The sequence below is a fragment of the Thiofilum sp. genome (genome assembly GCF_016711335.1).
In the GTDB taxonomy this organism is placed as follows: Bacteria; Pseudomonadota; Gammaproteobacteria; order Thiotrichales; family Thiotrichaceae; genus Thiofilum.
On the sequence record NZ_JADJTF010000001.1, the window covers coordinates 2,931,576 to 3,046,918 of the forward strand.

Annotated in this window: 101 protein-coding genes, 1 tRNA gene and 1 riboswitch (2 of these 103 cut by a window edge); of the genes, 46 read left to right on the forward strand and 56 right to left on the reverse strand. The window is 43.7% G+C overall.

Annotated elements, in window-relative coordinates; genetic code table 11:
* Window positions 1-616 carry the 3' portion of a Crp/Fnr family transcriptional regulator gene (locus IPL34_RS13950; RefSeq protein ID WP_296842060.1) on the forward strand. The gene continues 86 nt to the left of window position 1, outside the view, so only the last 616 of its 702 coding nucleotides appear in the window; the start codon falls outside the window, past its left edge; its stop codon occupies window positions 614-616.
* 63 nt (window positions 617-679) lie between these two features.
* Here the strand turns inward: IPL34_RS13950 and IPL34_RS13955 are convergent, their stop codons facing one another.
* Window positions 680-916, reverse strand: coding sequence for an Lrp/AsnC ligand binding domain-containing protein (locus IPL34_RS13955; RefSeq protein WP_366931101.1), 237 nt, complete (start codon window positions 914-916; stop codon window positions 680-682).
* Window positions 917-1,103: 187 nt separating this feature from the next.
* Here IPL34_RS13955 and IPL34_RS13960 point away from each other — a divergent pair, with 187 nt between their 5' ends.
* Window positions 1,104-1,343, forward strand: coding sequence for a hypothetical protein (locus tag IPL34_RS13960; protein WP_296842062.1), 240 nt, complete (start codon window positions 1,104-1,106; stop codon window positions 1,341-1,343).
* Between the two features lie 53 nt (window positions 1,344-1,396).
* Window positions 1,397-2,197, forward strand: coding sequence for an enoyl-CoA hydratase-related protein (locus IPL34_RS13965; RefSeq protein WP_296842063.1), 801 nt, complete (start codon window positions 1,397-1,399; stop codon window positions 2,195-2,197).
* 36 nt (window positions 2,198-2,233) lie between these two features.
* Here the strand turns inward: IPL34_RS13965 and IPL34_RS13970 are convergent, their stop codons facing one another.
* Together IPL34_RS13970 and IPL34_RS13975 are read right to left on the reverse strand one after the other, a co-directional pair.
* Window positions 2,234-8,230, reverse strand: coding sequence for an alpha-2-macroglobulin family protein (locus tag IPL34_RS13970; protein ID WP_296842064.1), 5,997 nt, complete (start codon window positions 8,228-8,230; stop codon window positions 2,234-2,236).
* Between the two features lie 127 nt (window positions 8,231-8,357).
* Entirely contained in the window at window positions 8,358-9,383 is a 1,026-nt protein-coding gene (locus IPL34_RS13975) for a hypothetical protein (protein ID WP_296842065.1), read from the reverse strand.
* Window positions 9,384-9,557: 174 nt separating this feature from the next.
* Here IPL34_RS13975 and murQ point away from each other — a divergent pair, with 174 nt between their 5' ends.
* Both murQ and IPL34_RS13985 read left to right on the forward strand, forming a co-directional pair.
* The gene (gene murQ, locus IPL34_RS13980) at window positions 9,558-10,436 is read left to right on the forward strand and encodes an N-acetylmuramic acid 6-phosphate etherase (RefSeq protein WP_296842066.1); all 879 of its coding nucleotides are present in this window, start codon (window positions 9,558-9,560) and stop codon (window positions 10,434-10,436) included.
* Window positions 10,437-10,661: 225 nt separating this feature from the next.
* A complete protein-coding gene (locus IPL34_RS13985; protein ID WP_296842067.1) occupies window positions 10,662-11,387 on the forward strand; it encodes a hypothetical protein in 726 nt (241 codons plus the stop codon).
* A gap of 79 nt (window positions 11,388-11,466) precedes the next feature.
* On the opposite strand, the gene IPL34_RS13990 is transcribed toward IPL34_RS13985, so the two are convergent.
* The 4 genes from IPL34_RS13990 to IPL34_RS14005 all read right to left on the reverse strand — a co-directional run bounded on the left by IPL34_RS13990 (window position 11,467) and on the right by IPL34_RS14005 (window position 15,198).
* Entirely contained in the window at window positions 11,467-12,330 is an 864-nt protein-coding gene (locus IPL34_RS13990; protein ID WP_296842068.1) for a 2OG-Fe(II) oxygenase, read from the reverse strand.
* 187 nt (window positions 12,331-12,517) lie between these two features.
* Window positions 12,518-13,735: a diguanylate cyclase gene (locus IPL34_RS13995; RefSeq protein ID WP_296842069.1), complete on the reverse strand. Its 1,218-nt coding sequence runs from the start codon at window positions 13,733-13,735 to the stop codon at window positions 12,518-12,520.
* A 325-nt stretch (window positions 13,736-14,060) separates the two neighbouring features.
* Window positions 14,061-14,294, reverse strand: coding sequence for a hypothetical protein (locus IPL34_RS14000; protein ID WP_296837418.1), 234 nt, complete (start codon window positions 14,292-14,294; stop codon window positions 14,061-14,063).
* A 46-nt stretch (window positions 14,295-14,340) separates the two neighbouring features.
* A complete protein-coding gene (locus IPL34_RS14005) occupies window positions 14,341-15,198 on the reverse strand; it encodes an IS4 family transposase (RefSeq protein ID WP_296837415.1) in 858 nt (285 codons plus the stop codon).
* 279 nt (window positions 15,199-15,477) lie between these two features.
* On the opposite strand from IPL34_RS14005, the gene IPL34_RS14010 reads away from it, so the two are divergent.
* Together IPL34_RS14010 and IPL34_RS14015 are read left to right on the forward strand one after the other, a co-directional pair.
* Window positions 15,478-16,359, forward strand: coding sequence for a ribokinase (locus tag IPL34_RS14010; RefSeq protein WP_296842070.1), 882 nt, complete (start codon window positions 15,478-15,480; stop codon window positions 16,357-16,359).
* Complete coding sequence (locus tag IPL34_RS14015; protein ID WP_296842071.1) at window positions 16,356-17,321, forward strand: nucleoside hydrolase; 966 nt, start codon at window positions 16,356-16,358, stop codon at window positions 17,319-17,321. The genes IPL34_RS14010 and IPL34_RS14015 overlap by 4 nt, the downstream gene beginning before the upstream one ends.
* Before the next feature lie 52 nt (window positions 17,322-17,373).
* Here the strand turns inward: IPL34_RS14015 and IPL34_RS14020 are convergent, their stop codons facing one another.
* The 10 genes from IPL34_RS14020 to IPL34_RS14065 all read right to left on the reverse strand — a co-directional run bounded on the left by IPL34_RS14020 (window position 17,374) and on the right by IPL34_RS14065 (window position 28,774).
* A complete protein-coding gene (locus tag IPL34_RS14020; protein ID WP_296842072.1) occupies window positions 17,374-17,763 on the reverse strand; it encodes a PEGA domain-containing protein in 390 nt (129 codons plus the stop codon).
* A gap of 478 nt (window positions 17,764-18,241) precedes the next feature.
* Complete coding sequence (locus IPL34_RS14025) at window positions 18,242-18,796, reverse strand: DUF1566 domain-containing protein (protein WP_296842073.1); 555 nt, start codon at window positions 18,794-18,796, stop codon at window positions 18,242-18,244.
* 22 nt (window positions 18,797-18,818) lie between these two features.
* Window positions 18,819-20,525 carry a DUF1566 domain-containing protein gene (locus IPL34_RS14030; RefSeq protein WP_296842074.1) on the reverse strand — a complete coding sequence of 569 codons (1,707 nt, stop codon included), beginning with the start codon at window positions 20,523-20,525 and terminating at the stop codon, window positions 18,819-18,821.
* Between the two features lie 224 nt (window positions 20,526-20,749).
* Window positions 20,750-21,937: an AGE family epimerase/isomerase gene (locus IPL34_RS14035; RefSeq protein ID WP_296842075.1), complete on the reverse strand. Its 1,188-nt coding sequence runs from the start codon at window positions 21,935-21,937 to the stop codon at window positions 20,750-20,752.
* Window positions 21,934-22,953 (reverse strand): Gfo/Idh/MocA family oxidoreductase, encoded by a 1,020-nt coding sequence (locus IPL34_RS14040; RefSeq protein WP_296842076.1) that lies wholly within the window; start codon window positions 22,951-22,953, stop codon window positions 21,934-21,936. The genes IPL34_RS14035 and IPL34_RS14040 overlap by 4 nt, the downstream gene beginning before the upstream one ends.
* A gap of 117 nt (window positions 22,954-23,070) precedes the next feature.
* Window positions 23,071-24,180 carry a sn-glycerol-3-phosphate ABC transporter ATP-binding protein UgpC gene (ugpC, locus tag IPL34_RS14045; RefSeq protein WP_296842077.1) on the reverse strand — a complete coding sequence of 370 codons (1,110 nt, stop codon included), beginning with the start codon at window positions 24,178-24,180 and terminating at the stop codon, window positions 23,071-23,073.
* Between the two features lie 12 nt (window positions 24,181-24,192).
* Window positions 24,193-25,068, reverse strand: a complete 876-nt coding sequence (locus tag IPL34_RS14050; protein ID WP_296842078.1) for a carbohydrate ABC transporter permease — start codon at window positions 25,066-25,068, stop codon at window positions 24,193-24,195.
* Window positions 25,061-25,957, reverse strand: a complete 897-nt coding sequence (locus tag IPL34_RS14055) for a carbohydrate ABC transporter permease (RefSeq protein ID WP_296842079.1) — start codon at window positions 25,955-25,957, stop codon at window positions 25,061-25,063. Before IPL34_RS14055 ends, IPL34_RS14050 begins: the two co-directional genes overlap by 8 nt.
* Window positions 25,958-26,392: 435 nt before the next feature.
* On the reverse strand, window positions 26,393-27,652 hold the full coding sequence (locus IPL34_RS14060) for an ABC transporter substrate-binding protein (protein ID WP_296842080.1): 1,260 nt from the start codon (window positions 27,650-27,652) through the stop codon (window positions 26,393-26,395).
* A gap of 45 nt (window positions 27,653-27,697) precedes the next feature.
* Entirely contained in the window at window positions 27,698-28,774 is a 1,077-nt protein-coding gene (locus tag IPL34_RS14065) for a LacI family DNA-binding transcriptional regulator (protein ID WP_296842081.1), read from the reverse strand.
* A gap of 175 nt (window positions 28,775-28,949) precedes the next feature.
* Between IPL34_RS14065 and IPL34_RS14070 the strand changes: the two genes are divergently transcribed.
* Window positions 28,950-30,200 carry a YbiU family protein gene (locus IPL34_RS14070; protein ID WP_296842082.1) on the forward strand — a complete coding sequence of 417 codons (1,251 nt, stop codon included), beginning with the start codon at window positions 28,950-28,952 and terminating at the stop codon, window positions 30,198-30,200.
* A gap of 80 nt (window positions 30,201-30,280) precedes the next feature.
* The gene (locus IPL34_RS14075; protein ID WP_296842083.1) at window positions 30,281-30,745 is read left to right on the forward strand and encodes a phosphate-starvation-inducible PsiE family protein; all 465 of its coding nucleotides are present in this window, start codon (window positions 30,281-30,283) and stop codon (window positions 30,743-30,745) included.
* A gap of 28 nt (window positions 30,746-30,773) precedes the next feature.
* Here IPL34_RS14075 and IPL34_RS14080 read toward each other — a convergent pair whose 3' ends face one another.
* The 3 genes from IPL34_RS14080 to IPL34_RS14090 are packed head-to-tail and all read right to left on the reverse strand — an operon-like array spanning window position 30,774 to window position 33,956.
* Window positions 30,774-31,661 (reverse strand): DMT family transporter, encoded by an 888-nt coding sequence (locus IPL34_RS14080; protein ID WP_296842084.1) that lies wholly within the window; start codon window positions 31,659-31,661, stop codon window positions 30,774-30,776.
* Complete coding sequence (locus tag IPL34_RS14085; RefSeq protein WP_296842085.1) at window positions 31,658-32,182, reverse strand: methylated-DNA--[protein]-cysteine S-methyltransferase; 525 nt, start codon at window positions 32,180-32,182, stop codon at window positions 31,658-31,660. Before IPL34_RS14085 ends, IPL34_RS14080 begins: the two co-directional genes overlap by 4 nt.
* A 7-nt stretch (window positions 32,183-32,189) precedes the next feature.
* Window positions 32,190-33,956 carry an ABC transporter ATP-binding protein gene (locus IPL34_RS14090; RefSeq protein ID WP_296842086.1) on the reverse strand — a complete coding sequence of 589 codons (1,767 nt, stop codon included), beginning with the start codon at window positions 33,954-33,956 and terminating at the stop codon, window positions 32,190-32,192.
* A 118-nt stretch (window positions 33,957-34,074) separates the two neighbouring features.
* Here IPL34_RS14090 and IPL34_RS14095 point away from each other — a divergent pair, with 118 nt between their 5' ends.
* A complete protein-coding gene (locus tag IPL34_RS14095; protein WP_296842087.1) occupies window positions 34,075-34,965 on the forward strand; it encodes a DMT family transporter in 891 nt (296 codons plus the stop codon).
* On the opposite strand, the gene tsaD is transcribed toward IPL34_RS14095, so the two are convergent.
* Window positions 34,962-35,963, reverse strand: a complete 1,002-nt coding sequence (tsaD, locus tag IPL34_RS14100) for a tRNA (adenosine(37)-N6)-threonylcarbamoyltransferase complex transferase subunit TsaD (RefSeq protein WP_296842088.1) — start codon at window positions 35,961-35,963, stop codon at window positions 34,962-34,964. The two genes, IPL34_RS14095 and tsaD, sit on opposite strands and share 4 nt — an antisense overlap.
* A gap of 36 nt (window positions 35,964-35,999) precedes the next feature.
* Here tsaD and IPL34_RS14105 point away from each other — a divergent pair, with 36 nt between their 5' ends.
* Window positions 36,000-36,470, forward strand: coding sequence for a prepilin-type N-terminal cleavage/methylation domain-containing protein (locus IPL34_RS14105; protein WP_296842089.1), 471 nt, complete (start codon window positions 36,000-36,002; stop codon window positions 36,468-36,470).
* Window positions 36,471-36,552: 82 nt separating this feature from the next.
* Here IPL34_RS14105 and IPL34_RS14110 read toward each other — a convergent pair whose 3' ends face one another.
* The 3 genes from IPL34_RS14110 to IPL34_RS14120 are packed head-to-tail and all read right to left on the reverse strand — an operon-like array spanning window position 36,553 to window position 38,435.
* Window positions 36,553-37,536 carry a YiiX/YebB-like N1pC/P60 family cysteine hydrolase gene (locus IPL34_RS14110; RefSeq protein ID WP_296842090.1) on the reverse strand — a complete coding sequence of 328 codons (984 nt, stop codon included), beginning with the start codon at window positions 37,534-37,536 and terminating at the stop codon, window positions 36,553-36,555.
* Window positions 37,533-37,757, reverse strand: coding sequence for a hypothetical protein (locus tag IPL34_RS14115; protein WP_296842091.1), 225 nt, complete (start codon window positions 37,755-37,757; stop codon window positions 37,533-37,535). The genes IPL34_RS14110 and IPL34_RS14115 overlap by 4 nt, the downstream gene beginning before the upstream one ends.
* Before the next feature lie 60 nt (window positions 37,758-37,817).
* Window positions 37,818-38,435, reverse strand: coding sequence for a YigZ family protein (locus tag IPL34_RS14120; RefSeq protein ID WP_296842092.1), 618 nt, complete (start codon window positions 38,433-38,435; stop codon window positions 37,818-37,820).
* Between the two features lie 91 nt (window positions 38,436-38,526).
* On the opposite strand from IPL34_RS14120, the gene IPL34_RS14125 reads away from it, so the two are divergent.
* The 7 genes from IPL34_RS14125 (at window position 38,527) to IPL34_RS14155 (ending at window position 53,434) form a co-directional block, all read left to right on the forward strand.
* Complete coding sequence (locus IPL34_RS14125) at window positions 38,527-38,877, forward strand: HopJ type III effector protein (protein ID WP_296842093.1); 351 nt, start codon at window positions 38,527-38,529, stop codon at window positions 38,875-38,877.
* 558 nt (window positions 38,878-39,435) lie between these two features.
* Window positions 39,436-42,648: a BRCT domain-containing protein gene (locus IPL34_RS14130; protein ID WP_296842094.1), complete on the forward strand. Its 3,213-nt coding sequence runs from the start codon at window positions 39,436-39,438 to the stop codon at window positions 42,646-42,648.
* Window positions 42,645-48,995, forward strand: a complete 6,351-nt coding sequence (locus tag IPL34_RS14135) for a HEAT repeat domain-containing protein (RefSeq protein ID WP_296842095.1) — start codon at window positions 42,645-42,647, stop codon at window positions 48,993-48,995. Before IPL34_RS14130 ends, IPL34_RS14135 begins: the two co-directional genes overlap by 4 nt.
* Window positions 48,992-50,824: a hypothetical protein gene (locus IPL34_RS14140; RefSeq protein ID WP_296842096.1), complete on the forward strand. Its 1,833-nt coding sequence runs from the start codon at window positions 48,992-48,994 to the stop codon at window positions 50,822-50,824. The genes IPL34_RS14135 and IPL34_RS14140 overlap by 4 nt, the downstream gene beginning before the upstream one ends.
* Window positions 50,825-50,830: 6 nt before the next feature.
* The gene (locus IPL34_RS14145; protein ID WP_296842097.1) at window positions 50,831-52,114 is read left to right on the forward strand and encodes a reverse transcriptase domain-containing protein; all 1,284 of its coding nucleotides are present in this window, start codon (window positions 50,831-50,833) and stop codon (window positions 52,112-52,114) included.
* A gap of 181 nt (window positions 52,115-52,295) precedes the next feature.
* Entirely contained in the window at window positions 52,296-53,153 is an 858-nt protein-coding gene (locus tag IPL34_RS14150; protein ID WP_296837415.1) for an IS4 family transposase, read from the forward strand.
* The gene (locus IPL34_RS14155; protein ID WP_296835791.1) at window positions 53,150-53,434 is read left to right on the forward strand and encodes a hypothetical protein; all 285 of its coding nucleotides are present in this window, start codon (window positions 53,150-53,152) and stop codon (window positions 53,432-53,434) included. The genes IPL34_RS14150 and IPL34_RS14155 overlap by 4 nt, the downstream gene beginning before the upstream one ends.
* 136 nt (window positions 53,435-53,570) lie before the next feature.
* Here the strand turns inward: IPL34_RS14155 and IPL34_RS14160 are convergent, their stop codons facing one another.
* Together IPL34_RS14160 and IPL34_RS14165 are read right to left on the reverse strand one after the other, a co-directional pair.
* Window positions 53,571-54,356, reverse strand: a complete 786-nt coding sequence (locus IPL34_RS14160; RefSeq protein ID WP_296842098.1) for an META domain-containing protein — start codon at window positions 54,354-54,356, stop codon at window positions 53,571-53,573.
* Window positions 54,357-54,733: 377 nt separating this feature from the next.
* Window positions 54,734-55,276: a TIGR00645 family protein gene (locus tag IPL34_RS14165; protein ID WP_296842099.1), complete on the reverse strand. Its 543-nt coding sequence runs from the start codon at window positions 55,274-55,276 to the stop codon at window positions 54,734-54,736.
* A 152-nt stretch (window positions 55,277-55,428) separates the two neighbouring features.
* Between IPL34_RS14165 and murB the strand changes: the two genes are divergently transcribed.
* The 3 genes from murB to IPL34_RS14180 all read left to right on the forward strand — a co-directional run bounded on the left by murB (window position 55,429) and on the right by IPL34_RS14180 (window position 59,123).
* Entirely contained in the window at window positions 55,429-56,460 is a 1,032-nt protein-coding gene (gene murB / locus IPL34_RS14170) for a UDP-N-acetylmuramate dehydrogenase (RefSeq protein WP_296842100.1), read from the forward strand.
* A 302-nt stretch (window positions 56,461-56,762) separates the two neighbouring features.
* Window positions 56,763-58,505, forward strand: a complete 1,743-nt coding sequence (locus IPL34_RS14175; protein ID WP_296842101.1) for a cation:proton antiporter — start codon at window positions 56,763-56,765, stop codon at window positions 58,503-58,505.
* 120 nt (window positions 58,506-58,625) lie between these two features.
* Window positions 58,626-59,123, forward strand: a complete 498-nt coding sequence (locus IPL34_RS14180) for an arsenate reductase ArsC (RefSeq protein ID WP_296842102.1) — start codon at window positions 58,626-58,628, stop codon at window positions 59,121-59,123.
* Here IPL34_RS14180 and IPL34_RS14185 read toward each other — a convergent pair.
* The 4 genes from IPL34_RS14185 to IPL34_RS14200 form a co-directional block, all read right to left on the reverse strand.
* Complete coding sequence (locus IPL34_RS14185; RefSeq protein WP_296842103.1) at window positions 59,099-59,326, reverse strand: hypothetical protein; 228 nt, start codon at window positions 59,324-59,326, stop codon at window positions 59,099-59,101. The two genes, IPL34_RS14180 and IPL34_RS14185, sit on opposite strands and share 25 nt — an antisense overlap.
* Window positions 59,327-59,357: 31 nt before the next feature.
* Window positions 59,358-59,702: a thioredoxin family protein gene (locus tag IPL34_RS14190; RefSeq protein WP_296842104.1), complete on the reverse strand. Its 345-nt coding sequence runs from the start codon at window positions 59,700-59,702 to the stop codon at window positions 59,358-59,360.
* A 187-nt stretch (window positions 59,703-59,889) separates the two neighbouring features.
* Window positions 59,890-61,449, reverse strand: coding sequence for an RICIN domain-containing protein (locus tag IPL34_RS14195; protein ID WP_296842105.1), 1,560 nt, complete (start codon window positions 61,447-61,449; stop codon window positions 59,890-59,892).
* A gap of 427 nt (window positions 61,450-61,876) precedes the next feature.
* A tRNA-Ser gene (locus IPL34_RS14200) sits at window positions 61,877-61,964 on the reverse strand.
* 157 nt (window positions 61,965-62,121) lie between these two features.
* On the opposite strand from IPL34_RS14200, the gene purM reads away from it, so the two are divergent.
* The 6 genes from purM to IPL34_RS14230 all read left to right on the forward strand — a co-directional run bounded on the left by purM (window position 62,122) and on the right by IPL34_RS14230 (window position 69,613).
* The gene (gene purM / locus IPL34_RS14205) at window positions 62,122-63,171 is read left to right on the forward strand and encodes a phosphoribosylformylglycinamidine cyclo-ligase (protein WP_296842106.1); all 1,050 of its coding nucleotides are present in this window, start codon (window positions 62,122-62,124) and stop codon (window positions 63,169-63,171) included.
* A gap of 12 nt (window positions 63,172-63,183) precedes the next feature.
* Entirely contained in the window at window positions 63,184-63,834 is a 651-nt protein-coding gene (purN, locus tag IPL34_RS14210) for a phosphoribosylglycinamide formyltransferase (protein ID WP_366931053.1), read from the forward strand.
* Window positions 63,835-64,175: 341 nt separating this feature from the next.
* Window positions 64,176-64,517, forward strand: a complete 342-nt coding sequence (locus IPL34_RS14215) for a trypco2 family protein (RefSeq protein ID WP_296842108.1) — start codon at window positions 64,176-64,178, stop codon at window positions 64,515-64,517.
* A gap of 4 nt (window positions 64,518-64,521) precedes the next feature.
* A complete protein-coding gene (locus IPL34_RS14220; protein WP_296842109.1) occupies window positions 64,522-66,027 on the forward strand; it encodes a serine protease in 1,506 nt (501 codons plus the stop codon).
* Window positions 66,020-67,057: an AAA family ATPase gene (locus tag IPL34_RS14225; RefSeq protein WP_296842110.1), complete on the forward strand. Its 1,038-nt coding sequence runs from the start codon at window positions 66,020-66,022 to the stop codon at window positions 67,055-67,057. The genes IPL34_RS14220 and IPL34_RS14225 overlap by 8 nt, the downstream gene beginning before the upstream one ends.
* A gap of 12 nt (window positions 67,058-67,069) precedes the next feature.
* Window positions 67,070-69,613, forward strand: coding sequence for a formylglycine-generating enzyme family protein (locus IPL34_RS14230; RefSeq protein ID WP_296842111.1), 2,544 nt, complete (start codon window positions 67,070-67,072; stop codon window positions 69,611-69,613).
* A gap of 87 nt (window positions 69,614-69,700) precedes the next feature.
* Here the strand turns inward: IPL34_RS14230 and IPL34_RS14235 are convergent, their stop codons facing one another.
* From IPL34_RS14235 to hcp, 4 genes are all read right to left on the reverse strand, one after another.
* The gene (locus tag IPL34_RS14235) at window positions 69,701-70,510 is read right to left on the reverse strand and encodes a hypothetical protein (RefSeq protein WP_296842112.1); all 810 of its coding nucleotides are present in this window, start codon (window positions 70,508-70,510) and stop codon (window positions 69,701-69,703) included.
* A 162-nt stretch (window positions 70,511-70,672) separates the two neighbouring features.
* Complete coding sequence (hppD, locus tag IPL34_RS14240; RefSeq protein WP_296842113.1) at window positions 70,673-71,746, reverse strand: 4-hydroxyphenylpyruvate dioxygenase; 1,074 nt, start codon at window positions 71,744-71,746, stop codon at window positions 70,673-70,675.
* Window positions 71,747-72,107: 361 nt separating this feature from the next.
* Window positions 72,108-73,166, reverse strand: a complete 1,059-nt coding sequence (locus IPL34_RS14245) for a 2Fe-2S iron-sulfur cluster binding domain-containing protein (RefSeq protein WP_296842114.1) — start codon at window positions 73,164-73,166, stop codon at window positions 72,108-72,110.
* 8 nt (window positions 73,167-73,174) lie between these two features.
* Window positions 73,175-74,830 (reverse strand): hydroxylamine reductase, encoded by a 1,656-nt coding sequence (gene hcp, locus IPL34_RS14250; RefSeq protein WP_296842115.1) that lies wholly within the window; start codon window positions 74,828-74,830, stop codon window positions 73,175-73,177.
* 236 nt (window positions 74,831-75,066) lie between these two features.
* On the opposite strand from hcp, the gene IPL34_RS14255 reads away from it, so the two are divergent.
* Window positions 75,067-75,735, forward strand: a complete 669-nt coding sequence (locus IPL34_RS14255; RefSeq protein WP_296842116.1) for a Crp/Fnr family transcriptional regulator — start codon at window positions 75,067-75,069, stop codon at window positions 75,733-75,735.
* Between the two features lie 16 nt (window positions 75,736-75,751).
* On the opposite strand, the gene IPL34_RS14260 is transcribed toward IPL34_RS14255, so the two are convergent.
* From IPL34_RS14260 to IPL34_RS14280, 5 genes are all read right to left on the reverse strand, one after another.
* On the reverse strand, window positions 75,752-76,375 hold the full coding sequence (locus IPL34_RS14260) for a LysE family translocator (protein WP_296842117.1): 624 nt from the start codon (window positions 76,373-76,375) through the stop codon (window positions 75,752-75,754).
* 3 nt (window positions 76,376-76,378) lie between these two features.
* Window positions 76,379-76,618: an RND transporter gene (locus IPL34_RS14265; RefSeq protein WP_296842118.1), complete on the reverse strand. Its 240-nt coding sequence runs from the start codon at window positions 76,616-76,618 to the stop codon at window positions 76,379-76,381.
* A 148-nt stretch (window positions 76,619-76,766) separates the two neighbouring features.
* On the reverse strand, window positions 76,767-77,906 hold the full coding sequence (locus tag IPL34_RS14270; protein WP_296842119.1) for a ferritin-like domain-containing protein: 1,140 nt from the start codon (window positions 77,904-77,906) through the stop codon (window positions 76,767-76,769).
* A 191-nt stretch (window positions 77,907-78,097) separates the two neighbouring features.
* Entirely contained in the window at window positions 78,098-78,727 is a 630-nt protein-coding gene (locus IPL34_RS14275; protein WP_296842120.1) for a VOC family protein, read from the reverse strand.
* 125 nt (window positions 78,728-78,852) lie between these two features.
* Complete coding sequence (locus IPL34_RS14280; protein WP_296842121.1) at window positions 78,853-79,374, reverse strand: isochorismatase family protein; 522 nt, start codon at window positions 79,372-79,374, stop codon at window positions 78,853-78,855.
* Between the two features lie 112 nt (window positions 79,375-79,486).
* On the opposite strand from IPL34_RS14280, the gene IPL34_RS14285 reads away from it, so the two are divergent.
* Window positions 79,487-79,882 (forward strand): AsnC family transcriptional regulator, encoded by a 396-nt coding sequence (locus tag IPL34_RS14285; RefSeq protein ID WP_296842122.1) that lies wholly within the window; start codon window positions 79,487-79,489, stop codon window positions 79,880-79,882.
* Between the two features lie 41 nt (window positions 79,883-79,923).
* Window positions 79,924-80,340: a hypothetical protein gene (locus IPL34_RS14290; RefSeq protein ID WP_296842123.1), complete on the forward strand. Its 417-nt coding sequence runs from the start codon at window positions 79,924-79,926 to the stop codon at window positions 80,338-80,340.
* A 58-nt stretch (window positions 80,341-80,398) separates the two neighbouring features.
* On the opposite strand, the gene IPL34_RS14295 is transcribed toward IPL34_RS14290, so the two are convergent.
* Window positions 80,399-81,214, reverse strand: a complete 816-nt coding sequence (locus tag IPL34_RS14295) for a dihydrodipicolinate reductase C-terminal domain-containing protein (RefSeq protein ID WP_296842124.1) — start codon at window positions 81,212-81,214, stop codon at window positions 80,399-80,401.
* 161 nt (window positions 81,215-81,375) lie between these two features.
* A riboswitch (yybP-ykoY riboswitch) is annotated at window positions 81,376-81,539 on the forward strand.
* A 1-nt stretch (window position 81,540) separates the two neighbouring features.
* On the opposite strand from IPL34_RS14295, the gene IPL34_RS14300 reads away from it, so the two are divergent.
* Complete coding sequence (locus IPL34_RS14300; RefSeq protein WP_296843072.1) at window positions 81,541-82,125, forward strand: TMEM165/GDT1 family protein; 585 nt, start codon at window positions 81,541-81,543, stop codon at window positions 82,123-82,125.
* A gap of 105 nt (window positions 82,126-82,230) precedes the next feature.
* On the forward strand, window positions 82,231-82,377 hold the full coding sequence (locus tag IPL34_RS14305) for a hypothetical protein (RefSeq protein ID WP_296842125.1): 147 nt from the start codon (window positions 82,231-82,233) through the stop codon (window positions 82,375-82,377).
* A 71-nt stretch (window positions 82,378-82,448) separates the two neighbouring features.
* On the opposite strand, the gene IPL34_RS14310 is transcribed toward IPL34_RS14305, so the two are convergent.
* Together IPL34_RS14310 and IPL34_RS14315 are read right to left on the reverse strand one after the other, a co-directional pair.
* Window positions 82,449-82,760: a Dabb family protein gene (locus IPL34_RS14310; RefSeq protein ID WP_296842126.1), complete on the reverse strand. Its 312-nt coding sequence runs from the start codon at window positions 82,758-82,760 to the stop codon at window positions 82,449-82,451.
* 31 nt (window positions 82,761-82,791) lie between these two features.
* Window positions 82,792-83,373, reverse strand: a complete 582-nt coding sequence (locus IPL34_RS14315; RefSeq protein ID WP_296842127.1) for a TIGR00730 family Rossman fold protein — start codon at window positions 83,371-83,373, stop codon at window positions 82,792-82,794.
* Between the two features lie 213 nt (window positions 83,374-83,586).
* Here IPL34_RS14315 and IPL34_RS14320 point away from each other — a divergent pair, with 213 nt between their 5' ends.
* From IPL34_RS14320 to tnpA, 4 genes are all read left to right on the forward strand, one after another.
* Entirely contained in the window at window positions 83,587-85,293 is a 1,707-nt protein-coding gene (locus IPL34_RS14320) for a hypothetical protein (RefSeq protein WP_296842128.1), read from the forward strand.
* 3 nt (window positions 85,294-85,296) lie between these two features.
* Window positions 85,297-86,421: an elongation factor P maturation arginine rhamnosyltransferase EarP gene (gene earP, locus IPL34_RS14325; RefSeq protein ID WP_296842129.1), complete on the forward strand. Its 1,125-nt coding sequence runs from the start codon at window positions 85,297-85,299 to the stop codon at window positions 86,419-86,421.
* Between the two features lie 27 nt (window positions 86,422-86,448).
* A complete protein-coding gene (gene efp, locus IPL34_RS14330; RefSeq protein WP_296842130.1) occupies window positions 86,449-87,015 on the forward strand; it encodes an elongation factor P in 567 nt (188 codons plus the stop codon).
* Window positions 87,016-87,120: 105 nt separating this feature from the next.
* Window positions 87,121-87,549 carry an IS200/IS605 family transposase gene (gene tnpA, locus IPL34_RS14335; protein WP_296839491.1) on the forward strand — a complete coding sequence of 143 codons (429 nt, stop codon included), beginning with the start codon at window positions 87,121-87,123 and terminating at the stop codon, window positions 87,547-87,549.
* A 142-nt stretch (window positions 87,550-87,691) separates the two neighbouring features.
* Here the strand turns inward: tnpA and IPL34_RS14340 are convergent, their stop codons facing one another.
* On the reverse strand, window positions 87,692-88,819 hold the full coding sequence (locus tag IPL34_RS14340) for a DUF2333 family protein (protein WP_296842131.1): 1,128 nt from the start codon (window positions 88,817-88,819) through the stop codon (window positions 87,692-87,694).
* A 177-nt stretch (window positions 88,820-88,996) separates the two neighbouring features.
* Here IPL34_RS14340 and IPL34_RS14345 point away from each other — a divergent pair, with 177 nt between their 5' ends.
* Window positions 88,997-89,524: a thioesterase family protein gene (locus IPL34_RS14345; protein WP_296842132.1), complete on the forward strand. Its 528-nt coding sequence runs from the start codon at window positions 88,997-88,999 to the stop codon at window positions 89,522-89,524.
* On the opposite strand, the gene IPL34_RS14350 is transcribed toward IPL34_RS14345, so the two are convergent.
* The 3 genes from IPL34_RS14350 to IPL34_RS14360 form a co-directional block, all read right to left on the reverse strand.
* Complete coding sequence (locus tag IPL34_RS14350; RefSeq protein WP_296842133.1) at window positions 89,521-91,548, reverse strand: hypothetical protein; 2,028 nt, start codon at window positions 91,546-91,548, stop codon at window positions 89,521-89,523. The two genes, IPL34_RS14345 and IPL34_RS14350, sit on opposite strands and share 4 nt — an antisense overlap.
* Window positions 91,549-91,656: 108 nt before the next feature.
* The gene (locus IPL34_RS14355; RefSeq protein WP_296842134.1) at window positions 91,657-92,199 is read right to left on the reverse strand and encodes a hypothetical protein; all 543 of its coding nucleotides are present in this window, start codon (window positions 92,197-92,199) and stop codon (window positions 91,657-91,659) included.
* 135 nt (window positions 92,200-92,334) lie between these two features.
* On the reverse strand, window positions 92,335-95,151 hold the full coding sequence (locus IPL34_RS14360) for a hypothetical protein (RefSeq protein ID WP_296842135.1): 2,817 nt from the start codon (window positions 95,149-95,151) through the stop codon (window positions 92,335-92,337).
* Window positions 95,152-95,376: 225 nt separating this feature from the next.
* On the opposite strand from IPL34_RS14360, the gene uraD reads away from it, so the two are divergent.
* The 5 genes from uraD (at window position 95,377) to IPL34_RS14385 (ending at window position 99,347) form a co-directional block, all read left to right on the forward strand.
* On the forward strand, window positions 95,377-95,895 hold the full coding sequence (gene uraD / locus IPL34_RS14365) for a 2-oxo-4-hydroxy-4-carboxy-5-ureidoimidazoline decarboxylase (protein ID WP_296842136.1): 519 nt from the start codon (window positions 95,377-95,379) through the stop codon (window positions 95,893-95,895).
* Window positions 95,892-96,233 (forward strand): hydroxyisourate hydrolase, encoded by a 342-nt coding sequence (gene uraH, locus IPL34_RS14370; RefSeq protein WP_296842137.1) that lies wholly within the window; start codon window positions 95,892-95,894, stop codon window positions 96,231-96,233. Before uraD ends, uraH begins: the two co-directional genes overlap by 4 nt.
* A 1-nt stretch (window position 96,234) precedes the next feature.
* A complete protein-coding gene (guaD, locus tag IPL34_RS14375) occupies window positions 96,235-97,539 on the forward strand; it encodes a guanine deaminase (protein ID WP_296842138.1) in 1,305 nt (434 codons plus the stop codon).
* Window positions 97,540-98,721 (forward strand): urate hydroxylase PuuD, encoded by a 1,182-nt coding sequence (locus IPL34_RS14380; RefSeq protein WP_296842139.1) that lies wholly within the window; start codon window positions 97,540-97,542, stop codon window positions 98,719-98,721.
* 80 nt (window positions 98,722-98,801) lie between these two features.
* The gene (locus tag IPL34_RS14385) at window positions 98,802-99,347 is read left to right on the forward strand and encodes a hypothetical protein (RefSeq protein ID WP_296842140.1); all 546 of its coding nucleotides are present in this window, start codon (window positions 98,802-98,804) and stop codon (window positions 99,345-99,347) included.
* A gap of 252 nt (window positions 99,348-99,599) precedes the next feature.
* On the opposite strand, the gene IPL34_RS14390 is transcribed toward IPL34_RS14385, so the two are convergent.
* The 4 genes from IPL34_RS14390 to IPL34_RS14405 form a co-directional block, all read right to left on the reverse strand.
* Window positions 99,600-102,905, reverse strand: a complete 3,306-nt coding sequence (locus IPL34_RS14390; protein WP_296842141.1) for a DUF2126 domain-containing protein — start codon at window positions 102,903-102,905, stop codon at window positions 99,600-99,602.
* An 80-nt stretch (window positions 102,906-102,985) separates the two neighbouring features.
* On the reverse strand, window positions 102,986-103,984 hold the full coding sequence (locus tag IPL34_RS14395) for an alpha-E domain-containing protein (protein WP_296842142.1): 999 nt from the start codon (window positions 103,982-103,984) through the stop codon (window positions 102,986-102,988).
* A complete protein-coding gene (locus tag IPL34_RS14400; protein WP_296842143.1) occupies window positions 103,981-105,465 on the reverse strand; it encodes a circularly permuted type 2 ATP-grasp protein in 1,485 nt (494 codons plus the stop codon). Before IPL34_RS14400 ends, IPL34_RS14395 begins: the two co-directional genes overlap by 4 nt.
* Before the next feature lie 145 nt (window positions 105,466-105,610).
* Window positions 105,611-105,850 (reverse strand): DUF6489 family protein, encoded by a 240-nt coding sequence (locus IPL34_RS14405; protein ID WP_296842144.1) that lies wholly within the window; start codon window positions 105,848-105,850, stop codon window positions 105,611-105,613.
* 207 nt (window positions 105,851-106,057) lie between these two features.
* Between IPL34_RS14405 and IPL34_RS14410 the strand changes: the two genes are divergently transcribed.
* On the forward strand, window positions 106,058-106,768 hold the full coding sequence (locus tag IPL34_RS14410) for a TIGR00266 family protein (protein WP_296842145.1): 711 nt from the start codon (window positions 106,058-106,060) through the stop codon (window positions 106,766-106,768).
* Between the two features lie 195 nt (window positions 106,769-106,963).
* Here the strand turns inward: IPL34_RS14410 and IPL34_RS14415 are convergent, their stop codons facing one another.
* Complete coding sequence (locus IPL34_RS14415) at window positions 106,964-108,073, reverse strand: hypothetical protein (protein ID WP_296842146.1); 1,110 nt, start codon at window positions 108,071-108,073, stop codon at window positions 106,964-106,966.
* 248 nt (window positions 108,074-108,321) lie between these two features.
* On the opposite strand from IPL34_RS14415, the gene IPL34_RS14420 reads away from it, so the two are divergent.
* Window positions 108,322-109,095, forward strand: coding sequence for a TSUP family transporter (locus IPL34_RS14420; protein WP_296842147.1), 774 nt, complete (start codon window positions 108,322-108,324; stop codon window positions 109,093-109,095).
* Between the two features lie 308 nt (window positions 109,096-109,403).
* Here the strand turns inward: IPL34_RS14420 and IPL34_RS14425 are convergent, their stop codons facing one another.
* Window positions 109,404-110,063, reverse strand: coding sequence for an SH3 domain-containing protein (locus IPL34_RS14425; protein WP_296842148.1), 660 nt, complete (start codon window positions 110,061-110,063; stop codon window positions 109,404-109,406).
* 277 nt (window positions 110,064-110,340) lie between these two features.
* Between IPL34_RS14425 and IPL34_RS14430 the strand changes: the two genes are divergently transcribed.
* Complete coding sequence (locus IPL34_RS14430) at window positions 110,341-111,630, forward strand: tetratricopeptide repeat protein (RefSeq protein WP_296842149.1); 1,290 nt, start codon at window positions 110,341-110,343, stop codon at window positions 111,628-111,630.
* 179 nt (window positions 111,631-111,809) lie between these two features.
* A complete protein-coding gene (locus tag IPL34_RS14435; protein WP_296842150.1) occupies window positions 111,810-112,091 on the forward strand; it encodes a hypothetical protein in 282 nt (93 codons plus the stop codon).
* Between the two features lie 93 nt (window positions 112,092-112,184).
* On the opposite strand, the gene IPL34_RS14440 is transcribed toward IPL34_RS14435, so the two are convergent.
* The 4 genes from IPL34_RS14440 to IPL34_RS14455 form a co-directional block, all read right to left on the reverse strand.
* On the reverse strand, window positions 112,185-113,564 hold the full coding sequence (locus IPL34_RS14440) for an NAD(P)(+) transhydrogenase (Re/Si-specific) subunit beta (protein WP_296842151.1): 1,380 nt from the start codon (window positions 113,562-113,564) through the stop codon (window positions 112,185-112,187).
* Window positions 113,561-113,854, reverse strand: a complete 294-nt coding sequence (locus IPL34_RS14445) for an NAD(P) transhydrogenase subunit alpha (protein ID WP_296842152.1) — start codon at window positions 113,852-113,854, stop codon at window positions 113,561-113,563. Before IPL34_RS14445 ends, IPL34_RS14440 begins: the two co-directional genes overlap by 4 nt.
* Window positions 113,855-114,973: a Re/Si-specific NAD(P)(+) transhydrogenase subunit alpha gene (locus IPL34_RS14450; RefSeq protein WP_296842153.1), complete on the reverse strand. Its 1,119-nt coding sequence runs from the start codon at window positions 114,971-114,973 to the stop codon at window positions 113,855-113,857.
* A gap of 164 nt (window positions 114,974-115,137) precedes the next feature.
* Window positions 115,138-115,343 carry the end of a Dyp-type peroxidase gene (locus tag IPL34_RS14455; RefSeq protein ID WP_296842154.1) on the reverse strand. It continues 703 nt past the right edge of the window, so only the last 206 of its 909 coding nucleotides appear in the window; its start codon lies beyond the right edge, outside the window; it ends in the stop codon at window positions 115,138-115,140.

Here is a 115,343-nt window from a genome sequence, read left to right on the forward strand (position 1 = left end):
AACAGAAATTCAGCATTTTCAACCGTCTATCATGACCTTTGCTTCCAATGAGGCTGTATATCATCAGGGCGAGGTTGCCACTTGTGCTTATACCTTGCGCCAAGGCTTGATACGCTTAGTGAAAACTTTACCTAATGGACGTACTCAGATTGTGCGTTTAATTCGGGCGGGGGATAGCTTTGGCTTTGATGGATTTATTGGCGAGCCTTATAACCATAGTGCTATTCCCTTATGTGAAATAGAGGTGTGTCGTTTACCGCTAGCAGAACTTTTAGCGCTCAAGCGCCAGCATCCTGAAATTGAGAGCGCTATGATGAAGCGCTGGATTCAACATTTACGCGAAGCGGAAGATATGATGGTAGAGCTAGGTGCTAAAAAAGCATCAGAACGCTTAGCCTCATTTTTGATTCGCTGGTGTGAGCCTACGGGGTTTAATGGCTGGATTGAATTACCGTTGTCACGCGGTGAAATCGGTGAGTTATTAGGTTTAACCATTGAAACCGTGAGTCGTTTTATTTCGGATTGGAAACGCCAAGGTTTAATTGAGGAGCGTCAAGGACGTATTCATTTGTTAGATCCTGAGCGTTTACAAGCACTGGCTTGTGTCGATGACTGACTGAGAAGCTGGGGTTTGAGTACCCAGCTTATTAGGTATGTTACTAAGTGTTTTATTATGCGTTCAAAAAGCTTTGAAAGTTAGAGTGGTCAGTGAACGCTCAATATGCTCAATGTCTAAAATATGAGTATTAATAAATTTACCAATATCTTCCTCATGTGGCACATAGAGCTTTAATAGTAAATCCCATTCCCCACTGGTCGAGTACAGCTCTGAAACAATTTCGCGCTCGTAAATTTGATCGGCGACTTGATAAGCTTTGCCGGGTTTACAGCGCAATTGCACAAATACGCAGGTCATTAAATCATGCACGGCAGTCATCTCTTGAATACTAAAACTGCAATGTAGCAGGATTCCAGCACAGCGTCATCTGCTCTAGTCCGTCTAATTATTGGGTTTTATAGGCGCTGAGTTGCTATCTCGGCAAGCTTCTATTATGGTGCTAACCACTGTTTAATCTTAATGTCATTCAGGATGGAGTGTGGTCATGATTACTTTAAAAAATAAAGATACCCAACAAGTCATTGGTACTTTAACCCCTGCCCAGTTACAGTTTTTGGTTGATCGTTTAGAAGAAGAAAGCAGTACCGATCATGATTACTGGCTCAATCGTGCGGAGTTAGAAATTTTAGCTGAAGAGGGGGCTGAAGCAGCGTTGATTGCCTTATTAGAGCAAGCTATGGGTGCTGGTGATGAAGTAGAAGTTGAGTGGGAAATCAGTGAGTAAAGAGTCATTGATCTTATTCACCACAATCTTGATTGAATGCTAGTGAGGAATGTATGTCGAAATGGCAAACTTTAACGCTTATTGAGCGCGGCACTGGGGTGGCTCAAGTCACGATGGCACGCCCAGCCGTATTTAATGCTTTTAATGAAGTGATGATTGCCGAAATTCAAGCGGTATTTGCTGAGCTAATGGCTGACCCTAAAGTACGCATCATTGTATTAGCAGGCGAGGGTAAGCATTTTAGTGCCGGGGCTGATTTGCAGTGGATGCGGCGAGCCAGTGAGGCTAGCCAAGAGTGGAACTTAGAGGATGCAAGGCGTTTAGCTCAGATGCTGCATACTATTGAGTCTTGCCCTAAGCCGACTATTGCACGTATTAATGGAGCCGCATTGGGTGGGGGCGTGGGCTTAGTGTGTGCCTGTGATATAGCTATAGCTGCCGATAACGCCACCTTTACCTTAAGTGAGGCTAAGTTTGGTATTGTGCCTGCGGTTATTAGTCCGTATGTGATTAATGCGGTGGGACGGCGACAAGCTAAACGTTTAGCGTTAACGACTACACGTATTGGTGCTCATGAAGCATTAGAGCTGGGATTGGTTCATCAAGTAGTGAGCAGTGAGGCTTTAGACAAAACAGTCGATATGGTCATTGCTGATGTGTTGCTAGGTAGTCCTAATGCGCATCAGGAAATTAAGTGGTTGTTTAATCAACTAAGTCCTAGTGAAATTACACCTGAAGTACGTGAGCTAACCGCACAAACGATTAGTCGTGTGCGCGGTACTGAGGAGGCACGCGAAGGATTCGCTGCCTTTTTAGCTAAGCGTCCAGCGAGTTGGCTAAATCAAAGCGAATAGCGGTCTCCATAGTGGGGAGGATGAAAGCCGAGGCTTTCATTCGACCACTACCTTATCCGAACTAGAGCGTCCAAAGGTTTCAGGGCTATACATCTCCTCAGCTTTAGCCGGAGGCACAATAAAGCTTCCTTGAGTCGTGGCACGCGCAATATAGTTATATTGGTAATTACCCTCACCTAGCTCAGTGGTAAAGGCTTCTGCCTGAGTAGTGCGCAAGTTTTGATGTCCAAACCAATATAAGAACCAATCTCTACCCTCTGGGACTGCCGTTTGTGCTCCCGTAGTATCCAGCACTGGATTGAGTATCTCTAATCCAGCGGGCAAAGGATCAACCAGTGCTACGTGATAGCGGGTTGCGGGAGCGTCCAGACTAATATGCACCTTCACTCTAGCGCCTGCTTTAATATGCCAAGTACCATCGGCGAGTTGCTTAACATCGTCGGGCTTATCCACTGCTTCATAACGACGCTCTACCGTAAAACCAGCATTTTTAGCCGCCAACTGTAAACTCTTAGGCGCGTAATTCATGCCAATTCGATAATACAAGCGTCCTGTACCTTGTTTATCAAGGATTAAATCCTGTGCCTGTGGATGTTCTAACAACCAACTCATAGGAATAGTGGTTTCGCTACTCTCAAAGCTGCGCCCTTTAAACGCATGCTCACCTGCATAGTCTTTACCTAACCAAGTACGCGCAATAAAGTCTGGGGTTTGCTTTTCATAGGTCTGGAAGTATTGATCCAAGGCTAATAATACAAACGCATTATCTTGAGTATTATCCCAACGCCCATTCATCCGCCGTGCTTGTAATTGTTTGACCAGTTTAGGAATCAAATCGGATTGCGCTTGGGTTTTAATCAGTGCATCGAGCACTAGGGCATTAGTGCGGGTTTCAGAGCTGAGTACTAAATAACTTTGCGCAAAATGACTGTCACCAAAACTAGCGCCTGATGCGGTTTCACTCACCCGATTCATGAGCGCGAGTGTTAATTCCTCTAGTAGCGGTTTGAGACTAGCGTCATGGGCAATAATAGGCATGAGCCATGCAAGTACATCAGTAGGTAGTTTATCTGTACCCCCTGCGTCTTGAATCAGTGTTTTGGCACTTTCAACATCGTAGTCATCAATTAAAGTACGGATATATAAGCTATAAGCAACTAGGTACTGACGGGTAGTAGCTGAGTAGTTTTTATCATTTAAGTAGTTATTGATATTGCGAGCATAGTCTAGCGCTTGATTCCAACGTTCCTCATTAAGGGCATAACCCTTAGCCTTAGCTCGGATCAAAGCATGTAAGGCATGCAAACTGGCATAGGGGAAAACCTCACCATAGGATTTCCACAGCGCAAAACCTCCGTCACTATAGTTTTGGCGCTGTGTGAGCAGATTCAAATCACGCTGCAAACTTTTCTCGATAGCCTCTTTGCTGGGCATATTGGGCACATTAAAGGCTTGCAACATCTCTTGTAGTGCTAACGTGGCTAACATACGAGAGGCCACTTGCTCGGTGCATTCAAAGGGATAGGTATGTAGGTATAAGAACGCATCGGTGAGCGACTGCATGGCGGTCGATGAGGTACTCACTTGTAAGGCGCCAAATTGTGCCCATACATCTTGAGGTGCTTTGATCGGTTGTTGGATAGCACCTTGATCAATGACTCCATAAGTTGCAAAGGCTTCACTGGTGGCAGGGGTATTAACGGCAATTTGCCCTCTTGCTGCGTCTTGATAAGCCTTATCGGGACTGACCGCTGCGAATTGATACCAAGCTGTACCTGCACTCAAGGGTTTAGTGGGGAATTGCACCAGTATGCGTTGATTAGCAGGAATGGAGACTGCATAACCTTGTGCAGGTAGTTCAAGGTTTTCAGCATTCATCACTAACTGAACAGGCAGGGCTTCGTCAGTTTGGTTTTGCAATTGCACGGGGAAATTAAATTGATCACCAAAATTTAAAAAGCGCGGTGCACTAGGGCGTACCATGAGAGGCAAACGAGCGGTCAATTGACTTTCGCCACTGCCAAAGTGGTCTGTGCCTGAAACAGCCACTGCCATAATGCGATAGCGTGTTAAATTATCAGGTAACTTAAGTTTAGCCGTGACGCGCCCTTGATCATCAGTGCTTAGGCTTGGAATAAAAGCAGCTAAGGGTGTGAAGTTTTGACGTATGGTGAGACCAGGGGGCGAAGTTGGAGTTGCTGTTGAGTAGTTATAGACCATAGCATCGGCCTCAATGGAGCCTTTGTAATTGCCCATTTCCATAACCGCAGATACTACAGTAGCAGGTGCAGCCATTCGCATCATGGGGCGCATAGCGGGGGATGAGGCTTTGAGTTCAGCTTTTGGTTCTAACCATACATTTTCTAGTAAGTATTGGGCGTCTACTCCAGAGTTGCGCGTGGGGTAAAAGCTATTAATAGGATTGGCTAATTGATAATTGGCTAAAGCTAAAATAGCTTCATCGACTGCCATCACTAAGACTTCAGTATTCGTAGCGGCTTGACCATTGGCTTGTTGCACTTCAACCGTGACTTCAGTTTCAGCGGCTGGAGTCACCACTTTATCTTTAGGTGTCACGGTGACATTTAATACTCGCTCAGCGGTGGAGAGAGTCAGTTCAGTCGTGCCAGTAGCATAGACAGGTTTATTATCTACGCTACTTTGTAATACCACGCTCACATGCACATTAGGCATCCATTCGGGCTTTAAAGGCAGGGCTAAGGTATGGCTAGTGCCCTGTATCGCCAGAGGATAATGCTCAACTAGCCCCTCACGTTCAATGGTTGCTACCCCGTGTGCATTAGCAAAAGGCGCTTGAATCGAAATCTGGGCAGTATCACTAGGAGTATAAGTAGGTTTATCAGGAATCAGTTGGAGCGTTTGCGCGGCTACACGCTCGCTAGTATTGGGGGGGAGTTCATTGCTCATCTTACCCCCTGTTACCCAGCGAGTAATGCGGCTTAGATTACGCCGTCCCTCTTTGTCTTGAGTCGTCGCAGTGATCTCATATTGACCACCCACAGGTGTTTTAAAGCTACACTGGGCTAAACCTTTGGCATCGGATTGTACGGTACAGGTTTGAATATCTTTGCTTTCGAGCTTAGACGCCGTGTTTGACCATTCTAAACGCGCGGCTTCCACTACAATAGGCTGTTGTGCTTGAGCGCTACCTTCAATATCAGTGGTAATCAGATCAACGGCTAAAGGTTGGTCTTGCTCCACGAAATAGCGTTCGGTCTTTAAACCCACATACTGAGCAGCAGGGTGGACTAGCCATGAAGTACTAGCGCTATACGTTTGATTATTTTTATCACTGATACTGGCGCTTGCTTCTACAGTCAGTGGCAGCACGCTATTTGCTTGGAGATCTATTTGTAAGGTGTGCAAACCATTAGTATCGGTTTTGCCGCTGATATTTTGATAGCTAGATGCGCCCGCTTCATATTCATAACGTCCCCAGAAAGGCTGAGTTATGCCAAAGCTCCAGTCGGATTGATTCGGAGGAGTATAGGAACTGCTAGTAATTTTCCCCTCCCAACGGATTTCACTACTCGCTAGCCCGCCCCCTGTATAGTATTTAGCTTCTGCATGAGCTGCTAAGGTCGCGTTCCCGATCACAGTATCTTCGGAGACTTTAGTCACTTTGACCTCAAATTCTGGGGTACGAAACTCTTGAATCTGGAAGTTATGCTGGAAGCTGACGGCACTATCTGGTGTATCGGTTAATTTCAATTCCACCCGTGCCGGTCCTAATGCCACCACTTCGGGAAGTGTAAAGGCAAAATCTAAGCCGCCTAATGCAGTAGTTTTGGTTTCACCTTCTGCTAGAGATTTATCTTGGGCATCAAATACTTGATAACTCACGGTTTGAGCTTTAGGCAAGGCGAGCTGGCTCTTACTATCGAGTTCACGTAGCCACGCTTTAATATGGACTTGCTCGTTAGGTTGATACAGTTGGCGATCATCAAACACATGCCAAAGCCAATTAGCGTTAGTTATAGTAGGGTTGGGGGGGCGAATACCGCGCAGATAGGGGATATATTGCTCATTCGTTAAAGGCAAAAAGGCAATATCATCACCGACTTGAGCCTCTATCCATGAGCTATTTGCTTCCTCGGTATCAGTAGAGGGAGTCATAGTGGGTTTAGTTAGTAGGGCTAAGCCTTGAGTGTCACTCGTAGCGCTAGTCGTTTGCTGATTGTGCACATAGCGTACTTGCGCTTGAGGTAGTGGCTGACCATTAGCGAGTTGTGCTACCCATGCGAGTAACTGCTGATCATCGCTACGTGTATCAAGACTAATTTGAGTGGCTTGTAGCCAAGTCATTAAGCGCAATTTCTGCACTGGACTAGGTTCACTATTTTCAGGGCTTGGTAGTTTAACCAGTGGCTCACCTTCCTCTAGTAACACGATCAATTGTCCGGTTTTACCCGCTGTGAGCCAAGGGGCTAGGTCAATGGTTTTAATCACGGTTTCATTGACTTTATCGGTGAGCGCAATCACTTGCTCGGCGACCGTTTTGCCGGGGAGGGTAGGGAGTGTTTCAGCACTTAAATCAGTCTCATTGCGTAATTTTTCATAGGCTGCCCAATCTTGGGGGGCGACTTGCTGTACACGCCATTTCACATTGCGGAAATTGCGACTGATAAAAGTAAATTGAGGGGGGACGCTAGGATCAAGCGTAATGAGGCGCTCCTCATTCATACCTAATTGTGGTAAATAATCGGCAATCTTAAAAGTAGTCACTAAGTTCTTAGCTAGCTTTTGACCGTAGGTATCTAATAAGCCTTGTTTAAATGTAACCTTATAAGTAGTGCGTGGCTGAGTGTCCGCACGAATAGTCAGATACGTTCCATAATTGTCTATCTCAAATTGAGCTAAAGCAGGCTCAATACTAATCCAGTCTTTTAGGTTGAGATCATTAGCCAACGGGTGCGAGAGTTCAAAACTAAAGGGTGTCGCAGGTTGGCAGTTATTGTCCCCATTGCAACTGGCACTGGTAATCGCTAAATCACCATAGGTTTTAAACTCAAACGTTTGCGCTTGACTACTGACCCGTGAACCTTCCGCCGATTTAGCCCCCTTGTTGAGTACCAGCTTAAATGCAGTATCTTTAGCTAAAGGTCGAGCAGGTTTGACCACTAACCATTGATCTTGAGGTAAGTTTTTGACTTGCTCTTGCAAGGTTTTATCAGCCTGTATTTCACTCTCAGACACTAATTGCAGTTCTATATTTTTGCCAGCCACCTGCAATTGCAGGCTATGTAACAGCGTTTTAGGGTTAATGCGTTGGTTAAAATTTAAGAGTAATAAGGGCTGTAAAGCGACGCGCTCACCATTAGGGTAGACATTGCTGATTGCCACGGGTGGAGTGCTAAAACTAGCATTAAAGGCTTGTTTTAACACATCACCATTAGCAGAGGGGGTATTAGCAGGAACAATCAATTTAAAGCTGGTTGCTAGGGGTAAACGCTCTGCTTTAGGGGTAAAGACTAGCGTTTTAGTATCTAGCCAACGCCATTCGCCCTCTATTTTAGGTAATAACTGTGCAGGCGCGGATTGTGCTGAGGCATCCTCCCCTGAGGTCACAGCCACCATCGGCTGATTAAAAGTAATACTGACTTGCTTGATTGAGTCTAACTCATCACCACTAGGACTAAAGCGTAACACATTGAGTTCAGTTACTTTAGGAGTGGCTGGGGGCGCGATTGAAGCGGCTTCGGAGGCTGGGAACGGTTGATTAGTAACTGGAGTGGCTGGAACAGGTTTAGGCTGGTTAGGTAATTTAAATTCTGTTGTGATTGCTTTGGGCAGAGGCGGTAAACGTTCTAGTAGAGTTTTAGTTTGTTCGGGTGTTAATAATTCGGGCTGAGTAATGGAGAGTTCTTCAGTAGCGGGGGCTTGGCTTGGAATTTCTTGCAGTTGCGCAGGAAACTCATCCCACTTAGGCAATTCTCGAATGGGTTCCAGCGAAGTGGCTTGAGCGTGTGACATCATCAGTACCCCCACTATTAATAATAGCCATTGTTTCATTACTCATTACCCTAGTGATGTTGATTAAGAAGAGTATATGCCGACTCGGTATAGAAGTGGTTAAATCATTTAAATGAATTTAACCTAAATTGCTATCAGGATAGAGTACTTACTAGCTAATAAGTTCTTAAAAGTCTGAGTAAGTTTGATATTGAGCTAATACCCATTCTTTAATGTAGACCAAATCATGAGTATCTAGCCATTGAATAAAATCCTGCTGTTCTGCATTGCCTTGTTCACGCAAATACTTCATAAAAGCCCCTAATGCTTTGCCCTCTAAACCTATCCAGCTTTGTATCAGTTCACCATTAAATTTTTCATGGACACGCTTACGTTGTTCATTGAGAGCTAATAGTTGCTCATATTGAGGTTTAGCATGCGGAAACCACTCAAAGGCGCGTTGTAAAAACTGCTCTTTAAGCTGTCTACCCCCATGCTCACGCAGAGTATCCCAAGGATAAGCATTTAAATGATCTTGAGTGTCTAACCATTTTAATAAGGCATTATAAGTAGAGCGCTTTTTATCGCGGATGCGTGAAGCATGGTTACGATTGTCTAATAAATAAATAGCTTTATTGAAATAAGGCGAGGAAGCAGCAAAACGAAAAATATCCTCTAGAGTATCAAACCCTTGCAAAAAAAGCTCACGATCTAGTTCGGCAAATGCTAATATGGTTTTAATATCTTTGGAGAGGCTAATGACCCCTAATATATTATTGCCATCACGTACAATCAGAGTTAGTCCATCATGTCCGTATTTAAATCCCATTTTATGATAGAGCCTACCGATAATATTGCCTAGATCATTCCATGCAAAATAGTGTAATGAAATATCAAAATCCTCATGGGGTGAACCAATAATATCAATTTGGAATTGCTGATAGTCAAAGGAGTAGACATTAGTATTACGTACTAATTCATTGGGCTGAAAGCGAGTTTTAATATAGTCACTCAAATGAATCGTGAGTTGATCGGTATCCATGAGAATATCTAGGTCACCAAATGAGGTTTTGGCTCGATAGGCTGGAATGGCGGCGATTTTACGCTCTGGAAAGTCAATGCGTAGTTGGTTGAGCACTTGTGTGCACAGTGCCTCATACTCAGCACGTTCATAACGGCGAGTAACTGTGTTTTTTAAGGCTTGACCACCCATATAGAATTTCCTGTGATTAGGCTAAGAATTGAGTATAGAGGTGGTTTTAGTATGGAGGGTCTACCATTTGTCTTATTCATACATTGGTCATTAAGTGTAAAGGTCAGTATTAAGTCTATTGTGGGTTAGCGCGGCGTATAAGCGAAGTGTCCATTATAAGTTACTAGGTATTATATGAATACTGAAGCGATTGACCCTAAGTACTCTGAGCTAGATTTACAGACTACCGATAACTTAGTAAGTACCTTTATTGATGATCAATTCTTGGCAATTCAAGTGGTTAAGCATGCGCAGGCTGCAATCGCTCAAGCCGTAGATGCGGCAGTTCAGCGTTTAGAGCAGGGGGGGCGCTTGATCTATGTGGGAGCGGGTACGTCGGGACGTTTAGGAGTATTAGATAGCACAGAATTATTACCGACCTTTTCTTGGCCTGCTGAGCGTGCTGTCGGTGTGATGGCAGGGGGTATCAGTGCTTATTTAAAAGCAGTGGAGGGAGCGGAGGATGATACCGAGTCAGCGCTTCAGGCTTTAACGGCTATTGAGCTTAAAGCACAGGATGTGGTTATTTTGCTTGCGGCTTCGGGTAAAACTCCGTTTACGGTGCGTGCCTTATATCATGCACGTAGCCTAGGTGCTCTCACTATTGGTATAGCTAATAATCCTAATACAGCTCTTATCAATGAGGCAGAAATTGGTGTTTTATTGGCAACCGGTGCAGAGGTGATTGCTGGTAGCACACGCCTTAAAGCGGGAACCGCACAAAAGGTAGCATTAAACACCTTATCTAGTGCCATTATGGTGAAGCTGCATAAGGTGTATGGCAATCTCATGGTCGATATGCAGCCGACCAATCACAAATTAGCACAACGGGCGCTGCGTATTGTTATGGCTGCAACAGGCGCTGATCAGATGAGTGCACAACGAGTGTTAGGTGCAGCCGATCATAATGTTAAAGCCGCTATCGTGTCATTACTAACACACTTAGAGCCATCTGTCGCCCGTGAGCGTTTAATAAAGGCAAGAGGTAATATACGCCAAGCGTTGGCTCAGTAATGCTTTTAATAACTATCTAGATGAACCCTAAAGTCACAGACCGTTCCTAGCCTTAATCCACTCGTCGTTCCGGTTTATCAATCAATAAAATCACTTTATCATGATGGCGATATTCAAAGCCCTACTGATTTTGACATACTGCTCTCTATAGAAAACAGCCACTCAATACCAAGCTGTAATCAAAACAACTAATTGAAATGAAAAAGATTTATAGAGGTAGATAACATGTCACTCAGCTTAATTACTAACTTACTCGGCGGCTTAACTGGTAATAGCAGTGTTTCCGGTTCGAGCAGTACACAATCCAGCGCTAGTGGCTTAGGTTCCTTATTTTCTTCTAGCTCAGGAAGTGGCGGCGGATTATTAGGTGGTTTATTAAGTCCAGTAATGAATATCGCTAGTGGCTTACTAGGTGGGATTTTAGGCGGTGGGTCAGGTGGTTCTGCGTCTACCGGAGCTAGCACCACTACTACCACAACACGTCCCACTGTGACAAGTAACTATACCTATACGCAGCCTAGTTTAACAGGCAGCTACACAGGATTAAGTGGATTAACAGGCTTGAGTGGTTTGAATGGCTTAACAGGTTTAAATAGTGGTTATTCCCTAAGTACCCAATATCCTAGCTCTTCCGGCTTTAACTATTATGGTTTTCAACCCATGCCTATGAATTTCAGCTATCTGACACAACCTAGCGTGCTCAATAGCAGTTATTACACTATGTCCCCTTGGAGTGGTGGTTTTAATTACAACGCCATGAGTAATGGGGGCTATTATCAAACCCAACCCGCACTGCAAGGGGGTTTTAGCTATACCAGTACAGCTCAACCCAATACCAGTGTAACCACGAGTCATAATCACGGCACTACTACGAGCACCACGGCTGGCAGTGCAAATAACTCCTTAGGTGGTTTAGGCAGTCTGTTAAGTGGTTTGTTAAATATTATCTAATTTCCTTCCTCTAAGTACTTCGTGTAGAACCGTTCTAAGGCTAGTCTTTAGAACGGCTTTTTATTTGAAATTAAAGCCTTTAAATCCAATAGCTTAGGGGTTTATTGATACCACGAAAAGCCGAAAAGCAGGAAAAAGCGATCCGTTTGCCACCTTGTCCCTTATTAACAGCATGTACTTTACTAGATTGAAATAAGATCAATTCGCCTGCCTGTGGCGTTAGGGTAGCAGCTACTGGAGGCAGTTTGGCGCGGTCATAAAAGTCATGTGTGCCTGTATACAGTGTATTAGCGACCTCATCGTCAGGGGCATAATCCCATAACTCCAACTCCCCACCAGTTTGGAAGTTTTGTATATATAGATTAATTGCTAGTTGGCTAATAGGGTGCTCATGCTTGGGCAGTTGGGGTATATCACGATGGAGTAAATCTTGATGCGGTGAGAAGGCTTGGTGCTCATGCAAAATTCTTATCAGTCCGGGCATCATTAATTTATCTGATAATTGCTGCGGTTTAGCACCATGCGGCCAAGCTTGATCTAAAACCTGTAAAAAGTCCCGTAAGGGATTAGCGGCAGGCTGACAGAGCTGATCCATGTCATATAAATGAAAATGTGCTTGTCTAAAATATTGATCAATTAATTTAGCATTAAAACGAGTTTCAAAGTAGGAGAGACCAAAGCGATAAATATCAAGCTCTGGAGCATTATCATATTTGCTGATTTTGTTAGAGTGTTGATCTAGATTGCTTTGTAATATTTGACATTGGTCAATAGAGTAAAAATCAGGAATTCTTATGGCTAATATATCACCATATAATAATTGATTTAACAAATGGAAGGTAAGTTTTTTGGTGGTAATAATAGGGTTTGATTTTTCTAGAAGATGATTTTTGTCATCAGTAGATCGAAAAAAGCGCGGGTCCAGTTGTGCTAAATCACTCATAAATATAGTTCTCCTTATTGACCAGACTTATTGTATTGAATTAAGTCTAGTCAAGAGAAATTACGAGTTTTTATAGCCGTCCTAAAGTAAATTTAATTATAAACCTTTTGCGATTTCTATTATGCTTGCAAGTGTAAAAGATGTTATTTTTTATTAATTAAAACCTAAATTGGTACTATTAGTTTAATTAAATAGAGTGGCTTTTTTCTTCATGAGTATTTATTGCTGATAATTGAGAGGGTAAAGTTATGGGTTTGATTTGTGCAGACAGCTCATTACGCTTACGCATCATTTTATCGGCATACATAGCCTGATCAGCAAATTCTAGTAGTTGCTCCAAGTTATCACCATGCTTGGATAAATAAGACACACCAATACTGCTAGATAAAGTATGTTGGATACCGTCAATAGTCATCGGATGCATCATATTAGTGACTAAACGAGTAATAAACTCGGTAACTAATTGATAATTAGCGTATTCCAATTGACCTAGTAAGATAACAAACTCATCCCCACCAAGGCGTATCACTAAATCATCTTGCCTAGCAGCAGAGCGGATACGTTTAGCAAAAATAGTCAATGCCATATCACCTACGTGATGACCATAGGTATCATTAATGGCTTTAAATTTATTAAGATCACAAAATACTAGAGCAAGATCTTGATTCCGAGCTTTGGTTTCTTGCAGGAATCTAGGAAATTGTTGCTCTAAATAAGCTCGGTTATGAACCCCTGTCAGTGGATCATGAAAAGCTTGATTGATGGCTTTCTGTTCAGCCGCCCGCATTTTCTCGTAGAAATCTTTTAAGACGATTTTAACTACTAAAGTGGTAATAATAATAGATAAAGTTGAGCAAAGTAGAAAGCCAAATGGTCCAACGACAGGATTATATCTAAAGAAAGGATAGTCAAACCAGTGCAGTCCACTGGTGATTAAACAAGCTCCTAAAATATTGCGCACGATTCTTTTTTCTTTATTTTCTTTAATAAAGATATAGCCTAAATGTAAATTGAGCACACCAATATAAAGAGCTAGAATAGTATTAGACACAAAGAACATAGGCCAGACAAGGCTAAAAGCCATCAGGAGAGAGGCTACTGTACCAGTAAGATACAGTAAAAACTCTTGGCGTACAGGTTTTTCTAGTCGATGATGCCCACCAATATACAAAAATACTGCCCAGAATAACAAGGCTATATTATAAATAAGCTCAGCATGTTTGGGGTAGGTGGCATTATAAAACAATAGACCCATATAGCCGATAGCACCTGCTAAAGCGGCTAGTCGCCAAGAGTCTACCCCTTGAGGAGTATCTGCTACGTCTCTGGATAGCCATAACAATAAGAAGCTTGCCAGATAGCTAATAATTCCTATCACTAAGATGAGGCTCATCATTTCTGCCATAAAAAACTCGCCTAGATGTATCTATCAATTAATTTTTATTATTAGGGAGTGATTATAATAGAATAAGTACGATTTATGTTAAAAACTAGGACTAACGGAAAACTAATATCTTGTTGCGATTGAATGGTTTAATCTATCTTGCATTAGCTGAAGTCAATTAAAATTATTTATTTGCTTAGGGGGGCTGAACCTTAGCTGTCCTAGATCAGTTAGCTGAGTGGAGCGGTTATCTTGAAGGGCGGTACAGAGAGACACTTGAAACTTAGAGGGGCTTATAGGCTTGTTTGAAAAATAATACTAAGAATCTCTGTACACGACAATTCGCTTAACTCATTGAATCTTTTTCAAAAGAAAATCGCCTGAGTTTCATCCGTCCATCCTCGATCGCCATGAATTGTGGTGGACAAAGGAACAGAAGCAGCAGCCTAAGCCTATCCACTTTTTCCCGTACCCTTCCATTCAATAAATCGGTCAAGTAGTCCAAGCCGTAACGGAAGACACTTTGCTCTTTGCGTCCATGTTTTTCGTCTTCAAAGGCTTGACGGCTTTTTCCTTCCATTCGCCGACTTTGTGCGCCCAACAGAAGCCAATGGCAAGCAACGCCATCATCTTTTTGATGCGAGGGGTTTGGTGAAGTGAGTGGCTTCCATGTGAAAACCACGCCCTTTCAAGCATTGGAACAGGTTTTCAATTTCCCAACGTAGCCGATAAGTGCCAATGGGATCAGCCGTGTAGTGGTTGCTGGCGATAATCAACAACTCACCACTGGGCAGCTTTGAGCCACTGAGCCAAACCCATTCCCCGCTAACGTCGCGACGGTGACGGAGAACGCGCCGTTTACCCGGCTTGAGGTTGGCAAACAGCGAGCGGACATGCGCCTCTTTTTTGTGTTTGTCGGTCATCAACTGATTACCCTTGATACGAATCAAGTAGGGAATCTCTTTGGAAGACAACCACTTCCACCATTGACCACCAATAAACTCACGGTCAGCCAACACACCCAAGATGTTGTTGCGCCCGAATTGGCTGATAAATCGTTGCAGCAGGGCAATACGTTCACGTTGGTTAGAATTACCGCGTTTGTTCAACACCATCCAGTAAACGGGGATAGCCGCACCTTGGTAAACAACCGCCAAAGTCAGGAGATTGAGGTTGGATTTGCCCCATTTCCAGTTGGTTCTGTCGAGTGTGAGGTAGTATTGTTGACCACTAAAGGCGAACATTCCCATAAGAAAATGGGCAATGTCATTGTAATTAAAGAACACTTGGCTAAAAAAGCGTTGCATCCGTCGATAGCGGGAACCAATGTCGGTGTCAGAATCTATGTGTACCGCCAACAACGCCAAATTCATTTGTCGCGCACTCAGCAAAGTATGCAGCATTCCCACAAAACAATCCAAACGGGGCTTGCCCCAACTCAAGTGGGCTTTTAAACTGTCACGTAGTCCATCGCTCAGATCCATTTTGCTCTCCTGTGTGGTAACTAGAGAGTAAAACATAGGAGCGGTGGACTTTCACCATCTCCATGACAAACATGCTAAATCAATAAGTTAGTGGTTTTGTCGTGTACAGAGACTAAGAATACTATTTTTGCTTGAGAATTTTTATCAATAAATAAGTGAGCTAAAACAGATAAGTGCTTTAAAAATAATTCCTACTAAGCAGTAAGTGATAACTTAGTGCTAGAGGGAGACGAATCCTTTAATCTGATGCGCTTGGACTTAGCTAGGAAAGTATCATAAATGACTATTTTTAATTATGGTTCGATTAATATTGATCATGTCTATCGAGTGCCGCATTTGGTACAACCCGGTGAGACCCTCGCAAGCTCATCGTACCAAGCCTTATTGGGGGGTAAAGGCGCTAATCAATCAGTGGCTTTAGCTCGTGCTGGAGCTAAGGTGCGTCATATCGGGCGTTATGGTGAGAATGATCAATGGGTACTAGAGCGCCTTGAGAGCTTTGGGGTTGATTGTCATTTGGTTGCAGCGACTAATACGCCGAGTGGTCATGCCATTATTCAAGTGGATGATCAGGCAGAAAATTGCATTATTCTGTATGCAGGCGCTAACCATACTTTTCAACCGCAAGAGTTACCTCATTTATTAACAGAAGCGCAAAAAGGCGATTGGTTACTGTTACAAAATGAATGTAGTTGCACCGCTGAAATGATGTCATTGGCGGCACAACACGGTTTAAAGGTCGCCTTTAATCCCGCACCTATGACCGAAGCGGTAGCACAATTACCCTTAGAGTCACTTAGTTTATTAGTCGTGAATGAGGTAGAAGTGTTGCAGCTATTACAATTAGAGCATTTTGATTTGAGCCAAGTGACTGAGCGCCTAACGACTCATTATCCAGCACTAGCAGTGATTGTGACGCTTGGGGCGAAAGGAGCAGTATGGGTAGATCAGTATCAAGTGATTGAAGTCCCTGCCTTACCCGTCAAAGCGGTGGATACTACGGCTGCGGGTGATACTTTTATTGGTTTTACTTTAGCTGCTTTAAGTCAGGGACGCGGTATTCAATATGCTTTAGAGCTAGGTTGTAAAGCAGCAGCGCTGTGTGTACAACGAGTCGGGGCGGCACAAAGTATTCCGAGCTTAGAAGAGGTGTTGGCATGAGTCATAAGGTGATTTTAGATACTGATCCGGGAATTGATGATGCGATGGCACTATTTACGGCTTTAGCGCATCCTGCGATTGATTTAATAGGTGTTACCACTACCTTTGGGAATGTGGCGGTACAGCAAGCAACCCGTAATGCTTTAACGTTATTGGAAATGGCACAAGCCAGCCATATCCCAGTCGCTCAAGGAGGCGCTAGCCCTTGGATTTTATCTACTCCCCCCTTTCCTGATTTTGTGCATGGCACTGATGGTTTTGGCAATTTGCATTTACCAGCCCCTAAAACTCAAGCGCTTGCCCAGCCTGCACCCGCCTTTATCGTAGAGCAGATTTTAAAACATCCTCACGAAATTACCCTGATAGCGATTGGTCCACTCGACAATTTAGCGACTGCTTTGCAGCTCAATCCAATGATTGCCCATTTAGTAAAGCAAGTGGTGATTATGGGGGGCGTTATTGAACGTGATGGTAATGTGTCTCCAGTAGCGGAGGCGAATATTTTTTGTGACCCGCATGCCGCCGAGCGCGTAATGGCCGCACCTTGGTCGGTGGCGATGGTGGGTTTAGATGTGACTCATCAAGTGGTATTAGATCAGGCTTTATTTGAGCGTATTCGTGATGGTAACTCCCGTGTTGGGCAATTCATGCATGATGCGGTGCAGTTCTATATGCGCTTTTACGGCAGTATTCGGGGCATTAAAGGTTGCTATGGGCATGATGTTTCCGCAGTAGCCTATGTCATAGATCCGACTTTATTTCAAACGCTTGAGGGGAGTATTTGTGTTGCGACTGAAGGCGTGGCTATGGGGCAAACGATTATGGATAGACATGGTTTGTCCTCGTATGCGCTAAAAAATTGGAATCATCGACCTAAGCAAAAAGCCTGTTTAGGTGTTGATGCCGAGCGCTTGATAGCTTTATTTGAGAGTAGTATGACCAATGAGTTTTGGCAGGGATAAGGTCTGATATTGTTTAAGGAGAGTCTATTAGCTCTCCTTAATGCGCATTAATTTATAGACGATTGAGCTTTACTTTAACAGGATTAGGTTTCAGCTCACGAGTAGCTCCATTACTGGAATCTACAGCCGCACCAATCACTCCCCCAAAAATGATATTGCCAGCCATCGCAGCGCCACCTGATTGAGCAATTTGTGAATTCACATTAATAGTTGCTGTTTGATAACCAGCTTTGCTGACAGTAACTACTAAATTAGTTTTGCGCTTCACCATAAAACTGGTTGGTGTTTTGCCTACCATACCATTAGATAACTTAACATCAGCCCCAGCTGGATCAGATTCTACGACTAGAGCTTCCTCTGTACCGCGTGTAATAGTGGCACAACCAGTAAAAGCAATACTTAACAAGACGAGAGTGGTTATTGATAATAGTTGTTTCAGCATCAGTTTATTCCATGTCTTAGTTATAAAAGGCGGCAATCTAACATCTAATGTAACTAATAAACAGTGTTAATATTGCTTTGATTAAAAATTTTTTAACCAAGATGTAAATTCACTATAAATGTTAAAAACGTGCTAAATAGTGATCTGGTCTAGCAATCACTGACAGCTCAAGATGGGAGTACTTTAGCCTAAAATTCTAGTGGATTGGGGGGCTGCTGCTTCACTTATCCCAATTGTTTGAGTAAGTTTATGCAGGTATTAGGGGCTAAAATTAGTCTTTAGCTAGAGCTACTGGGATATAACTACTTGACGCTGAGGTAAGTAGTCGTTCAAAAGTTATCGAGCATTCCTTCCACAGTCGCTGTGAATACATCCTGGTACGCTTCAAGGCGGCATCCCTGCCGCCAAGACTGCTCCAGCAATACCCGATAATTTTCACTCAAGTACTTAGTTGATGCTACCTCAGCTAACTCAGTGTTTAGTTAGCGGTGGGTGTGGCTATTGGTTTAACCTCACGCACTAAACGCAGGGCTACTAAAGTGCTTTTAGGATTAATAATTTGTTTGGTCATAACCAAATTAGTACTGGACCATAAAACAGGTATTTTATCCGCACTACGATTCGCGCTTGAAACCGGAAATACCGTTAGATTGATTAAATGTCCATCTAACGAAGGGCACTCCTCCTCAATACTGTAAAGCTCCTTAATATTGGGTAGGCGCCAGTCAGTATAGTTTGCCACTGCTTGTTGGCTTAGAGTGTATGCCTCAGCCATACCTGCCTCGATGGGGTTGCCAGTACAACTATCGTCGTTGGTATCGAGCGTATTATTGTCAGAAAAGACTTCACCTACCATACAACGTTGCCACATCAGTCCGGTTTTTTTATGAATCGCTACCGGACCTTGCAGAATAAAATCACTGGTTGGTGTGGTGATACTGACGCCTACATTCGGTGCAGTAGGGCAGTCAGCGGCTTGTACTGTGCTAGTCATTAAGATACCGCTTAGGATTAAATAATTAAAGGTTTTCATCAATAGTTCTCCTATAGGGATCTTATTTGGTTGCAGAGGTGGTTGCAGAGCGCACTAGGCGTACTTTATAGGCAGTACTGGTGAGCGGGGTATTGGCAAAAAAGTCGCGCTCTTCTATATAGTCAAAGGCGAGCACTACGGGCTGAGTAAAGTTGTAATAGTGCGAAGGTGTACTTGTTACATAGACATCCGTGTTTTTAATCTCAGGGAAGTACTTGCTATCGACTAAAACATCTGTGTTTTTCATATAGCTGTAGTCCATAATCGAGCGCAGCTCAAAAGCACTAGGCACACGCCAGTCGTTAAAGCCGCAATAGCCTGCCTTATTGACAGCCGCTACATATTGAGCAATGGCACAGGTGGGGCAATTTACGGGTTGCGCAATTTGCTTTTCGATAAAGGTGTAGTCTTGATCATGCAAACCACCGTCACCTTTAGTGGTTTTGTTTTCCCACACTAAGCCTGTCACATTGTCTTGGACGCAGTTCCAGCTCGTAGCATTCGCGGCTAGGGCTGTGCCTTGAGCACTCAATTTGGTAAAGCTAAAGCCTGCATGACCATCGCTATCGTTATTATGAGTGAAATCACGTCCTGCAAACGCATCTTGTAGTAAGAAACTCTTATCGAGTGTGCTACAGACATTATTGGGTTGATCGAGGCAATAGGTTACACCCGTATCATTTAAAGATAAGGTGGGCTTAGCTAAGATCGGAGTGATCTTTACTTCAGTGCTACCTGAACTACGTTTACCATTGGCATCTTCAGCGACCACACGGAAATAAGTAGTTTCATTCATGCGTAATTGAGTCGCTTGATAGCTAGTTGCATCAGCTACTGGAATCCATTTGCCCAGCTTATAAGTAGTGCACTTTGTTACATCCAAAATGGATTCTTGGGCTTGGCAAATGAAGTATTTGCTAATCCCAGAAATCAATTGCCATTTAAGTAATGCACCGTCGGGATCAATGGGGGTAATTTGTACTTGTGGATTAGGAATGACCGCTAAAGGTTTGACTCGAATAATAACAAAGTCAGTATGGCTAGCACCCTTGTCATCGGTGACCTTAAGAGCAAACAGTAAATCAGTTAACGCCGTTACAGTAGGTGCAGTAAAGGTAGTATAAGCTTGGTTGGCATTACTGAGCGTCACAGTAGGACCACTAATTTGCGTCCATTGATAACTGACTATCGTGCCATCAGCATCAGTACCGCCACCTATTAAGATCACGGGCGTATTACTATCAACCTGTTGATCCAGTCCCGCTTTAGCAATAGGAGGGACATTTGTGAGTGCTTTGACTAACACGGCAATACTATCAGTGGCGCGTGCGCCCGCATCATCTTGTACGGTTAATTCAAAGGTCAGTGTTTGATCTGTGGTGACATCAGGTGCAGTAAATTGCAACTGGTTACTGGTAGTGTTAGTTAATTGTACCGTTGGACCTGAGATTTGACGCCATGTATAGCTTACAATTCTGCCATCAGCGTCAGTACTTTGGCCACCATCTAAAGTCACTGCTTGCTTAGTGATGACGGTCACATCCGCTCCAGCATTAGCAGTCGGTGCATTATTGGGGTTGGGTGTAGGTAATTGGTTAGGCGGTTGGTTGCTAGGCTCTGAGGTGCTAGATCCACCACTATTACAGCCACTTAAGCCTAATACGAGACTTAAGCTTAATGCTAAACCTAATTTATAGGTGCTTAGCTTGGAAAAATTATTGATTATCATGCAGTTGCTACTCGTATAACGGTTGATAAGTATTAATGCGGCAAGTCATTAACTTAACTAATACGCTAGCACTGCCTTTATATATTAAAAATCTATTAATCTATAAACGATACATATAGCCATACCAAAGGCATGGATGGCTGAGAATAAGTGGTGAGTGGTGAGGAAATGAAGTACTTAGTATTCGTTGTAATACCAAGTACTTAATAGAAGAAGATAACGATTTAGGGGGCTAAACGCATACCACGTAGCACTTCATAACAAGCACCCATCGTATGATAATCGGTTTTACCAGCGGGGGATTTGAGGTCATCGTATTTTTGATTATCTTGGGTCAGGATTCTAAACCATGCGCCATACTGATGATCAATCATATGCTGCCAACTATAAGCCCAGATTTTTTCATACCAAGCCAAATACTGAGGATCTTGAGTGGCTTGATACAATAAGGCCGCCGCCGCAAAACTTTCGGCTTGTACCCAAAAGTATTTATCACCGTCACAAATAGAGCCATCGGGTGCGAAGCCATAGCAAATCCCGCCATTAACCTCATCCCATGCTTTGGCTAATGACTCGTCAAAAAGCGCACGCGCACGAGGGATTAACCAATCTTGAGGACGATGGCGATTGAGGATTAATAATAGCTTGGTCCATTCGGTTTGATGTCCGGGTTGAAAGCCCCAAGGACGGAATAAGTGTTTAGGATTATCTCGATTATAATTCCAATCGACTTCCCATTGAGCGTCGTAATGCTCCCATACTAAACCATTAGCTTTTTCAGCTTGGCGCAGGGTAATGGCTCGCGCTAGAGTTTCAGCGCGATCTAAAAAGCGTTTTTCGCTGGTGGCTTCATAGGCCCACAGCATGGCCTCACACGCATGCATATTAGCATTTTGACCGCGATAGGGAGCAACTACGCTAAAATCAGGTGAGGCTTCGTCTTTATAAAGCTGATACTCATCATCCCAAAAATAGCGCTCTAATAGGTTCCAGCCTGCTTCAATGGTTTTGCGCCCGTCTTCTACACCAGCGAGGAGGGCAGTAGCTCCGGCAACAATAACAAAAGCTAGCCCATAGGCATGATTAGTCGCATCTAGAACTTGATCACCTTTGAGTAGCCACGCAAAGCCACCGGAGGGTTGTAAGTGTTTTTGGTGCAAATAGTCCAGACCGTGTTGTACCCAAGGCAGATACTGAGGTTCATTAAAATAACGCGCAGCCATAGCATAATTAAATACAAAGCGCGTACTGCTGACCAAATGGCGCGTCTCATAATCATAAATCGAGCCATCATCACGGAAATGCTGGAAAAAACCACCCTGAGCATCATATACATTCGGTGCGTAAAATTTTAAAGTGGTTTGAATATGTTGTTCTAAAAAGCGGCGACTAACAAAATTAGGAAGGGTCATAGTGCGGCACTCTTAAAGCTAGGGATAGCAACTGTTTGACGACTATTAGCGGAGTCTAAGCACGCTAAAGCAGCCGCTAAAGAGGCAAAACCATCTTCACCGGTCGCAGCAGGTGTATCTTTGCCATTGACCGCGCCCATAAAACGACGCATCCCAACTTCATAAAGGTTTTCATGTTGTAAGGGGATAAATTGCTCGCCCTCCGCATTACGCAACATCACCTCGCCCATAGGTGCTTGTTGCATCACACGCTTGGCAATGAGCGAGCCTTCTGTCCCGTGAACTTCAAAACCATTACTTGCGTATTTAGTAGTAAAGCCTTCATGCGTTTGAGCAATCACGCCATTATCAAAACGGAAAATCGCCATAGCACCGTCTTCAATCACGCCTGATCCCATACCAAAATGTTGGGTAAGGCTCGTGACCTCCACAGGCTCAGCATTCAGTACAAAACGCAAGGTATCAACATCATGCACGGTTATATCTAAAACTACTCCCGCACCCGCATTAGGATTAGTGAGACGCCAGCCTTGTAAGTGTTCGGGTAAATAAACCGCATGAAAAACGCGTGCGGCAATCGGTTGACCAATAGCGCCCTCACTAATTAAGCGCCTCATGGTACGGTGGCTAGCCGCATTACGTAAATGATGATTAGTGGCTAAGACCACATTATGCTGTTGGCATACTTTGATCATGCGCCGCGCTTGATCAAGTGTCATGGCTAAGGGCTTTTCACATAAAATATGCTTACCTGCTTTAGCCGCCGCTAGGGTTTGCTCATAATGTAATTCATTGGTCGTGCTGATATAGACAGCCTGTACCGCAGGATTGCTAAGTAAATCTTCAAGGGTATTAGCGGAGTGAGGGATTTGATTGGTTTTCGCATATTCAAAGCCTCGTTCTGGATGAGAGCTATAAACCGATACGACTTCACAATCAGGTTGGCTGCGAATAGCTGCAATCATATGGGCTTGAGCAATATTGCTAGCACCGATTAAACCGAAACCAAAAGTCATAATAGTATTCCTCCCACTCGAACTAATGAATGATTGAGCAAGGTAGTACTAATACCTAGTACCACCTCGTGATAACGTATTTAGTCTATAGTTATAATTTTAGGCACTAGATGCGCTCTAAATACGATTTTCTGTTTGGGGATCAAATAACACCGCTTTAGCCATATTGAAAGCAAAAGGTGCTTTTTGTCCTACTACTGCCCCGCAGTTAGAGCGCATACGTGCCACAATTTCTTTACCACCTAAGGTAGTGAGCACATAGACATCAGCACCCGTAGGTTCTGTGACATCGACTAAACAATCCGCTTGGAATACCCAAGGATTATTCGGTTCGGCACTGCTAACATCGGTAATCGCTTCAGGACGAATACCTAAAATGACGGCCTTATCCACCCACGACTTATAATGCTCAGGATTGGGGAAAGGTAGCAATAAGTCATTATTACCGTGAGTGGTTAAACGCGCCGCTATACCATTTTGATGGGCTACTAAGGTAGCAGGTATTAGATTCATAGAAGGTGAACCCATGAAGCTAGCAACGAATACATTATTAGGGGTATCGTAAACTTCTTGAGGAGTCCCTAGTTGTTGCAATATCCCCGCCTTCATAATCGCAATGCGCGTGGCTAAGGTCATCGCCTCAATCTGATCATGGGTCACATACACAATAGTAGCGCCCAGACGCTGATGCAGCTTTTTGATTTCAGTGCGCATGTCAACACGCAGTTTGGCATCAAGGTTCGATAGTGGTTCATCAAATAAGAAGATTTTAGGTTCACGCACTAAAGCGCGTCCCATGGCCACCCGTTGACGTTGACCGCCTGAAAGTTGAGCGGGTTTGCGCTTGAGTAGGGGACCAATTTGCAGCATTTGAGAGACACTTTCGACCTTTTTGTCGCGCTCAGCTTTAGGCACACCGCGCATTTCTAAGCCGAAAGCAATATTCTTTTCCACGCTCATATTGGGATAAAGCGCATAGGATTGGAACACCATGGCTATATCACGTTGCGAAGGGTGTTTATTATTCACTACCTCATCATCGATGATCAGTTCACCTGAGGTAATCTCATCTAAGCCTGCAATCATGCTCAGCAAAGTTGATTTACCACAACCCGAAGGGCCAACTAATACTAAGAAGTCACCGTGATCAATCGAAATATTAATATTTTTTAAAACGTCAACGCTGCCGTAGGATTTGCATACATTGCGGATTTCTAAAGAAGCCATTGTTTTTATCCTCTAACCTTTAACCGAGCCAGCCATTAAGCCACGCACGAAATAGCGTCCTGCTACGATGTAAACGAGCAGAGTGGGCAATGCAGCAATCATCGCAGCCGCCATATCCACGTTATATTCTTTGACACCTGTTGAACTACTGACCAAGTTATTGAGTGCTACGGTCATAGGCGCACCTTCTCCGGCGGCAAATGACGCACCAAATAAGAAGTCATTCCAAATATTGGTAAATTGCCAAATGACAGTAACCACAATAATCGGGCCAGAGCTGGGTAATAAAATACGCCAGAAAATACCAAAGAAACTAGCGCCATCAATCATCGCAGCTTTAACTAATTCGGTAGGGAAGGCAGCATAATAGTTACGGAAGAATAGGGTGGCAAAACCAATACCATAAGTGACGTGTACTAATACTAAGCCTGTGGTCGTACCTGCTAAACCTAGATTACCCAATACTTGTGACATAGGAATGAGCACAATTTGGAAAGGAATAAAGCAACCAAATAGCATTAAAGCAAACACCCAACGGTCACCTTTGAAACGCCATTTAGTGAGTACATAGCCATTAATCGCACCTAATAAAGTCGAAATAATGACAGCAGGTACTACCATTTTAATGGAGTTCCAGAAATAACCATTGATCCCTTCGCAGGTTAAGCCAATACAAGCACTACCCCACGCTTTTACCCACGCGGCCGTCGTCCAGTTTTGTGGCAGTGAAAGCACATTGCCTTGGCGTAATTCGTCTAGCTCTTTAAAGCTAGTAATGAGCATAACGAATAGCGGTAATAGATAAAAAGCCGCAAATACAATCAGTGTGGTGTAAATCAATACGCGCCAAAAACGACTAGAGCTGGCTTTTACTTCTTGATTAGTCATGGCGCTTCTCCCGTGTTTCAGCATAGAGGTAAGGCACTATAATAGCGGCAATGGTCATGAGCATAATCATGGCTGAAGCCGCACCCACGCCCATTTGATTACGAGTAAAGGTATAGGAATACATAAAGGTAGCTGGTACTTCAGTGGCGTTACCAGGGCCCCCTCCCGTTAACGCTACTACGAGGTCATAGGACTTAATCGCCATATGCGCTAATACTACAAAGGCACTTAAAAATACGGGGCGTAATTGGGGAATGATAATGCGCCAGTAAGTTTGGAATGCAGAAGCACCATCTAGTTGCGCAGCTTTAACTTGTTCGCTATCAATACCGCGTAAACCCGCTAAAAACATTGCCATCACAAAGCCTGAGCTTTGCCATACCGCCGCAATGACTACGGTATAAATAGCCATATCAGAGTTAATCAGCCAGTCAAATTTAAAGCTAGTCCAGCCCCATTCGTGCATGGTTTTTTCTAGTCCTAAGCCCGGATTCAAAAACCACTTCCAAGCCGTGCCTGTTACAATAAAAGAAAGCGCCATCGGGTATAAATAAATAGGGCGTAAGAAACCCTCACCACGAATTTTCTGGTCTAATAAAATGGCTAGCAACATCCCTAATAAACCGCAGATAACGATATAGAGCGTGCCGAAAATAGCTAAATTATTAAGTGCTACTTGCCAGTTTAGGGTTTGCCATAGCTTGGTATAATTTTCCAAGCCAACGAAATTAAAGTTAGGCATCATTCTAGAAGAGGTCATGGAGAGATAACCTGTATAGAGAATAAAGCCATAGACGAAAAAGAGTGTCACTGCGAAAGAGGGTGACAGGACTAACTTGGGTAGGTGGTGTCGTGCCCAGCCACGCCAGTCAGCGGTGGTGTTGGTCATTAGCCTGCTCCTGTGGATTGGAGTTAAAATTTAAGTCACTGAGTACTTTGTTGTTTTAGAGCTTGTGGGTGAGTTTTAAGTCTAAGGAGTAAGTGTTTTGGAAAAGGTCGTGCTGTTTGAGCGTAGCGAGTTTCACGCCCTTTGGAAAAACATTTACTCCCTAGACTTAGACGCCTACTGGGTAGCAGCAAACTACACAGTTAATTAAAGAGTTAGTCTACTGAAAGGTAGTATCTAAAGCTTATCAACTAGCGTTTAACCCCTTAGGTAGATAATTTTTTCCGAGAGGCGTGAAACTCGCTACGCTCAAACAGCACGACTCTCTCCAAAAATCATCTACCTAAGGGGTTAAACTATTTTACCCATTTACTATAGCGCTTTGCCTTAGAAGTACTCAAAAAATTGAGTACTTCCAAGACTATCACATCAAACTAATTACTTAGCGCCTTCGATGGCAGCAACTAATTCTTTCACAGCATCCTCAGAGGCGACATTGCCATTGAAGTGTTTAGTTACTACGTCATAGAGAGCATTTTTGACCGCAGCAGGTGCAGCATGACCATGAGCCATAGAACCCATTAGTTGACCTGCTGAAGCCGCTTCAGCCAGTTCTACCATACCTTTTTTACCGCAAGCATCAAAGGCTTCATTCGGTACGTCAGTACGCGCAGGTACTGAACCTTTAACCACATTGAATGCAGATTGGAAAGTAGGTGACATGACCGCCTTAGCCATAGCTAATTGCGCTTTTTGACCTGCTTCACCCACATTGAACATCACAAACTGGTCAGAGTTGAAGGTTACAGAGCCTTGAGTACCGGGGGTACGGAAGCAGAGGAAATCTTCATCAGGTTTTTTGCCTGCATTTAAGAATTCGCCTTTTGCCCAGTCACCCATGATTTGGAAGCCCGCTTTACCTTCAATAACCATAGCAGAAGAGAGGTTCCAGTCACGACCAGAGAAACTATCATCTACATAACCACGTAATTGCTTCATGCGATCAAATACTTGTTTCATAGTATCTGAGCTTAACGCTTCTTTATCTAAGTCGATCATCGATTTTTTATAGAAGTCTGGGCCGCCAGTCGCTAAGACTACGCTGTCAAACAGAGTAGCATCTTGCCAAGGTTGACCACCATGTGCTAGCGCAGTTAAACCTTTACCTTTAACTTTGTCTAAAGCGGCAATGAAACCATCCCAATCTTTAGGCGGTTCGGTCACACCAGCGTCTTCTAACACTTTCTTGTTAGCCCATACCCAGTTGGTAGAGTGAACGTTTACCGGTGCAGACACCCAGTGACCATCATATTTAGCAAAACGCTGTAAAGCTTCAGGAACAACTTTGTCCCAGCCTTCTTCAGCAGCGAGGCTATCTAAGTTGGCGGTTGCGCCTTCTTTAGCCCAGTCTTGAATATCAAAGCCTAACATTTGTACTGCGGTAGGAGCATTTTTGGCTTGTACGCGAGCACGTAGTACAGTCATCGCAGCAGTACCGCCACCACCTGCAACCGGCATATCTTTCCAACCAATGCCTTGTTTATTTAAATCTTCCTTGAGTACTCCTAACGCTTTAGCTTCACCACCTGATGTCCACCAATGCAATACCTCAACTTCTTCAGCCGCACGAGCAGTACTGCTGAACGCTAAAGCTAAAGTAGCAGCCAGTAGAGTGGTTTTTAGCGTAGTTAATTTCATAACATCCTCCAGGGTTTAAAAATGCAATCAATTGAGTTGAGATTGCTAAATATAGCTAACTGTTGAGTGCTTGGGCGTACCACAAGATTCTCTTACCATTAAACGTGCAGGTACGATTAAACGCTCAGGTTTAGCCTGAGGTTTATTCATATAAACCTGCAATAAATCCATTGCTTGATGAGCAAATTGAGAGGCTTCTACCCGTATAGTAGTCAAAGCAGGGTGGGTGATACTGGAATCGGTTAAATCATCAAAACCCACTACCGCTAGATCTGAGCCTACTTTAATCCCTAGTTCACGCGAAACACTTAAAACGCCATAGGCCATTTCGTCTGAAAAGCAAACCACGGCACTAATACTATGATCGTAATTCAGTACAGTTTTTAGGGCTTGGCGACCTGCTTGACGACTATTAGCGATAGGGTAAATATAACCAGAAGGGACACGTAATCCAGCTTCATTCATGGCATCCATATAGCCCGTCAGGCGATCATGGTAATCTGATATATCTTCACGTCCTCCTAAAAAAGCTATTTTTTGATGCCCTAGCTGAATTAAATGTCGAGTAGCGGTATAAATACCATTGCGGTTATCAGCCACAACAGCAGGAAATTGGCAAAATGGTACCTCACGCATGATTTGTACTAGAGGAAAACCAGAGCGCCAAATTTTGTCCAACCACGAAGCCGTGGTTTGCGGAGCAGGACAAAGAATAATACCCCCTACTTTATACTCCATGTAGATCTGCACCAGTTTTTCCTGCTGTGCAAATTGCTCTGCATTGCTGGAAAACATGGGCACAACCCCACGTTGTAACGCCACTTTTTCGCAATGATTTAGGATCTCACCGCTGTAGGGGGTATTAAGGCCATTAACCATGACACCAATGAGATCACTGGCCACAGTTTGGCGTAAAGCTGCCGCTTTGCGATTGTAGACATAACCCGTTTCATCAATACCACGTAACACTTTTTCACGAGTTGTGGCACTGACACTATCACTGTTTTGGAGTACCAATGAGACAGTTGATTTAGAAACCCCTACGTGTTCAGCTACATCGTGCAGAGTTACACGTTTGCGCTCAGGCGTATTTGGAACGTTCCACCTATGAACTGTATTCACCAGTCTCTCCTCCACAACAATCTGTGAACTAAACTAAACGAGTTAAATAAAAAAATCAATATGGAACGTTCCATAAGTTGCAGCATTTCGCATGCTTGGGCAAGATGAGGGGTAATCCAACCTAGGTAAATTTGGATCGTTCCAGTGATTTAAACCGATTTCGGAGAGTAAAAAGATGAGTTTATCGATAGCAGACGTACCTAATGCAGTACGTGAAGTCAAAGTTGAACTACACAAAAAAAGTAAGGTTTTAGAGCAGACCTATACCGAGATGACAGCCTCGATTCAAGCCGAGGTGGATGAAATTAAGGCATTAAAAGCACAAGGCAAAAGTATTATTCCAGAATTAGACTATCAAGCCGTACTACACAATCAGGTGAGTGAGGAGCAAAAAGCACTGATTCGTAAGCGCGGTTGTGTGGTGATACGTAATACCTTTCCGCGTGCCCAAGCAGAGCAGTGGAGTGAGCGCATAGGAGAGTATTTAATCAGTAATGGTTACTACGACACCCCTGACAAAGGTCTGGATAAATATTTTTCCTCTTTACAAGCTGGCAAGCCTCAAATCTTTAGCGTGTATTGGTCTAAGCCACAGATGGAAGCGCGTCAATCAGAGAATTTGGCTCAAGCACGGCGCTTTTTAAATCGGCTTTGGACTTATCAAAGTGATGAAGTTGGTACAGTCTTTGATCCTGATCGTGAGTGCTTATATGCTGACCGCACGCGTCGACGTGAACCGGGGGATAATTCATTAGGGCTAAAACCGCATATCGATGGTGGCTCGGTAGAGCGTTGGTTAGACCGCAATGGGTTTTGGAAAGTCTATCGTCATTTATTGGAAGGTAATTGGCAGGCTTATGATCCTTTTGATGCAGCGTATCGGACTGAAACAGAGGAAATTCCTTCACCAGCGGTGTGTAGCATGTTTCGTACTTATCAAGGTTGGACGGCTCTCACTCCGCAAGGGCCGAGTGATGGTACTTTGCAATTAGTGCCGATTGCGCGTGCTATGGGCTGGATGTATCTAAGAGCTTTACAACCGGATGTGCCTGAAGAGGATTTATGCTCGGCTATTGCTGGGCGAGCTTTATTGTGTAGCCCACAGTGGCATGGCTTATTGCTAGATGCTTTAACCAGCATACCATTGATGCAGCCGGGGGATAGTATTTGGTGGCATCCTGATGTGATTCACGCTGTAGAGGATGAGCACAAAGGGCAGGGGTATAGCAATGTGATTTATATCGGTGCTGCTCCTTATTGTGAGAAAAATGTGAAGTATCTAGCTAAACAAGCTCAGGCTTTCCAAAAAGGCGAAAGTGCGCCTGATTTTGCACCTGAACATTACGAGCTGAATTATCATGATCGTGCTACAGCAGCGGATTTAACGGAGCTAGGCAAAAAGCAAATGGGACTCATGGCTTGGTAATCTCCACTTGTTGATATGGGTTTAATGGCTGCTAGCGAGTACAGTCATTAAAACCCATTCGACGCTAGGTAGATCATCGTATGCAAGACAAAATACAGATTTTTGGTAAATGGTTGGAGCAAATTGGCGATCATGCAGTTGAGCTTTTTCATCTGATTGGCTTATTTGTCATTGGTGGCACGATAGTATGGTCGGCGATTCATGCCTATATTCATGAGATTATGAGTAAACCCTATGCCACTTTGGATGATATTTTATTATTATTCATTTATTTAGAGTTGGGGGCGATGGTCGGGATCTTTTTCCGCACTCATCGTTTACCAGTCATTTTTCTATTGTTTATCTCCCTAACAGCTTTAACGCGTTATTTAGCCATTGATTTAAAAATGTTTGATAATGCTAAGATTATAACTATTGTCACTGCTATTTTATTATTATCTTTGGCTGCCTTGGTTTTGCGTATTAGTGAGGCACGTTTTAGTTCGGATCAAGAGTTGACTAAACGAGTTTCCGATACCGATACTCAGCAAACTAAGATAGATTGATCTAATAGGGTTTTTATTAGTTGGCTGTTTAGGAGGATAAGCGCTTTTTCCATTGCTGCAATACTAAGCCACCTATAATCAAGCCCAAACCTATAAAGGTAGTCGGTAGTATTTTCTCGCCTAAAATAAAATAGATGAGTACCAGTGATAAAAAGGGTGAAATAAAAATCAGATTAGAGATTTTAGCGGTGCTAGTCGTGTATTTCATGGCACTGAGCCATAGTACAAAGGTCAAGCCCATTTCAAAAATGCCAATATAAATACTACCTGCGACCCCTTGCCAAGCCATAGGCTTAAGCTCTCCAGTCACTAGGCAATAGAGTAAAATCAAAGGGATAGCGCATAAGAAATTTAATAATAAGCCCATGACTGGATCGCGTCGATCACGAGTATTTAAAATCCAATACAGTGCCCATAGCACAGTACTCACTAAAGCCAATACCACACCTAGAGTACTAGAAAACTTTAAGTCCATGAGTTGACCATGAGTGGCAATGACTAAGACACCTAGATAACAAAATGCTGCTGCTACTACATCTTGCCAGCGTAGCTTTTGTTTGAGTAAGGGAATAGCCAAAAGCGTCATAGTAATAGCCCAGCTATAATTAATCGCTTGCGCTTCTTGAGCGGGTAATAAAGCATAAGCTTGGAATAATACTAAATAATAAATCGTAGGATTAATTGCGCCCAATAACAGCGAGGCTTTCCAATCTTGGATAGTGAGAGACTTGAGCTGATTCAATTTACCTTGCACTACTAAAATCACACCTAATACTAAGACTGAGGCAATACTAGAGAGTAAAACTAATTGCGCAGGCGTGAGATATTGTAAAGTGAGTTTAAAAGCCGTAGCAACAGTCGACCATAGTAAAACAGCACTGAGGGCAAATAGATAGGCTTTAGTTTGTGAACTCATAAAAAGCTTTGTTCCCAATTTAATAATTGCTGTTTGAGTTCTAAACCCCATAAATATCCGCCTAAACTACCATCGCTTCTTAAGACACGGTGACAAGGGATTAAATAAAAAATAGGGTTTTTACCAATGGCACTCCCAACCGCTCTAACCGCTTGGGGATTTTGAATTTGCTGTGCAATGGCTTGATAGCTACAAGTCGTGGCAAATGGAATGGTTAGCAAGGCTTGCCACACACTATATTGAAACTCGGTTCCTACTGCTTGAATGCTTAAGGGCTGCCAATCAATCGTTTGATTATTATTCCAGAGTTTAGCTAAACGTGAGTCAGGTAGTTCCGCTTGTTTACGGCTTACCTCCCAAGCCTCTGTTTGAGCAGATACATATTCTAAAGTATGCAAAATAGGTTGATTTTGGTTCAGGCTCCATTGGCTTCTGAGCAGTCCAAAAGGACTGCTACTTTCACACCAAAACCAATTAGGGGGGAGCTGCTGTATACGCTCTAACTGAATAGGGAACTGCATGAGGGTATTAGTCCTTTAAAAACTCGCCACTTTGATGTTGCCACATACGGTAATAATGCCCTTGCTGTGCCAGTAGTTCCGTATGTGTGCCTTGCTCAATAATTTCGCCATTGGCGAGCACTATAATTCGATCCATACGCAAAATAGTTGAAAGCCTATGCGCAATCACAATGGCAGTTTTATCTTTAATCAGTTCAAAAATAGCGGTTTGAATATGTTGCTCGGTCAAGGAGTCTAAAGCACTGGTCGCCTCATCTAAGACCACAATCGGAGTGCGTTGTAATAAAGCGCGGGCTATAGCAATGCGTTGTTTTTCACCGCCCGATAATTTCACCCCGCGTTCACCGACTAAAGTTGCAAATCCTTCCGGCAAGGCTTGAATAAAGTCTAAGGCTTGCGCTTGTTGGGCAGCTTCTAATAACTCTGCCTCGGTAATGGTTTTACCTAGAGTAATATTGTCGCTGATGGAGCGATGAAACAGTTCAGGCTGTTGCGGTACTAAAGCAATTTGTTCACGTAATGCGCTCAAAGTGTAATCATGAGTCGGTATGCCATCGATTTTAATCACACCGGATTGCGGGTCTATAAAGCGGAACAAGAGTTTAGTCAATGAGGTTTTACCCGATCCCGAATGCCCCACTAAGGCCACTTTCTCCCCAGAGCGAATGGTTAAATCAAAGGCTTGGAAGAGCGCGGTGTGTGTTAGCTCTGGTTCTGTAGTAGCTGGGCGATAGCTAAACGATACTTTTTGAAATTCAATTAAACCTTGGGTAATTTTATGTACTTGAGCGTTAGGTGAATCTTGTTCTATCTCGGTGCGTTGAATAATTTCAGCCATTTCTCGCGCATCGGCTAAGGCAGTGAAAAATGGACGGAAACTATGCCCAAAATCCCATAAATAACGAATCAATAATAAAATTACTGATTGGAATAACACATATTGTCCCACCTCAAAGTTGCCTTGCTGCCAATCGAGAATCATCCAATACACAATCAGCGCTTCCATGCTAAAGGTGAGCAGACCCTGCACCGAGAACGAGACGAACATTAAAATCCATGATAGACGCCGACTTTTATAGGATTGAGTGGCGAGATCAGTCATATTAGCGAGTTCACGGCGCTCTAAAGCAAAGCCTTTGACGATACCAATATTGCTAATAGAGTCGGAATAAGCTCCGCCTAGTTTAGAATCCCAGTTGGCGACTCGCTCATCAAATTTGAGTTTCCAAACTGAAAACCCAACACTCCAAGCAATAAACAACGCTACCCAAAGCAAAAAGTAGCCCGCGAAATGAGGATCTTGGAGGTAGAAGATAATAAAAGCCGCACTAATAGCCAGTAGTTTGTGATAAAGCTGAAAGACAAACCAATCGGTAATACTTTCAAAAGAACGCGTATAACGGGTCGCTTGTTTGACCAAACTGCCAGAAAAGTTATCTTCAAAGAAGCGATAGGGCTGCTTTAATAAGGTCTCAAAACAAAAACGATCTAAATACCGAATACCCCCAGCTTCCAGAGGGATAATGCCAAACTCAACAAACCGCCACGACACCCACATCGCTAGAAACATTAACACTAGGTAGAGCAGATTATCTTGTAGCACTGCTAGGGTGCTGGGGCTAAAAGGTTGTGTGAGTGCATTAGCGATATTTTTATAAATCAAGGGTATAGCTATATCTAAGCTCACCGCCGCAGTAATACTTAATAGCACTACTAATAATGACCAGCGTAGTCGCCAGAGTAGTTTTCCGTATTCCTTAAAAACCGTTTTCATTACGACCATCCTAATAACTAGGCGGCTAAGTGTATCGCAAATTATCGCTAGAACTGTACCTATACTTAAACTTTTGCAGTGCTAGAATGCCGCGCACTTAAAAGTTAGGCATTTATTTATGACAACACATACCACCCAACAAGGTACGCTTTTGGTGTTATTAGCCGCACTCGTTTGGAGTAGTGGCGGGGTGATTTCGCGTTCAATTGGATTAGAAGATCAATGGGCAGTAGTAGCTTGGCGCTCTTTGTTTGCGGCTTTGTTTTTATTAGGTTTTTTAGGGTGGCGTGATGGCATTAAAGGCTCAGCGCAGTTATTTCGCTCAATGGGCTGGGCGGGATTAGAGGTCGCACTATGCTTTGCCATTTCAACTACCTGTTTTGTGCTCGCTATTTCTTATACCAGTGTGGCTAATGTGTTATTGATTCAGGCCGCCGCTCCCTTAATTGCAGCATTTTTTGCGTGGATTATCTTCAAGGAATCCGTACCGCTAGCGACATGGCTAGCCATTATAGGGGTGGTTTTGGGTTTAGTGATTATGGTGTCGGATTCTTTGGGCGACGATTTGTCTTTATTAGGCAATCTATTTGCTCTGGCCTTAGCGTTTTCTTTTGCGGGTGCGACAGTGATTACCCGTCATTATGCTCATGTACGAATGACGCCTGCGGTGGCGACGGGAGTCATGATGTCAGGGCTATTTGCTGCGATTATGGCGCATGATTTTGCGCTGAGTAAGGCTGATTTAGGTTGGTTAATGGCATTTGGGGCATTAAATCTAGGTTTGGGTTTAGCACTTTTTGTCAGTGGGGCACGTTTGATTCCAGCCGCATTAGCCGCTTTATTGAGTACTTTAGAGCCAGTCCTAGGACCAGTATGGGTGTGGTTGTTTCATCATGAAGTGCCTAGTACGGCTACCCTAATCGGAGGGCTAGTGATTTTAATGGCGTTACTTAGCAATATTGTTTGGCAGATTTACCAGCAACGCCGTTCTCCAGCTCCCGCTAATTAAGCGGCTGATAATTCCATTAATGGCCAGCGGGGACGCACTTGAATAATAGGGGGTTCAGTTGCCCCTGCTTGTAAACGCAATGCTCCCGCCAAGGCAATCATAGCGCCATTATCGGTACAAAATTCTAGGCGTGGAAAAAACACTTGTGCAGGCAAAGTAGCGAGTTGGGTTCTTAAGCGTTGATTGGCTCCCACTCCACCTGCTACTACTAATTGTTTGCGTCCGGTTTGCTCTAAGGCGCGACGGCATTTAATAGTTAAAGTATCAACCACTGCTTCTTCAAAGGCACGGGCAATATCAGCCTTGTCCTGTTCGGTTTGAGGTGAGTGTTGCCATGCAGTGAGAGTGGAGGTTTTTAAGCCACTAAAACTAAAATCACAGCCCGGACGATCCGTCATAGGGCGCGGAAAACGATACAGTCCAGCACGTCCTTGCAAGGCTAATTTAGCGAGTAAGGGCCCCCCCGGATAATCTAAGCCTAATAATTTAGCCGTTTTATCAAAGGCCTCACCTGCTGCATCATCGACACTTTCACCGAGTAGATGGTATTCACCTAAACGAGGTACATCAACGAGCATGGTATGTCCGCCCGATACTAATAGAGCTACAAAAGGGAATTGAGGCGGATTAGGTTCTAATAAAGGGGCCAGTAAGTGACCTTCCATATGGTGCACACCCACTGAGGGAATAGTTAAACCCCATGCTAAGGAGCGGGCAATCGAGGCTCCCGTCATTAATGCACCAATGAGTCCGGGACCAGCGGTATAGGCAATTCCATTTAAATCATTGAGGGTCAAATCAGCGTCTTGCAGCGCTTGTTTAATCAAGGGTAACACGCGGCGAATATGATCACGTGAGGCTAATTCAGGAACAACCCCTCCGTATTCAGCGTGCAGCTTTATTTGACTGAATAATTGATGCGATAAAAGCCCCTGTTTTGTAGAGTAAACGGCTACGCCAGACTCATCACAGGAGGTTTCAATTCCTAAAATAATCATATACTATAATCAAAATAATTAATGAATAAATAACGTATGAAACAAGCTCAAGGTTTCACTTTAATTGAGTTAATGATGGTGGTTGCCATTATCGGTATCTTAGCAGCATTTGCTTTACCCGCCTATCAAGACTACATCAAACGCGCCTATGTGGTAGAAGCTTTAAATGTGGTATCTGAAACCAAAGCCGATGTTGCCACCTACTATGGTACTCACGGACAATGGCCCGCGAGCATTTTAGATAGTACCTTAACCAATAAAAGTTTTAAGACTAAAGCCGTCAAAGGTGTCACAGGCGAGCAGCTCAATGGTGGGCAGCAATTTAGAATCAACATTGAATTTGAGCCTGATGTTTTGGTCGTGGGGCAACCTAGTTTTGTCTATTTAGAATTAGATACCAGTCAAGCCTTGCAATCCTCCTTGCGTTGGAAGTGCTATAAGAGTGCTAATTTATCCGAGCGTTTTGTGCCCTTAGTATGTCGTTGTAATAATAGTACCTGTAGCTAAGCTAGGCTTCTTGTTGATCTGGCACATCTATAGCATATGCTAGCCTCACAATGAGTCGGTAGGGATGTTTCCAGAGTGTCTATTAATGGCATAGGCTAAAGTCGAGTTTGCATAATGCAATATTACGGGTCTCAAATTTGCCTAAGTATTGATCCGCCAATTCACTGACCTTGCTTGCTACTTGTGCCGCACTATAGGTCTGGTTTTTATCAAACGCAGTTAAGGCTTGTTGTTTAAAGTTAGCGACAGCGGGTTGAAAACTAACACTGGTTCCACCCCATGCTAGGATATTGCCGAGCTTTTGATTGGAGGTAAAACGTTGATAGAGTTGAGCTTTGACTGCACGGTCTGCTTTTAACTCAGTGAGGGTATATTTTGTGCTAATCGTACCTACCCAGTTTGAGTGAGCAATAAGTTGTTCCACGGGTAAAATAGCGCGGTCTTTCACTTTGAGCCAAGACACGATGGTTTGCATAGAGGCATTGAGCTGCATCGGTACAGTTCGATAGGCAGGAGCACCACCTGCTTCAAAGGCATGCGCCACAAACTCTGAACAATACAACCTAGAGCGGTCGGTATAATTAAAATAAGCATCGAACGGGGTTTTAGCGTCTGCATGCTGTTTGGCTTGTTGTAATACTTTGCTCAGATCCGCATTAGGTGGCTGGTAAAAGGATACTGTTTCACCATATTCGCTAATATATTGGGTCAAAGGAATACGTCTCACATAACCTTCTACATGATCCGTGGGAGGTTTATTATCTAAACCTAATTTATACTCACCGCTCGACTCATACACATAAGCTTGATCATCTTCTAGCTCCAAAATACCGACATGAATAAAAGGGGAAAACTGCGGATAGAGCAGCATGTAAATGGTATTAATAGGTTCCGGCGATTCAGTTACTACAATTTGTCCCGTTTTAAGCGGTAGCCCCCATTTGCTGAAGCTGGAGGTTCCTAATAGCTTAGGATTAACTTGCGCGGTCAATGGCTCAGCTGCATAACCATAGCCCACTAGCAACATAGTTAAGGCAAAAAGGGTACTAACTAGCCCAGCTTTCATGGTTGTTTAGCCTCTTTAGGATGGTAGTTATTGGTAGCAGGCGCTGAAGGGGTTAGCTCCTTGGTAATATGGGGTGGTAAGCCTGCCACAGCAGCGCAACCATTTAAAATCAATACACTGATACCAGCTACGCAAAGTTGTGCAAGGCGTCGTTGTGTGTAGGAGTACCAAGGGCTAATCAATAAGTCATTCTGTAGGGAATAGGTTGATAAAGATCTCATAACACTCTCATTAATCAAGCTAGATGCTATAGCTAATCAACTCATTGTAGGTGGCTGCGGCTATTTTTCCAACGACTGTTTAACTTGAATAGCGCCTGCTGAGCGATTAATTAAGTCCGCTTTCAAAGCCTCACACTGATCAATAGCGACGAGTAGTTGCATAGAAAGTTTTTCTCCGTAATCACACTGTACTAATTGAGCGGGATAGTAAGTTAATAAATGGCGTATTAAGGCTTCAAATTCATAGCCGCATTCAAGCACTAAGGTAGTTTGGGCAATTTTTTCTTGAGTCGGTAGGGTTGCCAAAGCCTCTTTGACACAGCCGCCATAAGCACGTTGCAATCCGCCCGTGCCTAGTTTTGTGCCTCCAAAATAGCGCACTACAGCCGCCACGATTTCCCCCAACCCACTATGCTGTAATGCATTCAGCATAGGGCGTCCCGCAGTACCACTGGGTTCTCCATCATCACTCATGGAGGTAACTGTAGTATTAGGTGCACCTGCAATATATGCCCAGCATACATGAGTAGCCTGAGGATGGGTAAGGCGCAATTGCTTAATAAACGCTTCTGCCTCAGCACGATTAGTAGCATGCCCAATATGGGTAATAAATTGGCTGCGTTTAATGTCGGTTTCGACAATATGATGAGTACTGGGAATAAAATAACCTTGCTTCATAGGCATGACTCTAATGAGTTTTGGTCAGTTTGGCTAGCTTAAGGTTCAGCCCTTTGGTTAGACTGTTACTTTTAATACAGGAGTAAGTCAGATGGTCATGAGTGTCAAAGAGTTGATTGAGCAAGTAGCCCAGCAGCCTGAACAAGTGACATTTGGTCAAGTCATTGCAGTCATTGACGCCCACTATGCCTATACCCCGCAAGCGTTCCAAAATGGCGCGATTAGTAGTCCTGCTGGGATGAATGAAGGTTCGTGTAAGATTTTTGCATTTGGTCTACTGCATGAGTTGACGCAAGAGCAAACCTTGCACTGTTTTGGTGAGCACTATCGTGCGGTGTTAGCTCATCCCGAAGGTCATGATCATGCTAATATTCGTGCTTTTATGCTATCGGGTTGGGAGGGTATTCAGTTTGAGGATCAGCCATTAATGCGTTTAAATTAAAAGTATCATAGCTAAATAAAAATTAAGTGCCATGAGTAAACTGATAGATATTAAAAAAGGTGGTCGGTCATATCACGACCAGCCTTAATCTAAAATGACTAAAATAAAAATATATTTTTATTCTTGCGGTTATTCGTCATTTAATACTTGTCTTTTAATTACGCTGTGCTAAATTTCAAACCATGAAAAGTCTAGCGATTGATCTTCGGATCAAGGTTGGCGTTGCGCCACCCTCGAATTAAACCTAAGCATTGATCACAAGGAAGACTGTTTCAGTCTCGTTTACGCCCTTAAATAGGTGTCCCTGCGTAGTCGAGCTGGAACTATCACGCAAACGTGATTTCGACTACGCAGGGACACCTATTTAAGGGCACGAGCCAGTGAGTCTTCCATGTACCCGGTATTAAGGTAGATTTTTCATATAGGGGTTATTCATCTATTTTGAATAACCCCTTTTTATTATAAATCAAATGTGATTAAGCACCTTCACTCGCAAATATTCATTGAGTACTTTTATTATTAAAATCCCTAGTGCTCATATTGAAAAGGATAGGTTATATGCTGCTAACATTAACGGATATTCGGCGTGCTTGGGAATTAAAAGACCCCGCTTTTATTGATTACCTAGTTGCCTTAGCAGAACAACCGAACCCCACTATTCATCCTCCTTTGCCTAATGAGGTAGAAACGTTTGAAAAGTTTATTCAATTTATTGGATCAAAAGCGTTTCGAGCGCAAAGCTATCAAGAGCAGTATGCTTATCGAGTAGAGCATATCAACCGCTTAGAAACCTCGCCTGAGCCTTATGTATTGCCTGAGCGCCTCAAACTGCATCAGATCATCACCGTGCTGTGGCGTGACCCTAGTCCCTATGCGCGAGTGAGTTTAGTTGAAGTCATTCGCCGCGTGCCTTTTGTATATGGTCCTTGGAAAGCTTTAAAAGCGCTTTATAAAGCCGCCGAAGCTAAAAAAGATTATGAAATAGTCGCAGAAATCGCAGCACGGTTAGATGCCGAGCGTATTAATACTAATAATCCCTTAATGATGAGTGCTGCCACCCGTACTTATATGATATTACGTGGCTGGCGTTATTTACGTAAACTAGGACAGCAGTTACCGATATTATATCCAGAAGTTGCGCTGCGCTATTTAGCGGCTTATCCTGATACTACTAATTGGGCTAATACTTGGATTTTTAACCATATTGTCTTTCATAATAAAAACCATATTTATGGTAGAACTTCTTTTGGTTCTATAAGGCAGACTGAAAGTTTAACTCAATATCGTGCTTTTAATGAATTATGGAAGCGTAATCCAGAGTCTTTATTACGTCTTATTGTATTAGCACGGGCTGAGCGCGTTAGGCAATTTGCAGCAGAGGGTTTAAAAACTGATTTTGCAGCACAATTGCGTGATATTGATCCTACTATTATTATTCAATTAGGCTCAAAAGCAGCACAAAGCCTAGCGATTGATCATCTGATTGTATTTTTATTACAAAACGCCTCGAAACTAGAGCAGCAACAATTTAAATCATTAGGTTTAGATCAAGTGGTGATTAGATTATTAGAATCTAGTGAGGTGAGTGCACAAAATTATGCGGTGCAGTATGTTAAAGCGCATGCGCGTGATTTACAGGTCGAGTATTTACTAAAATTAGCTAAAAATGATCAATTAGCTACAGCGGTGCGTGAATTAGCCTTACAACTATTACTCGAACGTGATCCACGTCGTGAAGTAGGGTTAGAAGCTTGGGGGCAGTTGCTAGAGTCTGAACAGCATTACAAGATGGCGAGTGAAGTCTTACGTAAACATTTTAGCCGCACTGAACTGACACCTGAGTGGTTTAAATCGCGGATTTTATCCAACTCACCCCAAGGTTTTACTTTTGCTAAGAGTTATTTATTTGAACTGCATCCACTGAAAAATTTAGGCACAGAATTTTTTGCAGCGTTACTCAGTGAATTAGATGATGATTATGCTAGAACTGAGGTGGCTCAATTTGCTCTGACTCATCTAAAAAAATTAGAGTTGAATACTTTAAGTGCCGACTTTATTCAGACCTATTTATTGCATCCTTTGACTACTGACACAGTACAAAGCTGGATTCAAAATGATGATATTAAAGCGAGTAGCTTACCTATCGATTTTTATCAGGCGCTAGTGTATGAGCCTGATTGGAATATCCAGCCGTTTATTCAAAACCTAAAAGCTCAAAATCACAATTGGACTAAAAACTTATCCTTTAATAGTTCATTGGCTACCAAAGTAATGGGTTGGCTAGCCGATGTGCGCCGTTTTAAACCCAGTAGTTTAGGTTTTGAGTGGCTAATGAAATTAGTCAGCTCAGAATTTGTTGAGCAACATCAATTTGCTATTGAGCGTTTAAGTAAAGCCTTTATTCCGGCTGATTTTGCACCTAGCGCTGTAACTGAAGTGGCTTCTAATGCTGTAAATGACTCCACCAATGTTGATTTAAAAGGTCAAACCTTTCTTTTCACCGGCAAAATGCAAAGCATGACGCGTGAGGCTGCTGAGGAAATGGTGGTTAAGGCGAAGGGTAAAAATAGCGGTAGTGTGACGGCTAAACTCGATTATTTAGTCATTGGAGATGATGGCTCACCTTTATACGGCAATGGGCGTAAGGGTAGTAAGCAGGTGAAAGCTGAATCCTTAATAGCAGCAGGTGCGGTGCTTAAAATCATTTCTGAAACGGCGTTTTTGAAACTATTAGCGGGGCAGGCGGAAACAGTTTCAGCCGATGCAGCGCTAGCAGGTAGTGAGTATTTGTGGAATTTGGCGGTAAGCGAGGCGGAAACACCCTTGCGCCAATTTGCTTTAGAATATCTGCGTCGTCACTATCCACCCTTAGCACTGAAAGCGACCGACCGTCCTGTTGATCCGGGGGCAGAAATTCCAGCCGAATTTTTAACTTTTGAGCGAGTTTTGCAATTGCTCCAACATGCGCATGCAGTGGTGCGTCAGTTAGGGTTAGACATGACGGAGTGGGAGTTAGCGCGTTGGCAACCGAATGATAAGCAACTCTTGCAAATGGCGGAGTCGCGCTACGTGGAAGTGCGCGAGTTACTCAAAAAAGCCCTTTTGGAGGAGCCAGTCGCCGCGAATAAAACTTATCACTTAGCGACGGCTACTTTGCCCGAAAGTTTTGTGTATGGCTTATGTGAGTCACGTCATGCGCCGAGTCGTGAATTAGGGCTAGCGATTTTACAACGTGAGCGCCGTTTACAATCACCACAAGCACTGTATCAACTGACTGAAAGTCCTGATCGTGAAGTACGCAATCGGGTGATTCGGATTTTATGGATGCTGTATCGCACACCGATCACTACACCCACTTGGCGTCCCATTTCTGAAGTGGAACACCTGCTTAAAGGTAAAAAGGCTAGTAAAACGGCTAATCCAAGTACTACGACCGAACCTGCATTACCACAACGTCCAGACGAGCTACCCACCGATTATGCAGGCTTGCAATTATTGCTTAAGCGTTGGTTGTATGAATTACCCCCCGGACGCTTAGGGCGGGATCAGGCACAAAGCAGCCTGAAACCTTTAGCGGCAAGCGTGGCTAAAAAAGCCTTGATTGAAACCTTACGCGATTTAGCTATCGAGGATGCAGCATTTGCTGAAGTGGTATTGCCGCTATTCCAACACTTTACTCAATCACGCGGCAAAATGGAGCGTGATGCGTGTCTGGTGGCAGCCACACGTATTGAACAGAAGCACCCTAGTGTGGCAGGAGCAATGGTATGAGCGAACATCAATATTTAAATTATCGTGGCTCTATTCGTGCCTTAGTCACTCGTGACAGTCAAGCGGTATTCATCACTAGCCATAGCGAAGGTCAAGCCACGGCTTTATATCGTTTGGATTTTGCGCAACAGCAGGTGCAATTACAAGCTGATGCTTTGCCCTGTAGTGCGAGTGCTGTAGTGGCTAATGACCAAACTGTTTATGTGGCAGGTTTAGACGGCAAGCTTTATCAAGCATCACGCGCTAAGGGCAACCCCAAAGCACTGGAAGGTATTGAGTTTAAAGTTAATAGCGAGCATGAAATTCTGGGGTTGGCATTATTAGCTCATGATTACTTAGCCGTTTTACAGCCTAGAACCTTAAGTGTGGTGAGTTTAACCAGTACTCAAATTACTCAAGTACTCGATTTAGACCAAATAGCTACCGTAATGGCTTATTCACCCGACGGTACGTGGCTCAGTATCGGTTTTGCTAATGGTGAAGTGACAGTCTATCAACTACTGGATCAGCAACTAATATTCTCAGCCAAAGGGCAACTACATCAAGGTGCTGTAGCAGCCTTATGCTTTGAAAACAATGAATTACGCTTTTACTCAGGGGGCGCGGATAAACAACTCTTAAGCACTCATGCGCAAGGCGAACTACAGCCCTTAGACAAAGGCAAAAGTAGCTCTCATAGTGCCGCGATTAATAGCATAGTGTTGGGCGTGGAGCGCTTTTTTACGGGGTCAGAGGACAAGAGTATTAAGGCATGGGCGTATAGTGGTGGACAGCCTGTCACCTATAGGCAAAGTATGCCAAAAATCCAGCGCATGGGTTTAATCCAGTACTTAGGTCAATCGTGCTTAATGGTAATAGGACTAGATCAAACCTTACGTTTGGTGTCATTAGATCAAGAAAAGCCTATTGATACCGTTCTTACTCTGCATGATGGCTATGACAGTGCAGCATATAAGCTCAAATCCATTGAGCCTAAAGAGCGCGAACAGGCTTTAATGACCTTAGCCGCTTATAATGACCAATCTGCTTTAAATCTGATTGAAAAGCATTTTAGCCAAGAACAAGATCGTGCTATTCGTGAGTTAATGGTTAAGCTAATTGATCAGTCTACACATGGCAAAGCTAATCTGCTTTTAGAAACGGGTCTGAGCGATCAACGCCATGACAGTGTGCGCAAATTAGCCTTTAATGCTTTAGTCACACGTTTTAAAGATCAACTTGACCCACTGCACCCTTTATTAAAAGCACTCGCTACTCAACATACCGATATTGCCTTATTAGCGCTTAAAAGCTTGGGTGAGTATGCCGTTACTAATCCGCGTGCGGAGCAAGCCCTTGCCAAAGCACTCCAGCATGCTCAACGCTCAGTGCGCTTAAAGGCCTTAAATCTACTCGAAAGCTTATACCCCAGTACTGATCCCAAAGCCGATTTACTTGCCTTACAAAGTACCCAAACCGATATTCAACGCGCAGCCTTAATTCGCCTTTATCAGCGCCAACTATTGAATAGTTTTGAAGTGCAACGCGCTCTGATTCGCCAGCAAGAGCACGATAATGAAGCGGTACGCCATACTGCATGGCTAATTAGTGTGTTGAGCCGTCCGAATTTGGCACAAGCGTTAAAAACGCGTGATAAAGATTTAGCGCGTCAATTGAATGATTTAGAACAATTTGATTTGCTCAAAGAGGACGAGAACCAACTTGCAGGTGAAAAAGCTAAAAAGGCTAAACCCACTGATTTAAGTACTTTGAATGCAGAGGATTACACGCCACTGCTGCAAGGGATGAGTAGTCGTCATGCGGATATTAGCTTTAATAGTGCCTACGCTTTAGCTGTTTTACATGACCCGCGTGCTTTAGGCTTATTATTAGTACTGGCGCAACACAATACGCCTATGATTCGAGTAGGGGTGTGTAAAGCATTAGCGTGGTTGCAGTTACCGCAAGCACGCGAAGCTTTAGAGATACTTCTTAATGATCCTGAGGCGTCTGTACGGGATGCTGCTTTTAGTGCTTTGAATGTATTAAAACTAGAGCCGCTGACTCAGGCTAAATTAGGACTCAGTGCTAAGTATCAAGATAGTCATGCTCGTGGTTTAAAAATATTGCTCGATACCCTGACCGCAGCCCCTGCTGTGAATGAGGAAGCGCTCACTTTACTCAAAAATGCCTTAAATGACCCCTTTGAGCCGATTCGTCAAGAAACGTTTAAAGCCTGTCTAGTGCGTCATTTAGGTGGCGATAGTTTGGGTACGCTGCGCTTATTACTCACTAGCCAATATGAAAATATTCATCGTGAAGTGCTCACCGAGTTAATGGCGCAACCTAAAGCGGAATGGGCGAGTACTTTATTATTGGAACTACTCAATGACCCGTTTGCAACGCTTGCCACTGAAGCATTGACCTATGGTTTGACCGAAAAAAAGCGCTTTGATAGTGAAGCATTATTATTACAAGCTACTCAAAGCCAGCATGTGGCAGTGCGCCAAGCAGCCTTAGAGTACAGCCTACAAAAGCCGATAGCTAAGCAATCTGAGTTATTGCAGCGCTTGGTAGAAGATAAAGATCAAAGCCTACGCCAAGCAGCTCTCAAAGCGATTATTGAGGGAGATGATGCGTTAGGATTAGGTAAGGCTTTGCAATCGCCTTATGAAGATATTCAAGTGAGCGCTGCACGAGCGGGGGCGCGAATCGGGGATAAGGATGCTTACCCTTTACTGGCTGAATTTGCGAGTCGACCGCAGCCGCCTAAAAGTGAAAAACACCTCCAACAAGCATGGTTAGATCGTACTCTTGAGGCCATTCAAGGCTTAGGTGAGTTGGGGGATGAACGTGCTTTTGCACTCTTACTGCCGCTATTAGAGAGTAAAGATCGATCTATAGCAAAAGTAGCGGCTCAAGCCTTGAGATGGATAACACCACCTGAGCAGGCGGATAGTCTGGCTAGTTATCTCACTCATAATGATTCTACAGTTAGAAGTTATGCAGCCCTAGCATTGAGTCAATTCGGTGATCAGCGAGCTTTAACAGTATTGAATGATGCCGAAGCGTTGAAGGGCTTAACTGAGATTGAGCAATTAATTGCTTGGGTCGCACTAGATCAAGTGAATCCAGTCACCTTACAAGCTTTATTAAGCAGTCAACAAACGACCACCCTTGCACAATTTATTCTCATGAGTTATGAGCTATGGCGGCATGCTGATAAGCCCTATTTAACTTCTTGGGCATTGACTATTCCTTACCCCCCTGTGCAACTCCTATGTGCTGATATGCTGGAACGCACTGGCGATCGAGCCGCACAATGGAATTATCTGCAAACATGGTTACAACAGGCACAACGTAAACAGGACGATACTTGGGCAATTGAATTAGAGGCATTACAACACATAAGCGCTCTATTAGTTTTTGCTCCGAATCATTTAAAAGCACGACTGATTCAAGTACTCGCTGCTTGGGATAGCCGTACATCCTTTAAACAATGGCAAGCACAGTTACAAGCCTTTAATAAACGCTATCAAATGGAATTGCATCAAATTACTATTCCCACGATAAACGAAACAGTTAGCGCTACTACTCAGCAAGCCTGTGAGCAGCAAGCCTTTGGCGCCTATTTAGGCTTATTGCGCTCAGAGAGCTATGGTTCAGCAGGTTATGGAGTCGATTTAAATATTCGTCGCCAAGCCGTTATAGGCTTAGGTCGTTTAGCGCAGCACTCTGAAGAATGGCGACACAGTGTAATACAAAGTTTACTCCCAGCACTCAATCACACCCAGCAAATAGTACGTCAACAAGTATTGGAATCATTGCAAGCGCTAGCCGTCAGCCCTGAGGTATTGGGTAAAGCAGCGCTTGCAGCCTCACAGCCGGATATGGCAGAGCGTGGGCTAAAATTATTAGTGGCTAATACTAGCTTTGGGCAGGTGCAACCTTTGCTAGAGCAATTAGTACAATCCAGCGAGGCGATGCTGGCTACTGAAGCATGGAAAGTGCTGAGTACCCAAGTAGGTCTTATTAAAGCCGCTCCCTTTGCTTTGCAATCGTATTATTTAGAACTACGTTCTACGGTAGTGCAGCAATTAGCCGAAGCCTTAGCAAAAGAATCTCAAATAGCCGATTTATTGGTGCAAGCCACTAAAAATGATTATCGCCCTAGTGCGATTAAAGCTGCCGCGAGTTTATTGAGTCATAAGCATAGTGAGGCAGTACCCGCACTTAAACACTTACTCACTCATAGCCAAGAGGCGAGTGAGCAGCGCCTATTAGTTTCTTTATTAAAAACCGTTGCTAATCAACTGGTTCCAGAGTTTTTATTAGAGTACTTAAGCAATCCATTGTTACGTTTAGAGCCAGCCCCCATTTATGAAGCTATTGCTAATACTCGTCCTGAACGTATGGCAGTACCACTATTGAAACGTTTGAGCACTCACAAGACTGATAGCACAGCCATTATTGACGCGGTGCTACGCATCAGTGGTTATGACCAAGTGATTGAGGATTATGAGGATGAACGTGGCGATCAACGTTGGTTGAGCCAACAGTATCCACGCCATGATCAGGTCTTAGTCGCTTTATTGGAAGCTTTAGTTGTTCAGCAAAACACTAAGCGTTTAAGTGAGTTATGGGAGGGTTTACGTTGCGCAAAAGTCAATCCTGTATTAGATCAAGCCTTATTAACTGCTTTACCCATTGTGCCTAGTGAGGTAGTGCCAGAATTAGTCTTTACCATAGCCAGACGTTTCTATAAGCGTCAGGGTATAGAAACGGGTTTGCTGCAAGCCTTAAAGCATAAAGATCCTGATATTCAATTTTTAGCCGCCGAAGGTTTAGCAAAAGGGGGGCGTAGTGAAGGATTGAGTACTTTACTCGCCGCAGTGGATTATCAGACCAATGCTGATTATCGCCAGCGTGCCGTATTGGCATTAGGTGAGATGGCGAATGAGCGAGCGCTAGATAGGTTGCTAACGCTGGCTCAAGAGCAAGGTCATTTCCTGCAAGAAGTGGCTATCGAAGCCTTGGGGCATTTAGGTCAATCAGAAAAAGCCGATACGATTTTCCGTCTGCTGAAATCGGCTTTAGAAAATGCCAGTGCTTACAGTGATATGGTGACCCGCGCTCTAACCGGCTTACGCTGGTTTAATACCCTAGCGGCGTGGCAAATCATTGCTGATTACAGTCAAAAAGCTGATTACTATGCACATCGTCAACAGGCGCTGCACTTATTACAGTATTGGGATACTGAGGCTAGTCGAGCTGTCTTATTGCAAACTTTACGCTTAGAAACCGATAGTGATTGTGTGGAGGCAGCGTATACGAGTGCTAGACGCTTGTGGAAAGTTGCTGAGCATGAGTTTAGTGCGATTGATATAGTAGTCATACAAGGTTATGAGCCGTTAATTGATGAACGTAAGCCCTTAGATCGAGTCGCTCAGTTTGCGACACCTGCTCAGATTATCCATCTCCTTACCGAGCCTATGATGACGCGTGGTGAGGATAGCACCGAGCAGGCTCAAGTGATGGAGGTATTGGTAAAAAGGTTAATGAATGATCCATTACCTCCCATCGCAGAATTAGTAAAACTATTGAACGCACAACGCAGTGATATAGTGAGTCTGGTGGCTAGACGCTTAGCCCGTGAAGCGCTACTGGATAAGGCAGTATTGCAAATACTCACTAAGCTTTTAATAGAGCACTATCAGCGCTGGAAAGCGGATCAACACTTACAAGAATTAGGCTCACTGGTGGGAGCTGAAATCACTAACCATAGCGCCCGTACCACTGAAATTCTCGATTTATTATGGGTCGCAGTGCTTCAGCAAGTGGCGAATGAGGTGATAATTGAATTACTGACCACCCGCGAGCCAGCGCAATTACCGTTTCAAAAGCAAGTACTTAAAGCCTTATTAGTGGCTAATAAGGTAGATACTGAGGTACTAAAAGCAGTACATGCCTTAGAGCAATCTGCATTAGTTGAACTATACGATTTAACGCAACAAGTACTTAAAACCCATCCCTTACCTGTCAGCGCCTTACAAAAACTCACTAATCGTATTAGTGGCTTATGGCAAGCATCTACTCCTACTACCGTGACTTTAACCCAATTACCGCAGCTCATTAGTCATGGCGATTGGCAAGCGCTGCTGAAGGTGGCAAATGATACCCATGCGGAGGAGGCATTGCGGGTGAGTGCGATTGAAGGTTTAGCGAGTATAGATGAGGTGCAAATTGACAGTGCACTCTCTAAGCTCACTCAAGAGGGCGGCGATGAGGATATTAATAAAGCAGCCTATCGTGCATTACGGCGTCGGCAACGGGCAAAAGCCAAATTAATGATAGGAGTATCAGCATGAGTACTACTGATATGACCACTCCAGAGCGCATTGCAGTAGCGTTACGCTATCAAAGTCCGAGTGAAGCACATGCTGAGCATGTGCAACTGGTAGCACAGCTCAATCGTTCTGAAGTTAAACTTGAAGCGACTATTCAACAGCCGCTGATTTTTCGGGAAACTATGGCGGCCTTGTTTGCCATTGTCAGTAGTGATTACCGCTATGTGCCTAAAGATCGCCAAGCCTATGCTGCCTTTATGCAAATGCGCCGCGCTCATCAAAATCAGGGTTTAGCCAAAGCGCAACGTGCTTATTTTGATTGGTTACTGAAAAATGACCCTTTGGGGTTTTGTATCCTTGATCCGATTATTAGTGTGTATCCAGACGGTGTGGTGTTTGAGGTATTTAGCAAGGATGAGGGTAGTTATGCCATGCTCTCATTTGATTATGAGCACTTTAACACTCAAAACACTCCCACCTATGGCACGACCAATATTGATTTTAGCGATAGCCTAGCCCAAGGCTTAGAGCAAATGCGCAGCTTTAAAGCGAGTACTTTAAGCATTGGGCAAACCGCAGTGGGCGTGAGTACTTCAAGTACCACCGCACAACCCGATAGTGAAGTGCTGGAAAAAAAGGTACAAGTGCCGAATTCATGGATGCGTGGTTTTCTACAGGTGCAAGCTTCCGCCCAATTACCCACTGATAAAATCGTTCTCAACCCGCTCGATGTCTATAACCTACTACATCATTTGCGTATGCATGCCGATGTGAAAGGTAAACGACGCGGTTTACGCTTAGAGCTGATTCCGGGCAAGTACCCCAGCCTGATTTTAGAGCCGAATGATGTAGTGCTTGACACTCAAACAGAAGTTTATAAGGGCAAACAAGCTAAGGTAGTAAGGTTATGGGGGCGCAGACGTTTAAGTTTACTCAAGCGTGTTTTACCCTTCACTGAAACTATTGAAGTAGGTTTATTAGGTAATGGTATGCCAAGCTTTTGGACGATGCGCGGCAAGGGTTGGCATTTAACTTTAGCGATTACCGGATTTACCGCCGCCAATTGGTCACAAGCATTAAATTTTGATTTATTACTCCCCCGTGATCTCAATCCAACTGCAAAAGTAGCGCAAATACTTAAAGTCCTTGAAGAAAAGCTAGTACTTTCTATGGATGAGTTAGTTAAACAAACGGGTTTACAAAGAGCAGAATGTCGTAGTGCCTTATTACAAGCCTGTCAGCAAGGTTTAGTGATGTATGACCTAGGTGATGAGGTCTATCGCTATCGTCCTTTGACCGCTGAACCCTTGGATATGAGTCATTTTCAATTTCGTCAGCCTGCTGAAAAATTGGCTTATGATTTAGTCCACCGCCAAAAAGCCATTAGCCATTGGCAAACACTCATACTCCCTAAAGAAGGCATTGAGCTTGCCGCTACGATTAGCGTGAAAGAGGATAAACGCGAGTACTTAGCTAAGCTCAAACTGAATGAAGAAGGGCAGGTAGTCAAAGCGGAATGTAGCTGTCATCAGCTTATGCAACACGGTCTAAGCCAAGGACCTTGTTCGCATTTAATTGCCTTAAGGATTGCGTATGCACTACGTCAAGCGGAGCGTAATGTAGAGACGATTAGCCAAGAAACGCGGGCGTTCTCACGGCGCAAAGCAAGCCAGGTTGAGCAGATCCAATTGACCTTAAATGAGCAGCGCGTGTTTTTCTCTCACGAGCAAGACACTAAAACACGTCGCCAGCAAATGGCATTTAATTCAGTCGATGCTGCACGTAGCGCTTATTTAGATAAAATTCAACAACTGGAAGCCTCCGGTTTTATTGACAGTACTTTGGGGTAAATCACGATGGCGACCGAATGGGAACAACGTTGGGCAGAGATTGAAAAAGCAGGTAGTATTAATGCTTATATCCAGCAACAATTAGTGGCAAAAGGCTTTTTAATTGAGCGCCGTGCTACTGATAATATGACACCCCGTGAGTTAGAGCAGTATAAAAAGTCATTAAAAACCGAGGCCGAAGAAAAAGCTAAATTACGTAAAGCGGCATGGCAAGTGTATAAAGCCAATCATATCGTTTATTTAGGCGACGGTATTTATTGGACGGATGATACCAGCACAGATGATTTTGATTTGGTGAGTGCTGAAAAGCGTTTATTAGATAATCAATTACCTGCGATTATTAAAGTCACCCAATTAGCTGAGCAATTAAAACTTACCATTCCGCAATTGCGCCAATTATGTTTTCACCGTGAGGCAGCAACCGATTTAAATTATACCCGTTTTGAAATTCCCAAGCGTTCTGGTGGTATGCGTCCGATTTGGGCGCCACGACCTCTATTAAAACAAGCACAGCGCTGGGTTTTAGAGAATATTTTAGAGCGTTTAATAGTGCACGGTGCGGCACACGGTTTTTTAATGGGGCGTTCGATTGCTACCAATGCGGCACAGCATATTAATAGTGAGCTTTTAATTAAGCTCGACATTAAAGAGTTTTTCCCGACGATTAGTTGGCGACGAGTGAAAGGGGTATTTCGTAAAGCAGGCTATCGTGAACAGATTGCGACACTATTAGCCTTATTATGCACCGAAGCACCGCGTGAAATGGTCGAGAGTCAGGGCAAAAAATATTTTGTGGCCTTGGGAGCGCGTTGTTTGCCGCAAGGCGCACCCACCAGCCCAGCGTTGACTAATGCCTTATGTTTACGCCTTGATCGACGTTTGACGGGCATTGCCAATAAGTTTGGTTGGCGCTATAGCCGTTATGCGGATGATTTAACCTTTAGTTTGCCTGTGGGTCACCAAGGTGATCCTCATATCACTCAAGTATTGGGTAGTATTCAGCGCGTCATAGGCGAGGAAGGCTTTGAACTCAATCGCGCTAAAACCCATATAGTGCGTCGGGGCGCGGTGCAGGAAGTCACGGGATTAGTAGTGAATAATAATAATGCTCCACGCGTTAAGCGCGAAACCAAGCGTCAAATGCGGGCGGCATTACATAATTTAAAAACCGGCAAAGGTTTAAAAGAGGGTGAGAGTATCCATCGCCTAAAAGGCTATGCCGCTTATATTGCTATGACTGAGAAAGAATTGGGTATGAGGTTATTGCAAGAGTTTAGCGCATTTGGGTAAGTAGTTTTAATGAGGTACTTGAGCCAAAGTAATCGTGCATTTCCTACGCAGACGCTGTGAATACATCCTTCTCTGTACACGACAAAACCACTAACTTATTGATTTAGCATGTTTGTCATGGAGATGGTGAAAGTCCACCGCTCCTATGTTTTACTCTCTAGTTACCACACAGGAGAGCAAAATGGATCTGAGCGATGGACTACGTGACAGTTTAAAAGCCCACTTGAGTTGGGGCAAGCCCCGTTTGGATTGTTTTGTGGGAATGCTGCATACTTTGCTGAGTGCGCGACAAATGAATTTGGCGTTGTTGGCGGTACACATAGATTCTGACACCGACATTGGTTCCCGCTATCGACGGATGCAACGCTTTTTTAGCCAAGTGTTCTTTAATTACAATGACATTGCCCATTTTCTTATGGGAATGTTCGCCTTTAGTGGTCAACAATACTACCTCACACTCGACAGAACCAACTGGAAATGGGGCAAATCCAACCTCAATCTCCTGACTTTGGCGGTTGTTTACCAAGGTGCGGCTATCCCCGTTTACTGGATGGTGTTGAACAAACGCGGTAATTCTAACCAACGTGAACGTATTGCCCTGCTGCAACGATTTATCAGCCAATTCGGGCGCAACAACATCTTGGGTGTGTTGGCTGACCGTGAGTTTATTGGTGGTCAATGGTGGAAGTGGTTGTCTTCCAAAGAGATTCCCTACTTGATTCGTATCAAGGGTAATCAGTTGATGACCGACAAACACAAAAAAGAGGCGCATGTCCGCTCGCTGTTTGCCAACCTCAAGCCGGGTAAACGGCGCGTTCTCCGTCACCGTCGCGACGTTAGCGGGGAATGGGTTTGGCTCAGTGGCTCAAAGCTGCCCAGTGGTGAGTTGTTGATTATCGCCAGCAACCACTACACGGCTGATCCCATTGGCACTTATCGGCTACGTTGGGAAATTGAAAACCTGTTCCAATGCTTGAAAGGGCGTGGTTTTCACATGGAAGCCACTCACTTCACCAAACCCCTCGCATCAAAAAGATGATGGCGTTGCTTGCCATTGGCTTCTGTTGGGCGCACAAAGTCGGCGAATGGAAGGAAAAAGCCGTCAAGCCTTTGAAGACGAAAAAACATGGACGCAAAGAGCAAAGTGTCTTCCGTTACGGCTTGGACTACTTGACCGATTTATTGAATGGAAGGGTACGGGAAAAAGTGGATAGGCTTAGGCTGCTGCTTCTGTTCCTTTGTCCACCACAATTCATGGCGATCGAGGATGGACGGATGAAACTCAGGCGATTTTCTTTTGAAAAAGATTCAATGAGTTAAGCGAATTGTCGTGTACAGAGTACATCCTTGTACGCTTCAAGGCGGCATCCCTGCCGCCAAGACTGCTCCAGAAACACACGATTACTTTTAGCTAGACTCCTATTAAATCGGTAAGTCATTTAATATTGATGGTCACTTATTTTAATAATCTAAAGGTAAAAACTCGTGTACCTTTGTGGTCGAATAAAGTGAGGTTTTGCCCTAAGCGTTGATAAGAGCGCACTCGTTTCCACGCACTTAAAAAGGCTTGCTCTTCTTGCATCACATCTTCTGGCTGAACACACATTTTTTTAGTACTGCCTATTGCGCCTACTTGCATAGTGCCTTGGCTAGGATCGATGTTGTAGCTAGAAAAATAGTTATTGCAACCCGAAAAACCGCTGAGTTGCCCTTTCTTGTCAAAAGCGGCGGTCATACGTTCAGAGTTTAAACTGCTGACTAAAGCATTGCCGGAATTATAAGAACTGACTTGCCATTGGGTATTAGGTAGTTCGGTAATCGGTTTGCTGAAGCGAGCTAGGGCTCTGCCTTTGTTATCGAGTAACGTCAATTCTTTAGCTGTTAGTTTATACTGGGCAGTATTTTGCAGAGCTAGTTGAAACGCTTTAGAGACTTGTTCCATTTGTGGCATGCAAGCCATTAAAGTACTCGCCATTTGATTAGTTTTAATGGTTAAAGTAGCACGACGCTCATTTTGAACGTAGCCACTATTAAAATTATTACAACCATTAAAGCCATAAACCATACCTTGATTAAAGCCAAGGCTTAAGGTGCGCTCTAATTTAGGTATAGCGCCCTGAGAGTAAGTAGTGAGTTTACTTAGTTCCCAATCAGTGCGCTCTAGAGAGCCTGCATAGGCACTAGCAGTTAAAGTGCTGAATAGACAAAGACTGAGAACCGTTAATTTTTTTAAAATTTTCATAGCATAATCCTGAGAGTAATCGCTAAAGAATACAAGCTTAGTAAGATGAATTTGAATACTTAATTTGCATCATTCCGTGCTGTACTGATAAGTGTAGTGTTAGTTAGAGGTCATAGCAGTCAGAAGTGCGTAAGTGCCTAGCTAAAAGTAATCGTGTGTTTCTGGAGCAGTCTTGGCGGCAGGGATGCCGCCTTGAAGCGTACAGGGAGGTATTCACAGCGTCTGCGTAGGAAATGCACGATTACTTTGGCTCAAGTGCTTAGTATCTATGACTACTTAGCTAAGAGGTGGTGATATTAGTTACATCAATACGGGAATTAATGCCTATCAGCGATGCTTGGTATTGCCTCGAAGCACTACCAAGCATCGCAGTATAATCAGTGATTACGATGGCTCAATTTATCCATAATGGCATAAAGTAGACCCGATACCACAAACGTCATATGTAAAACCACCATCCAAATCAGGGCTTGGCTTTGCTCTGGCGTCATGCCGCCCCGCTCCAAAAATAGGCTAACATTCATAAAGCCCTTTAATAACTCTATCCCAGAAATAGCAACCATAGAGCCTATCAACTTAATTTTAAGATCACTAAAACCAATATTACCCATCCAGTCGGGTCGATCAGTATGGTCGTGTAGGTCATCCATTTTAGACACGAAGTTCTCATAGCCACTGAAGATAATAATAATGAGTAAATTCATGACTAGGGAAACATCTACTAAGTTTAAGACCCCTACAATTAAATCTTGGCTCGTGGCGGTAGTAACCGATAAAAATAAGTTCAAGATCTGTTTGCCAAATTTGTAAATCATTAGCAATAGGGACAGTACTAAACCAAAATAAATAGGCACTAACAGCCAGCGGCTGGTAAAGAGCAGATGCTCAAAGGCATGCTCTGCTTTTTGTAGAAATGACATGGTTTTGCTCGGCAAGTAATGAAGTGGGTGCATTATGCCGTAAGTTTATTGCGCTGCAATATCCAACCTTTTCTAGAGTGTTTGCCAAATGAGAGATTAAGCCCCACAATGCGCCTCTTGCCCGATTACCAGACTAGACTTTGCCCAAGATTATGAATATTCGTGAACATTACTCCCTACGTGCTCTTAATACTTTTGGTTTGGAAGTGAAAGCACGTTATTTTTGTACGCTAGCTACGTTGGGTGGATTGCGTACCGTGTGGCAGTGGCAACAACAGCATCCCAACTTGCCCGTATTATTTTTAGGTGGGGGCAGCAATATGTTGTTTGTCGAAGATTTTCCGGGCTTAGTGGTGCAAATTAAGTTAATGGAACGCACCATTATTGGCTCCGATTCCGAATACACTTATGTCAAAGCTGGGGCTGGAGAAAATTGGCATCAGTTTGTACGTTGGACTATCGATCAGGGGTTGGCTGGTTTGGAAAATCTGTCCTTAATTCCGGGGACAGTGGGCGCGGCTCCGATGCAAAATATTGGTGCTTATGGTGTAGAGCTGAAAGACCATGCCTATGAAGTGTTTGCGGTCGATTGGAAAACGGCTGAGATGCGTCACTTTAGCGTGGCAGAGTGCGGTTTTGGTTATCGTAATAGTCGCTTTAAATCCTTAGAGCCTAATCGTTGGCTGATTGCAAGTGTCACGTTTCAATTACCTACTAAACCCACTTGGCATTTAGATTATGCTGGAGTGAAAGAGCATATTCAGGGTGAGGTGAATGCACGTAGTATTAGCGATGCCATTATTGCTATTCGCCAGAGTAAATTACCCGATCCAGCTCAGTTAGGTAATGCAGGGAGCTTCTTTAAAAACCCTATGATTAGTGACGAACACTATCAAGCGCTGCGTGAACAATATCCCCAATTAAATGGCTGGATATTAGAGGAGGGCGTGAAGGTGTCGGCTGGGTGGTTGATTGATCACTGCGGCTGGAAAGGTAAGCGTATTGGGGATGCAGGTACGTATGATCAGCATGCTTTGGTATTAGTGAATCACGGTCAGGCAACAGGGGCACAAATTTGGCAATTAGCCCTAGATATTATGGATTCGGTAGAACAACGTTTTGGTATTAGATTAGTACCAGAACCCCATATTATTAGTGGAGGAGCATTAGTGCAGTATAGTTGATTGCAAGTTTGCATGGGAACTTAGTGAGGCAGCTTTAATCAAATACTCTACTTTTTGGGCAATTCCACTTCATTATCCGCAGTGTGTTAGAGTACCACATGGCTTCATGGTAGTAGTTTTGCATAACAATAATAGTGGGCATGGAGCAGTTCTTAAGCTTGGCAAGGTTATAACTCTTTATCAATCTGCTAAGTGTTTAAAGCCAATGAGTGGGTTTATATCTGTGTCCGCTTTAATTCATTACTTAATAATTTTAAGTAGCAGTAATTTGATTTTTATAGAATTAATAGGGTGGGCTGCTTATGTTAGAAAATTTATTACCCCAATTATTATTATTACTAAGCACCAGTTTTATTATTGTCGTGCTGTTTCAACGTTTGCATCTGCCTTCTAGCCTTGCCTATTTATTAGTGGGGTTAATACTAGGTGAATATACTCCAGGTCCGGTCATTGATGATCAGCCCGTGCGTGCTTTGGCGGAGTTTGGGGTGGTGTTTTTATTATTTACGATTGGTCTTAGTTTTTCTTTACCCCAAATCTATGCGCTGCGACACACCTTATTAGGGGTGGGTACGGGGCAAGTAGTATTTAGTACCGTAGTGGTAGCTATCTTAGCTTGGTTGGTGGGATTGCCTGCTGCGAGTGCTTTTATTGTGGGGGCGGTGTTTGCTCAATCCTCTAGCACCATTATGAGCAAGCAGTTGGAAGAGCAGCGTGAGCAAAACACTCCCTATGGGCGCGAAGGGCTAGCCATTTCAGTGTTTCAGGACATTATGGCCGTTCCTTTTATTGTCATCATCCCAGTCTTATCCGCAACGGCTGCGAGCTTTACGGCATTAGGGAGTGCCTTAGGCTTAGCACTGGCTAAAGCGATCTTGGCATTTGCCATTGTGGTCGTGATAGGCAAGCTGTTGTTACGCCCCTTATTTTCCTTAGTGACGCAACAACGCTCCAGTGAAGTCTTTACTTTAAGTGTGTTATTTGTTGCTTTAGCTGCCTCTGGAGTTTCGTATGCCTTAGGCTTATCGATGGCATTTGGTGCGTTTTTAGCAGGCATGGTATTGGGTGAAACCGAGTTTAGGCATCAAATTGAGTCAGTGATTCGTCCTTTTAAAGATGTATTGTTGGGCTTGTTTTTTATCGGGATTGGTATGATGGTCAATCCTAAAGTCCTGCCTAGCATTTGGCATTTGGCGCTGTTGGGGGCTTTAGTGTTGCTAGTGAGTAAAGCCGCTATTGTCGCAGCCATTTTAAAGCTTACGGGTAAAAACGCTTTTCGCGCTTGGCGCACGGGATGGTTAGTGGCTATTGGGGGGGAGTTTGGGTTTGCACTCTTAGCCATTGCCCTAAGTGCACGCGTCATTGATTACCAAACCAGCCAGATCGTATTAACCTCAGTATTGTTTTCCATGATTGCAGCACCCTTTGTGATTCGCTACAACGAACCCTTAGCGCGGCTATTTTCTGGCACACCTAAACCCAAGGCATTAGATGAGCTGCCTAAGCCAGTATTAGCCCCTGCCACCCCAGTGATTGAGGTTGAGTCTAAGCAAGTAGTGCTCTGTGGGTATGGCAAGCGTGGGCAAAGCATTGCGCAGTTTTTACAGACTGAACAGATTCCCTTTTTAGCGCTAGATATTAATCCGCATATTTTAGAGTCGACGCCCTTAGCAGGCACACAAGTCTTTTATGGTGACGCCAGTGAGTTGGATATGCTGGAGGCGCTAGGGGTACAGCATGCTAGTCTTGTGGTAGTGACTTACGATCAAGAGGACGAGGTATTAAAAACCCTGCGCTATATTCGTCAGCTCAATGCTGATGTACCGATTATGGTGCAGACTCGTGATGAGTCTTTGATAAAGCGCTTTCGAGAGGGGGGCGCGACCGAGGTGATACCGGATAATTTAGAGTTAGATTTGATGTTAGCGGCTCATGCTTTATTGCTGCTAGGGGTTTCGAGTGAGCAGGTATTAGAGCGTCTCAAACAGCAATGGCAGAATGATTATCCATTGCTGAATCCGTTATTTAATAAAATTAATATTTGAAGATAACCATCTTTGGCTTAATAGTTTTATGAATTTTTTATGACAATGAGTCGTAAAGACTTAATATATTCACCAATACGAATATAGTGAGCTCTTAACCCCCTTTATGAGAGAGTGACTATGTATAATGTATTGTTTTTATGCACAGGCAATTCAGCCCGTAGTATTTTAGCCGAAGCCATTTTAAATCGAGTCGGCATAGGTAAATTTAGAGCCTATAGTGCCGGTAGCCACCCTAAAGGCGAAGTGAATCCTACTGCCTTGGAATTACTCAAACGCTTAAATCACGATACCAGTAGTTTACGTAGTAAAGATTGGGCAGAGTTCGCCACACCTGAAGCCCCCAAGCTCGATTTTGTGTTTACCGTCTGCGATAAAGCCGCCGCTGAAGTATGCCCAGTGTGGCCTGGTCAACCGATGACAGCACATTGGGGTTTAGCAGATCCCTCTGATGTGGAGGGTGATGAGATTACGCGCTTAGCTGCATTTCGTGAGACGTATCGCCAATTGCATAATCGCTTAGATATTTTTGTTAATTTACCGATGCGTGAGCTGGATAAGCTATCTCTACAAGAGCGCTTGGATACTATTGGTCAATCGTTGTTGGCTAAAGAGTAGTGAGCTAAATGACTATTAAATTGCTTACCTTCTAAAACAAAACAGCCACGCTTATACAGATCAATAAAGCCGCGTGTTTCATCCCCATTGGAGTATTTATATCTATCCACACGGCGCTCAAACACATAGGCATTTTGTTCATTATCAGCATGAGCGGGGTCTGGTTTAGGGACATTGAGTACTTGTATATAAAGACAGGGCAAACCCCTAGGTTTGCCCCTACAAAGCAATAGGCTAATTCACATGAGGATCAATAAATTCACGAATAAATGGCTTAGTCTTATTACCGCTAAAGCGTGCGATTTCCTCGCCCTTATTAATCAGGACTACGGTAGGAAAACCGCGTACTTTATAACGCCCCGCCAGTTTTAAGTTTTCATCTTCCTCCGTGTCGACTTTAGCCAGCAAGACCGCTCCGTCGTACTCTTGAGTAACCGCCTCTAAGCTAGGCGCTAGAAATAAACAAGGACCACACCAGTCCGCCCAAAAGTCGACTACTATCGGTTGAGTGTGGGAGGCCGCTAATACACGGCTCTCAAAATCGGCTATGCCATTAATGGTTAGAATTAGGTCAGACATATAGATAAGTTTCTTTAGCCCAGCAATTGATAAGACGGCTGATCATAATTGAGTACATCAGAAATACGTAGTACCACCTATGGAAGGTGAGGCTTAGATTGCCTAGTATAGTGATTAAAAAAGCTCGCTCAGTCAGAGCAAATACCTTGATCTGCTCTGACAGTTTACTGGTTTTTAACTAAGCCTATTAGGGTTTAATATACCACTTTTGATTCATGCCGCTGTGACACGACCATTGAATCAGGCTAGTATTAATTTTAGTGCTGGAGGCGGGCACATCTATGCACTGATTAGAATGTAATGCCTTAATCGTATAAGCCCCGCTATTATCGGCTTGAATAGAAAAACGTTGATTAGCCATACCATGACAAGGGTATTGGATCAGATTAGCTCCTTGATTACGTGAACCTTCTTTTATATCCACACACTGATTGGAATACAGCGACTTAATTAAATACTCATTAGGCTTGTCAGTTTTGGTAATGCTCCACTCGGCTGGTTGGCCCAGAGAGGATTGCACTAGGTTGGTAACAGGCTGCTGAGAGCCATTCAATATGCTGAGATAGTATTTTGAGCTAGCCGATTGAATAGTGACTTTAGTACCTATAGGAAGAGTAGGCGGACTAGGTGGCACTACAGGGCTAGTAGTCACATTAACGCTTTGATTAGCTTCTTGGCGATCCAAAATGTCGGTAATCAAAAGCTTAACCTTGAGGACGCGATTGGTAGTAGAAGCAGGTATAGGCAAAGAGGCGTTATATTGGTGAGCTGATAAGGCAGCATTGGAGCCAATGATAGCGCCTGAAGTCGCATCGGTGACTTCAACTTTATACCTAAACTGAGGTGCACCTGAAGGGTTTAGACTCCAGCGCACATTGACCTTGCTTTGTGCTAGATCATAGCTGGCTTCAAGGCTATTAATTTGGGTTGAAGCGATATTAGGCTGTGTGGCTGTGAGATTTTGCGTGAGGCGTAATGGCTCACTAAAGCCTAAACTGTAGTCTTCTCCTTGCTGCATGACAAAGCGATCCCCAGCGGCATTGAGTCCGTGTTGCTTAGCAGTGGCGGCGGTCTTTTCGGTGACTGTAGGAGAAGCTTGCTTATGCATAGTCCACTGACCATTGAGTGAGCGCGACCATATATTAAAGTACTCGGCTGAGCGAGTTTGGTTCTTATACAGACCACTCCAGTTTTCGATGAAGCTATTAGCACTATTTTTTAAAAATGGCACATTCGCTACAGGAAATTCAAAGGTAGTGTGGTGTGTCCATGCACGAGTAGCTTCATTGTGAGTCCACATACCAAAGTGGGTCGTATTATTCACAGACCAACGCCGCACCACTGAGGTGACAGGCTTTCCAACTGTCCATCTGGTGTTAAAGTCCATATATTTTAAACCTTCACCCTCGCCACCAAAACGTTCAATGGTGCTATTAGGTTTGGCGTAGATGGCTTTAATCGGTACACCTAGACTCGCAATAGGATCCCAAATAGAGAAGATATACACGGGTACGCCATTATTATGCGTTTGAATCCCTGTATAACCACCTGCTTCTTGTCCCACATTCCATCCTAAGGTTTCATAATAGGTATGCTGATAGGTCTTAGTGACATTAACGGACATCATTAAAATATCTGCATCGGGATTGGGATACCATAAATGAGCAGAGCCTACCCCTGCGTGTACATTGGTTAAGGCCACCATACTGAAAGCAGTAGTGAGCGCTAATTTTTTTATTAATTTCATGGTTAACTACTTTAGTTATTTTAGTATATTGATAGAGCAAGGTACTTAGAGTGAGCACCTGATGATTTAAATAGGGGATTTTTAAATATAAAGTTTATTCAAAATCACTCTATTAAATTTTATAAATTAGAGCAGTGAAACCTAGTGAGTTAATATAATAAGTTGATTAGGTTTTGTACTTATTTGTTACGACGAGTTTAGGGGTTTATTTTAAATACATAGGAAAAAGACACTATTTTTATAATAGGTTACGGGGTTTTTAACACTCTCTAATCGGACTATAGGGTTAGTATAATTTTTATTACTAAAAAATAAAATAAAAAGTGGCTTTTTCCGATAAGTAGCAAGAGGTGTTAAGGGAGATCAAGATTAAACGAATGGTTTAAGCATCAATAAAAAAGGGTTGCCTAAGCAACCTTTTAACATATGGCGGAGAGCGAGGGATTCGAACCCCCGGAGGTATGACCCTCAACGGTTTTCAAGACCGCCGCTTTCGACCGCTCAGCCAGCTCTCCGAAATCAGGACGCAAATACTAATAAAAACTTTCTGAGAAAGCTAGCCCCTCAAACAAAAAAACTTCATCAATTGCGAAGAATTCTGTTACTGGTAATGCCTCACTCCTGTGGTAAACTTATGAACCTTATTTTTCCCTGATGAATGGTTGTCCCTACATGGATCAAAGTAAAACCTCCCTGACCTATCGTAGTGCTGGTGTTGATATTGACGCTGGTGATTCCCTCGTAGAACGCATTAAACCTTACGCCGCGCGTACTCGTCGCCCTGAAATACTAGGGGGATTGGGTGGTTTTGGTGCATTGGCAGCTATTCCCTCACGGTATAAAAATCCGATTTTAGTCTCAGGCACGGATGGTGTAGGGACTAAGCTCAAACTCGCCATTGATACCAAGGTTTACGACACTATCGGTATTGATTTAGTCGCTATGTGTGTGAATGACATTATAGTGAGTGGGGCAGAGCCATTATTTTTCCTCGATTATTATGCTACCGGAAAGCTCGATGTCGATGCGGCTGAGCAAGTGATTAAAGGTATTGCCGAAGGATGTGCCCAAGCAGGAGCCGCCTTAGTCGGGGGCGAAACCGCCGAAATGCCCGGTATGTATCACGGCAATGATTTTGACCTAGCAGGTTTTTGTGTGGGTGTGGTGGAACTTGATGAAATTATTCACCCCGTCCGTGTGAACGCGGGCGATCTATTGATAGGGCTACCTTCATCAGGGCCGCACTCCAATGGCTATTCACTCATTCGTAAAGTACTTGAAGTGTCAGGTGCTTCATTGGATAGCGAATTTGAGGGTACTACTTTAGGTCAAGCTTTATTAGAACCCACCCGTATTTATGCTGAAGCCGTTTTGACACTCATTAGACGGCATCCCTCTGCTATACATGGCTTAGCCCACATTACTGGGGGCGGTTTAACTGAGAACTTACCGCGTGCTTTGCCTGTGGGTACTCAAGCTAATATTCAATTAGGGAGTTGGCAGATGCCTGCTATCTTCGAGTGGCTACGTACAGCGGGCAATATTGATGGAGATGAAATGCTACGTACCTTTAATTGTGGTATTGGCATGGTATTAGTGGTGGATGTGAATAGTGCACGGGCTATATTCCAGACCTGTCACGAAAAGAATATCGACTATTGGCAAATCGGCGAGATAGCTACTAGCTCAGCCGTTGAACCCTTTGTCAATTATGTCCTGTAGTCAGGGTTGAGCGTGAAGATTAAACGTTTAGTCGTCTTGATTTCAGGCAGTGGCTCGAATCTACAAGCCCTGATTGATCAAGTCCATCTTATCCCTAAAGTACTTGCTGAAATCGTCGCAGTGATTAGCAATCGAGCCGATGCTTATGGCTTAGAACGTGCCACCGCAGCAGGTATTAACACCCAAGTATTGGATCACAAAGCCTTTCCTAGCCGTGAGGCATTTGATCAAGCATTGCAAGGGCTGATTGATGAGTACGCACCGGACTATGTGATATTGGCGGGCTTTATGCGCATTTTAACGGCGGATTTGGTCAATCATTATCATGGGCGCATGATCAATATTCATCCTTCGCTCTTGCCGGACTACAAAGGTACGCGTACCCATGAGCGAGTACTTGCCGATGGTAAAGCCGAGCATGGTGCTAGTGTACATTTTGTGACGGCTGAGCTAGATGGTGGTCCAGTCATTATGCAGGTGAAAATTCCGGTTTTGCCGCATGATACACCGGAGAGTTTGGCACAACGCCTACTCACTCAAGAGCATCGTATTTATCCCGCTGTCGTAAAATTACTAGCGAACGAGCAAGTGCGTTTAGGTACTCAAGGCGTTGAGTTAGACGGTCAGTTGCTCACTCAACCTTTACTCTTGCCTAGTAATTAATGTTCTGATCTCAAGTGAGTACTCATGCAAAGCTAGTACTCGCTTTTAGATAACATCCGACTTATCCCAGTATCAGCCAGATTCCCACCCCGACCCTTAAAGTACCTGCTATCTGATGGAGTAGTTTGCTAGCGCCACCTTTCTATGCCTATTCAAGCCAGATATAAGCCACCCACTATTTTAAACGCAGTACATGCTTGATGAAATTGCAGCATAAGGGTTGATCTGCGAGCAGGCTTATTGCCTTAGATTTAACAATCGCTTGCTAGTAAGTTGGCGTTTTGTTAGCCGCTAATTAAAATAATAGCGTTGAGTTTTTAATTAGCAAAGGAGTGAAGGTTATGAGTGCTGAGCAACGTGAATTGGTGGGTATTATTGCAGCGTTACGGGCAGATATTGAGGCAGCGATTGCGGAGGGTGAGGGCAAAAAGATCAAATTTGATCTATCCGATGCTGAGGTGGAGTTGAAAGTAGCGATTAGTGCAGGTAAAGATCAAAAGGTAGGCGGCAAATTTAGCTTTAAGGTTTGGGGTGTCGGGGCTGAATTAGGAGGTGAGCAAACGGAAAAACAGGCACAAGACTATGCCCATACCGTGCGTTTGAAGTTGAAGCCTAAAGTCTGGAATCCAGATACTAAGCAGTATGAGCCTACCAATAATATTGCAGGTCTTGGACGGGGCTAACATTATGCAGGCAGATTTAGCTTGCTTGATTGGCAAGATCGTAACGTTTACTACTCACCTCTATGAGGATGGTGAGTGTGCCAAATTGATCGGTACAGGGTTTGCTTTGCGAGAAGGTTTAGTCATTACTGCTCGGCATGTGTTGTATAGTGATCAGATTCAGGTTGATAGTACTAAGCCGCGTAAAATTTATTGGTTAGGTGGGAGTGCTGAGGGCGAGCTTGTTACTGAGATTATATTTGAACATGCAGAGTGGGATATTGCTGTTTTAGCGTGTCCCACTCCAGCGATTAAAACCTCTGCCTTGTTAATGTCTAAGCCTGCAAAGTCTTCGACTCCTTGGGAGAGTATTGGTTATTTAGCGGCGGGTATGAATAACAAGGGAATTCGCATTGAAACCCCCGCTAGTGGTACGTGTGTGTCTTATGTACCTAGTACTGATTCAGCGGTGAAGCATATCCAACATCTTTATCCCAGAGATAAGCTTAAAACAGCCGAATGGCAAGGGATGTCGGGTGCACCTGTTTTTGTGGAAGAAACAGCGCAGCTAATCGGTATTTTGATTCGTACCGCCGATGCACTACCGGATCGGTTGGTGATGTTGTCTTTGGCTTATGTGTTGGCGCATTGCTCTGAGCTGCGTGAAAAATTAGTTTGGATTGAGCACAGTGATGCTTTTAGTGCGGTTAAGCAGTATCTAAATGCTAATACCGCAACCCTTCAAGCCTTAGCCAAAGTAATACAACAGCGCGAGCCAAGGGTTGGGGATAAAGTAGCGGATGTCGTGCGTTATTTGGTGCAGTTAGAGTTAATGGAATTATTTAAACTTATTAGGCAAGCACGACAGCAAAGCTCCAGTCTCACGTTAAAAGCATCATTGGCACAAGTGATTAAGCGTTTATTACCTTCTATTTATGATGCTAAAACGGTGTTACAACTGCGCGAGGAAAACGCTTGTGGTTTGTTAAAAATCCCCTACACCTCGCCCGTATCGGCTGAAGTACTGATGGCAGGGGTGACTAAACGTGAGGTGGATTTCACCTTTTATCCTATCTCTAAGATAAACCCACAGTTAGTCGCTGTGCCGGGGAAATATTGCTTGGCACTCCCTCCTGAAACAGGCTCGAAGGGGACACAGAAAACCCAACAAGAGGCTGAAGATGACTTATGGCAACGAATAGCAGGAGGTGACACTACTGAAAATATTCAGACCAATATTGATGAATACTTATACCTCAATATCCCTGAGAAAAGCCGCAGCAGTCGAAACCGTGATCAGAAAAGAGTTATGGTTAACAGTACGTTGCAACGACTATTTAACTCAGAGCAGTCGGTGCAATATTATTGGATTTTATTAGAGGATGACTCTCAAGCTTGGCAGGAGGTAGTTGGGTTTTTAAACGAAAAATACCCGTTGATTCGTTTATTGTGTTTGACGGATGATTTTGAGCAAGAGGAACGTGAACGTGATTTATTTTTTGATTTACCGGATTTACTAAAAGATGAGTGATGCCAACCCTCCTATGGAACTAATACCTGCTGATAAAACCCATCAAACCATTACCGATGATACCGGAGAGGTGATCACTCATTATTTTGCTGCTAAAGAGATTCAAGCTATTAATGCCGCTATAGCGATTAATCGACCCTTATTGTTATGGGGCGAACCGGGGATTGGTAAGAGTCAATTAGCCAAAGCAGCAGCACAAGCTTTGGGACGAGTGTTTATTCCCTTTGTAGCGGACGCTCAAACAGAGGCACATGATTTATTGTGGCGGTTTGATGCAGTTGCTCGTTTAGCTGAAGCGCAAATTCAAAGTGCCGCCCAACATGATCGTTCTGCACTAGCGATGAAGCATTTTTTAATTCCGGGGCCTTTATGGTGGGCTTTTAATTGGGAGAGTGCTTTAAACGTAATTACTCCAGACCGCCCAGCATCGGAGCTTAATGAGTCAATGTGTCAGCGTCAGCCGCCCGCTATTGCGTCGGGTTGTGCAGTCCAAAAGGGGGTGGTAGTACTGATTGATGAGATTGATAAGGCAGATAGTAGTGTGCCTAATGGTTTATTAGAGGCTTTAGGGGCGAATCGTTTTCAGCCACAGGGTTGGGGTGAAGTGGTTAACTGCCAAGGCATTAAACCTTTAGTGTTAATCACCACTAATGAGGAGCGCCGTCTACCCGATGCATTTCAACGGCGTTGTTTATCCTTACATTTAGCGTTTCCCGCTACTAATGACAATGATGCTCAAGTACAGTTTTTGTTGCAGCGGGCGCGTGCTAATTTTAAAACGCTAGACCAAGAGCGCTATAGCGAACTAGAGGATAAAACGGTATTAGAAGCCGCCGCCGCCCTGTTGGTGGCAGATCGAGCTTATGCTAAGGAGAAAAGCTTGTATCCTTTGCCCGGTCTAGCCGAGTACTTTGATTTATTGCGGGGAGTGCAGCGCTTGAGCCAAGCCACCCAGCAGAGTCCAGTCGACCTAATGGGGCAATTACAGCAGTTTACTTATCAAAAGCATCCCCATTTTCATCGTCAGTAGGTCAGTGAAGGTATGCGCCGTGCTCCGTTGAATCGAGTAGATTTGTTACAAGCCCTAGCGCTAGGCGATGTGCAAAGTAGTCTAATCATCGCTGAGCAACTAGGTTTGGTGTGTGAATTAAAAGTCTCTGCTACTCCTGCAAGTGGTACGAGAGCTAGTACTGAGAGGGGTAGTTTAGAAGAGCAAGGGTTGTCTGCTGCGAATTCAATTAATCGAACGTTTTTACCTCGTGCTAAGTTTTGGTTGCTACAAGAGCGCGAAGTATTCACTCAGCCGAGTCCTTCGAGTCCTTCACCAACATCCTCGCCAGCGGAATCATTAGTGACGGTTGAGGTTTGGCCTGATCGTCCATTAGTCAAACCACGTCATTATTTTTTAGCGGATTGGCGTGAGTTAATGCCTCGTTTATGGCAGTCCTTATTAGCTGAACAACAATGTCGAGCCATTGATGTGGAGGCTCTAGTAGGGACTGTGAGTCGTGGACACTACTTAAGCCATTTTCCGCGTTTACCTCAATACCGATTTAAGCAACAGCTTTATTTTATTTCAGATCGTGCCGTGCGTTTAACCCCGTATTGGTGTGACCATGATTTATTACAACGACTCTTATTAAGTTCATTACCTCAGACCCCTTTGCATCAGGCGGTGTGGCTAGAGGGCGATGCGCAACCGAGTGATGTGCAAGGAGGAGAATGGTCTTTACCGCCTAGTGGGAGTGTGGTGGTGATTTTGAGTGATTTGGGGGTGTTGGAGCGTTATTCTACCGAGTCAATGGCTCGTTGGATGCAATTCGGGGAACAGTTACAGCGCCAATCCTGTCATCTTGTGGTACTGCTGCCTTGTCACCCTGACGATGTTGATCCCTGTTTGCGTACTATGTTTAATTTAGTGTCATGGCGAAGCAGTCGTTATCTGGCTAAAAAGCATGAAGCTACTTGGGAACTACTACTAGAGCGTTTATTGACCGTACTAGCCCCCGCTATTCGCGTCGAGCCTAGTTTAATGCGTCAGATGCGCTTGAGCATGGCGCAGTTTGGGGCGGGTTGGCAATGGGATGCGGCGCTGGAGGCTTGGGCATGGCAACATCCCGCTTTTGCAGAGCACCATAGCAGTGCAGCCAGTTGGAATCCTAGTGCTAGACAGACCTATTTACAGGCTTTTGCTCAATTAACTACCGCGCAACAAACGGTAGCTTTGGCAGTGATTAAGGCATGGCGCGGTGAGTTATCAGAGGAAATTTGGTTTGAAGAGCTAACCAGTCTGGATGCCAAAGCACGCTTATTACCGAGCCTACAGCGCGATATTCAGGCAGCGAATGGTTATTATCAGCGCTTAAGTGCGGATATGCAGTTTGCGCCTGATGGGATTGAGGGTGATGTAAAGGCCTGGCTAAAGCGTTCTTTAATACGCTTGCCACTAGAGGCGCGAATGCATCAAGCAGTGGGGGCGCATTTGCAGTTATTACAATATTGGGTGTTTGAGGGGCAACGTTTACTGGGGGTTGATCCGCAACAATTACCGCTGAGTGGCAATCAAGAGCAGTTAGTAGAGTTGTGTCAGTGGGGAGAGCGTTTGTGCCTTATCCCGTTTCAGCCATCAGTGCCGCGCCCTGTGGGGTATAGTCCTTTAGCGCTGTTGCGCTTGCGTCATCCTTTTGTGCAGGTATTGACCGAGCAGGGGCAGAGGGGGTTAAGTGTAGGGGGTACTGCTCTTGCTTTACCAACAGGGTCGCGTTTTGAGGTGTGTAGTGATTGTGAGCGTTTAGTGTTTGAGGCTTGGCAGCGCCCTGATGAGGTGGAGGCAGTAGGGCGGGATGAATTTGGGGTGTATTTGGAGCTACAGGTGGCGGATAAAATTACCCAGCGCTTGCGCTATATACCACCAACTACATTTTTAATGGGTTCACCAGCGGATGAGCTGGAACGTGATACTGATGAAACCCAGCATGAAGTGACTTTAACTAAAGGCTATTGGCTAGCTGATACTACCGTGACTCAGGCTCTTTGGACTGCGGTGATGGGCAATAATCCGAGCGATTTTAAAGGCAAGCAATTACCTGTTGAAAACGTCAGTTGGGACGATGCTCAGTCCTTTTTGCAACGTTTGAGCGTGGTATTTCCATCCTTGCAGGTGCGTTTACCGACTGAAGCTGAGTGGGAGTGTGCCTGTCGAGGGGGAACTATGACGCCCTTTTTCTTTGGTAGTACGATTAGTACGGAGCAGGTGAATTATGATGGTAATTATCCTTATGCTGGAGGGGCTAAGGGGGAGCATCGAAGAAAGACGGTAGCGGTGAAGACTTTACCCGCGAATGCGTGGGGCTTGTATGAGATGCACGGTAATGTTTATGAGTGGTGTCAAGACAGGTATGGAGATTATCCAGCAGGTTTGTCAGTTGATCCACAGGGTTTAGACGTAGGCGGGCATCGTGTGTTGCGCGGTGGTTCGTGGGGCGACGAAGGCAGGATCTGCCGCTCTGCTTACCGCTTCAGGCTCACGCCCGACATCCGTCACCTCATCGTGGGTTTTCGTTTTGCCCTAGGTCAAGTGAGCTAAAGCACAGGTCAAGTGCTGGCTGGCAGCCTTGACAGTCTGGCGCGTCGCGGAGCAGCGCTAGACAGGCAAGGGGGACAGATAGCATGATTAGTGAACCGTTCTGAGTGCTTGGACTTGCTCAAGGCTTAAGCCCGCAATACGCGCAATATCCGCATCAGCAATAGTCCCTAATTGCAAAAGCTGCTGAGCCATGTCCTGAGCTTTTTGCTGTTTACCCTGTTCAATACCCCGCTCAATGCCTTGTTCAATCCCCGCTCTCATCCCCCAGCGGTAGGAGGCGAAGCGAGTAATATCGACTTGAGTTAACATACGTTCTGCCTCTTCAATATAGTTTTGTAAGTCACGATTTTCGGCTAGCGTTTCTAGCATTTCAAAGTAATTCCGAAAGCCGTGCTCATCTTCACCCATCAGTTCACGCAAACGCCGCACAATGTAATTAACCATTTCTTGTGTAGGGCGTCCTTTGAAATCACACAAAATGGCGAGCACTAAGGCATCAGGCGTATCTTGAGTCAGTAGAATACTACAATCCACCGTGTGCATGTCTAATAGGCCATACTGATAAGTAAACGCAGGTGCTTGAAAACTATGAGGCATAGTCAGAGCGTCTTTACCAATATAGATCAAATGCTGATGTACAGGTTCGTGAGGATTAGCCAACTGAATATCAGTAAAGTAGCGCAACATACGCAAGGGCATGGTGTTGTCATTTTGATTTTGAATCTCAATGTGCAAAATAAAGGTTTGCTGGGTTTCGCGGCTACGCATACGAGCCACTAAGTCGGCACGACGTTGCTCGATGCGTTGTTGTTCAGTATCAATAAGTTCGACTGACTCAGCTTCTACATTGAGATTCAAAAGTAAGTTGGCAATGTCGGCTGCCAAGTGTCCGAGCACGGACTATCCGATAATGTCTTTGTTTCCCATCGCATAATCATAGCAAGGTTTCGATGGTTTAGCCCAACTGTTGCGATCTTGAGCACTTATTGCTTTGTGGAGCAGCGCTAGATAGGTAAGAGGTAGACACCTAAGTCTACCCCTACCGATATGATGAATACCTTAGGCGGCTAATGTGCCACGTCTGATTTGATCACGCTCTAGCGATTCAAATAAGGCTTTAAAATTGCCCTCACCAAAGCCTTCATCTTCTTTTCGCTGAATAAACTCGAAAAATACGGGGCCTAATAAGGTTTGAGAAAAGATTTGGAGTAATAAGCGCGGTGTGCCGCCTGCGGTTGAGCCGTCTAATAAAATCCCGCGCAGTTTAAGCTCCTCGACAGGCTCGCCATGATTGGGTAGGCGCTCCTCCAGCATTTCATAGTAAATATGATTGGGGGCGGTCATTAAGGGAATACCCGCCGCACGTAGCGCATCCACACTTTGCAGCAAGTTATCACTCAGTAAGGCAATATGTTGAATCCCTTCACCATTAAATTGCATGAGAAATTCTTCAATTTGCCCTGAGCCTTGCCCCGATTCTTCATTGAGTGGAATACGAATCAGATTATCAGGGGCAGTCATAGCGCGTGAAGTCAGTCCGGTGTATTCGCCTTTAATATCAAAATAGCGAATATCACGAAAATTAAATAAGCGCTCATAATAACTTCCCCAAAACGCCATACGCCCGCGATACACATTATGGGTGAGGTGATCGACCACTTTAAAACCATGCCCTTTAGGATGACGCTCTACGCCCTCAATCCATTCAAAATCAATATCATAAATCGACTTGCCGTCTTCAAAGCGATCAATCAAATACAAAGGTGCGCCACCAATGCCTTTAATCGCTGGTAAGCGTAATTCCATAGGGCCTGTAGGAATGTCAATCGGTTGAGCGCCTAAATCGAGGGCGCGTTGATAGGCTTGGTGGGAGTCTTTGACTCGAAAAGCTAGACCACAGGCACTAGGGCCATGCTCAGCAGCAAAGTACGCAGCAAGGCTTTTGGGTTCTCGATTGACAATGAAATTAATATCGCCCTGACGATAGAGCAGCACATCTTTAGAGCGATGTTGGGCGACTAGGCTAAAGCCCATTTTTTCAAATAAAGGTTCTAAAACATTAGGGGTAGGCGAGGCAAATTCAACAAATTCAAAACCCATTAATCCCATAGGATTTTCATAAGCAGTAGACATGGTAATACTCCAGATACGTTTAATTCAGTCAATTTTTTTAATTAGCTATAAATTAACGTAAGGCAGGTGGGCCTTCAGAACGTCCGCGCATGCTACGAGCGAGGTGTTGTCCCATGATGAGTACTAGCCTACCGGGGGCTGTCATGATGTGTGTGGTGTCCTAGCATTGGTGGTTAGAAGGGCTGTAGCTTAAAGAAGTTTAGTAACTGATGCAAATAGCTGCTTTTTTAGTTTTGTTGGTGTGGATAGTGTGCTTGCAAGTGGGTGTTTAGTTAGCCACTGGTTATAGTCTTGATTGAGTATTATAGTGGCTAGATGGGGCACAAGGAGTGTCATGATGAGTGCTGATCCACGTGACTAGCTAACACTTGTCTTGACAACAAGCATTTTGCGTTTGAGCCACACCATAATGCTCGTAAATCAACTGATCTTTACTAATATTAAACTCCTCCGCTATTTCAGCAATACGCTCAATCAAACTATTAGATCCACAAATATAAATATCAGGCGTAGTGTGAATAGTTTGTAGGAGTGATCTAAACGCTTCCACTACTGAGCCATGGAAACCCTGCCAAACAGGTGAGGCCTCTTGTACGCATATCTGGTAATGCAAATTCGGATAGTCTGTGGCTAAATCAGCCAGTTCTTGCTGATAAAATACCTCATCTTCGTACCATACGCCGAATAATAACTGCACCTCATGCGGCTCTTGCCATTCTCCCATACGGCGCAACATGGACATGACTGAGGCTAGACCACACCCCCCTGCAATAAAGTAGCGCGGGCGTAAGCCCCGGTCTTGTAAGGTAAAATTACCACTAGCACCTTGTAGAGTGAGCGTGTCACCCACTTGAGCTTGTTCAGTGATATAGTGCGCAAATTGTCCCTGTGGGCGGAGCTTAATTAATAGCTCCAGTACACCATCCCAATTAGGCGCATTTGCCAGTGAGTAAGCGCGTTTGATCTCAGTATTGGGAATCCAGATTTCAATATATTGCCCCGGCTCAAATGCTAGGCTGAGATTACCTTCATCATCTTCAAGCAATTCCAATTTGAGCTGTAAGGTATCAGCAGTGAGATAGTTTTTTTCTAGCAAAATGGCTTGGCGAATAGGTAAAGGCTGTTTGCGTACTTGTTCAGCGTCATAAGGCAATACCACTTGTAAATCACTGCGTGGGTAAGTACGGCACAACAGTACTTGGTTTGTATGAGCAATGCTGCTAGCAATATCGGGATCAATCGCTTGTATATAATGCCCCTTTGCTGTGCCGATACAGGCGCCACAACTCCCTGAACGGCATTGACTGATTAAATACAACTGTGCTCGTTCCGCAGCACTAACAATATCCTCGCCATCGCTACAACTAAATTGCAGCACTTGCTCATCACGGGTAATTAATTGAATCTGGAATTCCTGCATAATCACACCTATTGGGCTGCTGTAGCTAAAGCCGTTTTTAAATCAGCTTCGGGGGTATGATTTACGCGAATATCAAAGCGCTCTTGTAGTACGGCTAATAAGTTAGGAGTGAGATAGACGGGTAAGGTTGGACCCAAATGAATACCTTTCACCCCAACAGCTAAGAGTGATAACAACACAGCCGTGGCTTTTTGTTCAAACCATGAAATCATCAGCGATAAAGGCAAGTCGTTTACACCGCAACCAAAGGCCCCCGCTAAGGCACTGGCAATTTTAATTGCCGAATGGGCGTCATTGCATTGTCCTAAATCGAGTAAGCGCGGAATGCTGCCAATCGTGCCAAATTCATGCTGATTAAAACGATATTTAGCACAACCGAGTGTTAATACCACCGTATTGTCGGGAGTGCTTTGTGCCAGCTCAGTGTAGTAATTGCGTCCGGGTTTTGCCCCATCACAACCACCAATCACAAAGAAATGTTGAATCGCACCTGCTTTGACCCCTTCAATCACCTTATCAGCTACACCTAATACTGTGTGATGGCCAAAGCCTGTAGTAATAAGCTTTTCAGGCGCGGTTTCTTTAAAGCCGGGGAGTGCTTTAGCGGCCTGAGTCACCATTTTATAATCATTATTATCAATATGACGTACACCCGACCAACCCACAGGGCCTGCGGTAAAAAGGCGTTGCTTATAGCTTTTATCTGGTTCAATCAGGCAATTTGAGGTTAACACAATCGGGCCGGGAAACTCGGCAAACTCGATTTGTTGGTTTTGCCATGCCGTACCGTAATTACCCACTAAATGCGCATAGCATTTCAAGCCCGGATAAGCATGTGCAGGGAGCATTTCGCCGTGGGTATAAACATTCACGCCACTGTCTTTAGTTTGCTCTAGAATTTGCGCTAAATCATGTAGGTCATGACCACTAACTAAAATCGCTTTGCCCGCTACCGGACTAACACGCACTTGAGCGATGGTTTGATTACCAAAAGTTTCAGTATTAGCGCGATCCAGTAACTCCATGACGCGCAGATTGATAGTACCGACCACTAAAGACTGAGCGAGTAGTTCATTGATATCAACGGGATCAGAGCCTAAATAGGCTAAAGTCTTATTGATATCAGCATCAATTTCAGCATCACGGAATCCTAAAGTACGGGCATGATGGGAGTAAGCACAAACTCCTTTTAGACCATATAAAATCAACATGCGTAAACCAATGACATCTGCCCCAACCACTGCTTGATCACGGTTAATGGCAGTAATCGGATGTTGTTTTAATAGTTCTTCCATTGTGCCAGCAGGTTGAAACGAGGCGGCGGCGATTAGGTCGATACTAGAAACGGTACTAGCTGCTAATGAGGCTTTTAATGAATCACGTAACTTAGCGGCTTGCTGGATTAGATTTACAAAGCGCGTGGCATTGAAATTTACATTGGTGAGTGTGGTAAACATGCCGTACTGGATAAAGTCATTAATCCCTTGATTGACCACACCAGCTTTGCGAGCGCGTTGGGCATAATCGGCTAAACCGAGGATTTGATAGACTAAAATATCTTGTAAATCAGAAGTGGTGGCTTCCTTGCCACAATTACCTTTTAACGAGGCACAACCGAGCACTTCACCGCTACGTTGGGTTTGTTCACATTGATAGCAAAACATGAATGAGTCCTGAAATGATAGGTTTTTGATGCACTCACGATATGAAAAAATGTTGCTCGTGTGCCTTGACCCAGATCAAGCCTTAAGTTTGTTATACTCATCAAATTAGCAATAGTACTCAGATATTCCTTCCGCAGTCGCTGTGAATACATCCTTGCCACCAAGACTGATCCAAAAACATCTGAATACTATTGCGCAAGTATTTGATAAGCCAAAGAGGGATAGGTGAGTAGTACATGGAGTCGTTGTTACAGGTAGCGCCGTTATTTAATGGTTTAAGCGCGGATGATCTAGCGCCCATTAGTGCGGCATCACGCTTAGTGAGTTTAAAGCCCAATACTTTATTATTTCGAGCCAGTGATCCTGCACTGCATTTTTTTCTAGTGACCAAGGGCAGTATGCGTTTGTACCGTTTGACCCCTGAAGGTAAGGAAAAGGTGATTGAGATCATTAGTGCGGGACAAACCTTTGCTGAGGCAGTAGCATTGGTGAATAAGCCTTACCCGGTATATGCCTCAGCATTAGAGCCAACTGAGTTAATTGCGATTCCCTCTCAAGTGCTGCGTGATCAAGTACTGATTAATCACGGACTAGCGTTTAAGATGCTAGCGAGTTTAAGCCTACGGATTCATGGTTTTTTAAATGATATTCACACCTTAAGCTTGGCAACCGCGCAGCAAAAAGTGGCGGGGTATTTATTAGCCTTTTTAGAGCAATCAGATCATGAGCAAATCATTCGTTTACCTGCTACTAAAGCCATGATTGCCTCACGTTTAGGCTTGCAACCAGAAACCTTTTCACGCGTATTGTCAAAAATGAAAGAGCAGGGCGTGATTCAAGAGGATAAAAATCAAATTTTGATTTTATCATCTAGTGCGTTGAAACAATTAAGAGACACCGCTTAGATAAGGGGCTGGATATTCAGCCCACAATTAACCATAAACCTACCCCTATCATTAACGTTCCAGCAATGCGGTTGAGTAGGCGTACATTACCGCGATCTAAGAGTAAATGACGCAAAGCTTGCCCACCGGTGGCATAGAGCAGCAAACAAATAAACTCCATAGTGAGAATCATAGCAATCAGCACCGCTAATTGTGGTGCTAAGGGTTGGGTCTGGTTTAAAAAGGGCGGTAACAGTGAGATAAAAAACGCCCAGCCTTTAGGATTGGCGATAGCGGTAATAAAGCCTTTAAGGGCTAGATCGAGTGGTTTACTCGATGGTGGCGTATCAATGTTTTCTGGAATAGCTAAGCTGCCCCGTGAGCGCCACATTTCTATGCCGATCCAGCCTAAATACAACCCACCTGCGAGTTTAAATAGGGTAAATACCTCAGGGAATTGCAGCATAATAGTGGCGACCCCTACAGCAGCTAGGGCGGCAATAATCCCCACGCCTAATAATTCCCCCGCCATCATCGGCAGACTACGCTTTAAACCTACCGACATACCCAAAGTCAATGCCAAGGTCATACACATGCCCGGCGTGACCGAGACGAAAAAGAAAGTGGGAATAAATATAGCTAAGGTGCTTAGAGGCAACATGCATTACACCTTTGGCTTAGGCAGTAGTTGAGCTAAGAGTTTCAGCAATAGTAAAACATAGGGTGTGCCATGTAGCACTAAATCAAACCAATCAATCGGCTTCACTAAGTCACCCGCCACTAGCATTTTGAGCTTTTCCCAAAGATGCGGTTCAGGGAAGAAGGGAGAAAGCCCTAAGGTTAACGCCGCCACGATTAATAAGCCCCAAGGCAATTTATCCATCCAACGGTGGAAGGTAGTCATTATGCTGTCCTCATTATGCAATCAGGCTGATTGCTACCGAGAAGCGGAGGCGTTGTCAAGTGTTGTTGTTATTTATGTAAACACTGACTGAAAGTCTCTGGTGCTTAGCAAATACCAAATACTTGCTAAGTCTGAGGATTGGAGGGGGTTATAGCAGGGTAGTAGGTAATTTACCGGAAAGGGCAGGTTCCCAGAGGCTAGTCTGTAATTCATTAACTAGCTCCACACATTGATGGGCAGAGGGTTGTCCCAAAGCAGTCATGACTAAAGGATACTCATCGCCGGTGTTTACGGCTTTTAAGGCGGCTATGGCTTTGGACTGTGCAGCTCGAATAGTATTTTGCTCTTGTTGGGTCAATTGAGGCATGATCCAAGCATGAATAGCCCAAGATAAGGCAGCATGTTTACTTTCTTCATCACTAATGTGTCCTATTATCTCACGAAATATCTCATGTTCGGCGGTCGCATATTGCCAGTAACCACAGGCTGCTGCATAAGTCTCATTGATACAGCCTTGTACCGCATTTTCTAAGGCAATCTCGGCTAAAGAGCGTAGACGGAAATCATCAATGAATACTTCAGGTACTGAGGTAGCATAAGCTTGTGCCAATAGTCCCGCCATTTCAGCATGTTCAATCTCCTCGTTTATCGCTTCACGCGCCATTTGTATTAAAGCAGTAGGTGCTTGATAGGCTTCTAATTCACGAACTAAATAGCGAAAGGCTGTCACTGCTGCTGTTTCCATCGAAGCCATTTCAGCAAAGTAATGCCCTAAGACATAATGTGTCGCAGGGGTTTGTAGGGTAGTGCCTTGAGTTAAGCGTCCACGAACAGGGCGTCTATGAAAAACAAGGGGTGAATAACATCCCGGTGCGTCGGTATAAGTAAATTGTGCCAAGGTATAAGTAGAGTCGCATTTTATATTCCCCTCGCGTCCAAATGATTGTGTTTCACATTGAGTAGCACGAAAGCTTTCAATCGTAGAAACAGTCATTTTGTATATATCAGTAGGTGCATGTTTTTGTTCAGCTAATACTTTGCACAGAGTGATGCATTCTTGAGTGGATAGTTTAGCCCGAAGTCCGGGAAGACCGCGTGTAAAGGAATCTTTTTGTGGAGTACGTTTAATAGGAGTCCGGCAGATAGGTGCAACTCGTGCAGGAGTAGTAGCGTTAGTAGCCGTAGACGGGGTATTCGCATTAGCTAAAGGTGCTGCCAAAGCAGTCGTGCTAGATAAAGCGGCTACCACCGCACTTTGTAAAATAAGCGCAATAGACGATAGTTTCATGAAGTATTTAGCCCTATGAATGAAAAACACTTTTAAGTGTAGGAAGGGTAATTATTTATTTCAAGAGTGAAATTTTCAGATTTTTAGTTTAAAGAATCCTAATTAGGTCAAATAAATAAAAATCATAGGGCTAAATGTGTGGTTTAGTTATTTTTTGGAGTCTATTGTAGGAGCAATTTTTTAGATGGTTCTCAAAGTAGTTTGATTCCCTGTGGAGTTTCTATGTATGCCATTATAGCGCATTGTTTGGCGAAGCTGATTTCTACTGCTTTAGTAGTAACAAGACTCAAGCTAGTTATTAAGTTTTGAATCCGTTCTGGTTCGGGGTGAAAAAGTTTTAGCTTAAGTAAGCTCAGATGATGATCGGTAAGGTGTGTGGCAGGATGTGGTGTACTTTGCCATTCGATTAGGACTGGTGCTATACCTTGCAAAGGTAGTGAACCGTCATAGGGTATCGTAATCAACCAGTTAAGTAGCCCACGTGACATAGACTCTATATTACCTAGTTCTTCAGTAGCCTTTTGCAGGGTTTGTTGAATATTAGGTGTGTTAATTACCCAAGTAGCTAAACTGGGCTTAAAATTGTGTGATTTTTGATCTAAACCAAACCAACGCGGACGTTGAGCATATACTTTGGGGTTAAGAGCTATAACTTCAAGGTAAATATCTTGACCTAATTTTAGCAAGCAATTATGAGTGCCCATGCGTATGTGCTCGCCACCTGTCTGGGGTTTTACTCCTAAGTGTTCATATATCCATTGTGTACCTATTTCTAAACTAGGAGCGGTAATGACTAAATGATCCAGCTTATTAGCGTTCATAGTGTCTCTCCATTAATATTGTTATCTTCAACTCAGGTCATCAAGCACTAAGAATATTGTAGTTTAACTCCTAATGTGACTAGCTTTTAGAGGCTTATTGTATATATAGGCATAAGCGAATTATTTCAAACTAATGCTTGCTCGCTAGGTATCAATTCCACCCGTGTTGAGACAGCATGTAAAGCGATAAGGTGTAGGATTTCGCTCACAGTGGTGCAGCAATCAGGTAAAATAGTAACTTTATATTTTTCGGCAGCTTTAGATATAGCGGTATGGGTTACACAGTTTTGCGTCATCATGCCACAGATTAAAAGTTCAGTTATCCCTAGTGGTTGCAAAGTGTTTTCTAGTTCGGTTTGCTCAAAGCTATCAGCAAAATGTTTAATAATAATGGGTGCATGAGGGGCAGCAGCGAGTATACGGGGATGCACTTGAGCTCCTACCGTATTAGCATTAAAAAAAGGCGCAATCCCCTGCACAGGATTAGCTATATGCTGAATGATAATAACAGGTATCTGTTGCGTTTGAGCTTTGACAATGGCAGTTTCAATAGCTGCTAGCGTAAGCTCAGCATTCCATAGTGGAAATGCACCCTCAGGGAAATAATCATTTTGTAAATCAATTACTAATAATGCTTTAGACATCATGTACCACACCTATTTGAAAAAGATTGGCAATAGTTTGCCAAGTTCTGTTTATCGTTAGAATGGTAATGTGTGTGATTAGGTGACTCCTTACTTACAGTTTGAAAGGAAATGAATGAACTCAATCAATCAAGCCATTATTAAGCTACTGAAAGCTAATAGTCGTATGAGTTGGCAACAGATTGGCAAACAAGTCTATCTCACAGGGCAAGCTGTGGCAGCGCGAGTACAAGCTTTAGAGGATCAAGGGATTATTAGCGGTTATACCATTCGCCAAGATCAGGTAGAGCGTCATTTCATTACCATGTTTATGGATACAAATCAGTTTGAGCGTTTTGAGCAGTGGCTGAGTCAAGATGAGCGGGTAGAAAGTGCTTATAAAACTATTGGGGAGGGCTGTTACCATATCGTATTTGTTTCTCATGCTACAGGTGATTTAGAACCTTTTTTAAATGGATTATTAAAGTACGGACGCTATAAAGTAGCCAGTATGCTCAAGGTTGTTAAGTAGGGTTCGGTGGTTTGTGACTAATCAAAGTAAGGCGGCATAATTTGCGGCACTATCGCGCTTTTATTGATGAGATGACCAAGATGGAGCGCGAGCTAAAGCATTTATTAATCGCTATCGGGCTGGGTTTATTATTAGGTGGCTTAATAGTTCAACGTTGGCATAAGCTCGACTTTCCCGAATCCGTTGTCTTTGTTGAGATTACCAACACTTTAAATGAGGTAGTCCCCCTAGTGCGTATTGAGCATGGAAGTGATTTTTTACAAGAACGTATTTTATTGACTCAGTTTCGTCCTAATGAAACTCGTTTAATTAGACTCAACCATGAATTAGGTAAAGGCTATACCATAGAGGCTCAATTAAAAAATAAAGAAAAAATTGAGGCTTGTGTGGGGCGCTATGCAACTCAATGGGTGGAGCATATCGAAATAGGATTATCGGGTATTCGCAGTGTCGATTAAAAATAAGTATGAGTTAAGTAAAAGCGCTATGCTCAAATAGCGCTAATGGATGGTTAGATTATTTTTCCCAAAATTTCCACCACGATTTTTGGCTTATGGATAAAGTAGTATCCTCTTCACTTACATGAAAATAGGGTAGTAATAAATCTTCCATATTATAAAAGCCCTGTGTTTTATCCTTCAGATTGGCTATAGCAAATAAAATCCCATTGCCGAAAGCTTCGCGTGAAATGGACTCATGCTTTAAACGTACTGTTTGATAGGGAAAGCCAAATAAGATTTCATGTACACCAATAATACCACCTGCTCTTATGGTTTTAATACTTGCCTCAGGAAGATCGAGATTATGGGCAATAATTTTAGCAGTACCCGATACCTCTGGTTTACTTTTAAAATGTTCCTCAATAATTTCTATGTCAGTAAAAGGAGCTATATTTTTGAGAATTTTCGCAGATATAATAAGAAAGTTAATGCCCAAGGTAATATTAGGCGAATGCATCACTACGGTTTTTTCGGCTAGTTGTTGTAGTTTTTCGATTTTTTCAGGTTGATATTGAGAAATAGCACTAATAATCGTAATACCTCGTTGCGCTGCTTCATCACCATAATAATCAACACCAGAATTAGATGAGAAATCCACTAAAATATCAATGGGATGTTTATCTAATAGCTCACTGGCACTGTACTCATCTCGCGTATAAATAAAGCCCGGATCATTAGCATTAGAGGAAATGCCCAGAAATTCGGGCACAGAACGATGCTCTAGTAATTGGGATTGACGAATTGCCCATTGCAATGTGACTTTATTAGATTCTAATAAGACTGAGGCGACTGCTCGACCTGTCTTACCGAACCCCATGAGACCAACTCGCATACACACACTCCTATCTAGTAAAGAATTTTGACCGATAGTGATCTCCCTGAGAATAGCATAGATTAGTCATTGGTATGAACTAAGTACTTGTCAAATAAGGAATATTAATTTTTAGTGTAGAGTCAGAGCAGTGGACAAGCCTGCTAAAGTTTGCTTAAATGTGCCGCGTCATTGGGGAGTAGCCTCCTATTTTAGGGTTTACATCAACATGCTTGTCATCTGACATGGTGTAAACAACTCCGGTTTGGCAAGACCTTTGACCTTAATACCTTCCTTTAGCCGGAGAGGGTATTAAGGTCATGGGTATTTGTCCGGCTTAGGAGTTTATCTTGGAAGCTTTTCTTGTCTCTACGGGTATCGTAGCTCTTGCTGAAATGGGTGATAAAACCCAATTATTGTCCCTAGTCTTAGCTGCCAAATTCCGCCGACCTATACCTATTATCTTAGGCATTTTAGTGGCCACCTTACTCAATCATGCTCTTGCGGGTGCAGTAGGTGCATGGCTCACTACCTTATTAGGCCCTGATGCCTTGCGTTGGATCTTAGGGCTATCCTTCTTAGCTATGGCAGTTTGGATCATGATTCCCGACCAACTAGATGATGGTGAGGCGGACGTGGGCAAGCATCGTTATGGTATTTTTGTGACTACTGTAGTGGTATTTTTCTTGGCTGAAATGGGCGACAAAACCCAGATTGCTACCGTTGCTTTAGCAGCGCAGTACGCTTCACTGTTATGGGTAGTGGCAGGTACGACCTTGGGTATGATGTTAGCTAATGTACCGGCGGTATTGATTGGCGATAAAGTAGCTAAGCAATTGCCTTTAAAACTCATACACAGTATTGCAGCCGCTATTTTTGCCGTATTAGGTGTCTTAGCTTTAATGGGAGTAGGGCAAAGCGCACTGCAATAGACCTACAAATAATCATGAAACTTTACTAAAATTGATTCTTATCAATGTGCTTAGCGGTTAGTGCTTTTACACTATATCTCATAGTAATTCTCAAGGAGCACTACCATGTTAAGCGCACTCTCTAGCTCTGAAATGATTGTGATTATGTCTGTTTTCACCATTCTATTTATCTTCGGATTTTTAGGTTATTTAGGCTGGAAATTTTTTAAATTATCGGGTCACAAACCTATTCCGGGCGAAAAGTCTTGGTAAATTTTCCTATACTGTGGTGGTAGTAACTAGGGCGAGTCCTAGATTAGCCCTAGTATTTAATCATTGACAGTTTAGAATTTAAAATCAAATACCATAATGCCCTCTAGTCCATCTTGAGCGGCAACTACTAGCTGAGCACCGACCTCTTGATGTTGAGCATCGGCTAAATAAGCTAAGTGGCTTTTCTCATCTAAGAAATCAATTATAAAGCCACCATTATAGCCCTTATCCATACCTGTTTCGGGGTTTATATTAGCCCCCGCTATGAATCCCTGCCATCCTGTTAAATGGTTTTGTAATGCTTGAATTTGTGCATAAAGCCTTTGACGCTCTGCTTCACTAATATCAGATTTGAATTTCATTAATACACAATGTCGAATCATAAGAATTACCTATTTTATGATAATAAACCGTTTAGCTTTGCTGAGTATTAATCCATTTAGGCGTCGTAGGGAGTATGACTTGCTCAAACAAACTTAATAGCTCGCTAGGGCTAGTAGCACTTAAAATTAAGGAACGCTGAGACTCTGGAATAAAACCTTCTTGTACCGCATGGTGAATAAAAGCGATTAAGTTATCGTAATAACCCGCCACATTGAGTACCCCACAGGGTTTACGATGTAAACCTAGTTGTGTCCAAGTGGCAATTTCACTTAATTCTTCTAATGTCCCTAATCCCCCTGGTAGCGCTATAAAGGCATCGGATAACTCCGCCATCATCAATTTGCGTTCGTGCATGGAGCTAACAATATGTAATTCTGTTAAGCCTTGATGAGCGAGTTCTTTAGTCATTAAGGCTTGAGGCAGTACCCCGATAACTTGCCCTCCTTGTGCTAAGGTCGCATCGGCAATAGCCCCCATTAAGCCTACTTTGGCTCCCCCGTAAACTAAGGTCAGTTGGCGCTGCGCTAATTCAGCTCCCAACGCTTGCGCCATGTTTAAATAGTCGGCACGTTTGCCCCCATTAGATCCACAGTACACACACACTCGTTGCATGATCGACTACCTTTTTAAAAGAAAAAATCACCTAACCCCGTAAAGATTGGGTTTTACTATCGTCTGTAAGTGTAATACCACTCTCCAGAGGATTACGTTATGAATAATGTGAAATTTGCGTTGTATGTGAAAAATCGGCTCAATTGAGTGTTGAACCCGCTGCACTTTTAGTGCAACTGAGCTAAGGTATTAATATGTTCAAGGCCAACGATAGTGCTTGCTGTGTTGCCTGACTTGCATATTTTAATCGATAAAACTAACCAACAATGGGAAGTCATGTTAAAAGCCACTTTAACCAAACTACGGCCTTGGCTAGTTGCCGCCGTGTGTATATTGCCTTTAATGGTACAAGCAAACCCCCGTGCTTCACTGGGCACTAATACCAATGAAATTAGTGATGATGATACCAGTGTCCCGTTTATTGACTTATTTAAGTCGGCTATGCCTTTTGAAGATGCACGCCCTTGGACCACTACGGGAGAGGTGCAATACGATCAATACGGTTGGCCCGCACGTATGGGTGCTGGTGCGCATGCTGGAACTCGCTTTTTAAGTCATATGCCCGCTCAAGCGTTGGTGGCAGGTGATTACACAGTGCTCTATGAAGGTGAGGGTAAACTGCAATATAACGGTGATGTCAAGTTGATTGAAAGCACCGCCGGCATGGACGTGATTCGCCTCGATGCGGGGGCTGATGGTTTATATAATGCCAGTGTACGCATTATGAGCACCAACCCGAATAATTATATTCGTAATCTGAAAATCCTCATGCCCGGTGGTATCTGCCGTAATAATCCCTATCAGCGCGTGAATGATGAGCGTCAGTGTGCACGCGGTCAGTTTATGGCGTTTAATCAATACCCTGACGAAATTATTTATAACCCAGATTTTCTCAATTTTATGAAGGATTTTAGTGCAATCCGCTTCATGAATATGATGGGGGTTACTAATAATGAACAACGACGTTGGCAAGATCGTCCGCGTTTAGAGCAAGCCACTTGGGGGGGTAAGCAAGGTAAACGCGGTGTTCCGGTCGAAATTATGGTGGATTTAGCCAATCGTGCCAATGCTAATCCTTGGTTTACTATGCCGCACGGGGTGGATGATAACTATGTGCGCCAATTTGCCACTTATGTGAAACAAAACCTACGCCCGAATTTAAAAGCCTATGTGGAATACAGTAACGAAACGTGGAATACGATTTTCGTGCAGGGCAATTATGTCCGTGCGGAAGGCTTAAAACTAAAGTTGGATACCAATGCACACCGCGCGGGCTATCGTTTTTATGCGGAGCGTTCGGTGCAAATGTTCAAAATTTGGGAGCAGGTTTTTGGTGGTAAACAACGTTTAGTGCGCGTGGTATCAGGTTGGACAGTGAATCCCAGTGTCACCGAGATTATTTTAGGGCATAAAAATACTTTTGATCAGGTCGATGCGTTTGGTATTGCGCCGTATTTCTTTGGCGGCTTTGATGAGATTCGGGGTATTCGTAATGTCGAAGATGCGTATAGACTTATGACTGACCCGCAGTACCGTTATTCTTTGCCTAAAGTATTGGGTTATATCAGTGATCAGGTAAAGTTAGCGCAAAAGTTTGGCGTGGAGTTAATCGCTTATGAGGGTGGACAAGGTTTAGTCGATTTTAAAAGCTCGACGGATACTCAGCATCCTAATCCTATTTTATATGCAGCGAATCGTGATCCGCGTATGTACAACCTCTATATCCAATTCTTACAAGGCTGGAAAAAAGCCGGTGGGGGATTATTTGCGCATTATTCTGCACCGCGTGCCTATCGTAAGTTCGGTAGTTGGGGAGCCAAAGAGTACAGCGCTCAGCCCGCTGCTCAAGCGCCAAAATATCGTGCATTGTTAAACTTTATGCGTGACAATCCGTGCTGGTGGGCGGGATGTGGTCGCTAAGGCATGCAATGGGATATTTTTTGTACGGTTATCGATAATTATGGCGACGCTGGCGTGTGCTGGCGTCTTGCCCGTCAACTCGCTTTAGAGCATCAGCAATCGGTTAGATTGCTAATAGATCATCTCCCTACACTCGAAACTCTATTAGCTCAACCGATTAGCTCAGACACGTCTGTAGAAGGTGTGCTCATTACCCATTGGGATGATCAAGTACACTATACGGGGGCGCAGGTCGTAATAGAGGCTTTTGCTTGTGAACTCCCTACGAGCTATTTAGTCAGCTTAAAACAGACAACTCCTAAGCCATTATGGATTAATTTAGAGTATCTAACGGCTGAGGAGTGGGTAGAGGGTTGTCATAATCTAGTTTCGCGTCACCCTCAACTAGGTTTGGAAAAAGTATTCTTTTTTCCGGGGTTTACCCCTAAAACGGGCGGGCTATTGAGGGAGCAGCGGTTATTAAGCCAGCGTGATCAAGCTCGTAGTAGTAGCTCACTAAGCGCTTTATTTCCGCAAGTTGACTCTGGTGCTTATGATTTAACCCTATCGTTATTTGCTTATCCTAGTGCCCCAATTGTGGCATTACTAAAAAGTCTAGCCAATGCAAAACAATCAGTGCTTTGTCTAGTGCCAGCGTGTAGAATCGTGCCCCAAATTGAACAGCTTCTAGGGCAGGGTATATTGATTCCCTTTGAGCGCTATCAGTATGGAGCACTGACGGTTCAAGTATTGCCCTTTATGTCCCAAGCGGTTTACGATCAGGTGTTATGGCACTGTGATCTCAATTTTGTTCGAGGGGAAGATTCGTGGGTTCGCGCACAGTGGGCTGCTCGCCCCTTGATATGGCAAGCTTATCCGCAAAGTGATGATGCACACGTAGATAAGCTGGCTGCGTTTATGCAGCGTTATGGAGCACATGCAGATCCCCAATGGTGGGAGGCAATTGAGCGTTTAGGGTGGGCTTGGAATAAGTCGCAACCGGATCAGTTAATGGATACGACTTGGTTGAATTATTTGCCACAGTGGCAACAACACGCCCAATACTGGTGTGAGCAACTAAGTCAACATACTGATCTCGCAACGCAATTAATGCGCCGTGCTCAAGCACACTGCATGAGTTTAAGTTAGATAATATTAGTTAAGATGAGTTGATTCATGAGAACAGCACAAGAAATTCGCGCCGGTCAAGTTATTAGTATTGATGGAGCGCCTTGGGTCGTACAAAAAGCAGAATTTAGTAAATCAGGTCGTAACTCAGCCGTCGTTAAGATGAAACTGAAAAGCCTGTTACAAGGCACTTCGACTGAAACCGTTTATAAAGCCGATGATAAATTTGAAGTCATTATCCTAGATCGTAAAGAAGTCACTTACTCTTACTTTGCCGATCCTTTATATGTGTTCGTGGACGAAAACTATGAGCAATATGAAGTGGAAAAAGACGATTTAGGTGATTCACTCAATTATATCGCTGATGGTATGACTGAAGTGTGTGAAGCGACCTTTTATGATGGCAAAGTCATTTCAATTGAATTACCTAATACCGTAGAGCGCAAAATTGCCTATACCGAACCCGCCGTGCGTGGTGACACCTCTGGTAAGGTAATGAAAGTGGCTCGCTTAGAAAACGGTCATGAATTACAAGTATCGGCTTTCTGCGAAATTGGTGATTCTATTGTGATTGATACTCGCACTGGCGAATATCGTTCACGCGTAAAAGCTTAATCAGTTATTTTATTAGTCCGTCTTCAAGGTTAAAACCACCGTCTTTAGACGGTCAGATTTATCTGCGATACTAGCTGGATGAAGGTTGGCATGAGGTCGTGAGAGATGGAGTATCGGTATGGAAGCCACACCGTCTACCGGATTGAGTATCACTTTGTATTTGTGACGAAATACCGCTATCCGGTACTGAAAGGGGATGTGGGGTTAAAGATACGGGAGTTGATCCGTCAAACCTGTCAAGCCTTTGAGATAGAAATAGTGAAGGGGGTGGTGAGCAAGGATCATGTGCATTTGTTGTTATCGGTGCCACCGGAGCTAGCACCGAGCGAGATCATGCGCCGAATTAAGGGTCGAAGTGCGGCAAAAATCTTTGAAAGCTACCCGGATTTAAGAAAGCGGTATTGGGGACAGCATTTTTGGGCGCGGGGTTATTTTTGTGCGACTTCAGGGGAATTGAGTGCTGAGATGATTAAGGCGTATTTAGAGCATCACTTTGAACCGAGGTTAGAGGATAACTTTAAGACAGAAGGCTAGACGGGTCTATTCGACCCGTATCCGGACTTTAGTCCTTTTAGCGAACCCTTCAGCTTTAGCTGATGGTTGTTAAGTATTGAATATTGAATTAAGCATAAAAAGGCGAGTATCAAACTCGCCTTTTTACAGTTAAGCGCCTTATTTAACCCTCACGCAAGAGCTTGCCTAAATCAATTAATGCCGCATTCGCCCGCGCTACTTGTGACGCCATCACTAATGAATGGTTAGCCAATAAACCATAGCCAGTACCATTTAAAATAATCGGACTCCAGATAAAATCTTGGGTACTTTCAAGCTTATTGATAATTTGTTGAAGACTCACTAAGGCATTTTTTTGCTTTAAAATATCAGCAAAATCAACCTCAATAGCCTTTAATAAATGCAAAATAGCCCAAGTCTGTCCGCGTGCTTGATAAAACACATTATCCACCTGAAAGCGTGGTGTGGTGACAATAATTTCATTGGGATTATCAGGGGCGATTTCAATTTCAGTGGTGGTAGGTAAACCGGTAACGCTCGTAGGGGCATCAGGTGCAGGGTTTTCAGTCTGATTAACTTGAGTATCGGCAGCAAGAGGGTTGGTTTCTTTAACATGACGCAAGCCCACGCTTGCACCCAATGCCATCGAGAGTGAGCCTAATTGCCGTTGTACTTTAGAGAGCCAACTATTGAGATTATCCGAGCGAGCTGAAAAAGTAGCTTCTCCGGTTTGTAAGCGCTGAAGGTAAGCATCAACTGCCTCTACCCCGCCACGATATTGGTTTTCAGCAGGAGGGAGTAGCCAAAGCGTGTGGTCGGTATTAAAACGGGTATGCGCTGTCACTAAGTCGGGATCAGCAGTCGATTGAGATTGTGAGCGGCTAAAATCATCGCGCATCGCTAACGAAAAATCACGTACTTGAGTCAGCACGCCAAACTCCCAATTAGGCATATTATCCATGACTATACCGGGTACGGAGACATCGTTGCTCAGATAGCCACCGTGTTTATCTAATAAAGTGCTAGCCACCCGCGAATAAGTGGCGGCGGTAATCACGCCCGGTTTTAAGGGTTCATTAGGGGCAATATTCAGAGTTTGATAGGCGTTTTCGCGCACATCAAAAGCGCGAGGCTCGTAACTCCAATACAGCATTAGTACCACTTGGGCAATAATAAAAAGAACGACTAAAATTTTGACAGTCCAGCGCCAGCCTTTCTCACGCCAAAATGATACGGTCATGGGTTTAGCTAGTTTAGCAGAGGTACTTGTCACAGTATGGTTAAGATCCATAGTTATCCAAACTCCCTATTTGTTGATTATTTTAGTCAACTATGGGTGCGAGTCTGGTTTTTTTCAATTAACTACTCATGAATGACCTATTTACATCAAGGGAATGACATAAATCTGTGTTATGTTAACCCCGCAGTTTTGTGATACTGCGATGGTAAGTTAAGCGCAGGAGTAACTATGTATCCGTGGTTTCGATTTTTCGTAGCGATGTATAAAGCTAGATCCGCTCCGCCTTTGGCAATCTCAGACACCTGTGTGATTCCCTTGCGTGTAGGTCTGACCGATAGTGATATTTTTGGTGAGATGAATAATGGGCGGCATTTAACCCTGTTTGATATTGGGCGTTTTGTGTTTGCAGTGCGGACTGGTTTGTGGAAAGAGGTTAAGCGCAATCGTTGGGGCTTTGTAGTTGCAGGCAGCAGCGTGCGTTATCGCAAACGCTTACATCCGAGGCAACGTTTTGAACAGCATACTCAAGTATTAGGTTATGATGAGAAGTGGTTTTATTTCCAGCAGACTCACCAACGCGAGGGTGTTTGGCATGCGTCTGCCCTGATTCGTGCCGCCGTGGTGAGTAAGGGAAAATTAATTCCCACTCAAACCATTTTAGCCACTATGCAGCAAACCCAATGGCAACCCGCATTACCCGATTGGGTAAAAGCATGGAGTGAGGCAGATGCACTGCGTCCTTGGCCGGATATTTAAGGAAATTCCATCACTACCCCAGCCTTAAGTAATTGGGTAGTGGCTGCGCTGCCTTGGCTCAACCATAAATCCCCTTGTCCGTGTTCATAACTTTGGCTCACATTGAAATATAAAGTATCACCTTCCGTATCGATCAGTTGCAGGTTTACGCCTGCTGGAAATACTTTAATGGGTTGCGCCTGTTCTTTATTTTCTTCTAGAAACCATAATTCTTCATGATCTTGGACGCGCACTTGGAAAAAGACACCTAATGTGCTTGAGCGTGCATTAATCTCAATAGTGGGGTCTGAGCCTAATTGTATAGGTAATAAATGCATTTTTTTATTATTAAAGTCGATAAGATAAAACTTCGTAGCTTCACCCGTGGGTTGATGCTTGAAATATATTTGATTTAAGGTGGGAAGTAATACTCCATTAGCTAAGCCATTAAAATAAAAGCCGTCCATTAATAAAGTGGCTTGTTTTTTATCAATAGGATCCAGCCATAAACTAAGATTAGACGTAGTGTTATCAATAGGATTTAATAAGGCTACTAGACCCTGTGGCGTCGCTAATAAATAATGAGGATTTATAGGTGTAGTGCTAGGCATTAAAGTACTAATCCCCTTATTAGCCTCCCAATGCATTAATTGATGGTCATAACTATAATCCGGTTTGGATATGCTATGTGCTATATAAATACCGCTTAGACTTGGGTAAATAAAGGCTAGCCCTTTACCGATCTTATAAAGTTGGGTGGCTTTATCTTTATCTGCTTGCCAGAGTGAAATGGTTTCATCACTGTCATGAGTAAGAAAATATAAGTGATTATTGTATACAGTGCTATTATAAACTCCAGTTTTTAGTGTTTCATTAGCAGGTAGATTAATAGGCTGTGCGCTAGTGGTATTGGCTGCACTGAACCATAACTGAGAGCCTAATTTAAAATACCAACCTTGAGCCGTTTTTTGTAAGTCTCTAAGGTCGGCACTCGCGGGCTGAGTATTAATATCTTTTAATAATTTAGTTTGTTTAGGATGAGTAGTGACCACCCAAGGTTCAATACCTGTTTTAGCGTCTTGATGGCTCACTAGCCAACTAGGCAGATTAGTGGGAAGGGCTAAGGTATTGACTAGGGCACTGACTGGCCAAGGTTGTGGTTCCCAGTCAACTCGTAGCGGTTCATTACCAAAAGCTTTAGTACCTGCTAGAGTACCATCGGTTTGAAAGCGTTGCTTGCCACTAATGAAATATAAGAGTTTACCCTGATCATTAGGGGCAGGGCGCAATAAATAAGGATCAGCAAATTCACCTAAGAGCATAGGTTGTGTGGGCTGAGATTTAGATATACTCCAGAGTTTAGAAAATTCGCGCCCTTTTTCTGAAAAAGTAGGGAAAATTAAATAGTCTCCGCGTATGACATAAGCACTCGGTATATCAAACCAAGAATCACCCGCACCTCCAGCATAATAACCTTCCGCCGTTTCTAAGAGTTTTTTAGTGCCCTTAGCCGTTCCATCTGTGAGCCATAATTGGTTAGGTCTGACCCCATCTTTAGTAAAAAAATAAAGCTGATCGGCAAAATTAAATAACTCAGGTCGAGCTTTATATTCACGATTAGGATTAGGCAGCTTAACCAGTTTTTCGCTTTTTTTATTAGCTAAGTCTATGACCCATAATTCGCTCGAATCATTTTGATCAAAAAATTCAAACCAAATATATAAACGATCATGCCAAAAGCGGGCGCTAGTTATCCCCGCATCTGCGGTCTCAATAGAGGGTTTGGGAAGCTGATAGATTAATTCAGTGGTTTTTTGATTAAGATCAAAACGCCATACGGCTGGCATTGTACCGTAGGTATTGCTTAAAGTATAAATCAGTGAGTGTTCATTAGCCGCTAATAGATAAATACTTTGATCAATAGAGAAGTTATAGAGTTTAGTGGTCTTAATGCCATCCGTAACCCATAAGGTTTGAGTAGTAGGTTTTCCATAACTGGTATTTTGGTCTGGACTAATAAAATAGAGTAAGTTATTAGCTACCATAGCGCTGATATAAAATCCATAATCAGCGTTATGGTTTTCTAGTGTGGTATCAATGAATAATTGTGTGCCCGTAGCAGTACCATCCGTCCGCCATAACTGATCCTCAGCCTAAAATAATTGATACGCACCTAGACTATAAAAGGTGGGATCAGTATGGAGCGCTGATTCAGCGGCTTTAATAGGGAAGGTTTTCAGTATTTCAGTACGTTCAGGTGTGCCATCTGTGGTAGTCAAAGATAAGGTTTGCGGGGTACGACTCCAAAATAGTAAATGTTGTTTATGTTGGATAGAAGGAGTGCCCATAAAGTCAGTGCTGCTAGGCATACCACTTTCAGCGCCTTTTACTAATTCTTTGAGTAATTGTGTGCCTTGGGGAGTACCATCGGTGCGCCACAGTTCATAGCCCGTTTCTAGCGTGTGTGCCGCAAAAATGCCCCATTGACCTATTGAACCTACAGGATAAGGTTTGGAATTACCATTAGGGGTATTAACCAAATAGGTAAGGATTTTAGTATGTTGCGGGGTATTATCGGTTTGCCATAGCTGTGTGCCAAGCGCGGGAGTTGTACCTGCAAATAAGAGAGAAGGTGGGGAATCTGCTAAACTAATTCCAGTCACTAATAACAGTAATGCTGCAAGATATAAACGCATAACACACCCCTCTAGCCCTAAAACATGAATCACTTTACTGATCAGTATAGATTAACAAGGCTAAACTGAGCTAGGTGACTTATTTACCTTTTGAAATACATTTCAAAATACCTTGTTTTAGTTAATTCCTGTTTTTTAGGGTCTACGTAGCATAGTGACACCTTGTTTGATTTCACGAGTAGAGTTTGGTGTTCCTTCACTTGACCATAAAGCATCAGTGTCTGAAGTTTTTTGAGTATTGCTTCTGACATTAAAATATAAGGTATTATTGATAACTTGAATGGGTTTTAGTTCTACCTCTGTTGGGAAGGTTTTGAGTAAAGTCATTTGTTCGGTAGTCTCAGGGAGAAACCATAACTCATTGCCCTTATTCTCAAGACTGGCGCTAATAAATAATCCTTGAGGACTAGCGAGTATGGTAAAATCATAAGCGGTATTCTCACCAAAGGTTAATTTAATCGGTTGAAGCTTTTGGTTTTTAAAATCGATACGATGTAAGTAGGAAAGATCATCAGCTTGAGAGTCTACATGCTTGGAGTAGACTTGATGTTGAGTGGGTAATATAAAATCCTTGGATAAAGTAAGCGCATCGTCAATCATGGCTTCGCTGCTCAGTAAAATATCGGGTTTATTATTAGTGGGGCGCAGCCATAAAGTCGGTAACATAGCCTCTTCATCTTTCATCACATTAAGAGGATGGTCGAGAACATAGACTATTCCATCAGGCGTTTCTAGTAAGTAATCCATACGTTTTTGAGGGTGGCTCATGACAGGAGTGAGTGTTTCGTTTTGCCATTTGGATAGCTCATAGCCGCCTTTTTTGGGATAAGACAGGATATATAAACCCTGTTGGCTTGGAAATATTCTTACCTTTTTGCCCTCTAAGTTTATATTTAAACGCTTAGCTTGCCCTTTTTCGGCTTGCCAGAGTGAAAAAAGCTGCTGGTCGTTTTGAGTGAGAAAATAGAAGACCTTGCCTTTTTGAGTGCTGACATAGAAATCTAAGGGTAGCTTTTCGTTTTCATTAATACCATTAACCGGATGAGTATTAGTACTCGTACCATCACTAAACCACCACTGATCTTCTAAAGAAAAATACCAGTCACCTTGCGCTGATTGTAAAGCGCCTAATCTACTGGGCGCTGGGTGAGTATTAATATCTTTTAATAATTGATTGGTTTTAGGCGCAGTAGTGATTAACCAAGGCTCAGCACCAACTTTTATATCTTGGTATTTAGCTAACCAACTAGGTGGGTTAGTGGGTAAAGCTAATAGGTTGTCAATAGAGGGTGAAATATCGGTGAGAAAAGCCTCTTTACCGGATGACGCATTCTGATATTTAATTAACCATCTTGGTGGGGGAAGTTTAGAGTAGTCTGTTATATTGTCAGTGGGTAGTCTATTTTCATGCATTAAAGGTTCAGTACCCAGTGTTTTAGTACCGAGTTTTGTACCATCGGTTTGAAAACGTTGTTTATCACTGATGAAATACAGGAGTTTATCATTATCACTAAGGGCAGGACGTAATAAATAAGGATTAGCGAATTCACCTAATAATACAGGCTTAGTAGGGTTAGTTTGACTAATACTCCACAGCTGCGCAAACTCTCCTCCTTTGGCTGAAAAAGTAGGGAAAATTAAGTAGTCGCCTCTAATAACATAAGGAGTAGGTAAGTCAGACCAAGCTTGCCCTATAAATAAGTCTTTGCCATTTTCGGGTGAGTCCACTAATTTTTGTGTGCCTTGAGTAGTTCCATCGGTAAGCCATAATTGACTAGGACGTGATCCATCCATCATAAAGAAGTAGAGCCGCTTGGCAAACAGGAAAAAGCGTGGGTTATTGGTGTGCTCAGGGGAGGGATCTATTAGAGAAATAACTTTTTTAATAGTATGAGTAGTCAAATCGACTTGCCATAATTGGTTATGATGCTCATCTATTGTCCATAAATATAAAGCATCCTCCCAAAATTGTGCTTCTTGAATAGTTACATTCATAGCATCAACAGGGGCTTGCTGAGATGTTTTTAAAGACTGGACTTTTCGTGTAGCTAAATTAAAAAGTTCCAAAGGAGGAAAAGCAGTGTTGTTACTAAAATAACCGAGTCTGTAGATAATATAGTGAGAATTGGCGGCTATGAGTTGAGCAGGGGCGATTTTTGGCTCAGTAAATGTATAAAGACGTTCCGTTTTATTACCATCAGTCGCCCATAAACTTTGAGTGACTTTATCTTCATAATGACCGAGTGTATCAAGACTCATAAAATAGAGTGTTGTGCCATTAGTCACTGCTTTAGGTTCAAAAGAGCGCGGCTCGGTGATATTCGGTAGCTCTTTGGTAGCGTCCACGACTAATTGAGTACCTGCATGAGTACCATCGGTGCGCCACAGTTCTACACCTTGCTTGCCATCATCGCTCCAAAAAAATTGATAATTGCCTAAGGCATAAAAAACACGATTAAGACGCTCATTATTTTCATTTAGGGGAAATGTTTGAATAATCTGAGTGTTATCTGGCGTGCCATCGGTACTGATTAAAATTAAATTATTATCATTAGACCCCCAAAATAGCAGGCGGTTATTCACAGTAACCGCGCTAGCTCGATTTAGTAGTGGAAAATCCAAACTACTTTGGGTTCCTGCAACTAAATCTTTAAGTAGCGTTGTACCTTGAGGTGTGCCATCGGTGCGCCAGAGTTCCGTTCCGGTTTCAGGGCTGAAAGCAGCAAAAATACCCCATTTCCCTAGACTACCTAAAGGGTAGGGATAAGAGCTGGCATTAGGGGTTTGAGTAAGATAGGTCAGCACCTGTGTCTGTTGCGCGGTATGATCTGTTTTCCACAGTTGCTCGCCTGTCATGGAATCATCACCGACAAACAAAATAGGTTCAGCCGCTTGAACGCATAGGGGCGCACTCAGGAGTAGAGTACAAAGCAGTTTGATTAGTAAATGCATCGTGTATCTCCCCTAGCCTTGAGGTTGCAGTGTGGTTAATAAAGAGTATAGGTCAGATTTTAATTACCGGAGTAGTACCAAGTAATTGAACAAAAGTGCTTGAATATTACTAATCCTGCGCGTGGCTTGGTTTAATTCTTGCTTGAAAACTAGAGTATTCTTATAGTTACTCACTTGACTTAGTAGTCAAATTTTATGTTCTCACTACTCTAAGGATTGCCACTTATGCGCATTGCTAAGCTGAATCAACTGCCTGCCGCTCAATTGACAACCGCCTTTACTCAATGTTGTGTGGCACAGCGTTGGGTGAGCCAAATGGTGCAATCCTTGCCTTTTGTGAGTGAAGCACAGCTCTTTGAAAAAGCCGATACTATTTGGGCAGCATTAGACGAGGCGGATTATTTAGAGGCGTTTGAGGGGCATCCCAAAATTGGTGATGTCAGTTCCTTAAAACAAAAATATGCTAATACCAAAGCGCTAGCCTCCGGTGAGCAGTCCAGTGTCAATCAAGCCAGTGATGAGGTACTGCAACGCCTCGCAGCAGGCAATCACGCCTATGAAGCTAAATTTGGTTTTATTTTTATTGTGTGTGCTACGGGCAAAAGTGCAGCCGAAATGTTAGCGTTACTGGAGGCGCGTTTGCCTAATGAGCGTACCATTGAGGTACAAAATGCAGCAGAAGAGCAACGCAAAATTACCCGCATTCGTTTAGAAAAATTACTCAACTCCTTGGAGGTCGCATGAGCCAAATTACTACGCATATTTTAGACACGGCACTCGGCAAACCCGCTCAAGGGGTCAGTGTGCGTTTAAGTCTGTGGGAGGCGGGACAATGGCAAGTACTCGCCCAAGGCGTAACCAATAGCGATGGTCGAGTGGTGGGGTTACTGCCTAATGAGCAAATACTTGCCGCAGGGCGCTATCAAATGCACTTTGCTTTAGAATGCTACTTGCAAAGCATGCAACAACCTATTTTTTACCCCTATGCTGAAATTGTGTTTCAGATTACCGGTGAGGGTCAACATTACCATATTCCTTTGCTCTTGAGTCCGTTTGGTTATTCCACTTATCGAGGCAGTTAAGATGCACACTACTGGCGCATGGCGAGGTAAAGTACTGCATTTTGTGGCAGACCCGACTGAGGTAGGTGAACAAGCGTGGCAGTACTGGGAGGATGGACTGCTGTGGGTCGAGGCAGGGCGGGTCAAACAAGTAGGTAATGCCGCTGATTTACTGCCCAACTTTCCTAGTACACTCAGCATACAACATTATCCTGATTATTTTATTCTCCCCGGATTTATCGATACCCATATTCACTATCCTCAGACCGAAATGGTGGCGGCGTTTGGCACACAATTATTAGAATGGCTCAATACCTATACTTTTCCGGTCGAAAGCCAATTTAAAGATGAAGCGTATGCGGCTGAAATAGCCAAGTTTTTTCTACAAGAATTATTACGCAATGGCACCACTACCGCTTTAGTATTCGGTACGGTGCATCCACAATCGGTCGATGCATTTTTTAAAGCAGCCCTTGCGCTTAATCTGCGTATGATTGCGGGAAAAGTCATGATGGATCGTCATGCACCTGACTACTTAATTGATACGCCGGAAAGTAGTTATACCGACTCTAAAGCTCTGATTGAACGTTGGCATCAGATCGGGCGCTTGCAATATGCCGTCACCCCGCGTTTTGCTCCTACCAGTACGCCAGAGCAATTAGCGAAAGCGGCGCAATTATTGCAGGAATACCCTGATGTTTATCTGCATACTCATTTATCTGAGAATGTGAATGAAATTGCTTGGGTAAAAGAGCTATTTCCCGCAGCCAGTAGCTATACCGATGTTTACCACCAAGCGGGACTCACAGTGAAACGCAGTGTTTTTGCGCATGGGGTACATTTAAGTGCGGATGAATGTGAGTGTTTAGCGACTACTCAATCAGGCATTGCGCATTGCCCTACCTCGAATCAGTTTTTAGGCTCAGGCACTATGGATTTAAGCCAATTAGAGCGCTTTAAAATCAAGGTGGGTTTAGGCACGGATATAGGGGGCGGAACGAGTTTTTCTATGTTTAAAACGATGGCGAGTGCCTATGAAGTGCAGCAAGCACGAGGACGTAGTTTAGACCCGTTCAAGGCTTTGTATTTAGCTACCTTAGGCGGGTCAAAAGTGCTGGATTTAGTAGGAACGGTGGGTAATTTTAGTATTGGTAATGAAGCCGATTTTATTTTAGTTGACCCTAAAGCCACACCTTTATTAAAGCTGCGTAGTGAGCATTGTAAAACACTTAAAGAACAGTTATTTGTTTTAAATACCTTAGGCGATGATCGTTGTATTGCAGCGACTTATAGCATGGGACAATTAGTGCATCAACGGGAGGCATAAATGGAAACCTATTTATATGAATGGCTCAATTTTGTGGTGCGCTTTTTACATTTAATTACGGGTATTGCATGGATTGGTGCGTCGTTTTATTTCGTGTGGCTGGATAATAGTTTACGCGAGCCACCACAATGGAAAAAAGATAAGGGTATTAAAGGTGATTTATGGGCGATTCATGGCGGCGGATTTTATGAGGTAGCGAAGTATTCTTTAGGCCCTGAGCAAATGCCCAAGACCTTACATTGGTTTAAATGGGAGGCTTATACCACCGGAATTACCGGATTTATCTTATTAGCTTTACTGTATTATGTGGGAGCATCGAGCTATACCATTGACCCCGCTAAAATGGCTCTGACACAATGGCAAGCGATTGCTATTGGAGTCGGGGCTATAGCCTTATTTATTCTTATTTATGAGGTATTATGTCGCACACCTTTGGTAGAAAAGAACTTACAGTTTGGTTTAGTGATTTTAGCCATTTTGACAGTGTTAGCGTTTGGCTTAGATCAGCTCATTAGCTCGCGTGCTATGTATATTCATATTGGAGCGATGATTGGTTTGGCGATGGTCTTTAATGTGTTTACTACTATTATGCCCTCGCAACGTAAAATGGTTGCAGCAGTAAGTCATGGTCAACAGCCTGATCCAATTTGGGGGCATAAAGCTAAATTACGTTCAGTCCATAATAACTATGCTACCTTGCCCGTTATTTTAATCATGATTAGTAATCATTATCCGATAACTTATGGTCATCATTATGGTTGGTTAATTTTAAGTGCTCTGATTGCTATTACTGCCTATGCACGACATTTCTTTAATTTAAAGCATCATGAGATTATTAAGCCCGCTATTTTAATCGGCGCATTAGTAGCTTTTGCTACCCTGATTTGGGTGTTTGCACCTAAAGCTATTAAAACTGAAAATAAAGCGGTAACGACATCGCAAATTATGCCGATTGTGCAAAGTCGTTGTTTGCAATGTCATGCGGCCCAGCCTACCGATGATGTGTTTAAAACGGCTCAAGCAGGGGTCATGTATGACACGGAGGCACAGGTTTTAGCCAAAGCTGAGCGTATTTATGCCCGTGCGGTGGTATCCAAAGATATGCCGTTTATGAATAAAACTCAGATCACGGATGAGGAGCGGCAATTAATAGCGCAATGGTATCAGGGATTGAAGAAATAGAAGATCAAGTTGAAGGTTTCTTACTAAACTATAAAACCTATGTGTTATTTAATGTACAGAGTTTTTTGTAAGGAACTATTATGAAGCGATCATTTATAAAAGCGTTTTGCTTTGCCTTATTAGCGAGCAGTCTATTGTCAACTGTAAAAGCTGCTTCCGAGCCGATAAGCGCAAGTACCACTCGTTCTAGCTTACGCGTGGTAGGGAATACCTTATATTTTTTAAATGCACCACCTGATAAGATCAAACCCCGTCAGTTTAAAGATCAAAAAGCGATTAATACTCACTACACCGCTTTATTAGCCGCGATTAAAAAGCGCAATGCTGTGCAAGATGCTCGCTCCGCTTTTAAGCAGGGGATGCGGTATTTTTTCACCAGTAATGGAAGAACTGCGGCTCAAAATCAGAGGGGAAATCCTTTAGGCTTAAATACTCCAGAAATGGCAAAACTGTGCCCTAGAGCTGTGTCAACTCTTAAGTGGCTAGAGGGCTATAAGTTTGGAGAGAATTATGGTGAGTGTTTATCTAATAGTAGTAGTGCGTGTCGTAATTATATATTTTATGTAGAGGCTTATATACTACCTTGGAACAAAGAAATGTCGCGTTTATGTAAGGGCGGTAAGTAAGCCCATCGACTAGATTTAATTAAATCACTTATACTATTCCTATAGTCCATTATAGGAATAGTATAGAAGTGCTGCCCCGCCAATTAAGCACGAGACCCAGAGAAATTCACCGACTGAACTACCTTGGCTAGTTTATGGGGGTGAAGAGAGCTATGTACGCAGTGGGGTGAAAGTATTAGGATGGCGTGAGCTGGCTAATTCATTAGCACAAGACTAGGCAAATAGTTTGCCTAGTCCTTAAAGTTATAGAACTTAAACCCGTCTCAAATCCAAAGTATTGGGGAAGTCTGGATTAATCTCTTCCTTAGGTGGCTCCATCGGTTTGACCACTCCATTGGTATAGAACTGACGAGTGCCTTCGGATAAGGGTTTAGCTTCAATGACATCAGGGGTATTAGTGGTCATTTGGAAGCGTGAAAAACGACGGCCTTCGGCTTCATACGCATTAATCGGGAAGGTTTCATAACTACGCCCGCCCGCGTGCACCACATGATAAGTACAGCCCCCAATCGAGCGACCATTCCATGTATCAACCAGATCAAATACTAGCGGTGATTGCACGGGGATAGTCGGATGCAAAGCCGAGGGCGGTTGCCAAGCACGGAATTTGACTCCAGCGACATATTCACCTTGCACTCCGGTATTTTGTAGCGGTACGCGGCGTCCATTACATACCAGCACATAGCGCTCATCACGAATCCCCGACACTTTGACTTGAATGCGTTCCATCGAGGAGTCCACAAAGCGAGCCGTTCCGCTACTACTCATTTCCTCACCCAATACATTCCAAGGTTCTAAGGCAGCGCGTAGCTCGATTTCCATACCCCGATATTGCACGCGCCCAAACACTGGAAAGCGGAATTCATGGAAGGGTTTCAGCCAGTCTAATTGGAAGGGGAAACCTGCCGCCTGTAATTCATCGCATACATCACGCATATCCTCCCACACAAAATGCGGTAGCATAAAACGGTTGTGTAAATCCGTGCCCCAGCGTACCAATTTTTTCTGGTAAGGCGTTTTCCAAAAGTGCGCGACTAAAGTACGTAATAACAGCATTTGCACTAATGACATATGCGCATGTGGCGGCATTTCAAAAGCACGCAGCTCTAATAAACCTTGGCGTCCGCTATAAGAGTCCGGTGAATAGAGCTTATCAATACAAAACTCAGCCCGATGCGTATTCCCCGTAATGTCAGTCAGTAAATTGCGCAGTAGTCGGTCTACGAGCCAAGGCTGATTAACCTCTCCGGTAGGCATATGTTGGAAGGCAATTTCTAGTTCATACAGACTGCTATCCCGCGCCTCATCCACACGCGGTGCTTGGCTAGTAGGTCCAATGAAAGTACCTGAAAACAGATACGAAAGTCCGGGGTGATTTTGCCAATAGGTAATTAGACTACGCAGTAAATCAGGACGACGTAAGAAAGGACTATCAATCGGACGTGCAGCACCTAGTGTGACGTGATTACCGCCTCCCGTTCCGGTATGACGCCCATCAAGCATAAACTTTTCGGCAACTAAACGGGATAAACGCGCTTCCTCATAGAGCGTTTCGGTGTTATGCACCAATTCGTCCCACGCGCTAGCAGGGTGAATATTGACCTCAATAACGCCGGGGTCAGGGGTCACTTTAAAGGATTTGAGGCGTGGATCATGGGGTGGTTCATAGCCCTCAATCATCAGCGGCATATTAAGCTGCTCAGCAGTAGTCTCAAGAGCACTGATGAGTTCCACATACTGATCTAATGAGTTAAACGGCGGTAGGAATACATGCATACGCCCATGCCGCGCTTCCACACATAAGGCGGTGCGGATAATTTCCCCATAATACTCTTTAGGATAAGGTTTATGAGGTTTGGTATTAGTATGAGCGGGTAGAGCATTTTTATCTTCAAATGGGTCAGAATGTGCCTCGACCTCACGCTCATGTTGCGGGGTATAGTGCAAACTATCTAAGGGTAAGCGTAGCCCCATCGGTGAATTACCCGGAATCAGATACATGGCTTCACGACGGAAATACCAAGGCGCACTATCCCAATTCTGCTCCATTGCATTCCAGCGTAAGGGCAGGGCATAGCCATTCGGGGTATTTAGCCCGCGTTGTAAGGCTAATACTAAATCATTACGGTATTCACTGTTTTTAAGATCTAGCCCTAACCAATCCACATTAATCGGTTGACTGGCTTCTTTCCATAAGTAATAGAGGCGATCTTCATAGCCGGGGACTAAAAACTCGGTAGAAAGACCCAAGTTTTCGCAAAGCAAATAAGCAAAGCGCTGTGCATCCTCTAAGCCATAGCCATAATCTTTATTATCATCTGCGATCAGTTGAGGATTATTCCATAGAGGTAAACCATCGGTGCGCCAATAACAGGCTAACGCCCAACGTGGGAAAGGTTCGCCGGGATACCATTTGCCTTGACCGAAATGTAATAAGCTGCCTTTGCTAAAAGCCTGCTGCATACGGCGGAATAATACACCTGCTCGTTCGCGCTTATGCTCACCAAGTGCGGCTTGATTCCATTGAGGACTATCTACATCGTCCACTGACACGAAGGTGGGTTCACCGCCCATAGTCAGGCGCACATCTTGGGCAACTAAACTAGCCTCGACCTGATGCCCTAATGCCATAATGTCGGTCCATTGTGCATCGGTATAAGGCTTAGTAACGCGAGGGTCCTCGTGAATACGCTTGACGGTGTTGGAGTACTCCATCGTCGATTCGCATATATCGGTAAAACCGTGAATCGCTGCGGCACTACTAGGTGATGGGGTACACGCTAAGGGGATATGTCCGGTACTGGCAAAAAGTCCAGAGGTAGGGTCAAGCCCCACCCAGCCCGCACCGGGTAAATACACTTCAGTCCAAGCGTGTAAATCAGTAAAGTCCTCTTTAGGACCACTAGGACCATCTAACGCTTTAACATCGGGGGTCAATTGCACCAAATAACCGGACACAAAACGTGCCGCTAAACCTAAATGACGCAAAATCTGTACTAATAACCACGCACTATCCCGACACGATCCAGTACGTAAGCTTAGGGTTTGTTCGCAGCTTTGTACCCCCGGCTCCATACGGATATTGTAATTAATATCTTGTTGCAGACGATGATTAAGTGCCACTAAAAATAAAATGGTATTAGTCTGGTTAAAATCAATACCTTTCAACCATTTTTTGAGTTGCTCACCGTCTTCGCGGATTTCCAAGTAAGGAATGAGTTCCTTAGCTAATTCAGCATCATATTTAAACGGATAGTGTTGTGCATATTCTTCGACGAAAAAGTCAAAGGGATTAACCTCTACTAAATCTGCGGTGAGATTGACTTCAACGCTGAGTTCCTTCGCGCGTTCATTAATGACTAAGCGTGCTAGCCAGTTACCAAACGGGTCTTGTTGCCAGTTAATAAAATGGTTTTCGGGTTTAACCGTTAAGGAGTAGGCTAGAATCGGGGTACGAGTATGAGGCGCTGGACGTAAGCGGATAATATGTGGAGATAAATTTACAAAGTGATCAAAGTGATAGACCGTGCGGTGATTAAGGGTAACGTGAATACTCATAACATTCTCTTTGCTGGAATCGAATCATGGAGGAGGCGAATCTAAGCCCTAGGTTGGATTCGCCCGCGCTGCTTGGTGGTTTAATAGCCTTGGCGTTGGGTTTGTGATTGACCAGACTGTGATTGAGTTTGTGTTTGATTAAACGTGGGGTAGAACCATGTATTAGCAATTTGCCCTTGTAATACGCCCATTTCTCCTTGTAAGGAATCCATTAGCACATGGATTTGATCGGCTGGAATAGCGGTAATGTCTGCACTAGCGAGTTGGTCGCGAATCCTTTGTACTTTTGCAATAGGGTATTCGGGATGTGGTAGATAGCACATGCGTCTAACAATCGCCGCCAATGAGTAGCTCACCGAGCCGGGGAAAATAGTGTCTTTAAGCAAGAAATTCATCGCTTTAACACCATTAAGCCGCGAGTGCACATGCTGCATATACATTTGTCGCGCACTTAGGGCTTGTAATAGATTACCCCACAAAATGCCTTCATAGCGGCGCAGAATATCGCTGCGATCATCGGCGAGTAGTAAAGAGGTCATCTCTAAAATACGCGTACTCATATCAGCACGCTCAATGTGCTTACCGATTTGCATAAAGTCAAAGGTATTATCCCGACTCATATGGCTATCGAGTGCCCCACGAATACATTGGCAATGCTCCATGATTTGGCGCACAAACACCTGACGTAAATGGCGATCGGAAGTATTAGGCAGTGACTCATTCACCAGTAAGTGAATGCGGTTAGCTTGTTCCCATACCTCTTCGGGTAATACGTTTAAAGAGGTGCGAATATTTTCCCGCACCATGCCCAGTGAGCTGGCCAAAGAGGAGGGGTTATTCCGGTCGGCTACCAAGAACTGCATAATATTTTGTTCACTGGCATAACCGTATTGTTCACGGAAGGCTTGTTCGGCATTAAATAAGCGCACCAAGGTATACCAGTCAATTTCCATGCGATCGGGTAGATCCATGAGTAAAGAGGTATGCACATGAATGAGACGCGCGGTTTTTTCAGCACGTTCTAAATAGCGAGCCATCCAGTAAACGCGTTCAGCGACTTGGGATAACATGGTAATCATGCTTCTACCTCCTGAGTGCTGGGATTATCTAAGTCAAGCATATTCTCATTCACAATCCAAGTATCTTTACTACCGCCTCCTTGAGAGGAATTGACCACCAGCGAACCTTTGACTAAGGCTACGCGCGTGAGACCGCCTTGGGTGACGTAAATATCTTTACCACTCAAAATAAAGGGACGTAAATCCACATGGCGTCCTTGAATACCTTCATCGGTGGCAGTCGGTGTGACAGAGAGATTTAAAGTCGGTTGGGCAATATAGTTATTAGGATTGTCTTGGATTAATTGACGGAATTCTTCTACCTTTTCCGCACTGGAATGCGGACCTACTAACATGCCATAACCACCAGATTCATTAGCAGGTTTTACCACTAATTCAGCGAGATGCTCTAGTACGTATTCACGGTCTGCTTCACGGCGGCATACCCAAGTCGGTACATTAGGCAGAGAGGCTTCTTCACCTAAATAATATTTGATCATATCCGGTACATAGGCATAGATAACCTTATCATCCGCGACCCCACAGCCCGGCGCATTAGCAATGGCGACTTTGCCCTCACGCCATGAACGCATAATCCCCGGAATCCCTAAAATAGAATCTTTGCGGAATACTTCAGGGTCAATAAAGTCATCATCAATGCGTCGATAAATCACGTCCACACGCTCTAAGCCTTTAATAGTTTTCATATAGACATAATTGTCTTTGCCCACCATCAGGTCAGAACCTTCTAATAAAATTAAACCCGCCTGACGTGCTAAAAAGGCATGTTCAAAATAGGCTGAATTATAAATACCCGGCGTTAACAGTGCGATGGTAGGATGATCTAAATCAGGGCGCAATGAGGCTAACATTTCATAGAGTTGTGAAGGATAGGCACTCACCGGACGGATAGGCATAAGCTTAAAGATTTCAGGTAAAACGCGCTTAGTAATAGTGCGATTTTCCAGCATATAAGCCACCCCAGAAGGAACACGCAGATTATCCTCTAATACGTACATTACCCCATCGCTGTGGCGCACTAAATCAGAGCCACAAATATTTGCCCATACACCATGAGGGGGCGTCATTCCCTCGCAGGCGGGTCGATAACCCTTGGATTGATAAACCACATCCTCTGGAATTACCCCGTCCTTGATAATTTTGCCACCATTATACAAGTCCTGAATGAACATATTTAGTGCACGGATACGTTGCTTTAGCCCTATTTCGATGCGATCCCATTCCTCGCCCGGAATAATGCGCGGAATAATGTCAAAGGGCCAAGCGCGATCAATATTGCCTGCGTCACTATAAATAGTGAAGGTTATACCCATCTGGCGAATGGTAGCCTCAGCCTCACTGACACATTGCTTAAAACGTTGAGGAGAAAGGGAGCTTAGAAATTCAACTAAGCGCTCGCTGGTCGGTCGTGGCTGTCCTTGTGCCGCGATAAGTTCATCGTAATAAGTCTCTGGCTGGTATAGGTTCCATTCCTGACGCATAGGGTAATTCCCAAACTGAGTTGTTATTAGTAAGGTCTACAGTAGAAGTCAATTATCTTATCTACCACACAGCCCATACTCCTTACCATTTTTAAGCAAAAAGTATGCCGTTTAGTGGGTGGATAGTAGCCGTAATAAAAAGCTATTAAGGTTTCGGCGTTTTCTGGCTAAAGGGACTGAACAGCTCAGTCCATTTTGACCAAGTATCAGTATTAGCCATGATGCCTGCACGGAAAAACTGCAAAGGATCATAACCCTCTGTACCCGTTTTGAGGCGCTGGAGCATTTCATCCATCACTGCCTCATTAAATTTTTGTACATCGGGCAAGCCCACCAGACGGCGCATTTCTTCCGGGGTCAGATCTACATCGATGGTTACTTTCATCTCTATTCTCCTCCATTGGTGCTCTGAGCCAAGTTATCATGATCACATTTTAAGAGTTTTTCTAGCTCCAGAGTGAAAAATATGTTTTTACTAGAGTCGAAACAGACTTATTTGATCCAGCTCTATTAGGTAGGCTAGCTAGTGGTTTATTATGATCTGCTAAGTAGTGATTCAAAATAATTAAAATTAACTAGAGAGGTGTACACCATGACCGTATTTACGCTAACTGCTGAAGTTGATCCTTTTTTGCATGTGGCACTTCAAAAAGGTGAGAAAATTTTCTGTGAAGCAGGGGCTATGGTGATGATGGAGAGTACCCTAGAGTTGAAGGGTAAGTTAAATGGGGGCGTGGGCCGAGCCTTATTACAACATTTTGCTAATGGAGAGTCCTTTTTTCGGCAACATATTGAAGCTGTGCGCGGTGCTGGAGATTGTTTGTTGAGTGCGTCCTTACCCGGTGGAATGCAAATTTTGGATGTAGGTAGTACACAATATTTTTTGAATGATGGTGCGTTTGTAGCAGCCACTGAGCAGGTGGATTTAAAAGTACGTACTCAAGCCCTAGGGAATGCCTTATTTGCCCAGTCAGGGGGCTTTTTTGTCATGGAAACCGCAGGTAAAGGGCAAGTTGTGGTAGCAGGCTTAGGCGCTATTTATTCCTTAGAGGTTGAAGTAGGTAAGGATTTAATTATCGATAATGCCCATGTGGTGTGTTGGGATAATCGTTTACAGCATCAAATTTCCGTCACGACTAGCCAAAATAGAGGTGGGTTAGGAGGGATGCTTGGGAATTTAGTGAATAGTTTTACCAGTGGTGAAGGGGTGGTATTGCGTTTTAGTGGTACGGGTAAAGTTTATATTTGCTCACGCAATCCAGCGTCTTTTAGCCGTTTAATACAAAAAGCTATGGGTAGTTAAGTAAGTACTTGAGCCAAAATAATCGTGCATTTCCTACGCAGCCGCTGAGAATACGTCCCTGTACGCTTCAAGGCGGCATTCCTACCGCCAAGGCTGCTCCAAAAATACACGATTACTGTTTAGCTCAATACTTAGTTAGTAAGGTGGTACTTAATCAGTCGTTTCAGATTGGATTAAGTACTAGCCTACTTATCCTTAGTCGGCACTACCAGAGGCGGCTACTTGTGCTCTGCCCACATAGCCAGTATTACCGTTAAAGCGGTTAAAGTTAGCGAAATTAGTATCGAATAAGTCTTTAACTTCATAAAGCTTAAAGGTTTGTGTGTCACCTTTAGCTGAAATACTACCGTCTAATTTTTCAAGTATGCCACCGCCCTGAGCTTTGTCGCCTTGATCACCGCTGCGTTTTTTACCATCACCATCAGCGGTTTGACCCCAGAAGCCATGAGGCATAATGCCATCAGCAGCCACGTTTTCACTCTTGAAGTTTAGCGATAATTCACCACTTTTTAGACCAGACGAGACTTCATACTCTGGCGTTTTAATAGTTAAATTAGTACCTTGCTTTTTAATAGTGCTAGAGCCTAATTGATAGCTACCGTCTTTTAAGTCCTGATTATTGACACTTAGCTCACCTTTTTCAGTGAATTTAAGGTTATATACACCGTTCTCATTTCTAATGACAGCACCAATAGACCCCATTAAGGTTTGATCAGAACCTTTAGCTCTGAAGGCTGCATTAAGCTGGAAGTTTTTATCACTCAGAACATTATAGGTTTTACCGGCTTCACCTTTAATATCGTAGCTTTCACCTTCCGCACCTACGAAGTGTGGATCGCCCCAAATCGTTGAACCTGGATGAATCGCAATGGGATTAATCGGGGTGATAATAGGATTAGGGTTAACACTTACAGGATTGAAAGGGTAGGGTTGACCTCCAAAATAACCCGAACCGAACCCGCCGGGCATACCAAAGCCACCGAATCCGCCATTCATACCAGCACCACCAGACATGCCAGTTCCACCGTTCATACCAACACCACCGGACATGCCAGCGCCACCAAACCCGCCGTTCATGCCAGCACCGCCACCGAACCCACCGCTATTAAATAAAGATAAAAGCTGTCTAATTAAATTCATCAAAGCAGTACTATTAAAAGCAGAGCTTGAGCCAGTATTAAACCCATTAAATGAGTTACTGCCGCCAGACCAGTTAGAAGTATAGGTGGGTGTACCTAAACCAGTAGTAGAGGTTGTTACACTAGAAGTTTTTGGATTAGTAGTTACGCTGAGGTTATCGGTCATGATCTTTTACCTAAAATACAATTTTATTAACTAATATAAATTTAAAAATTATGAGTATATATTTAGGTATTTTTGTTAGTTTAACAGCAATCGTTGGGCGATATAACGTCCGTATCCACTTATAAAAGGTAGGGGGGCACTTTAGGTTTAATCTTGATTTTTAAACATTAATCAGGGATTTTTTAATTTATTGCGATGGTTTGGAGCTAAGCGTATGCTGAGTAACTTTTTTGTTGAGGTATTAAAACATGGAGCACTGGTTAAGCTTAGGTTCCTTGCCTGTTGAGGTGGTATTAGTACTGGTAGGATTAGCTATGCTAGCCGGTTGGGTCGATTCTATTGGGGGGGGAGGAGGATTGATCACTATCCCTGCTTTATTATGGGCGGGGATACCACCTGTGCAAGTATTAGCAACTAATAAACTACAAAGCAGCTTTGGATCATTAACGGCAACTTTAAACTATACCCGCCAAGGCTTATTAAAGCCGAGTGATTATAAAGTAGCAGTAGTATTAACCTTTATCGGTTCTGCCTTAGGTGCTTTAATTGTACAGCAAATTGATAGCTCTATTTTAAATAAAATTATTCCCTTTCTAATGATCCTATTTGCCATTTATTTTATTTTTGCCCCTGCCTTGACTGATCAAGATCGCCAGCGTCGGATGAGCCATACGGGGTTTGCTTTAATTATAGGGATGGGTATTGGTTTTTATGATGGATTTTTTGGACCTGGCACGGGAACATTTTTTGTAATGGCGGCCGTTTTATTATTAGGTTTAGGGATACAACGTGCCACAGGATTAACCAAATTATTAAACTTTACGAGTAATCTTGCAGCCTTAATGATTTTTGCAGCACACGGAGAGGTTTTGTGGGTGTTGGGTTTATTAATGGGTTTAGGGCAGATAGTGGGGAGTTTTTTAGGCTCACAAATGGCGAGCAAACATGGTGCTAAATTAATTCGTCCGGTATTAGTCATTGTGTCCCTAGCAGTATCTATCAAACTATTCGTTTTTAGTTGATCAATACAGTGAGAATGACCCTCAATTATTGCATCTTAGTGCACCTAGTTCGGTGGATATAGAGTCTCTGGGCAGAAAGATCACCGAAGTGTTAGAAGGTCATCCTCGCTGTATTGACCTGTATCCTATCCAGATTAGTAGTCCACAGCGGTTGTTCTGCCTATATAAATAGCATGCTTTGGCTAAAAGTAAAGTAAATCTTTTAAACATTGTCATACCATAATAGCAGCAGAATATTTGATTTTTATGACAATAATAGGTGACCTCAGTAGTGTTAGGTCACCTGCCTAAAGGTAGGAAAAAGACGATTATTGGTTAATGACGCGACAGCAGCCTGACACCACTTGGCGCTCGTCTAAAGCGCCCGTAATAGTATAAGGATAAGACGCATTACCGACTGAGCAGGCCTCTACCTTTTGTAAAAACAATTGAGTCATGCGTTGATCTTTCCTGCCTCCAATGACGGCAATACTGGAATGATTCGCTGATTGCTGACGGAAAGTCACCGGTACAGTATAGGATTTTTTCTCAGGATCAATCACATGTACGCTAGTAGCACTAATATGAATATTCCAACGTGGCTCAATACCTACACAACTCATGACTACGCGCTTAGGCGTTGTAGTTTTTGGTTTTACCGCTTGGGGTCTAGTAGGTAATGCCTGCTCATCTTCAGTCAAATAATGCTGATTCACCCAACCTTCCACTCCCGCCCAAGTGACATGTGTCCAGGTATTAGGGCCTTGAGTAGCTTGCTTACCTGTGGCTATGACACCTTTGCCATTAAAAGGTAATACGGCAGTCACGGGGTATTGAGTACCAGGGCCTGAACGCACATTAAGATTATCGTTAGGATTAATACGAGTGACGGAATATACGCGGCTTTGTTGGTCTACTTGAGCCGCCGATAAGGGGAGGGACATAGCGACTAGCATACTCGTGGCTAAGAGAGTAGAGAATAATTTCATGATGACTCCTGTTAAATACACTTCCTATTGAGTATCAAAACGGATAACTGCTGATCAGTTAAACGAGTGGTTTGTTGGTATGTCTCTTAGTGTAATGGCATTTAAAAAAATATCCGCATTAAAAAATCATTTTTAAATCAATTGATGAGTTTTTGTACTATTTTTAAGCTAAGCCCTATAAAAGTATCCGCCTAGCAGGCTCTGCTAAGCATTAAACAAGGGCTGTGATATATAGTATTCGATGCCTAGATGACTCATATTAACTAAGGATGACCCCATGATCCGATCCGCTAGAGTTGCCTCTGAAGCAACTGCTCATTATTACTATCAACAAGCCGTTACCTTATATAAGCAAAAACATTATCCTGAGTCATTAAAGCAATTAGCCCTAGGCTTACAAGTCGATGTTAACTACAAGCCACTTTATTTATTAGCCCGCGATATTTTCGCTAAATTAAATGGAGTCGAGGAGCGGCGTTTATTTGCGATTGCCTTAAGTGATTTTGATCAATTTCAAGCGTTTTTTGATTTAGGTTACCACTTTATTGATAGTGAACACTATGAGCTAGCCGCCGCTCTATTAGAAAAAGCACTCGCTCTTGCACCCACGAATATTGATGCTGCCTATGAGCTAGCATTCGCCTATATGGCAAGGTTTAATAATCAAGCAGCATTAAAAACTTTGGCTAAGGTGGACTATGAAAGCGATTTTTGGGCAGCTTATTTATATTATCAGTGTAAGCTCTGGCTCAAGCAGCCAGAAGGGGTGGCTGAGTTTATTCAGGATGTGCAGCTTTTATTAAAAAAACAAAGCTTAAATGATTCACTGGAGTTAATTCAAGATAAAATTAATGAGCTAGAAGAGAGTTTTAAGCGTTATCAGCAATTAACAATCACAGATAAGATGCCGATTCGAGATTGGCATTTTGTACAATATGGCGCAGCTATTTTGCATTATAATGAAGAAAATAAAACTATAGCAGGAGGGCGCTATACTCATTTGCAAGGCGATAATCAATTAGTCTATTTAGTGCTGAATAAATTAGTAGTTTATTTGCAGACTTTAAATCGTGTTCCCGAAAAAATAATAGCTTTACCCGATAGTGAGTCAGAACTACTAGGGCAAATATTAGCTCAGTTGTTACAACGACCCTGTAACACATTGGAAATGATGGAGGATTTTTCCCATTGTTTAATGGTAGCTGCCGATAGTAGTTTATTCAATGGGATTGAGCCATTAGTCGAGGTGTGTCCCCAGCAAACGGTTTTTGCTTTGAATCATTCGTGGCTAAAGCGTTCGATGATTGTACCCGATGTAGTGGGTTTTCTGACTCAAGAGTACGTAACCTCTTGGGCAGAGGCTGACCTAGAGCAAATACTCACTAATACTACATCATATTATATAAATAAAATTATGTTAAATAAATCATTTGTACTAGAACCTTGCTTTAAAGAACATCTTGAATTCTATCAAAGCCAAGATAAATGGTTAAAAGGAGGTATTCACGGAGGAGTGAAGCGCTCACCTTACAGTATTGAAAGCCCAGTAGGAGCAGAATGTTTTTGATAATTTTATATTTTTATAGGCGATTGACTTTAGCAATGAACCTAGACCTATTTCGACCTTTTGTCTTTTAAGCATTACCTTTTGTCCATTTGAGGTCTTAAAACATGCCAGACTCATTACACTCTAATATAAATCCCATACAACTTTAAAACAACTGATCTGAAAAGGAGTTCTAAGCTATGAAAGCAACAACTACATTAAGTGGTTTAGTCGCCAGTGCGGTTTTAGCGACATCAATGTTAGTTCCCGGTGCTGCTAATGCGGCTAGTAAACCTAATACCGCCTGCAAAAAAGCAGAAAAACAATTAACAGCTAAAATCAAACGTTTAAAGAAATTAGCGGCTGAACGTCGTAGCCAAGGTGACGCTTATGGTGAGCGCCGTTTAAAGAGTTTAGCGAATGTGATCGCGGCGCATCGGGGTAATTTACCTTGCGTCAATAAGCAAACATGCAGTATTTAATTTAATAGATCTATTAAAACGACAACTAATTTTCGTCTCATAGTCTTCCTCTACCCCCGCATTAGCTTTGCGCTAAGCGGGGTTTTTCTTTGATTAGAGTTCTTTAATATGATGGATTAAATCATTCGCAGCCGCTTGACCATCACCATATAACATACGGCAATTATCAGCATAGAATAAATGATTCTCGACCCCTGAGAATCCAGCACCCTGTCCGCGTTTAATGACAATCACATTTTTAGCTTCTTGGGCATTTAAAATTGGCATGCCATAAATAGGACTAGAAGGATCCGTTAAAGCAACCGGATTAACCACGTCATTAGCGCCAATAACCACAGCCACATCAGCCGTTTTAAATTCCTCATTAATCTCATCTAGGTCATAAATCAGATCATAAGGAACGCCCGCCTCGGCGAGTAGCACATTCATATGACCGGGCATGCGTCCGGCGACGGGATGAATAGCAAATTTGACCATCACGCCGCGTTGTTGTAACAGTTTGCATAGCTCCCATACTTTATGCTGAGCTTGAGCCACTGCCATACCATACCCCGGAATCACAATCACTTTTTCCGCAAAAGCCAACATAATAGCGCTGTCTTGTGCTTCAATCGCTTTCATAGAGCCAAAAACGGGTCGGTCTTCGGTGGAAGTCACCGCACCAAACTGACTAAACAACACATTGCTAATCGGGCGATTCATTGCTTTAGCCATGAGTTGAGTCAAGAGAGTTCCCGCTGAGCCTACCACCATTCCGGCAATCATCATTGCTGGATTATCAAGCACATACCCTTCAAAGCCTACCGCTAAACCCGTGAACGCATTATAAAGCGATATAACCACAGGCATATCCGCGCCACCAATCGGGAGCGTCATTAATACACCAAAGGCTAGAGCGGCTAAGAAGAATAGGGCTAGAGTAAAGAGGCTGTAATCATTACCACTCAACGCAATAATCACGCCTAGCAATACCGCAACAGCAAAGACTACTCCATTAACGACTTGCTGTTGTGGGAAGCGAATACTGGAGCGAAACGCTTTAATCCCTTGTAATTTAGCAAAGGCTATGCCTGAACCTGAAAAAGCCACCGCACCAATTAAGGCCCCTAGTACGGCTAATGACTGTACACCCATGCCTAGTTCATGGCGTTTCAATAGCTCTACTGCTGCAATAGCGGCGGCTGCACCCCCCCCCATACCATTGTAAAGCGCGATCATTTGCGGCATATCGGTCATAGCGACTGTTTTGGCACTTTTCCAAGCAAGGACGCCACCCACTGCAATACCGATCAGGATTAGTAAGTAATTAGTATTAATATGAGGATGGACAAAGGTAATCACGGTAGCCAGTACCATCCCTGCACCCGCCCATTGAATCCCGCGTTGGGCAGTAGTCGGGGATGCCATTTGTTTCAAGCCTAAAATAAATAATACCGCAGCGGCATAGTAGGCTAGTTGCACCATAAAACTCATGAGCGCTTTCCTCCTTTACTGGTTTGGAACATTTCCAACATGCGCTCGGTGACGACATAGCCGCCTACTGCATTACCGGCTGCGAGTACTACCGCAATGAAACCGACGATTTGTTCACTCACACTTTCTGATTGCCCTAGAGCCACCATCGCGCCGACCAGTACAATACCGTGGATAAAGTTAGAACCTGACATTAAAGGCGTATGTAAAATGACCGGAACCTTAGAAATAACTTCATAGCCGGTAAAAGCGGCTAGAGTAAAAATATATAAAGCAATCCAACCGTCCATTTAAGCCTCCACTACGCGGCGCACCGCTTCATTGGTAATCTTGCCCTCATGAGTCAATAAAGAACCCGCGATGATCTCATCCTTAAAGTCGGGTTGGTACTGACCCTCCTTGAGTGACAGACTTAAAAAGCTCAATAAGTTTTTGGCGTACATCTCACTGGCGTGCGTAGGTAGTTGACTAGGCACATTCAGCGGTGCGTGAATCGTAACACCATATTGTGTAACGGTTTCGCCTGCTACACTGAGTGTACAGTTGCCCCCGCCCTCAGCGGCTAAATCAATAATCACTGCCCCTGCTTTCATGGCTTGTACCATAGCCGCGCTAATAATTTTAGGGGATGGTTTGCCCGGAATAGCGGCAGTAGTGATTAATACGTCAGCACTAGCAAAGTATTGAGTCAGTTCAGCTTGCTGTTGAGCTTGCTCTTCTGCGGTCAGTTCACGCGCATAGCCGCCACTGCCTTCCGCCTTAATGCCTAGCTCTATGAATTTAGCCCCTAAGGATTGCACTTGCTCCTTAGTCACGGTACGCACGTCATAGGCTTCTACAATAGCGCCTAGGCGTCGTGCCGTAGCAATCGCTTGTAAGCCTGCCACCCCAGCACCCACGACTACGACTTTAGCAGGGCGAATCGTACCCGCTGCGGTCGTGAGCATAGGGAAAAAGCGGCTAGCCAAGTCAGCGCCCATAATCGCCGCCTTATAACCTGCAACAGAGGCTTGAGAGGACAATACATCCATCGCTTGGGCGCGTGAAATACGCGGGATGAGTTCCATCGCAAAGCTAGTGATTCCACGTTCCGCTAAAGCCTTGACCTCGGCTGGTTTTTGGTAAGGATTCAGCATGCCAATCAGTACACTATTGGGCTTGAGTAAGGCAATTTCCTCAAGGCTAGGCATTTGGACTTTAAGGGTAATATCAGCTTGTGGGTAAATGGTGTTAGGGCTAAAAGTAGCCTCTTTAAAGGCACTATCAGGATAGTGAGCTTGGTCACCGGCTCCGGTCTCAATCAGTACTTGAGCACCTAGTTTAACGAGTTTAGTGGCCACGCTAGGTTCAATAGCAACCCGCTTTTCACCCAGAGTTGTTTCTTTGGGGATAGCTATAATAATTGACACAATGGTTTATCCTCCCATAGGTAGTTCATCACTGTGGCTGTGCTGTCATCTAACAAATTTTGTTAAAAAGCTTGACAGCTTAAGGGAGTAAGCGAGAGGTTAGTATATCTATAAAGTGTGGGCTTAACTGAAGCCAAGTGCTGAGACTTGGCTCATTAATGAAATTAAATATCTTCTAAATCAAACAGTTCATTCAATAAATCTTGTGGGGGCGCAAAGAAATAATTGCCACCGACTGCTTTAGTAAACTCTAATAAGCGATCCTGCAAACCATCGGCATTCAAACCGTACATGCGTTGCAACATTTCATCAATCACCGCGAGATTATTAGTCAGTGCCAAGAAAAATAAACCTTTTTCACCCCCCGCAT

What these genes read in the sequence shown, in the direction of transcription:
- IPL34_RS14080 (WP_296842084.1), bottom strand. Translation starts at nt 31,661, where the DNA reads ATGAGTTCACAAACTAAAGCCTATCTATTTGCCCTCAGTGCTGTTTTA.
- IPL34_RS14385 (WP_296842140.1), top strand. Translation starts at nt 98,802, where the DNA reads ATGAAGCGATCATTTATAAAAGCGTTTTGCTTTGCCTTATTAGCGAGC.
- tsaD (WP_296842088.1), bottom strand. Translation starts at nt 35,963, where the DNA reads ATGATTATTTTAGGAATTGAAACCTCCTGTGATGAGTCTGGCGTAGCC.
- hppD (WP_296842113.1), bottom strand. Translation starts at nt 71,746, where the DNA reads ATGTCTACTGCTTATGAAAATCCTATGGGATTAATGGGTTTTGAATTT.
- IPL34_RS14120 (WP_296842092.1), bottom strand. Translation starts at nt 38,435, where the DNA reads ATGAAGCAAGGTTATTTTATTCCCAGTACTCATCATATTGTCGAAACC.
- IPL34_RS14410 (WP_296842145.1), top strand. Translation starts at nt 106,058, where the DNA reads ATGACCGTATTTACGCTAACTGCTGAAGTTGATCCTTTTTTGCATGTG.
- IPL34_RS14420 (WP_296842147.1), top strand. Translation starts at nt 108,322, where the DNA reads ATGGAGCACTGGTTAAGCTTAGGTTCCTTGCCTGTTGAGGTGGTATTA.
- IPL34_RS14070 (WP_296842082.1), top strand. Translation starts at nt 28,950, where the DNA reads ATGAGTTTATCGATAGCAGACGTACCTAATGCAGTACGTGAAGTCAAA.
- IPL34_RS14190 (WP_296842104.1), bottom strand. Translation starts at nt 59,702, where the DNA reads ATGTCTGACCTAATTCTAACCATTAATGGCATAGCCGATTTTGAGAGC.
- IPL34_RS14355 (WP_296842134.1), bottom strand. Translation starts at nt 92,199, where the DNA reads ATGCGTTTATATCTTGCAGCATTACTGTTATTAGTGACTGGAATTAGT.
- IPL34_RS14305 (WP_296842125.1), top strand. Translation starts at nt 82,231, where the DNA reads ATGTTAAGCGCACTCTCTAGCTCTGAAATGATTGTGATTATGTCTGTT.
- IPL34_RS14105 (WP_296842089.1), top strand. Translation starts at nt 36,000, where the DNA reads ATGAAACAAGCTCAAGGTTTCACTTTAATTGAGTTAATGATGGTGGTT.
- ugpC (WP_296842077.1), bottom strand. Translation starts at nt 24,180, where the DNA reads ATGGCTTCTTTAGAAATCCGCAATGTATGCAAATCCTACGGCAGCGTT.
- IPL34_RS14010 (WP_296842070.1), top strand. Translation starts at nt 15,478, where the DNA reads ATGACTATTTTTAATTATGGTTCGATTAATATTGATCATGTCTATCGA.
- IPL34_RS13960 (WP_296842062.1), top strand. Translation starts at nt 1,104, where the DNA reads ATGATTACTTTAAAAAATAAAGATACCCAACAAGTCATTGGTACTTTA.
- IPL34_RS14445 (WP_296842152.1), bottom strand. Translation starts at nt 113,854, where the DNA reads ATGGACGGTTGGATTGCTTTATATATTTTTACTCTAGCCGCTTTTACC.
- IPL34_RS13985 (WP_296842067.1), top strand. Translation starts at nt 10,662, where the DNA reads ATGTCACTCAGCTTAATTACTAACTTACTCGGCGGCTTAACTGGTAAT.
- guaD (WP_296842138.1), top strand. Translation starts at nt 96,235, where the DNA reads ATGCACACTACTGGCGCATGGCGAGGTAAAGTACTGCATTTTGTGGCA.
- IPL34_RS14255 (WP_296842116.1), top strand. Translation starts at nt 75,067, where the DNA reads ATGGAGTCGTTGTTACAGGTAGCGCCGTTATTTAATGGTTTAAGCGCG.
- IPL34_RS14390 (WP_296842141.1), bottom strand. Translation starts at nt 102,905, where the DNA reads ATGAGTATTCACGTTACCCTTAATCACCGCACGGTCTATCACTTTGAT.
- IPL34_RS14220 (WP_296842109.1), top strand. Translation starts at nt 64,522, where the DNA reads ATGCAGGCAGATTTAGCTTGCTTGATTGGCAAGATCGTAACGTTTACT.
- IPL34_RS14180 (WP_296842102.1), top strand. Translation starts at nt 58,626, where the DNA reads ATGTATAATGTATTGTTTTTATGCACAGGCAATTCAGCCCGTAGTATT.
- IPL34_RS13995 (WP_296842069.1), bottom strand. Translation starts at nt 13,735, where the DNA reads ATGGCAGAAATGATGAGCCTCATCTTAGTGATAGGAATTATTAGCTAT.
- IPL34_RS14345 (WP_296842132.1), top strand. Translation starts at nt 88,997, where the DNA reads ATGTATCCGTGGTTTCGATTTTTCGTAGCGATGTATAAAGCTAGATCC.
- IPL34_RS14050 (WP_296842078.1), bottom strand. Translation starts at nt 25,068, where the DNA reads ATGACTAATCAAGAAGTAAAAGCCAGCTCTAGTCGTTTTTGGCGCGTA.
- IPL34_RS14130 (WP_296842094.1), top strand. Translation starts at nt 39,436, where the DNA reads ATGCTGCTAACATTAACGGATATTCGGCGTGCTTGGGAATTAAAAGAC.
- IPL34_RS13965 (WP_296842063.1), top strand. Translation starts at nt 1,397, where the DNA reads ATGTCGAAATGGCAAACTTTAACGCTTATTGAGCGCGGCACTGGGGTG.
- IPL34_RS14095 (WP_296842087.1), top strand. Translation starts at nt 34,075, where the DNA reads ATGACAACACATACCACCCAACAAGGTACGCTTTTGGTGTTATTAGCC.
- IPL34_RS14405 (WP_296842144.1), bottom strand. Translation starts at nt 105,850, where the DNA reads ATGAAAGTAACCATCGATGTAGATCTGACCCCGGAAGAAATGCGCCGT.
- IPL34_RS14415 (WP_296842146.1), bottom strand. Translation starts at nt 108,073, where the DNA reads ATGACCGATAACCTCAGCGTAACTACTAATCCAAAAACTTCTAGTGTA.
- purM (WP_296842106.1), top strand. Translation starts at nt 62,122, where the DNA reads ATGGATCAAAGTAAAACCTCCCTGACCTATCGTAGTGCTGGTGTTGAT.
- IPL34_RS14025 (WP_296842073.1), bottom strand. Translation starts at nt 18,796, where the DNA reads ATGAAAACCTTTAATTATTTAATCCTAAGCGGTATCTTAATGACTAGC.
- IPL34_RS14140 (WP_296842096.1), top strand. Translation starts at nt 48,992, where the DNA reads ATGAGTACTACTGATATGACCACTCCAGAGCGCATTGCAGTAGCGTTA.
- IPL34_RS14040 (WP_296842076.1), bottom strand. Translation starts at nt 22,953, where the DNA reads ATGACTTTTGGTTTCGGTTTAATCGGTGCTAGCAATATTGCTCAAGCC.
- IPL34_RS14270 (WP_296842119.1), bottom strand. Translation starts at nt 77,906, where the DNA reads ATGAAACTATCGTCTATTGCGCTTATTTTACAAAGTGCGGTGGTAGCC.
- IPL34_RS14285 (WP_296842122.1), top strand. Translation starts at nt 79,487, where the DNA reads ATGAACTCAATCAATCAAGCCATTATTAAGCTACTGAAAGCTAATAGT.
- IPL34_RS14295 (WP_296842124.1), bottom strand. Translation starts at nt 81,214, where the DNA reads ATGCGAGTTGGTCTCATGGGGTTCGGTAAGACAGGTCGAGCAGTCGCC.
- IPL34_RS14275 (WP_296842120.1), bottom strand. Translation starts at nt 78,727, where the DNA reads ATGAACGCTAATAAGCTGGATCATTTAGTCATTACCGCTCCTAGTTTA.
- hcp (WP_296842115.1), bottom strand. Translation starts at nt 74,830, where the DNA reads ATGTTTTGCTATCAATGTGAACAAACCCAACGTAGCGGTGAAGTGCTC.
- IPL34_RS14225 (WP_296842110.1), top strand. Translation starts at nt 66,020, where the DNA reads ATGAGTGATGCCAACCCTCCTATGGAACTAATACCTGCTGATAAAACC.
- uraH (WP_296842137.1), top strand. Translation starts at nt 95,892, where the DNA reads ATGAGCCAAATTACTACGCATATTTTAGACACGGCACTCGGCAAACCC.
- IPL34_RS14430 (WP_296842149.1), top strand. Translation starts at nt 110,341, where the DNA reads ATGATCCGATCCGCTAGAGTTGCCTCTGAAGCAACTGCTCATTATTAC.
- IPL34_RS14035 (WP_296842075.1), bottom strand. Translation starts at nt 21,937, where the DNA reads ATGACCCTTCCTAATTTTGTTAGTCGCCGCTTTTTAGAACAACATATT.
- IPL34_RS13955 (WP_366931101.1), bottom strand. Translation starts at nt 916, where the DNA reads ATGACCTGCGTATTTGTGCAATTGCGCTGTAAACCCGGCAAAGCTTAT.
- IPL34_RS13975 (WP_296842065.1), bottom strand. Translation starts at nt 9,383, where the DNA reads ATGGGTGGTCAAGCCTTAAAAAACACAGTTACTCGCCGTTATGAACGT.
- murB (WP_296842100.1), top strand. Translation starts at nt 55,429, where the DNA reads ATGAATATTCGTGAACATTACTCCCTACGTGCTCTTAATACTTTTGGT.
- IPL34_RS14115 (WP_296842091.1), bottom strand. Translation starts at nt 37,757, where the DNA reads ATGAGATCTTTATCAACCTATTCCCTACAGAATGACTTATTGATTAGC.
- IPL34_RS14260 (WP_296842117.1), bottom strand. Translation starts at nt 76,375, where the DNA reads ATGTTGCCTCTAAGCACCTTAGCTATATTTATTCCCACTTTCTTTTTC.
- IPL34_RS14360 (WP_296842135.1), bottom strand. Translation starts at nt 95,151, where the DNA reads ATGCATTTACTAATCAAACTGCTTTGTACTCTACTCCTGAGTGCGCCC.
- IPL34_RS14160 (WP_296842098.1), bottom strand. Translation starts at nt 54,356, where the DNA reads ATGAAAATTTTAAAAAAATTAACGGTTCTCAGTCTTTGTCTATTCAGC.
- IPL34_RS14150 (WP_296837415.1), top strand. Translation starts at nt 52,296, where the DNA reads ATGGATCTGAGCGATGGACTACGTGACAGTTTAAAAGCCCACTTGAGT.
- IPL34_RS14400 (WP_296842143.1), bottom strand. Translation starts at nt 105,465, where the DNA reads ATGCGTCAGGAATGGAACCTATACCAGCCAGAGACTTATTACGATGAA.
- tnpA (WP_296839491.1), top strand. Translation starts at nt 87,121, where the DNA reads ATGGAGTATCGGTATGGAAGCCACACCGTCTACCGGATTGAGTATCAC.
- earP (WP_296842129.1), top strand. Translation starts at nt 85,297, where the DNA reads ATGCAATGGGATATTTTTTGTACGGTTATCGATAATTATGGCGACGCT.
- IPL34_RS14000 (WP_296837418.1), bottom strand. Translation starts at nt 14,294, where the DNA reads ATGGAAGGAAAAAGCCGTCAAGCCTTTGAAGACGAAAAACATGGACGC.
- IPL34_RS14215 (WP_296842108.1), top strand. Translation starts at nt 64,176, where the DNA reads ATGAGTGCTGAGCAACGTGAATTGGTGGGTATTATTGCAGCGTTACGG.
- IPL34_RS14395 (WP_296842142.1), bottom strand. Translation starts at nt 103,984, where the DNA reads ATGATTACCATGTTATCCCAAGTCGCTGAACGCGTTTACTGGATGGCT.
- IPL34_RS14440 (WP_296842151.1), bottom strand. Translation starts at nt 113,564, where the DNA reads ATGAGTTTTATGGTGCAACTAGCCTACTATGCCGCTGCGGTATTATTT.
- IPL34_RS14060 (WP_296842080.1), bottom strand. Translation starts at nt 27,652, where the DNA reads ATGAAATTAACTACGCTAAAAACCACTCTACTGGCTGCTACTTTAGCT.
- IPL34_RS14280 (WP_296842121.1), bottom strand. Translation starts at nt 79,374, where the DNA reads ATGATGTCTAAAGCATTATTAGTAATTGATTTACAAAATGATTATTTC.
- IPL34_RS14085 (WP_296842085.1), bottom strand. Translation starts at nt 32,182, where the DNA reads ATGCAGTTCCCTATTCAGTTAGAGCGTATACAGCAGCTCCCCCCTAAT.
- IPL34_RS13970 (WP_296842064.1), bottom strand. Translation starts at nt 8,230, where the DNA reads ATGAAACAATGGCTATTATTAATAGTGGGGGTACTGATGATGTCACAC.
- IPL34_RS14230 (WP_296842111.1), top strand. Translation starts at nt 67,070, where the DNA reads ATGCGCCGTGCTCCGTTGAATCGAGTAGATTTGTTACAAGCCCTAGCG.
- IPL34_RS14435 (WP_296842150.1), top strand. Translation starts at nt 111,810, where the DNA reads ATGAAAGCAACAACTACATTAAGTGGTTTAGTCGCCAGTGCGGTTTTA.
- IPL34_RS14195 (WP_296842105.1), bottom strand. Translation starts at nt 61,449, where the DNA reads ATGAAATTAATAAAAAAATTAGCGCTCACTACTGCTTTCAGTATGGTG.
- IPL34_RS14055 (WP_296842079.1), bottom strand. Translation starts at nt 25,957, where the DNA reads ATGACCAACACCACCGCTGACTGGCGTGGCTGGGCACGACACCACCTA.
- IPL34_RS14110 (WP_296842090.1), bottom strand. Translation starts at nt 37,536, where the DNA reads ATGAAAGCTGGGCTAGTTAGTACCCTTTTTGCCTTAACTATGTTGCTA.
- IPL34_RS14075 (WP_296842083.1), top strand. Translation starts at nt 30,281, where the DNA reads ATGCAAGACAAAATACAGATTTTTGGTAAATGGTTGGAGCAAATTGGC.
- IPL34_RS14265 (WP_296842118.1), bottom strand. Translation starts at nt 76,618, where the DNA reads ATGACTACCTTCCACCGTTGGATGGATAAATTGCCTTGGGGCTTATTA.
- IPL34_RS14125 (WP_296842093.1), top strand. Translation starts at nt 38,527, where the DNA reads ATGGTCATGAGTGTCAAAGAGTTGATTGAGCAAGTAGCCCAGCAGCCT.
- IPL34_RS14350 (WP_296842133.1), bottom strand. Translation starts at nt 91,548, where the DNA reads ATGGTAGCTAATAACTTACTCTATTTTATTAGTCCAGACCAAAATACC.
- efp (WP_296842130.1), top strand. Translation starts at nt 86,449, where the DNA reads ATGAGAACAGCACAAGAAATTCGCGCCGGTCAAGTTATTAGTATTGAT.
- IPL34_RS14015 (WP_296842071.1), top strand. Translation starts at nt 16,356, where the DNA reads ATGAGTCATAAGGTGATTTTAGATACTGATCCGGGAATTGATGATGCG.
- IPL34_RS14165 (WP_296842099.1), bottom strand. Translation starts at nt 55,276, where the DNA reads ATGTCATTTCTACAAAAAGCAGAGCATGCCTTTGAGCATCTGCTCTTT.
- IPL34_RS14155 (WP_296835791.1), top strand. Translation starts at nt 53,150, where the DNA reads ATGATGGCGTTGCTTGCCATTGGCTTCTGTTGGGCGCACAAAGTCGGC.
- IPL34_RS14340 (WP_296842131.1), bottom strand. Translation starts at nt 88,819, where the DNA reads ATGGATCTTAACCATACTGTGACAAGTACCTCTGCTAAACTAGCTAAA.
- IPL34_RS14310 (WP_296842126.1), bottom strand. Translation starts at nt 82,760, where the DNA reads ATGATTCGACATTGTGTATTAATGAAATTCAAATCTGATATTAGTGAA.
- IPL34_RS14380 (WP_296842139.1), top strand. Translation starts at nt 97,540, where the DNA reads ATGGAAACCTATTTATATGAATGGCTCAATTTTGTGGTGCGCTTTTTA.
- IPL34_RS13990 (WP_296842068.1), bottom strand. Translation starts at nt 12,330, where the DNA reads ATGAGTGATTTAGCACAACTGGACCCGCGCTTTTTTCGATCTACTGAT.
- IPL34_RS14425 (WP_296842148.1), bottom strand. Translation starts at nt 110,063, where the DNA reads ATGAAATTATTCTCTACTCTCTTAGCCACGAGTATGCTAGTCGCTATG.
- IPL34_RS14315 (WP_296842127.1), bottom strand. Translation starts at nt 83,373, where the DNA reads ATGCAACGAGTGTGTGTGTACTGTGGATCTAATGGGGGCAAACGTGCC.
- IPL34_RS14030 (WP_296842074.1), bottom strand. Translation starts at nt 20,525, where the DNA reads ATGATAATCAATAATTTTTCCAAGCTAAGCACCTATAAATTAGGTTTA.
- uraD (WP_296842136.1), top strand. Translation starts at nt 95,377, where the DNA reads ATGCGCATTGCTAAGCTGAATCAACTGCCTGCCGCTCAATTGACAACC.
- IPL34_RS14175 (WP_296842101.1), top strand. Translation starts at nt 56,763, where the DNA reads ATGTTAGAAAATTTATTACCCCAATTATTATTATTACTAAGCACCAGT.
- IPL34_RS14135 (WP_296842095.1), top strand. Translation starts at nt 42,645, where the DNA reads ATGAGCGAACATCAATATTTAAATTATCGTGGCTCTATTCGTGCCTTA.
- IPL34_RS14145 (WP_296842097.1), top strand. Translation starts at nt 50,831, where the DNA reads ATGGCGACCGAATGGGAACAACGTTGGGCAGAGATTGAAAAAGCAGGT.
- murQ (WP_296842066.1), top strand. Translation starts at nt 9,558, where the DNA reads ATGAATACTGAAGCGATTGACCCTAAGTACTCTGAGCTAGATTTACAG.
- IPL34_RS14245 (WP_296842114.1), bottom strand. Translation starts at nt 73,166, where the DNA reads ATGCAGGAATTCCAGATTCAATTAATTACCCGTGATGAGCAAGTGCTG.
- IPL34_RS14090 (WP_296842086.1), bottom strand. Translation starts at nt 33,956, where the DNA reads ATGAAAACGGTTTTTAAGGAATACGGAAAACTACTCTGGCGACTACGC.
- IPL34_RS14020 (WP_296842072.1), bottom strand. Translation starts at nt 17,763, where the DNA reads ATGCTGAAACAACTATTATCAATAACCACTCTCGTCTTGTTAAGTATT.
- IPL34_RS14005 (WP_296837415.1), bottom strand. Translation starts at nt 15,198, where the DNA reads ATGGATCTGAGCGATGGACTACGTGACAGTTTAAAAGCCCACTTGAGT.